The organism is Bacillus sp. PK3_68, from assembly GCF_003600835.1.
Lineage (GTDB): Bacteria > Bacillota > Bacilli > Bacillales > Domibacillaceae > Pseudobacillus.
In genome coordinates this window covers 3,610,344-3,725,686 of sequence record NZ_NQYC01000001.1, presented here as the reverse complement: position 1 = coordinate 3,725,686, position 115,343 = coordinate 3,610,344, and the positions used below count along the sequence as shown (strand labels likewise).

Sequence of the window (115,343 nt, the reverse complement as noted above, 5' to 3'; positions counted from 1 at the left end):
TCCCAGTCCCAGCTCCTTTTGCCCTTTAAAGTTAAAGGAGCATTGATCGGAACCGAGGGTCTGCAGCTGTCCATTCTTCAGAGCGTTCCATAGCACTTCTTGATTCCACTTTTCACGAAGAGGCGGGGACCAGACGTATTTTGCTCCCTCAAAATTTGGTTTTTCTAAATACGACTGGTCAAGCACCAGGTATTGCGGGCACGTCTCTCCCCAGACCTGGTAGCCTTTCTTTCTGGCTTCTTCAATTCTTTCCACCGCTTCAGCACAGGACACGTGAACAACATACAGCTGAGAATCAGCTAGTCCTGTCAGCTGTGCCGCTCTTCCTGTAGCTTCTCCTTCTACCTCCGGCGGCCTGGTCAACGCATGGTAAATCGGATCGGTATTTCCTTCTTTTAACGCCTTATTTACTAAAAAGTCAATGACGTCCCCATTCTCTGCATGCACCATAACAAGTGCGCCATGCTCTTTAGCAGTCAGGAGTGTGCGGAATAAAGTTTCATCATCGGCCTGGAATACATTTTTGTAAGCCATAAATACTTTAAATGATGTAATTCCTTCCTCCTCAATGACACGTGGAATTTCTTCGAGCACATGATCATTGACTTCACTGATCATAAGATGGAACCCATAGTCAATAACCGCTCGGTCCCGCGATTTCTTATGCCATGTTTGAATAGCATTTTTTAGCGGTTCCCCTTTGTTCGTTAAGCAAAAATCAATAACCGTTGTGGTACCTCCATAAGCTGCTGCGATGGTCCCTGTCTCAAAATCATCGCTTGTAACTGTCCCACCGAATGGCATATCTAAGTGTGTATGGGGATCAATTCCTCCAGGAAATACGTAAGCTCCCTGGGCATCAATGATTTCAGCTGCGCCCTCACTTAAATTCCTGCCAATGGCAGCTACTTTCCCATTTTCAATTAAAATATCTGCTTCATAAAGATCTGTTGCGGTCACAATTGTTCCATTTTTTATTAATTTCTTCATTCATTGTTTCCTCCTCTTTATCTATGAATGGCAGATCGGCAGTTTAATAGCTGCTTGACGCTCGTTCCATGTCATTGGCTCTCCGTTCGGTATTTCGACCATGTCAATCGCTCCGTCAACCGGGCAGACAATAGAGCATAAATTACAGCCTACGCAATCTTCTTCGCGAACTTCAAGATAAGCATTTCCATTTTCTGCTGTCAGCATGTCGATGCACTGATGGGACGTATCCTCACAAGCAATATGGCATTTATTGCAATTAATGCAAACATCGTTGTTAATACGAGCTACAATCTTATAATTGAGATCTAGATTTCCCCAATCGGAATATTTTTGAACGGACTGGCCAATAAGACCATCAAGAGAAGCAATCCCCTTGCTATCCAGATAATTATTCAAACCATCAATCATGTCTTCAACAATACTGAAACCATGGTGCATAGCAGCCGTGCATACTTGAACACTTCCTGCTCCCATCAGCATGAATTCCACTGTATCTCTCCATGTTGATATGCCTCCGATTCCTGAAATTGGAACATTAATTTCAGGATGCCGTGCACACTCAGCAACCATGTTCAAAGCAATCGGTTTAACGGCCGGACCACAATAACCTCCATGTGCTCCCTTTCCGGCAACGTGCGGAATCGTCAGCCATGAATCGATGTCAACACCAGCTAAGCTGTTGATCGTGTTAATCATACTGATAGCGTCTGCTCCGCCTTGCACAGCTGCATAGGCAGTCGCAGTAATATCCGTAATATTGGGGGTCAGCTTTACAATAACAGGCACTTCTGCCGCTTCTTTTGCCCAATATGTCTGTTTTTCAACTAGCTCCGGCACTTGCCCTGATGCAGAGCCCATGCCGCGCTCTGCCATGCCATGCGGACAGCCAAAGTTTAATTCAAAACCATCCACGCCAACAGCTTGCACCCTCTTTACAATTTCATGCCACTTTTCCTGTTTAGGCTCCACCATCAAGGAAGCAATTACCGCATGATTCGGAAACTTCTTTTTCGTTTCATAGATTTCCTTTAGATTCTCTTCAAGCGGCCTGTCAGTGATTAATTCAATGTTATTGAATCCCATCACCCGCTGGCCGTTGAAATGAGTCCCTGCAAAACGGGAGGATACATTTAAAATTGGTTCTCCCAAAGTTTTCCACACCGCTCCACCCCATCCAGCTTCAAATGCTCTCTGTACTTGATATCCTGAGTTTGTTGGCGGGGCAGAAGCCAGCCAAAAAGGATTAGGTGATTGAATCCCTGCAAAGTTCACACGCAAGTCTGCCATTTAAATTCCTCCTGTCCCAATTATGGAATTATTTATACGCGTTCCAGCGTAACTTCATCAGCAATGAATTGTTTATGAATGGCATGAGCGGTCAATTTCCCTTGCTGGGCAGCCGTTACAACCATCGCCTCTCCTTGGCCGTCTCCAAAAATCACATCACCGGCAGCATATACTTTCGGGTTCGAGGTTTGATGTGTATTCATATTAATTTTGACAACTCCGTTACGATGGTCCACCCCCAATTCTTCAATTAAAGGAACATAACGTGTTTGACCGATCGCTTTCACAACAACATCCGCTTCCATAGTAAATTCTGAGCCAGGAACAGGGATCGGGCGGCGGCGTCCGGAAGCATCCGGTTCCCCAAGCTCCATACGGACACATTCTAAAGCTGTTACTTTTCCGGCTTCATCTTTAATAATTCTTTTCGGCTGTGTCAGCCACCTGAACTCCACCCCGTCTTGCTTGGCAAACTCATATTCAAACTCATAGGCCGTCATTTCCTTTTCCGTTCGGCGATAGACCATCTTCACATCAGCCGCTCCTAAACGAACCGAGCACGTAGCCGCATCAATCGCTGTATTACCCGCTCCAATAACGATTACTTTCTTTCCGATAAATCGCTGGTCAAGAGGCGGAGTTTTTGTGCCTTCCACGAAATCAATCGCATCAAATACACCCTCTGCCTCCTCTCCTTCAATGCCTAGCATTGGCACTTTTGACATGCCTATAGCTAAGACAACAGCGTCAAAGCGATCAATAATTTCTTTTGCCTGAATGTCCTTCCCTATCTTTGTATTTGTTTCAATTTTCACCCCTAGCTTCTCCACTTGCTCAACTTCCCATAAAGAGACCTCTTGAGGAAGACGGAACGAGACAATCCCATAAGTATCTAATCCCCCGCTTTTTCCTTCGCTTCAAAAAGGGTTACTTCATATCCGAGTCGAGCCAGCTCGCGGGCAGCGGATAATCCTGCTGGTCCTCCTCCGATAATCGCTACCCTTTTCCCATTTTTTTCACCGGCCTGGAACAGTTGCTCATTATTGCGGATAGCCCAATTTGTCGCGTGGCGCTGCAAGTTACCAATCATAATCGGCAAAGAAGCATCATTTAGCACACAGGCCCCTTCACATAATTCTTCCGTCGGACAAACACGGGCACAGCTGGCCCCTACTGGGTTTGCCTCCATGATGACACGGGCTGATCCTTTCAAATTTCCAGAGGCAATTTTTTTATAAATGATGGTATATTAATGCCTGTTGGGCAGGCTTTAATGCAAGGTGCGTCGTAGCAGTAAAGGCAGCGATTGGATTCCTCGACAGCTTCCTTTGCAGTTAAATCCGGTTCAATTTCCTGAAAGTTCAATCGTAAGTTGTCCAACGAAATTTTTTTGTTCTTTACCCTGTTCAAATGCATGCCTATTACCCCCTCACTTATTTCCACACGTCTTCACTTATACCGTTTTATACGGCATCCACTTCCTTAACTAAAAATAAGATGATAAAAATCCCTTATTTTCTTCGGCCCCCCTCAATCTTAGATTGACGATTTAGCAAGACGATTAAAAATACCAATATTCTAAATATTCCTAAAACAATGGTATGATATTAAAAAGTTCATGTCAATATATTGGTTGCGTTTTTTACTCTTAATATAATGCAAGCAAAATAGAATGTATGACATTTTAATTCAATAAAATCCTCTTCTTTTTCACTCAATCTAATTCATTTACTACATGAAAATAGTGTAAAATAAAAATATATTTGAATTGTCTAGCATCATGAGAAAGGAAGGCGGGAAAGTTTTTGAAAAGAACAGAGTTAGAAGCACTGCTAAAGAGAACAGAGGAAAAAATACGAGAACAGCAACTGCTTCTTAAAGACTTGTCTAAACGCTTAGAAGCGTTGGATAAGCAAGAGAAGGAACGAGAAAATTATATTTCTTCCAAGGAAATTATTGACCTGATTTTCAAGAAAATTGGCAAAACAATTAACATGTCCACCATCAAAAGATGGGCAGATGAAGGGTACTTGGGAGAAGTCATCGACGAAAAAGAGAAATTTTGGGCGTTGCACTCTAAGCAAGGAAAGAAAAGATTTCTTTACCCTAAAGTCAATACGTATCACTTTTTATATGAAAAAGGGTATCTGCTTCCTGAATTTGAAGTGCTTGACCGTGTTCTTGTAAAAAAGCAGTCTAACGATCCATTTATTGGAATTATCATTGATTCTCAGCTAAGCAAAGGACAATTTCTTTATACTATTCAAATTGAAGGATCTTTTGAACTCATGAAAGATGTAAAAGAGAGTCATTTGACAAAAGTATCGGAGGAGTTGATTAGCGAATGAAAGCGAAAATCAGCCTGCTAAACACCGTGCAAAATCAGGAGATCGCCCGTAAGATTAAACAAGCTAACCAGGCAGCCAACAATACGCTCGATATTTCCTTTGAAAAAGACTTATCCAAAATTTTTTTGAAGGAGATTTCATATTTATTCCTGACAAGTCTTGGTTTTCTGATGACATGGTTATAGAAGGTCAGACAAAAGAAACGGAAAACGGCTACGAAGTCAGACCGAAAGATAAAGGAAAAACGATTAACCTTCACTTGGATGCAGAGTTAGTGGCTGAGTTAAACGAAATTAAAAACCACGTAATGAGTAAAACCCAGCATGATATCATCCTTGATTTGTTCAAAAAAGGATTGGATCAGTACAATAAAGAGAATTCATAAGAAAAAACAGCCGTGTACCTTCTCTCCCTTAACTTATTTTCACCACTCTGCCTTATGGGCTGCTTTTGTCCAGAAGAACTATCGCATGAAGTCTACTGTCAGCAGCCCTCTCCTCACTGGTAAAAAAGATAAATATTCTTTTTCTCCTAAAAAACGGCTACATCTCTCACCTCTCTTTTTTCTAAATTAAGTGCAGCAATTGTAAATGTTATGCTTGTTTTTCTTTTACTTAGACCTTGTTAGCTAAAAACGTTGCTGTTCGTTCCTTAAGCGTCTATGGGATTCTGCGCGGCTTTTAATCCCAGTTAACTCTATAACAATCAACATGGCCCTTTAACAAAGATTTCATTAAATTATCTAAAAAGAAGGAATATTTAATATTTAATAGAATAATTAAATCAATATTAGGATCATTTATTTACTGATATCATTTTTGAGATAAATATAACCAGAGAGGTGAGCAATGTGTATAAACAAAAGATAGCGGTTAATGGAAAACGCTTAAAAGAAACACTTGAACATTTTGCGGATTTCGGCCGCACAAAAAACAATGGAGTAACCCGTCTGTCTCTATCTGAAGAAGACCGCTTAGCCAGAGATTATTTTCGTTCCTGCTGTGAAGAATTAAATATGACTGTCCAGATTGATGATATGGGCAACATGTATGCTACTTTAGAAGGCATCGAAAACAAACCGCCAATCGTTGTTGGTTCACATATGGATACCGTAAAAAAAGGCGGCCGCTTTGATGGGATTCTCGGGGTTGCTGCCGGCTTAGAAGTTGCCCGAACTTTAGTAGAGAATAATATAAAGCCACAAGTCCCTCTTACTATAGTAAACTTTACCAATGAAGAAGGAGCTCGCTTCGAGCCTTCTATGATGTCCTCAGGGGTTCTTTCAGGAAAATTTGAAAAAGCTGTAATGATGAAAAAGACAGACACAGAGGGTATGACTTTTGAGGAAGCCCTCCATTCTATTGGTTATGCAGGCGATAGAAAATACCGATTAACAGAAGCCACGGCTTTTTTGGAATTACACATTGAACAAGGGCCGATTCTTGAAAGAGAATCATTAACAATTGGTGTCGTTGAGTGTGTGGTTGGAATGGTATGTTATGAAATCGAAGTAACAGGAGAATCTAATCATGCTGGAACCACCCCTATGAACATGCGGAAAGACGCTCTCTTTACGGCCAATGACCTTATAGCGAACGCTCGCAAAAAACTTAGCTCTCTTGATAAAGAACTTGTATTCACCATAGGAAGAATGAATATAACCCCTAATATACACACAGTCATCCCAGACAAAGTTGTTTTTTCTTTGGAAGCTAGACATAAAGATCCCACCGTTATTAAGCAGGTGGAAGCCATTATTCGAGATTTAACCCAGTTGCCTTCAGAACAAGATTGCACCGTTAAAGCTGAAAAATTGTGGGGGCGAGATACCGTTTGGTTTGACGAGAGTATCTGTCATGCGCTCGAACAATCTGCAAGATCTCTTGGCTATCCATTTAAACGAATGGTAAGCGGCGCCGGCCATGATGCGCAATTTATTGCCAGCTATATCCCTTCAGCCATGATTTTCGTTCCAAGCATCAAGGGGAAAAGTCATTCTGAGGATGAGTTAACTACGTGGGAAGATTGTGAAAAAGGTGTCAATGTACTGCTCGAAACTATTTTGACATTAAAGTCTTAATTAGCATAATCACTTTCAAAAAGCAGAGTCACGAATCGTGACTCTGCTTTTTTCTTAATTATTTATTTCCCGGGAAGCAAAGGATTACATCTGTTTCAGCCTTATTCGCAAAGGATATTCTCTATAATGATGCTGTTATTGAAAAGGAAAGGCTCATTCTTTGCCTCCATCATCGTATAGACATTTTCAATATGCAACTATATAATTACCTAAGTAATTATCATCAATATACTCGTGCTTTTCATATATGTATAGTTATTCCTGCTGTTCCGTACCTGGAGAGCGCTCTTACATATGAAATAATTTCTGCTGAAGAAAGGTGTCATGCGGGTTGAATAAAAAATTAATTGTATACGTCGTAGCTTTTGCTGCTTTTTTCGGTCCTTTTACACAAACCATCTATGCACCACTCATACCGGAAGTACAGCAACAGTTTCATACCTCTGAATTTGTAATCAATTTAACTATTTCTATTTTTACTCTCGTACTAGCTCTTATGCAAATTGTTTATGGGCCTCTTGCAGACAAGCTGGGGAGACGAAGGATTATGTTGCCGGGAATTTTAATTTACATAGCTGCATCGATTGGAGCGGCTCTTTCCCCTTCTATTCCATCTCTTATCTTCTTTCGCGCTGTTCAGGCAGCCGGTATTGCAGTCGGCTCTGTCGTAGCTACTACTGTAATTGGGGATTTATTTACCGGGAAACAACTGGGAAGATCAATGGGGACTTTCCAAATGATGGTATCTCTTGGTCCCGTTGTAGGCCCAGTAATTGGGGGAATTGTTGGTGAGGTCTCTGGATTTCACGGGGTTTTTTGGGTACTTGCTGCTACTGGAGTTATCATGTGGCTATTGACATATAAGTTCTTACCCGAAACAAAGATAGCGGGAGAAGAAAGTGGGAGAATTTCTCCCCGAGACTTTTATTTTATTTTAAAACACCCGATCGGTTCTGTCGTTATTCTTCTAGGGTTTGTTCAGTACTTTACATTTTATAACTTTTTGGTGTTTATGCCTCACCTGCTTTCTGACTTTTATCAATTATCCGCAAGCGAAAAAGGACTTATTTTTCTTCCTATGTCGCTAGGTGTTGTTATCGGCAGCTTTGCAGGCAGTCGTTTGCAGGAGCACTTTAATACAAAAAAGTTTCTTATTTTCAGCTCTTCATTAAATGTTGCAGCTACAATCCTCTTTGTCATCATAGCTGCCGTCTCGCTGCCGCTATTGGTTGGTAGCATTACTTTATTCGGTCTTTGTCTAGGGCTTTCTCTCCCTGTTCAAACCACCTTACTAAGCCTCGCTTTTCTCCATAATCGGGCGACAGCGATTGGGACATATAATTTTTTTCGCTACCTCGGCATGGCAGCTGGTCCCATGATTGGTGCAGTATTTTATAAAATGGGGAACCGGGTGGAATTTCTTTTTGCTGCCTTCCTTTTTGCATCTGTTGTTTTATTCGCTACAAGGCAATTTGTTCGCGCAAAACAAAATGTATCGGCTTAAATCATCTCTATGCCCTCCTCAAGGAGGGCATATTCTTTTAAACAGTAAATTTACGCACTAAGCCATTAAGGTCCTCAGCCAGTTTTGACAACTTTACGGCATTTTCAGCAATCTCTTCCATTGAGCTGCTCGTTTGCTGAATCGAGGCAGAAGTTTGTTCAACTCCAGCTGCCGATTCTTCAGAAACCGACGCAATATTTTCAATCGATCTGTTCATCTGTCCACTGCCCGTTACTATTTGGTTCAAATTTTTGGAAACAAATTGGACTCTCTCTGTCATTTCAGAAATAGAAGCATCAATTTTTTCAAACATTGCTCCTGTTGTCTGAATTTGTCCCATCCCCTTCCCAACTTCTATGTAACCAGCTTCCAAGGAATGAGCGACCTCAGATGACTCTTGTTGAACATCTGAAACAATAGCTGTAATGTCTTTTACAGAGTGCGAGACTTGGACGGCTAATTTGCGTACCTCAGCTGCAACAACAGCAAACCCTTTTCCATGTTTACCTGCCCTTGCTGCTTCAATCGCAGCATTTAACGCCAATAAATTCGTTTGTTCAGCAATGGCCTGAATGACTGCTACTAATGATGAAATTTCTTGTGATTGACGATCAAGTCCTCTTACTCTTTCAACAGAAGCCTGCATAATTTTGTCAATCTCTCTCATCTGATTGACAGAGGAACTCATTAAGCGTTTTCCCTCAGTAGTTAATTCTGAAACAGCTTTTGAGGCTATATAAATGTGTTCGCCGCTGCTATTTGCTTCTTGAATCCTTTCAATATAGCTGGCCATGACCTCTGAAAGGTCATTTACCTCATGGGCCTGGGATTCGGCTCCCGCCGAAAGTTGTTGCATAGTAGCTGCTGCCTGCTGGCTGCCCTCTTTCACTTCACTAGCCGCCTCGGTCAGCTCTCCACTTTGACTGGTTACTATTTCAGATGTAACGGTAATTTTCTGGATTATATCCTGTAAGCTCTCGAGCATTTGATTCATAGCCGAACTGAGTTGGGCAATCTCATCTTCCCCTTCATAATTACTTTTCTTGATCTGTAAATTCCCCTCCGAAATACTATCGGCCATCTCAACCACCCGGTTCAAGTGATGCCTCACCAGACGATTGATCATAAAAACAGCTGCCGAGCCAATGGCTGCAGATAAAATAATGGAGAAAATTAATACAGTAATCGATTCATTCAAACTATGCTTTGCTTCATTAGACGCTAACTTTCGCTGTTCATTAATCATGCTTTCCAATTCTGCCAGCTTTCCGACCGTTTCACTTCTCAAAGCCTGTGTTCTTTGTCTGGCAAGCAATGTCTCTAATTCATCTCCACTTTTGACAGCAGGTATAACTTTGTCATGGAAAACCTTACTTACTTCTTTATTATTTCCTTTAATCCACGCAAAAACCTCTTCTTCTTTCTCTGTTTTAATTGTTGCCTCTAATTCTTTTTCAAGCTTAGTAAAGGCTTGTTTCCTTTCCTCAAATCCTTTGACAAACCGCTCGTCAGGGTTATTAATATAATCCGCAATTCGAATGTCTTGTTCGCTGAATAAAGAAGCCATTTTTGTCATTTTGATAGCTCGGTCTCCCTTTTGCTCAAGAGCGGCAATATTCTCTTTAACATCTACCAGCTTTACGTAAACAACTATGGCAGAGAGACAGAAAAGTAGAATAACCACTCCTAAAGCCAATCCGTACTTTTTTCCAATACTTAAATTTTTTAGCAGCTTCGATAACAAGACTTCCCCCTCCTTCTGTCTTTACAAAAATAAAAGAGCTCCTTTCGTCAACGTAAATCCAAAAATAACTTTACGCGGATGGCCAGAAGAGCTCTTTGTAAAAAAACAGTTCGGCAGCCCGGCCATCATGGTACATTCCATGTTTTAGACCTGTGGCTTTTCGTCCCCGACTTTCATCGAGTTTGCCAGTATAGATAATATAGATAAATAGTCACATATCCCTTTTCTCAATCATACATAATTTTACCAATTTAAGCAATTATAACTATTCGTTCTATTCTGTCTTTTCCACAAGTAATGTGGTAGTCCCATCCACTATATAATCTAATCAAGTGAGATAGTTGCGAAAAACAGCGCCAATCAAAAACCAATTTATATAAGTACATGCACATGAGTATAAATTACTAAACCAGTTACAAAAGGAGATAAAATAAAGGGTGGATAATAAAAAAGGTTCAGCATATCATTATTAGCTGAACCTTTTCTCTCGTAATATTATTTCCTTACACAACAAAATAGTAAATGATTCCACGCTATCCACCAGATATCTCCTTCATCCGTTCTGTTACTTCCATAAACCATTCTTTCTGATTTAAATCCACTGTTAGTCTAGCTAAATCAAGAAGTTCATCCGCTGTTAAATCGTCATTCATCAGTGTCAACTGATGATAGCTGTATCTGTGTTCTCCAACTGGCTTTCCATTTCTGATCACAAACACCATCGCACCATGGTAGCTTGCTTCCAATACAAATCCAACGGCATTTCTGTTTTTGATTTTTACCCAAGCTCCTGCTTTATACAAGTTAATGCCCCCATACCCCGCCTTCCGCGAGTTTGTTTTCCCGTCTAATTCCCGCGACATGATGAGCAGCACAAACGAAAACATGATTTACACTATTATATTCAGCTGGCGCTTTCAATGACAACCTGGCTATTATATTTCATGCTTCTATTGAACAATTCATTGACAGCCTTGTTTTTAATCCCCTTATAACTGTTCCCTTGTAAAAATTTTTCTTATACATATAAAGACAAAGAAATAGAGATGCAGTCTTTATCCTGCACCTCTATGGAATCATCAGCTAGTTGCTTCAAGTGGATCTTCAGCTGCTGTATTTTGTTGTTTCTTTGTCTTGTTCTCTAACTTCTCCAGCCGTTCAATCTCCAATGCTTTCGGGATAGAAATCCAGTAGCATAGAAGAATCGCCAAAACAGCACCAAGAAACTTACCGAGCATTACTGGGATAATAATTGTCGGCTGGAAGTTAGCTGGAAATGCCAATTGATCCCCGATCATCCATCCACCTGAAATGGCATAAGCAATCGTTAATACTTTATCTTTTGCTGGCATGTCTTTAATAATTTTAAAAAGTGCCAGAGGATTGGCTGTGGCTGCAATTACCCCTGCGCTGCCGATGCTGCTTAAACCGAGCAGCTTGCCGAAGAATTGCAGCGGCTTTGCCAAATACTTTTGAATGGCATAAACCATCGGGAAAGCTCCTGCAAGCATAATACCGATATAACCGGCAATTTCCAGTCCTCTAAATTGATCTTTTGCATCGGCAATAATTGGATCGAATCCCCAATGGCCAAATATGGCAGTAAATACGCCGGTAAAATATTCGACGATCGTACATGCCAGTACGAGTTTCATAGCTGTGCTCATGAACCACCCAATGGCCATAAAGCCTTTGATCATCAGATTAGGAAACATTCTCAAACCGACAGCAATAAATATTCCAACCGCCGTTAACGGAATAAGATTAATTAAAATTGTCCCAATAGACATGGACAATTGATAGGTCGGCTCAGCCGTCGTGCTGATTGTGTCCCTGATCTTCGTTTCTGTCAGTGCCAAAATGCTCGTTGTAATAAAAACGCTAATCGGCACAGTCAAAACGCCGGACATCATTCCAAGCGCTAAATATTTATGATCGCGCTTTTGCAACATAGCAAGTGCAACAGGGATAGTAAAAATAATATGAGGCCCCATAATAATGCCGTTAACAGTGGCAATAATCCAATTTTCACGATCACTAGCCAGCACATCAGCCAGCTGATAGCTCCCCATGTCGCTTGAAATAAGGGTAGTGGCGGCCATAGCTGGATCAGCCCCAATTGCAGAAAAGAGTGGACCAAAAGCAAATTCAATAAACTTTGATAAGTACGGAATTGATGCTAATGTAGCAGCAATCGGAATAAAAATCGGTCCAATTGTGTGAATCCCCTGAATGAACTCTTTGCCCATTCCTTCTTCTTCGTTGCGCACAGCTGCGATCGCTCCGATAATAACAAAGGCCATAATTACATAAATCACATAAGTACCGAGATGCTCCATAGACATTCTCCCTTTCAGTTGCAAAGTGGTCGTGCGGTTAAAAATTTCCACACCAGTAAAATAAATACATAAAAATACTTTTTTAATATTTGCAATTTTTATGCCTAAATTCACAAAAAAGACAAAATTTAGTTAATTTTTGTTTCTTTTTCGCTTCTATTCCTCCCCTCAGTTCTTAAATCATCAGTAAAGAAGGCGTTGTTCAACAGCAGCTGCTTCTAAAAGTTTTTAATGATAGACAAAATAGCGCTTTCATTTTTTGAGTGTTTTTTATGAATTCATGCATAAATAATTCATTTCTTCATATTTTTTGTCACTTTTGGTTACTTTTACTCTCTTTCTGTCATGATTCTTGGGAAGTTATTTCACTGTGTTCATTACAGAATAAATAGAAGGCTGCCCAACACCTTGTTTTGGGGCAGCCTTTCTTTATTATTCAAATTTTCGTATCCCACTTAACCTTTTGAAAGGGACTATGCCGAGAGGAGAGCAATTTTATGATCGCAGGCTCCTGCACCATAATATACTGTGGATTCTTTAATTGAGCACTGTCCACAAATTGTACACCAATCGTATAAGCCGTAATGTATTCAAGCCAGCTTGAATACGAAGATTGAGCGAGACGTGCAGCTTTCAACATATAGTCGTAAGCTTCTTCTGAATCTAGATAACCCACTTTCCAGCCAAATCTGCTTAACACAATACAAAAGGCATAATCAAAGGCAGCTATATTTTGAGGTGACACTCTTCTAAAATATTGATTAGTAAAATCTGCTTGTTTCTTCAACTCTCCGTCATCGGGTAGTGAATGGATACCCGGCTGGCGATTGTCCTCCGAAAAAATGGTCAATTGATTTTGAAGCTGGCTAAACTCCTCTTTTCTCCCAGCATCTATTAGCCAGTCAAGCACTCTCCTCATGCTTTCATGGTCGCTGACATCCCATTGTTCCAACGTTTTTCTCATTTCCCTCTTTTTGAACCCATACCTTTGATTAATCGCGTAATAGTAAGCAAACTTTCCACTGAAACATACAGCCGTCAGTGCATACAAGTAACGATGAGTCCTTCTTTGTTGTCTTGAAATACGCAATACCATCTTTCCCCTTCTCCTCTCAATAACGGGCGGCCCGCCAGGACTTCCATAATTCTCTTACAACTCGCCATGTTGTCCAAATAAAAAACGCAAACCATGCATAGGCTCGAAAATCAAGAAAACTTAAGTCGATACTGTCTGTAAAAAGAGAGAAAAAAAACACCAAGGTAAATAATAAAGGATTTATGTATACAGCATTTTCAAGTTCTAGCCAACTATAGACCAGCAGGCCAAGAAGAAACAGAATTTTAATTTTAGGAAGGTAGAGGAAAAGGAAGGAGATGTTTTTGAGCAAACTAGGTTTATTCAGTTCTTTGCTCAGTTCCCTTGCAGAAGGGCGCTGCCTCCTCTTTTGTTCTCTTTTGTTCTCTTTTGCCATGAAGGCATGAATGCTTGCTAAATAAGAGATCGCTTCGCTGTCATAAGCTTCCTTTTTCTTTATTCGTTTAAATATATCTCTTGATTCGTTCAGCTTTCCCTGTTCGTACAAACTTTTGCCGTAGATACTAAGTGTGTCAAGATGATCTGGCAGGAAAGAAAGAATTTTTTCGCATTGTGCAGCGGCTTCTTGCAAATGCTTTGATTCATAAAGAACGTAAGCAAGCATCACCTGTGCGTCTATATCATCAGGGCTGATCTTCACCGCCCGGGCAAGTGCCTCTATGGCCTCCTTCATACGGCCCGTCCGAGAAAATAGACTTCCCTGTAAGCGGAGAAGTTCAGGATCATCCGAAAAAATCGCATAAGCCTTATCAAACCATTCCTCTGCTTTTTTTAGCTTATTTTCCATGAACTCTTCCACAGCCAATTCCCTGTAGGAAAGATACGCATCGTAATTCATCTCACCGGCTTGAAGCAAACATGTGTAAGAAAGCTTTGGATAAAAATCGGCTAGCTGTTTTTTATAATAAGAAGTAAACCAACTAGAGGTTCTTTCTTGAAAATCTTCTTCGTCTTCTGTTATTTCGTGACTCCATTGGAAGCTATTATCAATAAGCTGCCAAATATTATTTGGCAAGTAGGGGTGCTCGTGTAAAAAATCTAGCAAACGGTCACTCACTTCTTCTTTAAGCTCCAGGTTCCAAATGACATCAGAATTTAATAGTTCTGTCCATTTATCTACACTTATACGGTCAGAGAAATTTTCATATAACTCTTCAGCCTTTTCAAGAAAACTCTCTACTAATTCTTCATTTCTACGAAAATGAGTTTGCGAATCTCTCCAATCGATCCATGGGGGAGTCTGTACATACACCTTCTCTTCTTCGTAGCTGTCCTCCCATTCATGTTCTTCATTCCCTAGCCATCTCTCGTCTTCCTGCACTGCTGTTCCTTGGGGACTGAATGCTATTTGTTTCTGATGCTTCACCGCCCAATCATAGGCTTCTCTTAACTTTTGGTATCCTGTTGGATCCTCTTCGGGATGATGCACTTTCAACTTTTTAGCATAGGCCTTTTTAATGACAGTCAGGTCATCCGTCGGTTCAATCCCTAGCATGTCCCATGCTGTCATCAATAATCAGTCCACCTTTCAAAGGAAGCTAATTCGGCCTTGAAAACTTGCGCCGCTTTTTTTATGTCTATTTCATTTTGTGAAGCAAGCACCTGTTCGAATCTTTCTAATAAGAAGGCAATTTTCTCTCGCTTATCTCCTAATGCTTCTTCATACAACCTTTCGCCTTTAGCCAACAGCAGCCTATTTTCGGTTCTCTCGCGAGGATGAATTTTAATCGATTTTAGCTCTTCCATTCTCGCTTCGATCTCTGCTTCGGTCAGATGTCCAGGATTCTGCTCAATCAGCATCGTCTTTTTTTCACCCGTACTGATGATCGTGACTTCGACTTCTAGTAAACCGTTCAGATCATACGTGTACCGAATATCTATTGCTTGATCACCAGCGGCAGCGGCAGGAACCTTTACTTTTAGTTCATCAAGCTTTAAGTTATTTTCTACACGGCGGCTCTCTCCCTGATAAACATCCACAAGAATTTCTGTTTGTAAATCATGCATGGTGTAAAATCGTTCTACCTTGCTGACCGGTATTGGAGTATTACGCTCAATAATAGGTTTGAAGTGACCATCCTCTATTTGCTGATGACTGATCCTTTTAGATATACTCGTTCCCAATGTGTACGGACAAACATCTGTTAAGATCAACTCTTGCAATGCTTCATTTCTTTCTTTAAGAGCCACTTGCACGGCTGCTCCCATTCCAACTGCTTCGTCCGGATGAATAGTGGAGAAAGGAAGCCGTCCGAACATCTTACTGACAATCGTCTTAATAATAGGCATTCTTGTTGCACCACCAATAAGAATCACCGCATCAATTTCATCTATGTGAAGGGAAGCGTCTCTCAACGCACGCTCAACGGGCTGCCGGAGTCTTAAAATTAACGGAGCAGCCAGCTTTTCAAATTCACTGCGGCTGACTGCAATTTCGTACTCCTTGCCGTTATATGTATAGTTCATTCTTCCTGTATGCTCCTGGCCGAGCGCACGTTTACACAACTCCGCTTGTTTAAATAAAACGGAGCGAGCATTTGCATCTAATGCATTCAGGTCTAGTTTTGTCATTTCGATAAAATAGGAGAATAGTAAACTTGTAAAATCTTCTCCTCCAAGAAAGTTATCTCCCGCGATCGATTTAACCTCCATGATGCCTTCAAAAAGCTCTAAAATAGATATGTCAAAGGTGCCGCCTCCTAAGTCAAATATAAGAAACTTTGTATCTGTCTCTTCTAAATGAAGACCATAAGCGAGAGCCGCAGCAGTTGGTTCACTAATTAACCGGTCTACTTTTAGACCGGCAAGTTCCGCAGCTTTTTTCGTAGACTTACGTTGCCTGTCGTTAAAATAAGCTGGCACACTAATAACGGCTTCAGTCACCGGCTCGCCAAGAAATGCCTCAGCATCACTTTTTAGAGACTTTAAAATAAAGGACGAGAGCTCCTCTGGAGAGAACGTGTAAGAGCCTAATGAATAAGCTTTCTCGCTACCCATGTATCTTTTAAAAATAGAAGCAGTCAAATCCGGGTGCGAAATCAGACGCTCCTTAGCAATTTGTCCAACTAGTATTTCACCGTTATCATCCACACTAACGATGGATGGAGTAAGGTGTTCTCCAAGTACATTTGGAATGATTACCGGGCCATTGTCAGACCAGTAAGCAGCGAGACTATTAGAAGTCCCCAAGTCAATGCCAATCGTTGCCATATATGTTTCCCTCTTTCCAACAGCTTTTCCACTATTAATTATACTTTACATTATTTAGTATAATTATAAAAAACAGCCTAATGAATAACAACTGATACCTGATTTATCATACGAATGGACCAGAAATATAACAAAATAGATCATTTTACCTAAAAGCTTCTTGAATCAAAAACAAAAGGCATGCTAGATCTTAGCATGCCTTAGATGATGGCCAACGGATGGATAGTTGCAAACCTTTGTCTTCCTTTTGATTATTATTGATGATTCAGCCGATCAATAAATTCTTGCAGTTTATCGAGCGTCGTTAAGTTTTGATTACACTTTTCGCTATCCCGGCAAATATAGTTGCCCCTTTTTGTGAATGTTCCTTTTTCTGCTCTCTTTACTTCAGCAATAAACATACCGGTCTCTTCATAGCCGTTGCACAATGCACAAATGCCTTTTTGATTGGCAGGAGTAAAGGTCCCTTGCACCCCCGTAAGTTTTTCATTATGATAGGCTACTAAATATTTTTTGTTTGATCCTTTATCGTACCATCCAAGGTAGGAAATTTCCCTTAGATCTATGTTTTCCATGTCCGGCAACTTCAGCTTCTTTGCTTTAGGAAACAATTTTTTTAAGCTCTGTTCTGTGATTTTCTTAAAAGGAATCACATAAGGCTTGATCCCCGCTAAGAACTTCTCTGCCTGCTCTTTGTTTTCCACCCCTGTAATAGGACTGAGCAGCTGTCGCTGTTCCTCAGTGAGATCGGTAAATGCCTCAGCTATATTTTCTTCAGCCATCGCCTTTAATGCCTTTAATACTCCCTCATGTTGAGCAGCCGCATGGCCATTAACGAGGTTTTTAGCCTGTCTTTTAATTAAATTATATTGGTCATTTCTTATGAAAGCTTCCATGTTCTTCACTCCTGTTCATTCTTCTTTCTACGTTAAACGATTCATCTTTTTTTGAAAGGCAAAGAATGACTAGGAAACAAATTTGCCATAAAAAAGCACTGATTTATCTAAAAGATAGTCAGTGCTTTCCTGAAGTGCATTATTTAGAGTAGACGATTTTCTTAATGGTTTCAACGGAAAGACAATACTCATCTGCCAATCGTTCAATCATCTCTCCATTTTGAAATGCTCGCCGAATAGCAGCATTTCGATCGTCAATAAACTTCCTTCCTCCAGAACGGGATCCCCATTTTTGATACGCCGTTTTAGGTTTTGGAATGTAAATGGTTTCCCCTTGCACATATTTTTGAATTTCAATGATTAATTGTTCTGGTAAAATAGCAGTTGCTTTTACATATTTCACTTTTGCCAGCTCCTTATTCTTTTTTAGAAATAAAATAAGGTGCAAAGCCAAAGGAAGATAGAAATACGGCAACTCACTCAGGCGATGATTTTAAAGAATCACCCCATGCAAAGTATCGCCCTTTCTAAACCCAGGCTTTGCATGAGACGCTGCAAACTTTGGCAATTTGCTCTCGATCGCCATACCATCACCTCCCTGCTATTTATTGTAAATCCTTTGTACAGTTTCATGCCAGCCTTTCATGTTCATTTACAAGAAATTTTTTAATAGGCGCTCCAGCCAGCATCTGCAGAGATCGCTACTCCGTTAATATAAGCGGATTCATTAGAGGCCAGAAATAAAGCAATATTAGCGATATCCTCTGTTGTTCCAGCTTTCGGCATTAAATTCACACCACGTGTGGCTACTTTCATGCCGAACTCATCAACGTTCGTCATGGTTGCAGCAAAGTTTGTTTGGACTTGCGCTGGCGCTATAGCGTTACAGCGGATATTTTGCGGCCCATATTGGGAAGCAATATTTTTTGTCATTCCTACCATTGCATGCTTGGCAGCAGTGGAGGCTAAACCGCCCCGGCCGCCGGTTAAGCCGGCAATCGATGCCATGTTAACAATCGTTCCTCCCCCATTTTCCAAAAAAACAGGAATCACTTTACGAAGAGCACGCATGACACCCGTTACGTTAATACTCATCACACGTTCCCATGTTTCATCCTTCACATTGGCCGCAGCCTGCATATTGTCACCGACACCCGCATTATTCACTAAAATATCAACTGTACCGAACTCTTTTACTGTTTCATCTATCATCTGTGCAATATCTTCTTCATCGGCAACATTCACCTTTACACCGATCGCCTCAGTATGTAACTCTTGTAGCTCCTGTACAGTTTGCCGCAAAGCTTCTTCATTAAATGATCTTTACTCCCTCTTTCGCATAAGCAAAAGCAATCTCCTTGCCGATACCGGCTGCACTTCCAGTTATAATCGCTACTTTGTTTTCAAGCCATCTCATAATGATCACCTTTTCTAAATTGATTGGACCTTTTTTGAAATATATAACCGCTAAATTGACTACAGATAAAGTATAAGTGAGGAGGTATACTTGAGCAAAAATTATGATTAATTGTTTATGGATGTACGTCCCACTTTCTTCACTCATTAAAAATGATAGCTATTTTAGCTATCATTTTTAATGAGTATACATCATGCTTTTAGTGTTGTTCCTAACACTTGATTTTCCTTCCGTACCTTTCGAATATTTATACGAATTAATAAAGAAATCAGAAGTGCTGCAGCAAAAGCTGCGGTAAAAATATATAAAGTCAATGAATAACTATCGGTCACTTCACGGATATTCGAAACAACTACCGGACCAACGAGACCGGCCGCTGCCCAAGCGGTTAATATATAACCGTGAATGGCACCGAGCTGCTTTGTGCCGAATAGATCTCCAATATAAGCTGGAATAGAGGCAAAGCCACCACCGTAGCAGGATAAAATAATAAAGATCATTAACTGGAATAAGAGAGGATTTGTTACATTTGGAAGAAGCAGAAAAGAAATCAGTTGGATAGCGAAAAATGTTGTATAGACGTTCGGACGGCCAATATAATCAGATACAGTCGCCCACCCAATCCGGCCAAAGCCATTAAACAATCCCATAATCCCAACCATAGTGGCAGCTGCAGCAGCCGATAAACCAGCAATTTCCTGCGCCATCGGTGAAGCAACAGAAATAACGGCAATTCCGCATGTTACATTAATAAATAGCATAGACCAAAGCGCCCAAAATCGCATGGTCTTTACTGCTTCATTGGCTGTTAACTCGGACAAATCGGCGGTTTTCCATCTGCTCTCATTCTGTACATTTTCCATTCCTTTCGGGAGCCATCCCGCTGGAGGAGGAGACAAATACAGAGAAGATGAAATCATAAGAAGAAAATAAACCGTCCCTAAGAGGTAAAAAGTATTGCTGATGCCAACCGCGTTAATAAGCTGGTCAATGATGGGGCTTGCAATTAACGAAGCAAAGCCAAAGCCCATAATGGCAAGTCCGGTTGCAAGCCCACGGCGATCCGGAAACCATTTAACAAGAGAGGATACCGGTGTAATATAACCAATTCCAAGCCCAATGCCGCCCATTATCCCATAAAAAAAATAAAGTAAATAAAGTGATCCAATGCTATTAGCAAATCCGCCTCCAATCATGCCCATAACAAAAAAAGCTGTTGCAATTAACCCAGAAGCTCGAGGTCCATATTTTTCGACAAAATGGCCCATAAAGGCGGCTGATAACCCTAGAAAGAAAATAGCGATACTGAATGTGAGTGAAATCTCTGTTAGTCCCCATCCATGTTCTTTATTCAGCGGATTCGTAAAGACACTCCAAGAATAAACCGATCCGATTGAAATGTGAATACCGACTGCTGCAGCGGCGATCAACCACCGATTTTTTACTTTTTCCATTCCCCTATTCCCCCTTTCTTCCCAATTGTATTTAAAGCGCTTTTATTTTATGAGCAAAAAACGAGGCAAACCGATACACTCGCTAAGCGGAGTACCGGTTTGCCCTTCTTTAATTTATCCATCCTTTTTTCTTTAAGATTAGAAATCCCGCTAGAGATAAGCCAGCAGTCGCCAACCATCTGCTGCGTCCTTTTTTTTGCTTTTGTGTTTTCTCCGTTTCCATTGCTCCTTTTAAAAAAGAAATCAAAAAGAGCAGCGACTCTTTCCAATTTGTCTGTTTAAAAAGCTGAGCGAGAGAGCGGTCTCCCTCACTCCATTCCGCTACCTCATCCAAACCGCTATTCAGTCTTTCAATGATAGGGCCAAGCTTCTCAACGTTTAACTGACCGAGCGTACCAATTAAAAGCAGCCCGTTTTTTAGCGTTTTTGCCGCTCCCGGATTATCCATTGCCTTGACGAGCACATCAAGCACTCTGTCCCCTTGATCAAATAGGCCAACCGCTAAATCCATGCCGCCGCTTTTATAGACTTTATCCAATACATTCATAAAGGCCTGAACCGCCTCTTTATGCTCAATCAGCATCGCTTCTATTTCCTGTAAATCTCGCTGCCGCTGCTCTTCTTCACTTAGCTCCATGCGTCGGATCTGAGTAATTGCTTTAGCCACGCTTTAGCACCCCTTTCTTTACGAGATCGCCAGGAAAGATATAATCAGGACGTGCCCATTTTTTCTCTACTTCTACACCAATCTGCGGGTTTGGATTGCCTCGTCGGTGATTGATACGCGGAAGTGGATCTTCGCCTGTTTGTTGGATAATCTCCATTTTAGCTTTTACTTCTTTATAGGCTGGTGTGTCCGTATCTTTATCGGCCCGACTGCTCGTTAAGTAGTTAATGGCGCCTTCCCCTGAATCATTCATTGGCAGGTACACTTCTTTTCCTTTTACTCGGTCGGTCACATGGCAAGGCACCTTCACACTTCCGTACGGTGATGTTAAACGGACGACTGTTCCATTCTCAAGTCCTCGCTCTTTGGCCAGCTCTGGTGACACTTCCAGGAAGACACTTGGAGTTTTGGATGAAATCCCTCTTGATTTGTACGTTAAATTTCCCTCATGGAAATGTTCAAGAAGTCGACCATTATTTACTTGAATATCATATTCCTCTTCATATTCCATCGGCTTAGTCCACTGTACAGGGAAGAGTTTCGCTTTCCCATTCGGGAACGGGAACTCTTTTTCAAAAAGGAGCGGAGTGTCTGTTCCGTCAGCTGCTACCGGCCATTGCAGCGTATTGTATCCCTCTAGTCGTTCATAGGTCACTCCTGCGTAAAGTGGCATTAAGCTTGCAGCTTCTGCCATAATTTCACTTGGGTGATTATACTCCCAGCCAGCGCCGAGACAGTTAGCAATTTCCATAATAATCTGCCAATCCGGTTTTGACTCACCAAGTGGTTCAAATATTTGATACAACCGCTGGATGCGGCGCTCTGTATTTGTAAATGTACCTTCCTTTTCAAAAGAAGGAGCGGCAGGGAGTACAACATCCGCAAATTGAGCCGTCTTGGAAAGAAAGATATCTTGAACAACGAAGAAATCTAGTTTCTCAAACGCTGCATGCACGTGGTTTATGTTAGAATCAACCATCGCCATCTCTTCGCCTTTTATATACATGACTTTGACGTTTCCGTTATGAATCCCTTCTACCATTTCATGATTGTTCAAGCCTGGCTTTGCCGATAGGTTTACGCCCCACCCTTTCTCATATTTAGCGCGAACTGCATCATCCTCTACCTTCTCATAGCCTGGGAATCTTTCTGGCATGCTGCCGAAATCGCTCGCTCCTTGCACATTGTTGTGTCCACGTAAAGGATAGCTTCCTGCTCCTGGCTTTCCATAGTTACCGGTTACAAGCAATAAATTCGAGATAGCTGTGCTCGTATCGCTTCCGCCAAGATGCTGAGTGACACCCATGGCCCAGAGGATACAGGTGGAGGAGGCTTCATGAACGGTTTCAGCAATCTTGATGATCTGTTTCTTTGGAACACCGGTAATTTTTTCAGCATATTCCATTGTGTATGGCTTGAGGCTTTTAATATATTCCTCCCAACCATCTACACGTTTTTTGATAAACTCTTTGTCTGCCCATCCCTTGTCAATGATATATTTCGTAACCGCTGAAATCCAAACAAGGTCCGTTCCTGCTTTTGGTTGAATAAATAGATCAGAGCGCTCCGCCATTTCATGCTCACGCAAGTCAGATACAATTAACTTCTGCCCTTTTAACTTGTGCGACCGCTTCACTCTTGTTGCAAGTACCGGATGCGATTCAGCCGTATTTGACCCAACAATTAGAACCAGACCAGCTCTCTCAATGTCCTTGATTGTTCCCGAATCCCCGCCGTAGCCAACCGTTCGGAAAAGCCCCATCGTTGCCGGTGTTTGACAATAGCGTGAACAGTTGTCGATATTATTGGTTCCAATAACACCACGGGCAAGCTTTTGCATTAAATAAGATTCCTCGTTCGTACACTTAGATGAACTGATAAAAGCAAAAGAATCCGGTCCGTGCATTTCTTTTGTTTCTGTAAATTTTCTCTTTATTAAATGAAGCGCCTCTTCCCAATCTGCTTCACGGAATGTATCACCTTCTCGAATAAGCGGCTTCGTAAGACGCTCTTTACTGTTCACAAAATCCCAGCCGAACTTTCCTTTCACACAGGTGGAAATCCCATTGGCTGGTGCTTCTACCTGTGGTTCAACTTTCAAAATTTCCCGCCCTTTTGTCCAGACATCGAAACTGCAGCCGACCCCACAATACGTACAAACTGTTTTAGTTTTTTTCACGCGGGCCTCTCTCATAGCTGATTCCATATCAGAAACCGGCATGATCCAGCTATAGCTCGTCTCTATATTTTTCGTTAGTTCAATCATTGGGCGGAGCGTATCTTTCGCAAGGCCTGTTAAATAACCTGCCTCGCCAACCATTCCTTTTTCCATCATGGCGTTGCAAGGGCACACCGTTGAACAATGCCCGCACGATACGCAGGATGACTCGTTAATATCAACACCGTGATCCCAAATAACGCGCGGACGTTTGAGGCTCCAGTCAATCGATAGCGTTTCTGTTACCTGGACATCCTGACAGGCCTCTACACAGCGCCCGCATAAAATACACTGGTCCGGATCATAGCGATAAAAAGGATTTGAATTATCTACTTCATAGGGCTTTGGCGTAAATGGCTCGCTCTGATGTTCAATTTTCATTTGTTTTACCGTGTTATGTACTTCGCAGCGGCCATTATTATAATCACACACCGTGCAGTACAGCTCATGATTATATAAAATACGATCCATTGCGAGGTCTTGTGCCTTCTTTACCTCTTCAGAAGCCGTATTGATCACATCTCCATCGTGAATAAAAGTAGAACACGACCGGACAAATTCTCCATTTACTTGCACAATACATGTATCACAAGTTTCAATAGGCCCAAGGGAAGGATGATAACAAACACTCGGTATATCGACCGATTGCTTCTTAAGCGCTTCCATAATGGTCATTTCTCCTGGTATGCTTACATTCTGATCATTAAGCATAATATTTACATAATTCCCCACAGAAAGAACCCCCTCTTTTTTATGATTTTGCTGCGAATGTCCCTTTATTGCTGACGAATGGTCAAGCAAATAAATAAGTCAAAACAGAACAAACATTCTGTTTTTTGCCCATACTTTTTTTAAAAGTACCCTGTTTTATAAGCAATAAACAAAAAAGACAGCAATTGCCCGCCTTTCTGAAAAAGGCAAACAATTGCTGTCTCGTATACACTTATAAAGTGGCGGCTTTCAAATCTGCTCTCGCTTCAAAGCGACTCATTTTTCTTTCAATTCTTGAAAAAGCAATTTCACATACTAAACAAATTGTCCAATAAATGATAGATGCTACCAAGTACATCTCCAAAAAGCGATAGCCATCATTGGCAATGATCCTCGAAATCGCCAAAATCTCCATGACTTTTACTGCAAAGGCTAAAGAAGTTGCTTTAATCAAATTAATAAACAGGTTGCCCATGTTTGGCAAAGCGACTAGAAATGCCTGAGGAAGAATGATCCGATATAACCCCTGGGCTGTCGTCATTCCAACCGAATAGGCAGCTTCCATTTGTCCAGCGCTTGTTGCATTAATGGACGCCCGGAAAATCTCGGCCTGGTAGGCTGTCGTATTGATTGTGTAAGCAATCAATGCATAAATGAGCGGGGAAATATTATCCGCGTTCAATTCCCAGCCAAAACGAGGATTCAAATAATCGAGCAGCACCGGAACACCATAAAAAAAGACATACAGCTGAACGATTAATGGAGTTCCTCTTATAAATGAAATATAAAGAATAGATAGCTGATTTAACACAGGTACTTTGTATATTCTCAAAAGAGCGATTCCTAAACCGAACAGCAGCCCTAATGCCATGGCAACGATGGCTATCGTCAATGTCCACGGTACTCCTTTTAATACAGCGGGCACTTGCTCTAAAGCAAATTTAAAGTCAATAATAGCCACAACTCATCACTTTCCTTAGAAAAATATTACTTTGATAAACCGACATGTCCTTTTTTAAACATTTTTTCGGCGAAGCTGATAATCATTTCGATGACAATACAAGCTCCCCAGTAAACGAGAGAAATGACGATATATACTTCAAACATTCCCATCCCGTGATTGTTCCCCAAAATGATGCGCACCTGTCCCATGATATCAATGATGCCAATTGTGAAGGCAAGTGACGTATCTTTTAATAACTCAATTATGTTGTTGCCTAGGTTCGGTAAAGCGATCACAAACGCCTGCGGCAGAATAATTCTTCTTAAAGCTTGCGAGTAGCTCATCCCCACACTATAAGCTGCTTCTAACTGTGCTTCACCGACAGCTAAGTAAGCTGAACGGATCACTTCTGATAAATAAGCAGCCGTATGAAGTGAAAAAGCAAGAATCACAAAGATTAGACGATCCCAGCTGTTAATATCAATATTAAATACTAGCAGCAATTGCGGAAGCCCGAAGTAAATAAGAAACAACTGAACCAAAAGCGGCGTGCATCGGGTAAATGATAAGTAAAAAGTGGCGATTTGATAGAGAACGGGCTGCTTTTGTATGCGGATAATGGCTATCAGTACGCCTAAAATTAAAGCAAAAATCAATGAAACTCCCATCATAAATAACGTTAAGGGAAGCTTGTCCAGCACTTTAGTAAATAAATCAATCCAATCTTGCAAGCTTGTACTCATCTTTCTCTCCACCTAAACAGATCATTAAATTAATAAGATAAAATTCACAAATATAATTTTCCGGAGTAAGCGGCAATCGCTCATTCCGGAAATGATTATTTTTTATATTCAAAGCCTTTTTCGTTAATGTACTCAAGATCCTTAAAAATATCGATATCGAACCACTTCTCGGCAAGCTTAGGAAGGGTGCCGTCCTTAATCAGTTCCTCTGTCGCTTTATCCATTTCCTTAGCCAATTCTTTATTTTCTGAATCAAACACAACATAAATCGGCTCTTTAGAAACAACTCCTGCCACCTTTAAATCCAAATTCAGATCTTCCTGAACCGCATCAAATGTAGTTTTATTAAGAAACACTGCATCTGCTTTTCCAGCTGCTACACGCTTTAAGTTATCCGCATTTGAAGGATGATCGATGCTTTCAATTGTCACCTGGCGTTCTGGATGGCTCTTGTTATAACCGTTTAAGATCGAGCGCAGTCCGCCGCTTGGAGACATAGGCGCGAGTTTTTTACCAACCATATCATCCAATGTCTTAATGTCATTTCTATCTTTCTTTGTAATTAGCGTGGTAAGAGAGTAGCCGTACCCATGCTGCGGATAAAGGAATTTTTGTTCTCTTTCCGGATTTTTAAAAAACCAATTAATCGCAAAGTCAAACTTCCCTGTATCAACGCCGACTAAATTCGACTCTTCTTCACCAAAGGTGTATTCAAACTTATATTGTGGCAGCTTTTTTTCTATTTCTTTTAAATAATCCATATCGTAGCCGATCGGATTATTCGATTCATCCGTATATAAAAACGGCGGATTGACCTCATCACTTAATGCCACTTTAATAATTTGTTTTCCATCTTTCGTTTTCCCACTTTCACTGTTGGAGCAGCCAGCAATCACAAAAACGGAAACGGCTGCTAAAAAAACTGTCAACCAAATGCGCTTCATCTCTATGTATTCCCCCTATTAAATTTCATATTCTGGCTCTCTGACAAGCCTTTTCAAAAATTGCTTTGTTCGCTCATGCGTTGGATGGGTTAATACTTCATCAGGCGTTCCTTGCTCGACAATCACCCCGTCAGCCATAAAAACAACACGATCAGCTACTTCTCTGGCAAAATCAATTTCGTGAGTGACGATGACCATCGTCATTCCCTCACTGGCGATTTTTTTCATAATAGAGAGCACTTCACCGACCATCTCAGGATCAAGAGCAGATGTCGGCTCGTCAAACAAGATAACAGAAGGGTTTAAGGCAAGTGCCCTGGCAATGCCGACCCGCTGCTGTTGTCCGCCGGAAAGCTGGGCCGGATAATCATTTATCTTCTCACTCAGACCTACCTTCTGAAGCAAATTAATACTGAGATCGCGGGCTTCTGTGGCTTTCATTTTCTTTGCGACAATTAACCCCTCCATTACATTTTCCAGAACAGTTTTATTTTTGAATAAATTATAGTGCTGGAAAACCATGGCTGTTTTACGTCTCAACGTCAAAATGTCTTTTCTTGAAGCGTTTTTTCCTTCAATTGAAAACCCATCGACAGAGATGGTCCCTTCATCTGGCCTTTCTAAATAATTAATGCAACGGAGAAGAGTTGTTTTCCCAGATCCGCTCGGCCCGACAATAACCAATACATCCCCTTTATTCACTTGTAGGTCGATCCCTCTTAAAACAACATTCTTTTTAAAGCTCTTTTTAATATTAGTTAATTCAACCAATCTAACTCCCTCTCTATCAGCTCAATGAATATATCCAAACATTAACATAACAATTCCGGGTTGTAAAGTTGGTTTTCAAAATCTATAATAGAATTGTAGAATAATTGGGAATTTAATTGCTTGACGTAGGAAACGAATAGGTCTTGAATGGAAAGTAATTGAAGTTAACCGATTTTATTAAGGAAGTGTGGAATGTGTCCAAGGAATTATTTATTAGAACAAGCCTGCAAAGAGAGTGGCTGGAAAAATTATTGAAGTATGAGAAAGATTTTAAAGAAGATTCACAGGAAAACGATAAACAATCATCCTTTCCTAAGAAAAATGTCAACAAGCTGGTTGAAATGGGTTATACAAAATTAACCTTGCCTGTCGAATATGGGGGCGAGGGCATCAGGGTGACTGACATGGTACTTCTTCAGGAAACCATCGCGAGCTTGGACAGTGTAACAGGATTGGCGATCGGCTGGCATCAAGGGGTTGTTGGCGAGCTGTATGAAAAAAAACTCTGGGAAAAAGAAAAGCTAAAGTCCTTTGCTCAAGAAGTGTTGAACGGCGCTTTAGTGAACAGGGCAGTAAGCGAAGCGCAAACCGGCAGTCCGACCCGTGGTGGCCGTCCTGGAACTAATGCAGTGAAAAAAGGCAGCAAATGGGTGATTTCCGGACAAAAGAATTTTACAACAATGTCACCTGTATTAACGCATTTTCTCGTATCCGCATGGGTCGAAGAAAAACAAGGAATTGGCTTTTTCCTTATTCCGAGAGATTCCAAAGGGTTGTCTATCAAAGAAACCTGGGATGTCATCGCCATGAGGGGCTCTGAAAGCCACGACCTTGTATTGGATCATGTAGAAGTGGCGGAGGAAAACTTCGTAGAATTAAATCACGGACCAAGAGGTGACAAGATAAATGGCTGGATTCTGCATATCCCCGCCTGTTATTTAGGCATCGCCCAATCCGCTCGTGATTATGCACTGAAATTCGCTGTGGAACATTCACCAAATAGCATTAGCGGATCGATCAGCCAGCTGCCAAACGTGCAGAGTTTGCTCGGTCGCATTGATCTGGAACTAATGAAAGCACGCCATTTCCTCTACAGCGTAGCGGAAGCTTATGACGATGCTGAGCGCCGGTCTCATATAACGAATGAACTGGCAGCTGCCAAGCATATTGTAACAAATTCAGCTATTACGATCGTTGATTTGTCCATGAGACTAGTCGGTGCTAAAAGCCTGCAAATGTCTAACCCACTCCAAAGATATTATCGGGATGTAAGAGCTGGGCTTCATAACCCGCCAATGGATGACATGACGATCTCAAAACTGGCGCAAACCGCTATTAAAGAAGCAGAAAATAAATAAACCGTCCTTCTCGAGGCAGCTAAGTCTGTGGAAAAACTAGGCTTCAGCTGCCTGTTTTTATTGGGGTTATGATTTATTCTCCTTCCAGGATAATTGCTCGTCTCTTCTCAGAGTAACCGCTTGAAGAATCTTCAAAATGGGCCGAATAAGTAATCATGCACAGCCGATAATAAACAAAATTGTGCCTGCTAATTTAGCTGTTTCCTAAAGAAAAAGAATACTTCCTACCAAAAATCAAATACCAATCATGATTTCATTTGCTAATCAAATCAAGTGATAATTTCTATTAAAAAACAGTCCGTACTTTCCGGCCTTCAGCTCTATGTATTCTTCTGTTTCTTTACTTTTGGTATGTCACTCCGCCCTTCCCCCTGTCTATCTTTATAAACGATTTTTCTCTCTGATTTTTTAGAAAGATGCCGCTTTTCACATCTCTTTCACATAAAAGCTTTGACATCCCCTCAAAAATGAGGTACATTACCTTTTGGACGAACATTTTTTTAACAAAAATATTTAATATTCGTTTTTAGGGGTGTTAATCATGGAAAATGTGTTTGATTACGAAGATATTCAATTAATTCCGGCAAAATGTGTTGTAAATAGCCGCTCAGAATGTGATACAACTATCAACTTTGGCGGGCGGACATTTAAGCTGCCTGTCGTGCCTGCCAATATGCAGACAATTATAGATGAAAAAATCGCTGTTTACTTAGCCGAAAACGGTTACTTCTACATTATGCACCGCTTTAAGCCAGAGGAGCGTCCAGCTTTTATTAAAGACATGCATTCACGTGGACTATTTGCCTCTATTAGCGTAGGCGTCAAAGAAGAAGAATACAGTTTTGTTGAACAGTTGGCTGAAGAACAGCTTATACCAGAGTATATTACGATTGATATTGCCCATGGCCACTCTAATGCGGTAATAAAAATGATCCAGCATATCAAAAAACATTTGCCTGAAAGCTTCGTTATTGCAGGAAACGTCGGCACACCAGAAGCGGTCAGAGAGTTAGAAAACGCTGGTGCAGATGCAACAAAGGTTGGCATTGGACCAGGTAAAGTATGCATTACTAAAATTAAAACTGGATTTGGAACTGGCGGCTGGCAATTGGCTGCGTTGCGCTGGTGTGCAAAAGCAGCAAGCAAGCCAATTATCGCTGACGGCGGAATCCGTACCCATGGGGATATCGCTAAGTCTATTAGATTTGGCGCATCCATGGTAATGATTGGCTCATTATTTGCCGGACACGAAGAATCTCCAGGAGAACTTTTCGAGCAAGATGGAAAGGTTTATAAAGAATATTTTGGGTCCGCTTCAGAATTCCAAAAAGGTGAAAAGAAAAATGTAGAAGGCAAGAAGATGTTTGTAGAATATAAAGGGCCTTTACAAGATACGTTAACTGAAATGGAACAAGATCTTCAATCCTCTGTTTCTTATGCTGGAGGAACGAAGCTGGAAGCTATTCGCAATGTGGATTACGTCGTTGTTAAAAACTCTATTTTCAACGGTGACAAAGTTTACTAATTAGCGTTTATATAGGGCCAAGAGCGGCTCTCCCTATCTAAGGAGAGCCGCTTTTCATTGTTTCATCTTATCTTTGCACGGCCCTTACTTGCGCCTTTCGCTGATACAATAAAATGCTGACAAAGACCAAAAATTCAGATGCTGGAATGGCGAGCCAAATACCATTCACTCCTAAAAGCGGCGGCAAAATGAGCAAAAAGACGAACATCACAACAATTTCGCGGGCAGCTGTAATCCATATAGCCATGCGGACATTGCCGACAGATTGATAGTACGTCATCATTACAAAGTTCGTTCCTGTAAAAAGATAGGCAATGAAAAATAATTGGATGCCCAGAGTCGCAAGAGCTGTTACATCGGAGGAAAAATCACCGAATATTGAAACGATCGGCCCGGCCGCCAACTGACCAATAAAGAAAAAAGCAGCGCCTGCCAATATAGCAGTCAAACTGGCTTTTTGAACGGTTTCTCGCTTTCTCCTTTGATTATCAGCCCCATGGTAATAACTGATGAGCGGCTGTATCGCCGATCCCATCCCGAGAAACATCATCAGCATGACACTATGCACATAGTTAAGGATAGAAAAAGCGGCGACACCGTCTGTCCCGGCAGTCCGTTCAAAAGCAACGTTGTGGGAAATAGTAAAAACTGAGATACCTATTTCAGACAGAAAACTCGGAAAGCCGATCACAATAATCAGCCAAAACAGCTTTTTATCAAAGGTAAAGTGCACGATTCTTAAATTGCCTGATTTCTTCAAAAAGTGGCTAGCCAGCACGAGAATAGCAAGAAAGGCTGCGATTATGGTGGCGGAAGCAGCACCTGCCACTCCAAAGTCGAAAATATATAAAAATATATAATTAAGGATAATGTTTGCAGAGGCCGATACGACAAGCGCAGCCATCGAAAGATTTGGCGCCCCATCATTACGGACAAACACACTAAACGTATTTTCAATAGTAAATACAAAACCAAACAATAAAATGACATATAAATAATCCGACACATACGGAAAGGTATCTTGATTCGCACCAAGCGCATAGGCAAGAGGATCGCGAAGTAAAAAAGCAGCCAATCCAATTAGCAGCGTAAATAGAAAGATTGAAAACAGAGCATGTGTAAAAATTACCCGGGCCTCTGCTACTCTTTTTGCTCCCATAGCCATGGAATACTTCGTGGCTGCTCCAATACCAATCCAAAGAGACAGCGCTACGAAGATTGTGTAAACAGGAGCAGCAATTCCCACTCCCGCTAAAGCTTCAGGTCCCAGCCTGTTTCCTACCATAATTCCATCGGCCACAATATTAACAGCCATCAATAGCATGCCAATCATAGACGGAAGCAAATAACGCAGAAAGATGCGTCCGACAGGCTGCGTATCTAACTGATGAAATGCAGAGGTTGATGAGCTCATTCTATGCTTCTCCTTACTACGTTAAGTTCCATAACAAGTCCACAAACTAAACCGGCTTCATCCTTTTCTCCATTTAATGTAAAACCAAACTTTTCATATAAATAACGGGCTTTTGTATTTCCGGGATAAACACTTAAATATATGTGAACGCAATGGTAGTGCTGTTGGATTTCTTTAATTAAAGGTGAAAGAAAGCGGCTTGCATATCCCCTGCCCTGATACTTTTGATCAATCATAAAGCGGTCGAGCCATACACGTCTGGTTGTTTTATCACGCCCGTACATGGCATATCCAACAAGCCATTCACCATCATATAAGCCGACAGACTTCCAATGCGGTTCAAATTTAGATTGAGCCAAAGAAAACAAATTACTTTCAATAAAATCTTTTTGATGATCATTAACTGATAAGGAGGCTACTTCCATCCAGTTATCAGCTGTTACCTCACATATACGGAGGCTCATACTTCCATCTCGCTTTCAAAATAAATGTAAAACAACAAAACTATTTTTGTTTTATTAGTTTTTTATGGGAGGAAAAAAACCGGACTAAAAAGCCGGATTCTTCATGCTCGATCTTTTTTAACTAAGCCAAATAATAAAATATCCACAATGGAGTCTAACGCCTCCGTAACCGTTATACTATTTTCCAAGAAAAATTGACGGTCAAGAGTAGAGTTTGTTGCATCAATAATCAGTTTAATAAGCAAAGAGACATTTTGATCAATAATCAACCCTTCGCGAATCCCTTGTTCAATCAATTGACGGAGCGCATCCCACTGATTAAGCGCAGTATGAATTCTTTCCCATTGCTCTGGATAAGACTTCTTCATTTGATCCAAAATCTTCCAATCATAAAATTCATTATATTTAGGAACGACAGTAATAACCCCTTTTATTTTTTCCAGGAGTGACAATTCTGGATCGCGAACAATGGCTTCGGTTTTTTCATCAAATTCAAATAAAGTAGAATCAATGATTGCATCTAAAATTTCCGTTTTTGAAGAAAAATGTTCATACAGCGTGCGCTTGCTAATACCTAGCCTTTTTGCTAAATCATCCATCGTGAATTTCATGCTTTTATCATGAATCTCTTCAAGAAAAGCTTTCATAATACGAGATTTCATTTATCATCCTCCTTACAAGAAACTAAAAAAACAAAAAAAGTTTTCATCGTTTAAAAATAGTATAAACCATCCTTTCGGAAGATGCAATGAATCACTATTCCTACAAACGATCCTCACACAATGTCAGGATCGTTTGTAGAAGTTTTTCTCTTAGACAAGCTGGACATTCTTGATGATAAACCGGCTCTCAGGAAGGGATGGAATTCTGCTCATATCATAAGTTAAATCCTGCTCTGGCACATCGTATGCGACGTTCTTCGTTAAAAACTTCAGACTTTCCTTCATTACAAGAACAGTAACCCACTCTCCCGCACAGCGATGTCCCATATAATGGTCCCCTCCGCCTTGCGGTATGAAAGAAAATGGACTCTCCTTCCACTCTGCAAATCGCTCTGGCCGGAACTCTTCCGGGTGATCCCAAAGATCTGGATGGTGGTTTGTTCCGTAAATATCAAGCAGTACCAATGTTCCTTTTTTAAACTCGTAATCCTTCCACTTAAAGTCCTCTCTCACCCTTGCTCCCACAAACGGGCCAAACGGGTAGAAACGGCGGACCTCCTGAACAAACAGGTGGCTGTAATTGTCTTTATCCGCTTTTACTTTTTCTCTTACTTCCGGATAATCATGCAAAGCAAGAGCTCCAAACGTAACGAAACGACCGATCGCAACAATAGGTCTTAAGATATTGATCAGTTCAATGGCGGCCATTCGATCGTCAAGCATTTTCCCATTTAAGTCCCGATGCCAAGCGATAATGTAAGCCGCTGTATGTTCAGGAGGTTGCAACTTTTTAGAGCGAATTTGCTTAATCACCTTTTCAATCCATTTTTCTGATCTCGCACGCGCCTGCTTTCCCTCCCGATATCTTCCGCCAACAGCGGCAAAAGTATCAATCATTATTCCAAAATCAGCCGCTCGCTGCTTCACTTCTACTTCTGTAATCGGCACTCCTGCCCATTCGCAGGCAATCCGGCACATCACTTCCTCTGCTTCATGAAACAGTACGATTTCGCCTCTCTGTTTCCATTCAGGGGCTTTCGCCTGCCACTGCTGTTTAGTAATGTTTGCGAGGTCATCGAGACGTTTAGGTGTCATCATAGATAGAAACATCCGCTTTCGCTGTTTATGCTCCTCTCCATCCATTGTTTGAATGGCCTTCTCCCCAAACAACGTTTTTTGTACACGCTTTGGTGCCGCTCCCTTTCGTGTAAACAAATTTTCATCATAAAAAACAGCAGCGGCCTCCTCGCCAGCTATGCAGATGGCCTTCTGTCCAAGAATACGTGTTTGAAAAATATCAGACTGCAGCTCGCTGCGTCTTTCAGGAATAAACTCATACCCTTCCGCCAATAGAGCGAGTGTATGATCAAGCCCTTTTTCTTTAGGAATTGAACGACTGGATGCCATTAAGATCAGCTCCTTTAAAATTAGTTATGTACCTTCTTGATGCACAAACAGCCTTCTTCTCTGTAAACAAGCTGCCAGCTCTACAAAAAAGCAGCTTAAGCATTATCTTACCCTGACTTCTTCTTGATAAAACGAAGGTTCCCGCCAATAAAAAAAGACGTAGAGAGCTGAGCTTCTACATCTCTTTTAACCCATTAAATTTTCTCGATCTGATAAATGCCGCCAAATAAGCTAAATGACTCGCTCTTAATTGGGCTGGAAAGGGCTACTTGGAACGGTCTCTCTCCTCTCTGGCGAAGGACATCTGCCACGATTCCCTCACCGATCGGGCTTCCAAAAACTAATCGCCCGCCTTGAAGCTCTAATGACTGACATTTTGCCTGTAAGACCTCATCAATAAAGACCTCGCCAGCTTCTAGCTTCAGCCACTCCGCCCATTGTCCAATCTTTTTTTCCAAGTCACGGACAGCAAATGTAACATGAGAAAGTACAGCTTTAGAAGGATGCGGCTGGATGACCTTCCTCTCTATCAGCTCCTTCTTTCTCTCGGCGTCTTCCTCTTGCCATTGAATAATAAACGGCAGCTCCATCCCGCCGGCCGGATCCCCTATATAAAGAAGCTGCCATTCAACAAGGCTGCCATCAGGGCGCTTGCGGCTAAAAGACTCTGGACCATAAATCGTTAATCCTTTGTTCTTGAAGTGCTTTGCTGCGCCTTCAATATCCGTTGTTCGAATGGCTATGCGGGAAAAGCCTTCAGTGAATTGTTCTTCGGCAACTGTTTCAAGGAAGCTATGTCTGGGGTGCTGCGTTTGCCGCACAAGCTCTTTGTCATATGTACTTAAAAGTTCAATATAGCTTAAATCAAAATAACTGACCGCATTGTATGTTCCCCTGTTTTCGTGCACCCCGCCTTCAACAGCTGCAATTCCTTTCTCTTTCAAAAAGGCGATCGCCTTCTCTGGCTCTTCCACAAAGTGAACAAGATGATCAAACATAAAATTCACGGTAATTCCTCCTTTTCATCCCAATCAGAGCTTTTCTTTATTATACTGCTTTAGAAAAACAGATGGTTTTTTCCTGCTTGAAATCCCCCTCTGCTCATGACTCTATTTAACAAGAATAGAAAAAGCACTGTATACCAATAAGGCGGCCATTACTGCATTAAATGATCGTCTGTATTTTACCAAGAACTTTTGAAAAACCGAACCAAACAGGCTCCAGCTAAATGTGCTCACTATACCGACCATTCCTAAAAACAATGAAAAAAGAAAATAGCTGGAGTAGGAAGTGTAGTAAGGAAGAATGAAGGTGGAGACGACTGTAATACCAAAAAGGATGCCTTTCGGATTGACAAATTGCACCAAGACGCCTATCAAGAAAAAGTTCTGTTTATCTTGATTATTACTATTAGTATTTCCCTTACTCGTAAGTATTTTAAAAGCTAAATATAGCATGTAGACTACACCAAAAATAGTTAAAGGAAATTCAATGATTGGCATGACAGTTGTAAGAAAAAGATTAAAACAACTACATAATAACGCGATAATAAAAAACCCAACACCTACTCCTAAAGAGAATTTAACTGTTTTTTTCATTCCATGTTTATTGGCAAACGCCATTGCCATAAAATTGTTAGGTCCCAGGGTAAAACTGGTAATAATCACAAATAGCAAGAAGGAAAATACAGGCATTTCAAGCTCCCCTTTCACGATATATGTTATAATGTCCGAAACAGACAATATAACGTCGTGCTTTTTATTATACAAAATAAACGTTATAAAGCACAATATATAGGAGGGATTTGATGGAGGAAGTTCATCTTATTCTTGCAAAAAATTTAAAGGCTATTAGGGAAAAAGAAAAATTAAGTTTGGAAAAAGTCTCTCAATTAAGCGGAGTAAGCAAAACAATGATCGGGCAAATTGAAAGAGGAGAGTCAAGCCCAACACTAACAACGATTTGGAAAATTGCTAACGGATTAAAGGTTTCCTTTACCTCTCTCATTAATAATCCGCAGCCTGATACTAAAGTAGTTTTAAGAAGTGATATTCAAGTGCTGGATGAGGACAACGGCAGATATAGAGTATACCCATCCTTCCCCTTTCAAGAGGACAGGCGCTTTGAAGTTTACTCTGTTGAGATTGAAAAAGAAGGACGATTAAATTCTCAGGCTCACAAAGAAGGAACCGAGGAGTTTATCACAGTTTTCGATGGAGAAGTAACCATTTGTGTCAGCGAAAAAAGCTATAAATTAAAAAGCGGCGATTCAATCAGATTTAGAGCTGATAAGCCGCATACTTATTATAATTCTGGAGAAGCATTAACCCGATTAAGTATGACTATCTATTATCCAAACTGAGCAAATTCTCTTCTTCTTCTCTTGCTCAACAAAAAATATAACCACCCAAAAAAGCCTTACTTCCTCTAAATGAAAGTAAGGCTTTTGATTAAATTTTTATGATTCCTTTACTCCTAGCTGTTCTATTTGCTCAACGTCTTTTTCCGCAAATATCACAACGGGATGAGCCCTTTATCAGGAAGCGTAGCAACGATCCCTTTCTTGAACCATGACTCCAGCTCCCTGCTCTTTCTATTCTCTGCTTCTTGAAAAGACTGTTTATTCGATGTCTTTTCTTTCGCGTTTACGTTACTAGCTTGAAGTGAGAGCATACCCTGATTCCAGCTACTAGCGTTTTTCATATTACATTGCCTATTATTTGCAAGGATGGACCTATACAAATAAAAAAATCGCTCCACATTGTCTGGGCGATAAACCTGTTCATCTTTTAGTTGTTTTATATGAAATAATGGATGAGTCATTCTCAATTCAAATAATGATTAGGCCTTCGTACATCTTGCTCTTTATTTATAAATGTTGGAACCCATTAAAAATATACAAGAAGAACATTGATCTTCAATGCCTGTGCATGTAGTGACTACGTCTTTCTTTCCCGAGGCCTGGCCAGTGTACGATAATTCTTGGTTAACAAGCTGCCCGACACACGGACAATAGGTTGTCCAGCGCCTTAATTTATATTTTCCATCATTTCCTGCTTTTCTTCTTCTCCCCTTTACTTTTTATTAACACTTCCTTATACCCGGCCCCTCTCAAGATAAACTCCTTTCTCTTATTCGCTCAGCCCTTTCTCCAAATAATAGAGTACCTTAATCGCACCTTATTTTACATTAGGCAATAAAGGCTGAAATTAACCAGAAGGTTTACAGAGCTACTTAACAGTCAATTTTAATAGGTTAAGTGCCATATCAAAAACCGCAACACCTTGTAAAAGGCATTGCGGTCATCGTAAACATCATCCTTGATAAACAGGAACGCAAGGAACTAAGAATTAGATTAAAACTATATTTCTTTGATTCATGCTCTCTTATTCATCCACATAGCAGTCATTGCTATAATAGCGAGAAGTACCAATTGGGGAATAATCGTTTCCCATGTCGGATAAAAGCCGATCCAGCTAACAATCGGCAAGCTGTGTATTTGTGTCGTTCCAATATGGCCGGTTAACTGTAAAGCATGAATGCTCATACCTAATATCTTAAACGCCAGGAAATAAATTAAAATGGTGGCAATCTTAAAGAAAGGGCCAACAGCAATTTTTGTACTGTAACGGATGAGCAAAAAGGCGAATACACTCAAAATAACAAGAGCAAGCAAAATACCGGCAAGCAATTTGCCTGTACTTATTGATGGGGCCATCCCCATGTAGAAGATAACCGTTTCTGCTCCTTCTCTAAAAATCGACAGGAAGCTGACTAACGCCATCGAGATAATACTTCCTGTTGAAAGAGCGGTTCCCATTTGCTTTTGGATATACTGGTTCCATGCTTTCATGTTCGATTTTTGATGCAGCCAGACACCGACACCGATCATCATAACAACGGCTATAATTCCAGTTACTCCTTCAATCGTTTCCCGATTAGCCCCTGCTGTGGCTGCCGAAAACATAATATTAATGACTACAGCAGCTACAACACTCATAATGATTCCTGCAAGAGCACCGAGCCAAATCCATTTTTGATGTTGCGAAGCATTAGCTTTTCGTAAAAAGGCAATCAAAGCGGCTACGATCAGCAGGGCTTCCAATCCTTCACGAAGCATAATCAATGCAGCATCCCACATGGTGTAACTTTTCCCCTGCAACAGCTCAATCGATTGCTTGTACTCATTGATCTTCTTTTGCTGTTTTTCCACTACATTTGCATCAGAAGAAGAAAGCTTTCCGGCAATGATCGGAATATCACTTTCCAGCTTTGTATATAAACCGCCGTTTCGCGTTCGAACGTCCCCTTCAACTGACGGCCAAACTGTTAAGAACTCCTGCAAGAAAGAAACAGCTTCTTTAGGCTGATTATTATCAATGGCTTGATCTGCTTTCCCTAACAAATCAACTAATGTGTGTAAAGAGTAATTGTTATTGTTAGCTTTTATCTCCCTGCCAGAGACAAATCCATCTACCGCTTCTGCCAACTTGTCGTAGATGCCACTAATTTGCTCAAAGTCTTTCTCATCTTGTAACAGTGCTATTCGGAGAAAGCCCAACTGGGTTTCGATTTGCCCATAATAAGCAATACTTTGTTCGCGCACAATACTTTCGTTCCGGTTCCATGTCGACAAACACTTTTGGTATTGGGCATAGGCTTCCTCTGCATCTTTGTTTTTAATAGCTGTTTGCAAATCAGCTAAAACAGGCATAAATGCCGACTTCACCTCAAGTCGCTGTTCTTCTTCATCGACTGGGTTTTGTTCCTTATCAAACGCTACTAGCGCATGCGACATAACGGATAAAGCAGCGAGCATCGGTTCTTTTTTATGTTTGCCTGCTACTTTATTTACCTGCAAAAGGGCTTCATCTACTTTTTTTGCTTCTTTGCTGTCCGTTTGATCTACTTGTTTCCAATCTTTATTCAATTGAGCAACAAATGCATCTACCGCTTTCCAGTCCTCTGCTTTTGTTTTCATCATGGCATCGCCGACTGAGATAAATAAATCGCTGTAACTCTCCTCGGCGTGTACGGGTTGTATAGGAGAAAGCATATACAACAGCAAACCGAATAGGATAACAATCTTTTTCATCTAACCCTCTCCTTAACCAAACAACTCCGCTCCAAGGTAGCTCCCCTTTTTCACGCCTGGAAAACAGGCAAATAGTGCACTTCCACGATGCGTAATATATTCGTTCAATTTGTCCGCTCGGCCAAAACTATTTTGGATATTAATAAATTGTTTCGGATGCTTTTGAAACGATATAAACAACAACCCCGCATCGAACGCCCCCGTATTCGGATGGATTCCGTCTGAGTAGGAGAATGAACGTCGCAATAGACGGTCCTTCACTTGTCTTGCCAGATATACATGAGAATCAACAGGAACAACAGGCTCGCCGTTTTCTTTGCGTTCAAGTCCCATATCTTCAAATTCGTCCTCTTTCCCAAGCGGGGCGCCTGTGTCACGGTACCTCCCAAATGTGGCCTCTTGTGCCGATAAAGCCGTGCGATCCCACGTTTCCAAATGCATTTGGATTCGTCTTGCTACTAAATAAGTCCCCCGGCCATCCAGCTTTTTGATTCTCCCGGCTGAACCCAAACGACTTCATTCATTTCTTTCACATTGTCCACATTTGGATTACCTGTGCCATCTTTAAACGCAAATAAGTTGCGCGGCGTTAGTTTCTTCTTATTTTTCATCTCATAAGAGTTAAATCCCGTTTGCGACCAGCGCATCGTTACTTTTCCCCTTGCTGCGCGGACTAAATTACGCACCGCATGAAAAGCGACCTGTGGATCGTCTGCACATGCTTGAATGCAGATGTCACCGCCGACATAATTTGGGTCCAACTGATCTTTTGGAAAATGAGGGAGGTCCACTAGTTCTTTCGGCTTCATCTGTTTCAACCCGAGTTCTTTTTTCTCAAACAGGCTCGGTCCTACCCCGAATGTCAATGTAAGATGGGAAGCATTAAGCCCTGCTGCTTCTCCTGTATCTGCTGTAGGAAGCAGCTTATTCGCCGTATAAGGCTCCACCAGTTTGCCATTCATTAATTGAGCACTGTAATTTGTCCATAGCTGAAACATTTCCTTCAATTCTTTTTTAGACTTCGCGGTGCAGTTCAGCGAGACAAAATAGACATGCTCCGGATTCTTCGTTAAAATACCCGGCTGGTGCTTGCCGTAAAAATTAATTTTATTAGCTGCTGTTTGATCGTCATCAATAAACGGGTTCGCTCCAAAAGCCGTTAACGCCCCTGTCAGACCAGAAGCGCCGAGGATGACCCCGGCTCCTCCGATTCCGGCAAACTTTAGCACGTCACGCCGAGACACTTCTTTTTGCAAGATGGATTTTTCCTCTTGATTGCTCATTTATCTCACTCCACAACAATGGCCATTTGGCTTAAAGGTTCCCCTAAATGATCGACAGCTTCCGATAATGCTTTCGTATCTTCTTTCGTTAATGTTTCGTAAGACACATATCCGCCTTTTCCATCTTCGTACTTAGCTAGTAATCCATTTAATGTTCCAAAGTTTTCTTCTAATGTTTTAGCAAGCTCAGCATCTTTTTCTTGTAATTTTGGCTTAAAAATCCCGAAAATTTTCTCAGCGCCTTCAACGTTGGCTTTAAAGTCGTACAAGTCAGTATGAGAATAAATTTCCTCTTCTCCTGTAATTTTTGATGTAGAGACCTCATTTAATAAATCAACGGCCCCAGTAATCATTAAATCCGGTGTTACATCAACTGTTTCAACTTTTGCACGAAGCTCTTTTACATCTTTTAATAATTGATCGGCCACGGCTTCATATCCTTTAGTCGTTCCGTCAACCCAAAGACCTTTTTCAATTTTATGGTAGCCGGACCACTCTTCTTCTCCTTGCCCCTCTTCTTTCACGTCTGCCAAACGAGCATCAATGCGTGGATCCAGATCGCCGAAACTCTCTGCAATAGGTTCTGAACGTTCAAAATACATCCTTGCTGGTGCGTATAGCTCTTTCGCCTTCTCTACATCACCTGCTTTGACTGCTTCTGCAAACGCTTCTGTCTGAATAACAAATTGGTCCAGCTGCTCTGAAGCAAATTCCTTGTAAGTATTGACTTCTTTATCCAGCTTGTTCGCTTGCTCTGCTTTCAAGCCCTGACTCGCTTCTTTGCTTTCCGAGTCCTTTGACCCGGCATCTCCACACCCAACTAAAAGACTGCTTGACAGCAATAAAATCCCTACATTTCGGACTATTTGATTCATTTGTGAGACCCCTAATCTTGTATTTTTGTATTCTGATGATTATTAATGATAATCATTGTCAATTATGTTGTCAATGTTGTTTTTTACCGGTTATTTTAAAGGAAACAATCTATCTCATTCTCTCTTTAATTTCCTCTCTTCGCATAGGGTCAGCCACTTAAAAAAGGAGGGCAACAGTCCGTTTATTATATATACTTGAGTGTTGATTTTCACTGCAGACAGGCGGTCCGTAAGCCTCCTCGTCTCGTGCACCCGTTCGAGTCTTCATCGGGAATCGTTTATCCCAGCTGCTGCTCCCTTCTTCTATACTATGGGCTAACTTTAGAGCTTTAAATATTACACATGCGTACAAGTAATAGAAAATGAAAAAGCAGCAAGCAGAGAAGTCTCCTTTTCTGCTTGCTGCCGGTTATCCAAACATCCTTCTTTCTTATCAAAGAGTTGGAAAAAACCCTCTTCCGCATTAAAAACCGTACGGTGGCTTTATGGAAGTCCACTTATTGCCACACACGTTTTAACTTAAAAAGCTCCTGCAAATATCCCCATACAGAAACTGGAGACATAATCATTTGATAACAGAGAATAAATAAAATGAATCCTCTCTTGTTTTTTCTTACTCTTAAATGAAGATTTTTAAATACATACTGTTTCTGGTAAATGTACAATGAGCCGTAACTGACAATAGTTAAAGGTAAAACGAATAAAGTCATAGGACCCACAATCCAGTAAAAACCAAAAAAGGCTAAAATCAATCCAGGAATCCAACAAAATGTATAAATGAAGTCTAAATAAGGCATGATCAAGTTAATTCCCGTTAAATATTTGGTATATAATTGTGGCTGATTCCATGGCTTCACTTCAATTAGTCCTTCGATCATCCCTCTTGCCCACCTAGAACGCTGCTTAACAAAGTGATTAAACGTAGGAGGCACATCTGTAAAAGCTACAGCTAAAGGTTCAAAATACACCTTCCACTCGTTACGTAACAGCCTCCAAGTTAATACGATATCTTCGCCAATTGCATCAGGCCACCCTTGAACTTCTCGCACACATTCTGTTTTATACAAGCTGAAAGCCCCCTGTGCGACGAGTGTACCTTGATATAACCCTTGCAATCTCTTTATCGAGGCAATCCCAAGAAAGTAATCCCACTCCTGTATTCTCTCCAAATTGTTTCTCGGCTATTGCGAACAAGCATCGATCCAGCTACTGCACCTACATTGGCAGGGCTGCTTTCTATCCTTGACACTAGATAACGAATAGCTGATGGATGGAGCAGCGTATCTGCATCAAGAGTAATAACATAAGGCGTGGTTACATACTGCAATCCTTTATTCAACGCATGGAACTTACCAGGCTTAGCCTCATGCAAGAGGGTAAGATTTAAATTCAGCTCTTTCTTCGCCCTCATAACTTCCTGGCAGGTATGATCTGTTGAGTTATTATTGATGACAACCGTATAGATTTCTCCATCATAATCTTGATTAGCTACATATTGAAGGGTGTCAAAAATCGTCGCTTCTTCATTGTAAGCGGCAATAAGCAAGGTTACCGCATCAGTTGGATGTTCATCTTTTAATGTTGGCTGCCGGTCTAGTAATAAGCTCATTATTAGAAAGGCATTCATGTAACCTGGAACGTAAGCGATTCCTCCAATAATGAAAAGAGCTAAAGGAAAAGAGACAATGGAAGACAAGTTCTCCAGCCAAGGCAATGAAAGATAAATAGAAAAAAGCATCCATCCAACAGAAACAGCATGGCTTATCCAGAATTTCATCTTAATAGATATGTAGAAATGATTAGCTTTTGGTTTAAAACTAGGTCTGATAGGTGATAAATTTGGTTCCATCCCTTCCCTCCTTCATGTCTTTTAACCTAATCTATTCCCTTATAATGGAACTTAATGACTATCTTAACATAGAACATCTCCTTCCTTACAGTTAAAAAATAAAATTTTTGTCTGCACAAAAAACCTCCTTATTTTAATAAGGAGGTTTTTATAGACAAATCCTGGCTATATCGCTTGAAAAAAGCTTACTTCTCAGTTAAAAAATATTTCTCAATATCATCCAGGAATAAATTAGCTGCTACTACGCCGCCCGCTGTATTCCAGACAGCATCGTCCACTTTATGGATGTTGTTATTTTTTACGACATTTAAGTTTTTGAATAGCGGATCGTTAACCCATTCTTCTTCTAACTTCGGTGCCTCCCCTTTGCTTTCTGCCGGGTCATATGTGAAGTAGAAAAGAATGTCTCCATCCATTGCAGGAATACGCTCTTTCGTTACATTTTTCTCAGCGAAATCCGGCTGCTCCTGGCCCTTCGGACGGGCAAAGCCTAATTGATCTAAAATAACGCCGGAGAAAGTATCCTTGTGATAAATCCGAACATCACCAGGCATGAAACGGACAATAGAAACTTTTTGGTTCACTTTGTCACCAAGCTTGCCTTTTAATTCTTGGACGCGCTTGTCAAAGTCAGTAATTACTTGGTTTCCTTCTTCTTCTTTATTTACTGCTTTCGCATAAAGTTTAAAGTTTTCTTTCCAATCACCGCGCAGCGTTTCTGAGTAGACCGTCGGAGCAATCGCGCTTAACTGCTCGTAAATTTTTTCGTGTCGCATTTTATTGCCGATAATTAAATCCGGTTTCAATGAAGCAATAGTTTCTACACTTGGTTCACCTTCATTCCCAACACTTTTAACACCTTTCATGTCATCCTCAATATGTTTATACCAAGGGTTGCCTGTCCATGATTGTACAGCACCTACAGGTTTTACTCCCAATGCCAAAAGGGCTTCCGTGCCTTCGTTTGTCAGAATGACAACACGTTTAGGATTACCTTTGATTTCTGTTTTTCCCATGGCATGTTCTACGGTGTAAGGTTTGCTCTCAGTTGTGTTTGCTTCATTCGACGCTTTATTATCTTTCGAAGGTTGCTTTTCTTCATTGCCGCAGCCCGCCAGTGCAAAAACAATGACTAGCATGAATGCTGCCAACAGCGATGAAAAGCGATTGCGTGTAAAATATGTATGCATATATTTTCCCCCTATATGAAAATGATTTTCATTTACATGTAGATATTATGGGATGGGAAATGTTTTGTCAATGAATAATTGAAAATGATTATCAAGATCATTGACAGTGCTTTTCTCATCTCTTACACTTAAAGAAAAATAGGTATATTGGGAGAGAAAAATAGATGCTGTTGAGACACACGGAGGGAAAAGCCTTTGGACTGATAATTAGTGGAGGAATATTACTTATTTGTATCGGTCTTAGCATCGTCATGGGCTATACAAATACAAGCATAAAAACAGCTGTTCAAGCATTTCAGCATTTCAATGGCTCAAATGAACATATTATTATTCAAAATGTACGTCTTCCCCGGGCATTAATCGCTGCTGCCGTAGGAAGCAGCCTGGCTATAGCGGGGGCGTTGATGCAGGCATTAATGAAAAATCCGCTTGCTTCTCCTGATATTCTTGGAATCAATGCAGGGGCCGGCTTTTTTATTGTAGTTGCATTGATGGTGTTTTCCGTTAACTCTCTTCATGCATTTACATGGATAGCATTTGCCGGAGCGGCATCTGCTGCTTTTATCGTCTACTTCTTCAGCGGGACAGGAGGCGGCGGACTTACCCCCATGAGATTGACGCTTGCAGGCGCGGCCATCGCAGCGCTGTTTTCCTCTCTAACCCAGGGGCTGCTGGTAATGGATGAGTCGGCTCTTGATCAAGCCTTATTTTGGCTTGCCGGATCTGTACAAGGTAGAAAACTAGAAATTCTTCTTTCTGTTCTTCCCTATCTTGCAGCAGCTACGATCGTTGCTTTTTTCATGGCTCAGAAGATTAACATCTTAACGATGGGTGAAGATGTAGCGAAAGGACTTGGCCAGCAGACAGGCGCAGTGAAACTCATTGTTGCCATTTCCTTCATCCTGCTCGCGGGCGGCTCTGTGGCTGTAGCTGGCCCGATTGGGTTTATTGGTATTATCGTTCCTCATATTGTTCGCTCATTAGTGGGCAATGATTATCGCTGGGTATTGCCTTATTGCAGTGTAATAGGCGGAATTTTACTTTTGGTGGCTGATATCGGTGCCCGCTATGTTATCATGCCAGAGGAAGTTCCGGTCGGAGTAATGACCGCTTTTATTGGCACACCCTTTTTTATCTACATTGCACGTAAAGGAGGCCGTGCCTCATGAAGAAATATTCTCCGCTTCGCTTAGGCAAAGGAAACATTTCATTGCTTCTTGACTGGAAAGCACTCTGGATCAATATTGGTTTTATTTTCTTACTGCTGGCTGTATTTCTTGTCAGCACCGGAATGGGAGAGCAATTTCTCCAGCCATGGCGTGTTCTCAATGTACTGCTCGGACAAGGAGATGCTTTTGAGCAGCTGATCGTTAATTCCTTCCGTATGCCCAGGATTCTGATCTCTGTTCTCGTCGGCATGAGTCTGGCGGCGGCAGGGGCTATTTTACAAGCTGTTGTAAGAAACCCTTTAGCCTCTCCTGATATTATCGGGGTAACCGGCGGAGCGTCTGTAGCTGTTGTTCTTTTTTAGTCCTCTTTACTGATAGAAGCAATGCTCTGACAGTCAGCATCCATTGGCTGCCGCTAGGCGCCTTTATCGGTGCAGCCGTCGTGACCTTTCTCCTTTATCTACTAGCATGGAAGGACGGTCTATCTCCAGTCCGCCTTGTATTAGTCGGAGTGGGAATGTGGGCATTGATGAAATCTTTGACTACTTTATTTATGATCTTGGGGCCTATTCACCAGGCAAGCCAGGCAAATGTTTGGATTACAGGCTCTGTTTACGGATCAAACTGGAAAAATGTTTGGATATTGGCACCTATCACCATTTCCCTTCTGATCATTGTGCTTGTAATGATTAGAAACATTAACATTCAAGACCTTGGGGAAGAGATCGCCACAGGAGTAGGAACGAATGTACAAAAGCAGCGTTTTCTTTTGCTGCTGATCAGTTCTGCTTTAACCGGAAGCGCAGTTGCGTTTGGAGGCGGTATCGGCTTTGTTGGCTTGATGGCTCCCCACATCGCCAGAAGACTTGTCGGCTCCTCTTTTGGAGCGTTGCTGCCTTTATCCTCTATTATTGGAGCCATATTAGTCTTAATGGCGGATTCAATCGGGCGGACATTTTTCCTCCCTGTTGAAGTTCCGGCAGGCGTGTTTACTGCAGCTCTTGGAGCCCCTTATTTCATTTATCTTTTATATAGGCAGCGAAATGCTTAACAAAGGAGCGGAAAGTATATGCCAGCACTAGAAACGAAGTCGCTTACATTGTCTTATGGAGATACAATCATTATTGATGAATTGGATTTACACATTCCTAAAGGTGAAATTACGGTCTTTATCGGCAGCAATGGGTGTGGGAAATCTACGCTTCTTCGCTCGTTAGCTCGCTTGCTGAAACCGCAGTCCGGTTCTATTTTGATCGAAGGAGAAATGGTATCAAGTCTTCCTACAAAAGAAATTGCCAAGCGGTTAGCCATTTTGCCTCAAGGGCCTGTGGCTCCTGAAGGGCTGACTGTTTTACAACTCGTCAAGCAAGGACGCTATCCTTATCAAAAGTGGTACCGCCAATGGTCTGAAGAAGATGAGAGGGTCATCCATAATGCCCTGCAAGCAACGGGAATGGAAGCTTTATCTGACCGTTTAGTCGATTCGTTGTCGGGAGGCCAGAGACAACGTGCCTGGATTGCAATGACGTTAGCGCAGGACACCGACATCATCTTGCTTGATGAGCCGACAACGTATTTGGACATGACTCATCAAATTGAAATTCTTGATCTCTTATTCGAGCTCAACGAACAAGAAGGACGTACCATTGTCATGGTGCTTCACGATTTAAATCTTGCTTGCCGTTATGCCCACCACCTCGTTGCTGTAAAAGACAAGAAAGTCTATGCTCATGGAAAGCCAGAACATGTCATGAGCCCTGAATTAGTGAAAACCGTCTTTAATATGAATTGCGAGATAACCGTCGATCCCCTTTTCGGGACTCCTATGTGCATCCCTCATGGAAAAGGGAGATATGTGGCGGCTGAGGAGAAGAAAGACCATGAACTCATTTACTAATGAAGAATTGGCTGTTCTAGAAGAGAAGTATCGCTTAACCACACGGACTGCTTCTTCCTCCTTAACAATTCAAGCAAACGGTCTACTCGATGATCAACAACTATGCTCTTATTTACTGCAAGTCAAAGATAAAATCAAAGCAGCTAACACGACTGTGGCTGCTTCTCTTTTTATCAAGAGGTACAGTTTTGCTATATTAATTGCCCTCTATTCGATGAGCGTTCTCAATAAGCGACTGGACTTTTCCTTTCGTAATATATGGATTGAAACGTTGGATGAAGAAGAGCCATTATGGCTGCCTTCTTTCAGGTTTTCTCATTTAGCCGCCGATGAACCGGGCAATGTCGACCGTGTGAAATGGAGAGAAGAGGCCATTCAGCAAATATTCGGAGGCCATATTGATCTATTGTTCACTCATGTAAAAAGGCAAAGCCGTCTGTCCAAGTTAATTATGTGGGAAAATCTCTATACTTATATTCGCTGGATGTACGAAAGCCTGCTAAACACCCCAGAGTATCATGGCCAACATGAGACTCTTGCCAATGATTTTCATTATCTTGTTAAAGAAGGAGCTGGATCACTGTTCGGCTCTTACCATCAAAATCCATTGTTAAGATGCGAGAGTTCACAACAGCGCGTTGAAAAAAATGGAACAGTCATTCAGAAGCGCAAAACCTGCTGTCTTTCTTATTTAGCGGGATCGAAAGGCAAGCGTTGCAGCGTATGCCCGATTGATTGTACATCTAAATAACGCAAAAACAGCCAGTTCATGAAACATGAACTGGCTGTTTTTAATAGTCCTCCTCTTAACTCTGTTGCTTTTCCCCAAACTTAATAAACATCATTTCATCTTCAACTAAATTGCAGACCGCACAATGAATTCTGCGTTCGGGACCGTTATAGGTTGCATGGAAAGGACCAGGATCACTTGAGCCTTCGAACCGCTCAATCACCTCTCCTGTCTGAGGATCTAGTTTGACTCCATGAGCGACCTGTTCGACAATGTTGAATCTGGAACGGTTCGTCCTGCAGTTTGGACAGCAATAACGCGTACTCATAAGAACCCTCCTATGCATAATTATGTCAATTATCATGTCCATAAGAAGTTTCTATTATTCATCCGCTTGAACAACGAATGAGAGGATCCTGTCAGATCCTCTCATTCGTTGTTCTCTATTTATTCGTTAATTTGTTCTAATCTGCTTTTTACTTCTTCCTCAGTTAACCCTTGTTCTTTTACATACAAGTTATTCGGATGTGTTCTGCATTCATGCGTACATCCGCGCAAATATTTATGCTCGTTTTCTTCCGTACAAAAAATCCGCTTATCACATTCAGGGTTGGCACAATTGACGTAACGTTCGCACGGTTCACCGGTAAAGTGATCCCGTCCTACTATCACATGTTCGACGCGGTTAATAGGGACACCAATCCGGTCATCAAAAACATAACACTGTCCATCCCATAGCCTTCCCTGCACTTCGGGGTCTTTTCCATATGTCACAATCCCCCGTGAAGTTGGTTTACATCTTCAAATCCTTCCTTCTTCAGCCAGCCGGAAAACTTTTCACAACGAATGCCGCCTGTACAATAAGTTAGAATCTTTTTCCCTTCCAACTCGTCTTTATGCTCGCGTACCCAATCGGGAAGCTGGCGGAATGCCTGAATATCGGGACGAAGAGCTCCTCGGAAGTGCCCTAAATCGTATTCATAATCATTTCTTGCATCGATGATGACTGTATTCTCTTCTTGCATCGCTTCAAAAAATTCTTTTGGACTTAAATAGTTTCCCGTCAGCTCCTGCGGGTTCACATCATCATCAAGCTGCAGTGTCACTACTTCTTTTCTCGGACGAACGTGCATTTTTTTGAAAGCATGTTCATCTGCTTCATCTATTTTAAATACCATCTCTGCAAACCGAGAGTCTTTTTTCATCGTTTGCATGTATTGTTCTGTTTGCTCAACTGTTCCGGAAACCGTTCCGTTAATTCCTTCCGCCGCTACGAGAATGCGGCCTTTTAAACCAAGCTCCTCACAAAACTTCAAATGCTGCTTGGCAAACTCTTCAGGATTCTCAATGGGAACGTACATATAATACAGCAATATTCTATATGGTTTAACATCATTCATCTTATTTCTGCCACCTATCTATTTATATTTGCAGGATATAAATACACTAAGCAATATACTCCTTAAATATGCTGACTGCAAGTGGAATTTATTGATACTAATCCTTCCTCTTTAAATAAGCTTAGTGTATTGACTCCGTGAGATTAACTTATCGCCCTCTGTCTCCACGGCATTTGTTTTCATCTAGCCCATAAGCTTCTGGTGTTTGAATAAAGACGGCTCATTACAGTTATAGTCGCCGATTCGTTCATACTTATCATTAACTTTTTCTTTTCGTGTCTAAGGAACAGAATACTTCTTTCCATCGTCCATTTTACCAAAAAGCTGATCGGCTTCACTGTTTACTCGTTGAACAGGAAATAAGCCGTCCTTTGATAAGGACGGCGCCGATTATAGAAAAACTCTAGCTTGTACACCATCAAGATGATTGTAATATCTATGCTTCCATCTTCATATTCTCCTGTTCGGCCTTTCTAGAAATTCATTTTAGATTGGCCGCCGTCTACATTAAGGCTTGCTCCCACGATCCATGAAGCTTTGTCAGATGCCAGAAAAGCAACGACGTTAGCCACTTCTTCTGGAGTGCCGAAACGCCCCGCCGGAATATCATTTTTCACAAACGCTTTAATTTGTTCCGGATTTTCTTCAAGCCGTCTCTTCCAGTTGCCGGTTTCATGGAGTATGCTTCCCGGTGCCACGCTGTTTACACGAATCCCATCAGCAATGGCTTCGTCTGCAAAAGCTTTTGTAAAACTGATCAAAGCTGATTTGGCATTGTTATATGTCACCTTGCCGCCGCTCTCTCTTCCATATACAGATGTGATATTGATGATCGCCCCGCTCTTTTCCTTCTTCATATGATCGGCTGCTAGCTTGCTTAAATGAACAGCTGAAAAATAATTCAGCTCCAGCGCTTCATGGAACAGCTCCATCTCCGTATCCATTGCCCTTCCCCCGTTGCTGCCGCCTGCATTGTTGACCAGAACATCAATTTTCCCCTTTTGCTCCATAAAAGATTCCATGAGCTTCTCCCGTTCTTCGGGATTTAAAATATCCGCTTGAAAAATAGAGACATGATGATCCAGCTCTTCTTGTGCTTTTTTCAATGATTCTATGCCACGGGCGGCGATCGAAACATTCGCTCCTTCACGTATGAAAGCTTGGGCAATGGCTTTTCCAATTCCCTTCGAGCCCCCGGTGATCAGTACGTTCTTTCCTTGTAAGTGCAAATCCACCCATCTCACTCCTCTTTGCTTTTATATTAAGTAACGATTATGTATGCTAGCTGTTTTCATTATACCTGTGTCAGCGACTGATTTACATTGATAGCGCTTGTCTTCTTCCTATACATCATTGATAAAAGTCCCCTCCTCTTACTGTATACTTTGAACTGACGTTTCTATATTTTATTAAGCCCAATTTTTATGCTTCCTGCACGAATGATGCATTTTTTATTGCCAGGGTTTGTTAAAGAGCCATGTTGTTTTTTTAATAGTTGATTTGAACGGAAGACAGTATTCCGGCTGGAAAAGCGAGTCTTGATAAGACCTGCAGGAGCATATGAGGCGAGGAGGCTCGCGGACCGCCCACGAAAAGCGTCTACCGGCAGAGAAAAGCAACAACCAAGTGTAACAGAGCCTGTTACTAAAAAGATTCTTTCATAAATGATAGGAAATGACCCTTTCTTCCGTATTAATCAGTGAAAATGTTTTTAGAAAGGTGGTAAACCAATGGATGATAGGATCATCGTTAAGCAAATTACTCGTAAAAAAGACATAGGTTTGGAAATGTTAATCGATCATTATGCCGGTCTCATCACCGCTATCGTTCGAAAACACTTAAGCGGTTTGAATATGTATGAGGAAGAGTGCATCAATGATGTGTTGTTATCTGTCTGGAACAACATTGAAAGCTTTGACCAAAAACAAAATTCGTTTAAAAACTGGATTGGGGCTATCGCTAAATATAAGGCGATTGATTATAAGCGCAAGTATATGAAAGAAAGGAAAAATATTAGCTTATCACAAGTCGATCCCCCGGCCTCTGCAGACTCCCTTCTCCTGCAGCATGAATTGCAAGAAGAAATCGAGGAGTTACTCAGCCATTTGAATGAAAAAGACCGGCATTTGTTTAAACAATATTACTTAGAAGATGTCCGTTTGGAGAAGATCGCCAGCCACACTCAGACGACGAAAGATAATTTGTATAACCGGCTATCAAGAGGACGAAAAAATTGAAAGAAATTATGAGATAAGGTGGTGCCATGATGAAAAATCCATATGAATTGTTAAACCAAGTTGATAGCAGATCAGAGCAATACGAAGAAGTACAATTAAATGCGGCTGAGAAAACGAGACTAAAGCAATCATTACAAGCAAAAATCAAGCCTCGAAAAAAGAAAAATCGAAAACTTTTACTTGCAGCTGCTTTTATATTGGTAACAGCAGGCCCTCTTATGCTGAGCAATGATCAAGTATGGGCCTCTCTATCAAAAGCTGGAAAGCAGATTGAATTATTTTTTAACAAACCAGAAAATGAGTTTACCGGCTATAAACAAATGATAGAGAAAACAGCTGCAGACCAAGATGTCCACGTTACACTAAATGAATTAATGCTTGATGACGGCCAAATCCTGCTCAGTCTGAATATAAAGTCAACAGACCCGAATAGGAAGACCCCTATTCAGCCAGGAGAACTTCAAGTAAAAATCGGAGAGCTGGCATTCGCCAATGCCGCTTATACTCTGCATAGGGAGAATAAAGAGACAGAAGACGGCAGCTGGAACTACTTATACTCCTTTGATTTAGATCATATCGACACAAATGGAGACGGCGTGAATGACAAAGCCTTCCAAATTCTCGATTATATGGATTCACAAAAAGATTATCCTGTAACGATTACTTTTCAGACGATGGAATATGAAAAGGAACATGGCACTAAGTCTGGGAAATATTCTGATTCGTTCGGGGAAATTAAAGGGCACTGGGCCTTCCAAACGACGGTCAACGGCGCCAATATTCAGTCTGACACAACCGTTTATCGTGTAGATAAAGAAATAAATATTAATGAAAAAGGCATTGAAGGAACGTTGAAAATAAAAGAAATCCGCGTATCCCCTGTCTCTGTAAAAATACATCATACGTTTGAATATAAGAAAGGTACAAGTGAAAGCCACGCTATCCACCTTATTCTTAAAGATGAAAAAGGCAAGCTTCTTCTAGGAAGCGGAACGGGAGAAAGCTCACTCACCCTATCCGAAATGAGTGAAGAGATTGAATTAGACCATAATATTCGTAAAATTAGCATCACCCCAAGTATCTTTAATTATAAGACAGAATCTCAACAGCCTTTGAAGGATCAATCGTTTGAAGTAGATGTAACAAAGCAGTAAGGAAATGAACTGTTCATTGTTTGGCATTTCTTCCTTATCCTATATTTTTCACACAGCGAGCGTGTCTAACACTGCTCGCTGCTTGTAATGGATTGAATCATTCTATACACAAATAAATTAAGCGTAACCGGGGATAATAACCGATAGTTTAAATTTCTTTAAAAAGGAAATGATTCTGCACTCGCTACGGTGCAGTGAATTTCTAAGGCAGTAAATGATAGAAATGCTCCATTAAAGAAAATGAAAAATACAACTTGAGGTGCCAGCATGCAAAGAAAAGGAATAATCGGATTATCTGTCTTGGTTTTGGGCCTTGCAACGATAGCAGTATTAAGCTTTAACAGACAGCCGGAAGACGAGGCGGCCCGCTTTAACAGCGAAAAAAATGTCCGGCAAATGCAAGTGCAGAACTTGCAGCAGGACAACCCACGCATTTTAAAAATAAATGCCATTCGCGCCAATGATATTACTAAAAAAAGGCTGGATAACGATCCTTCTGTTAAGCTGATCCATCATAACAAGCAGGATAAAAGCCACTATTATGACAATGAGGTAGTTGTAGACTTTAATGCTTCTCCGAGTGAAGCCGATATAGCGAAAATCACTCGCGATATTGACGGCGAGCTGAAAGAGCAGCTGGATTCCGTCTATATTTTCAAATCCAGCAGTAAAACACCGGCTGAATTGATGGAGTATTTCCAGCAAAGCCCGAATGTTACGTATACAGAGCCCCATTATATTTTCTTGCAAAATGAAGTGAACGATACCTATTACCAAAACTACCAGTGGAATCTGCCCGCTATTCGGACAGAAGTTGGGTGGAATGTTACTCGGGGCTCCAGAAAAATAAAAATTGCCGTTGTGGATACCGGCGTAGACCTGAATCACCCTGATCTTTCTCACCGGTTGACGAAGGGCTACAATGCGCTCTCTCATGATGATCCACCAAATGATGATAATGGGCATGGTACCCATGTGGCCGGAATTATCGCTTCTATCCCGAATAATGCTGAAGGGGTCGCAGGGATTACATGGTATAACCCGATTATCCCCGTAAAAGTGCTTAACTCCGATGGGTTGGGCGGCTCCTTTGATGTTGCCCAAGGAATCCGATGGGCAGCAGACCATGGGGCCGACGTAATTAATTTAAGCCTTGGGAATTACCAGCCTTCCACTGTTATGCAAGAAGCCATTCGCTATGCTTTGAAAAAAAATATCGTTGTTGTCTCTGCAGCTGGAAATGATAACTCCAGCCAGCCGAGTTTCCCGGCTGCTTATCCCGGTGTGATTGGTGTAGCTGCTGTAGACTGGGAAGGCAACCGTGCTCCCTTTTCAAATTATGGAGATTATATTGACATAGCAGCACCTGGTGTCCACATTGCCAGTACATTTTCTCAGGGACAATACGCCAGCCTGTCAGGTACGTCCATGGCTGCTCCACATGTAAGTGCCTTAGCAGGGCTGATTCGCTCCATTGATCCCAATTTGAGAAATACAGAAGTAATGAACATTATGACAAAAACAACACAGCAGGCAGAACAAACCCGTCCGAAGATCTACTATGGCAATGGAGTCATTGACAATAACAATGCTTTGCGGGTCGCGTACAGAAAAAAGTATCCATTAGGGAGGACAAGCGAGTGGATCGATCAATTTTTCGCGCGATAAAGCAAGCAGTTAATAATTGAATACTTGTGCTGTCTGATAAGAAAAATAGCTGGTCGAAGCTGCCTATAAGGTCTTCGTCCAGCTACGAAAGGACAGATTAACAAAAAAAGAGACCAGATATCCTTCTGGTCTCTTGCCTATTATTTCTTCGGTTTAATATACGGGACGATTTGCGCAGTAGCCCCTACAGAAGCACCTCGAACAAAATCTTGATTTTCCAAAGCCTTGAAATTTTGGGTTTGCCCCGTCAGCATTGCTCCTAAAATTTTCACTTCATCAAACTGTTTATTTTTATTTAGATTTAAAAACTTCTGGATTGTTTTGTTATCTCCAGCTGCATCGTATTTTTTGAGTGAATCAATAAAGCTGTTGTATGCCTCTTCCGGTGAATTAGATGGGTCAAACCCATAAACTGGCATGCCAGCAGGCCCTTTACTTTCATCTACCATTGGTGATGCCATATACAACCATACAATGTTTAAATTATCAGGAATTTTTGCTTGAATTTCTTCCAAGGTATAAGGTTGATTAAAGGAAATGGCAACTTCCGCAACATAGTTCTTCATCCGTGAAATGTCCCCTAGTTCATTTTGTACTCCATCATAATACTTTTGAATAGATGGATGATAAAATGTCGCAACTTTGTTCTTTGTTTGTTTATCATACTCATAGAACTCTCTGTCAGACCAATAAAATCCTGGTATTAACTCATTGTAATCAACTTTGGTACGAAGCCAATCATACGAACTTGTAAGTGTGCTCCATTGAACTAAATAGCCATTAATATTTTTAGAACGATTTGTCACAATGTTACCACCAAACATGGATGAATTGCTCGTTACCTGAGAATCGACTTGAATATTGGGTTCAGCGATGACATTATGTAAGAAAAGCTCGTCATGAAGTCTTTCAGAACTTTTTGCTGCAAAGTAATTCCCCGTTTTATAAAGAATGGGCAATGAAATGAGTACGACAATAATTGAGGTAATGATAATTTTTAAGAGTTGTTTTCGTTTAGCTCTTTTTAAAGCTCCATTTAACGAACTATCCATTAATATTTTCCTCCTATTTTTGAGTGAATAAATTTACGTGCGCGATATAATTTTTGCTTTACACTATCTACTTTAATGTCTAAAATAGGAGCAATTTCTTCATAGGAAAAACCATAGTAATACTTTAAAAAGAAAATTTCTTTATATTCCTTTTTTATGTCTTTTAGTAAATAGAAAATCTCATCCTTATTTAAAATGGCATCAAATTCATGGTCTGTATGTTGTAACTTTAAATAAATCTTCTCGGTTAAATAGATGTTTTGTTGCTCCTTTTTCCTTTTCAAGTCAATGTATTCATTGAGTGCTACTCTAAAGAACCAGGGACGGATATTGTCCTCTGTTAGGTCATCCAGCAATGTGTAAACTTTATAAAAGGTGTTTTGAATGATATCTTCTGCATCTTCTTTTTTAGCTCCTTTCGCTAGTAATAAATCGAACACTTCCTCTCCTAAATTGATAAGATAGGAGGCTAACATATTTTCTTTTTTCATCTTTTGTCCTCCCTATACTTATACAACGAATAAGTAATAATAAATGTATACACTTAAATGAAGTAAAGAAAAATTTTTGATTTATCAATGGAGGCTATGGGGCTATATTATATAATTCGATGTCACCGGTGCGGAAGAAGCATTCCCCATCGAGTTTCATGTGCACCTGTTTATTCTCATCGGGGCGATTATCGTAATCGAAAAATACTCGCGAACCGCAAACAACGAGCTCTCCTCCTTGTCCTGTCTGGCGGATTAAAGTACCATGATTTCTGATAAGCCATATTCCTCCGCATAACGCTGCCCTGTTCGTTCATAAAGCCGCTCGCCAATAACCACTGGCACTCACTTCTAGAGAAGAAATATCATAATCCGCCAATCGCGGGTTGGCTAAAAAGTCTACTACCATTGTGCTGATGTCTATCCAATGTGTCCCCTACACTCTTTGCTATTGCAATTAAAAACTTCCCCTCCTGACTATAAAGCTCCTCAAAGCTTTTTAACTGTTAATGATGTAGGATAAGGGAGAAACCCTTTTAAATAACGGCAGCAAAACTTATGATTATGGTGAAAAGGAGACTCCCAATGAAGGCAATGATATTTGATATGGACGGCACTTTGTTTCAAACTAATTTAATTTTAGAAGGAGCATTGGAAAAAGTTTTTGAAGAACTTCGTAAAAATGGCTTGTGGACTGGTCAGATACCGATTGAGCAATATCGTGAGATTATGGGTGTCCCCCTGCCCGTTGTATGGGAAACTCTTTGTCCCCATCACTCTATAGAAACCCATCGGCAAAGCAATGAATTTTTCCATCTTCAGCTTATCGAACTGATAAAAGGCCAGAAGGGAGCCCTCTACCCTGATGCTGAAGACATTTTGGAAGCATTGAGTACAAAATATACTTTATACATAGCGAGCAACGGCCAAAAAGAATATCTACAAGCCATTACGGATACCTATAAATTAAACCGATTCATTAAACATACATATAGCATCCAATCTATCCCATCCGGACATAAATCTGACTTGGTTAAAAGAATCATTTTAGAAAACGGAATTAAAAACGGAGTAGTTGTTGGAGATCGGTTATCGGATATCCAGGCAGCAAAAGACAATGGCCTCCTAGCCATTGGTGTGAATTTTGACTTTGCTCATCCGTCTGAATTAAAGCAAGCTGATCAAGTGATTAATAGTTTGAAAGAGCTGTTAGACTTAGAAGTGTAGAAATGAACAAGTCTACTTTTAAAAATTTATGGAATGGTTTTCAATTAATTATGGAAGAAAACTGCTTTTTAAAAGTTTCTTCCCCTTTCATCTATGTACCATTTTCTGCTATAAAAAAAGAGCCCATTAAAATAATGGGCTCAAAAACTGCCTGAATCCTTTACCTAGGCTCCTTATAGTTTTTGGCTTGTTCGCTATCTGAGTAGCCTTGGGTTGTAGGATCCTGTACGATCCCTAACATGGCAAGGACAACCAATACAGCATTAACAACTCCCAGGAGCCAGGTGTCTATTTGATCAGTCCATGTGAAATCAATAGCACCCATTTGATTTAATCCTCCAACAATTAGCTGTGCAACGATCAATAATTGAGCAACAAAGCTCATGACCCACGTTGGATTCTTAAATCTTAGTTTCCAGTTAATCACTTCTCATCCCTCCTGATATAAGATATGTTCCAAGAAAAAATTTGAATAATTAATGAGTCCTTAGGAGAGACGAAATTTCGTTAAAATGATTATTTTAACTAACTTATGTGTTGGAGCTGCCTTTCACATAAAACAGCAAGCTTTCTGCTATCGTTTGAAAAATGTCGAGCACAAAATTTCTTGCTTATTACGCATATTAATGTGCTGGTGTTACCCAACTGCTCCTCAAATGATATCTGTCAACTCTTACTAGCCAGAGATAGCACCTAGACGGTTCTTTATCAGCTTAAAGGCCGCATATAAACATACGGAATCCCAGCTTTTCTCTATACTTTATTGTTAAATACTCATGCTCTTGGAAAATCTCGAAAAACTCCTCGTCAATATGTTCTGACAGTGAAAAATCAGCTGCCTGTTCTAGATCCTGTTCATCATCATGCGGTTGGTAGTTTTCAATGGTTACACGAGTGAATCCAGCTTGTTGAAAGGCAATCGACCAGTCTTCTTCCGTAAACAAACCGGTAAATCCATAAAAGTCTGTTATTTCTCGCTGCTCTTCTTTGAGAAGTGGCTGCTCGCATACCATTTCAACCGCAAGCAATTGGCCGCGCGGCTTTAAAACTCTTTTGAACTCTGAAATGGTTGAGCCCAGATTAGTGAAAGTAATGACTGATTCAGAAAGAATCACATCGAATGCGGCATCAGGAAACAGCAAATTTTGTGCATCGCCTACTTCAGCTGTAACTGGTAAATCCAAAGTTAAAAATCTGTTATTTGCCTTCTCTACCATTACTTTGCTTGAATCAACAGCCGTCACCCGGCATTTGTACTTTTCGGCCATGTATGCGGAAGTTTGGCCGGTACCACAGCCAATATCAAGAACAGTCTTTGTTCTATCTATCTCTACCTTTGCCAACATCTTTTTGGTTAATTGAAGTCCTCCCGGATGCGCTCCTCCTACGCCCAACATTGCCAGACAATCAAGATACGCGTTAGCCAACCCGTTTCCCCCATCCTTTAGCTAGCTTATTAGCTTCTGTTATCCTTGTCAGTTTTTTAGCTTGAAGCGTATATTCCTACCTTATTTCTTCATAAATTTAGAGATCATCGGGCTTACTTGGCTGTATATCCCATTCAATTGCCGGGCAGTTGCTGTAATTTTTTCAAAATCATAGTTCCCCTCTTGATCCTGCAGCAAAGACAGTAATCCTCCCCGTGGTCGTTGTGGCGGTTGTTGAGCCCTTCCGAGCGGGCGCCTTGAAACAGGCGAATAAGGATCCATTGGGCGTCTTGGTCCAAAAAACATTAGCATCGCACCTCCTTTTTATGCCTTATTCCATAGTATTCAAGTGATTCGTTTCTGAAAGGGTATGTACCCCGACGTTCCAAAAATTACAGTTTGGCAAACGGGAACACTTATCAAAAACAAGCATATCTTGTTAGATAAATTGACTGTTGGAGGAGAATGGATGTGAGCGTTATTCGAACCGATGAGTGGCTGCTAAATTCATATAAGAAACCTCTGGAAATATGCGAGAAGATAACGGATTACTTTAACGGAGTTTCAGCTGCTGAAATTTATGATTATCTGACACTTCATGGGATGTACCGCCAACCAGTGAAAAACGATCGGGCGTTTTTAACAAGCCTGCAAAAAAATAATGTATGGAAGATAGTTGAACAGGAAGAACAGCAGCTTCAAGCAAAATGGCAAGGCCCCGAAGTCCCTATCTTTATTTTGCCGTTAAACACGAAGGAACGGAGAAACCCAAATAAACCGAATGAAAAGGCCGGCTTAGCTTTTAAAGATAAATTGTTTTTATTTATTTCTGAAAGCAATACAGAGGAAGAGATAAAGGCATTGCTGACTCATGAATACCACCATGTTTGCCGATTAGAAAAATATAAAAAAGATGAAGAAGATTTTAGCTTATTGGATACCATGATCATGGAAGGATTAGCAGAGCATGCTGTTCGGGAGAGATTGGGAGACGGACTGGTTTCAGCCTGGACATCATACTATTCAAATAAGGAGTTAGAAAAAATCTGGCAGCACATTATTCTTCCCAACATACATGTACCCAAGTCTCACCGCAAACATAACAGCCTGCTGTATGGCTTTCGTTTCTATCCAAAAATGGCCGGTTATTGCATTGGCTATTACTTGGTCCAAAACTACCTTAATGACACCGGGCAAACAACTGACGAGTTAATGGAACTTCCTTCTGAAGTCATCGCTAAAATCTCTGCGGACTTATGGAGAAAATGAACATGCCAAATAAGCAGAAAGATGTCTTTAAAATGCCGCCTGACAGACACCTTCCTGCTTATTTTTCATAAACTACATATAGCTAAGCGAATCCCTCTATGTGCACAACATTCTATTTGTGCTTTCTTGATGCAAAGCAGTCCGCCTAATCCGTGAACAAAAACGGTATACATATTTATTACCTTTTTGCATTGGTTTATCGAATTACCAAAAGAAAAATGGAAGTAAAGCAAGAGTAGCAATGGCGCCTAATGCAATTCCATAGCCAAATCCTGAACCATAGCCGTACGCTCCATAACCAAAACCGCCTAAGTTACGTGCACCGCTAATAGGGCGGATAAAGACTTTATGATTATTCGCATGTTGAATAATCCCTCTGTGCATTCTTCCATCATGTGTTCTAATCTCAACAGCTCTTCCTCTATATCGTTGGCAAAGTCCATAGTAACGTTCAACTGACATGTTCTCACCCCCATACCCTCATACGCTATACGGCAGTATATGTCACTCTTCAGTTATTGGAGTGGACAAACACAATAGGATAGATGCGGAAAAAGCTTATCTAATCAGGAAACATCCGCCCGGTTATTGATCATCATATGAGGATGCTGAGTGAGTCGGTAATGGGTTTCTTTCATTTATACCATGATAGTCATTCTCGATTTTAACTGATTAGACACCTGCAGAAGATAGGAAGTTCAATAAATCGACCGTGCGAATTTCTTCCTCGCCTTCCCAATGATATCTCCACATAGCTTCATCTAAAAAGAGCAGACAATCTCCCAGAAGATTTGCCCGCTCTTTTTATTTAAGAAATGAAAAACAAACAGTTTATCAAACTAACCAATTCATACCGCTTCTTTTTAAGGATTTTCTCCAGATCATGAACTCATGGTTCTTTAAATATTATGCTCTTTGCAATAATGGTTAACTAATTCCTCTATTTGATTATGTTCAGCAAAGTCTCCAGAGAAATCAAAGAGAATCTCTTCTACGAATTCTCCCTCCCGGTAGACGTGAATAGCCCCATTTTGCTTAATTACGCTGTATTCCGGTACAAACCGATAGCCATTGCGTTCAATCGCGCCCATTTGTTAGCTCTCCTTTCCTTTTCCATTAGTATAGCCAGCAAACTGGACACTAGCCTATACGATAACAACTTATCGGGCATAGTAACATTGAACAGCTAAAAGGAGGAATGCACATGTCGAGAAAAAACAAAATTCTTGTTCCTGAAGCAAAACAAGCGCTAGACAACTTGAAGGCAGAAGTCGTAAATGCCAGTGACCCGGCAGCTGCCAAGTTTGAAGCTGCAAAAGAAGTAGGGGTTCCGCTAACAGAAGGATACAATGGCAAGCTTACTTCTGAAGAAGCCGGTCAAATTGGCGGGCGCCTAGGCGGTTCCATGGTCCGAGAACTGATCAACATGGCAAAAAAGAACCTGCGTTCATAGGAATGAGGTGAAGAGGTGGAAATGAAACGCGTACTTGAAGTTCTAGAATCGGAGAAGGATATCCCTGTTCACTACAGTGGCATCCCTGTTTGGATTGAAAGCGTTGATAAACATTCAAATCTGGCAACCATTCAAGCAAGGGGGACGCATGACGTCAGCCGTGTTGTATCTATTGAGGGCCTTGAGGAAAAGTAATTTTTAAACATCGGTTGCTCTCCCAAGACCACTTAAACAGCAAAAACGGGCTGCTATAACGGCAGCCCGCTCTTAGTTATTTGTGAATCCATACGGCCCCTGCCGAGTTGTCTTTTGCTTCGCCGATAACCTGGAATTTCAAGCCGTAGTTTGGCACGTTACGGCCAGCATCTGGAATCATTTGATTGATATACTTTCTGGCATCGTCAAATGTAGGAACACCGTTTAATCCTTTATAATGATAGAATCCGCGTGTTGGAGAATCGATTGTCCAGCCCGGTGCTTTGTCTAGGCTGAAAGCCGCGTCAGCGATTTGATAGCGCGTGCTCTGATTAATGCTCGGTTGTCCGTTTAACGTGCCGACAATGGCCTCCGGGTGGGAATCCACTACGCCGAGAAATCCGTCTCCAGGATGAACACCTGTCCAGTTATCCATGTAGCTGTCATCCCCATACCATACGACGAGCCCGGTATTATAAGCTACTCCCCGAGAGTGCATCAGGGCCTTGTCTGAACCGTCATAATTTCTCCACTCTAAATAATAGTAATTGGCTTTCTGGAATGTTCCGTTGGATACTTCAAAGCCATCAGTTGTGAACTTAGGCGTTCCTTCCGCATCATCCGCAAAAACTACTTTGCCATCAATTGTAAGCGTGGCGTTATCAAGAGCGAAGCCATCAAGAGACAAACCGCCATCTGTCACATATTCAAAAACAAGCTTTACCTTTTTACCGGCGAATGCGCTCAAATCATAAGACTTGTCCACCCACTGTCCCTTAGAAGATTCAGCTCGGGTATCGCCGGCTGTATCTTCATCGCCAATGGTATCAATGATAACTTCTTGTCCATCATTCGTAACGGCCTTCACATTCAAGAAGTCATAGTCAAATTCAATATCATAATAGGCTTTATAATCAAACACGGCTGTTTTGGCTGCCGTTAAATCAAACTCTGGTGAAGTTAACGTTGTGTGAAGGTCATCTCCCTTTGTGCTGTAATAATACTTTTCACCAAATTGCGGGGCAATGCCTTGGACGGTTTTCTGTGGCAAATTCACTTTTACAATGCCTGGATTTTTGGACTTGGTCACGCTCTGGTCAAGAATAAAAGCCAGGCCGCTTTTGTCTATATCCTTATAATCCACTTCAGTTATATTGGCCCAATTGCCACCCATTACTTTTTGGAAAAATTCTTTATTTTGCGGGGAAAAGCTTGTTGGCTCGGTACCGGCGATTTTTCCGTTCCAGCTACCGCCGCTCATAATCGACCAGGAGGCGATCGGTTCGCCATGCCCTGTATACTGGGTATCATATTCGTCCGGCAACCCTAAATCATGACCGAATTCATGCGCGAATACACCAACAGCTCCGTCTTCAGGCTGGATCGTATAGTCAAATGCAGCCATGTTTCCGCCCCAATAATCCACCTTCGCTTGCGAACCTTGAACAGGATAAACTCCATCAAGAGTCCAGCGGTGTGACCAAATCGCGTCGTCACCAAGTTTGCCGCCGCCAGCTTCCTGACCGGTACCTGCATGAATAATCATTAAATGATCAACGAGTCCATCCGGTTCATTTAAGTTTCCATCTCCGTCGAGATCATATTGGTCAAATTGATCATATTCAGATAAATCAATACCCGAAGCGACCGCTGCATTTAAAGCATCTTTCACGAGGTCACGCGGTCCTTTTGGATCCATGTTATCATGACCGCCGTTTGGATTATCATCTCCATATTCCCTGGCCGTTCCCGGAAGTGTTAACCAGTCAGATACCGTGCCGTCTACTGTGTAGCTGCCCCCGGACTGCTCCTCGTAAAATTGTTTAAACGTCTTTACTTTATCTCCGTTAAACAAAGTAAATTCCTGATCGCCAAACATTAATTTTTCATAATGCTCTTTATTAAAATCATCCGCAAACATATAACCATCTTCTTGAACGACATTATTATGTTTAAAATCGCTAAACTCAGTTAATAGAACCAACACTTTATCCTGGCGGACGCTCCCATTATAGTTTGCTTGTTTGGCAGGATTTACCTTCACGGCGCCGTTTGGTTTTCCTTTTTTAAAGTTTTCATGGCCTTTATTAAGCTGCTTCGCGAGTTTATCTTTTTGCTTTGTTAAAAAATCCTTCGTTTTTTTGTCAAATTTTTCGTATTTTTCATCCGTATATTTCTTATGATTGCCAGGCTGTTTTTCCCCTTGCTTTTTCTTGATATATTGCTTTACTGCCTTCTGAGTTTCTGCCGGAGAAGCATTTTTCGCCAGCAGTCCCCGATCTTTTAAACTCTTGGCAATGCGGTCTTCGTTAATAATATTTACATCTATGTCTGGAGACTCGATTGCCGCTGCAGAGGCAGCTGAAGGATAAATGTTAGCGCTTACAAAACCTCCCGTAAATATGGCCGACGCTGCAATAGCGCTGGCAGCCCAACTTGAAAGCAACGTTGAATTCCGCTTCTTTTTCCCCATGTTTACCCCCTAGTAAGCTATTATTTTGATAGTCGAAACAATTTGATTATATAACTCGTTAATAAATGGTGTAAATATCCAAATGATATTTTGGTAAAAAATGATAAAATATACTTAGCATAGTTGAGAAGAGTTGAACTTTTTCAGGTATTTATACTAGCTAAAATAAAAGTAAATAGGCTGGATGGCGGTTATTACAAGGAATAGAAGCCCTCTAAAAAATGAAAATCCGTTCCTCTACTTATCAAGTATTTATGACTCTAATGAGCCTTGTTGCTCCTCCTTTTTTCTCTCCCCGATAAAAAATTCGTTGGATAATGAGCATTCATTAAAATGAACAGTCATTGAGAGAAAACAAGGGGTTCCTTCGTTTTCTTCTAGACCTGCTATTTTTTTTCCCTTATAATCACTAGTATGAATCTATAAAAACGAACATTAAGGTGATAATCATGAAAAAATATATGGGTATTTTTCAAGGAACAGCTTTTTCCAGTGCGTCTCCTAAAGACATTCAAGTTTTAAAAGATTATCTTTTCTGTATTAACAGTGACGGCATGATTGAAAAAATTGTTGCACCGGAAGAGGCGGACTATCAACAGCTGGTGGATGCTTATGAAGGAGAAGATCACTTTCATCGTTTAGCTGAAGGGCAGTTTTTCTTGCCGGGTTTTATCGATTTACATGTGCACGCCCCTCAATGGGCTCAAGCAGGAACGGCGCTGGATCTCCCGCTCTATGACTGGTTACATACATACACCTTTCCGCTTGAGGCCAAATTTTCAGATCTGACTTTCGCCGAAAATGTCTATAACGACTTAGTCAGCACTTTGCTTGCGCATGGAACCACGACCGCCCTTTATTTCGCGACTGTGCACAAAGAGGCTAGTGTGCTGCTGGCTGAGATCTGTGCGAAGAACGGACAACGAGGGCTCGTCGGGAAAGTTGTCATGGACAATCCTGAACAAACGCCGACCTATTATCGTGATGCTGATACGCAAACGGCACTAGCTGATACGGAGGAGTTTATTTTAGCTGTTAAGGAGTTAGCAAAGACCACTAAGCAAGGAGTTTATCCGGTGGTGACCCCACGCTTTATCCCAAGCTGTACAAATGACACACTGAAAGGTTTAGGGGAATTGACGGCCAAATATGATACACATGTCCAATCACACTGCAGCGAAAGTGACTGGGCGCATGGGTACGTGAAAGACCGATTTGATAAACATGATGCCTTTGCTTTGCATGAGTTTGGTCTGTTGCATGATAAGTCGGTAATGGCTCACTGTAACTTCCTGGATGATCATGATGCAGAATTGTTTGCTGAAACAGGAACGGCCATCGCTCACTGTCCAATATCCAATGCTTACTTTGCCAACAGCGTCATTCCCATCGCTCACTTTCACTCGAAGGACGTTGAGATTGGCTTAGGATCTGATATTTCTGGCGGTTTTTCACCTAGCCTGTTTGATAATGTAAGGCAAGCAATCATCTCATCGCGAATGTTAGAAGATGGTGTGAACCCCGCTCTGCCTGCTGAAGATCGCGGTGTGCCGCAATCACGTATTACGATTAATGAAGCCTTCTATTTAGCAACAGCTGGCGGCGGCGAAAGTTTAAGCTTGCCCATCGGCCGCCTGCAGGAAAACTATGTGTGGGACGTACAAGTCATCGATACGAAAGCGGCAGCTGCCAAACTGCCTATCTTCGACGTGAATGAAGACTTGCATAATGTCTTCCAAAAAATCATGTATCTCGCCCGTCCGGAAAACATCCGTGAAGTCTGGGTTCAGGGGAAAAAGGTTCATTCAAAGTAATCCTGCTTACTCCTTGACATAGTTTAGAAGGCCAATCCAAGTGGATCGGCCTTCTGATCTTTAAACTAAATGTGGAAGTTAGTACAACAGAATATATCCAGGTGCTTTTATTGTACGAGACCCCTCCTATGGGATTAAAAAATAAATCTTCTAACTGACCATGATACAGACCGCTTGGATGTATCCCGAAGCGGCCTATCTAACAAGGGAAGGTGAATCCTCACTTCCCCTTTTGAGCTATTTCTCTATTTATTTGCTTGTTACAGTTTTTGGCTTATCCTTCAATGGCAATGGATCGATACTTTGATCGTTGGCCGTTAAATCAATGCCATAATCTTTTGCAAAAACCATATATGTATCGACGAGAACATTTTCTTTCTTTTCATCTAGATTGAATACTCTGGCCCCGCGCAGTCTATTTCTTTCTGCCCCGGAAAGCCCGTAAGCCCCGAACCCGCAATTGCCCGCGTAGCCAAGCATTACTCCATAATAATTCCCTGCATAGGTGTTGATATGATCATGCCCACAGAAGACGCCCTTTACATCCCCGCGATGCAAAATGGCTGAAAACATGCCACTATTGAATGGTCCTGGGCATTCATTTTCATTTCTTTCCCCTGTGATACTATGTTTTTTCACAGCTAACGCATGCTTTGATTCTGACATTTCCTCTTTGCTGGCAAACCACATATAGCGATGTTCCCATAAAGGAATATGCATGAACATAAGGGATGGAACTTTGCGATTCAATCTTTTTTCTAATTTCTTAGACGTTTCATAATACCAGTTCACCTGATCAAAGCGCAACCAGTCCCAATGAGGATAGCCTTCAAAATCCTGCCCGGCGATTTCCTTTGGCGCGTATCTTCCACTATCCATTAACCATAAATTAAAGGCAGGTGTCGTTCCTTTAGAATTATTGATAAGCAGATAGGAATTTCCTGTTCCTGTTACACCTTTTTCACTCGGCTGGTTCCTATTGTACGGATACGACATATAGATTTTGAGCATATCCTCCTCATCAAGGCCATTTTTTGGCGTGGCATCTTCATCATGATTTCCGAATGTCACCGCCCACTGAATCTTTCTCTTCTCCATTGGCTGAGCAAGATTATTAATCGCTTGCTTTACTTCCAATGGAGTATCAGGCCCACTTGCTAACATGTCTCCATTAATCACTACAAAATCAGGCTTTTCAGCGTCTAAAACTTTTTCCATTAACTGAATGGTTCTGCGATCAATTCGTTCATCGTCTTGTGGATCATTAAATTGCACAATTTTAAACCTTCCATCAGAATTAAATTTCAATTTGGCTGCTTGATTGTCTTTGGCTAATGCTGTTGCATTGCCGAATAAATCTCCCGGCATTCCAGCAGAGGCAAGGGTTAAGGCAAGGGTACTCATCCCACCAATTTTAATAAAACTTCTTCTGTCTAACCCTTTACTCATCTCTTCATTACTCATTTAGCATACCTCCCCATTCTTTCATCCTGCTTGTCATTGATAGAGTGTTCTATCCTCTTTTCTCCCTTTAAGCTTAATCTACTAATATTGGTGGATTATGAAGTTAAGCCAAAAAATAAGTAAAGAAAACAAAAGCATCAAAGAAAGCAAACTATTCATGGATCCAATCATGGCACCCTTTCTAAGAATTAGGAACCATCATGTTCATAGTCGAAAAGACAGATAAATCAGCTGATGTCTCTTTTGTTTTACTAAATATTTTTGGAAAATTAACGAAACTGAAAATCTTTCTTTATAATTTGTTTTTACAATTAAGAAAGACTAAGAAAATTGTAGAAGTGTGGGAGAAATAGTATGAATAAGTCTTTACTATCAGAAAGACATAAAATCATTCTGCGAGAACTTGATGTGAAAATAAAAGTCAACGTCATGGATCTAGCTTTAAAATTAAACGTCACACCTGAAACCATTCGGAAAGATTTAAGTGCCCTTGAGGAGAAAAAGAAATTACGCAGAATCCATGGTGGAGCGGTTAAATATGCTGGGATAAGCAATGAGCCTGATTTCAACCATAAAGTTGGCATCGCCCATCATCAGAAGCAACTCATAGGAGAAGTCGCCGCTTCCTTTATTAAGGATGGCGAAACCATTGCTCTTGATGCCGGCTCAACCACCTTACATGTTGCAAACTCGATTAAACACGTAAGAAATGTCACGATTGTAACCAATTCTTTAGCCGCAGCCGTCATCTTAAATAATCGATTAGAATCTAACATTTTTAACGGGAAAGTCATCATACTTGGAGGAACATCTAATCCACAGCAACGTTCGATCAGCGGTTCCATTACCAATCAGCTGCTAGAATATTTTTATTTTGATAAAGCGTTTATCTCATGTGGAGGAATAAGCCAGGAGGGAATTTGTGATTTCGATGTGGATGAAGCCACTGCCTCTTCCATTATCATTAAGAGATCAAAGCAAATATATGTTGTGGCCGATTCTTCTAAATTTAACCAAAGGGCTTTGTTTCATATTGATTCCTTGTCATCTATCGATGTTGTCATTTCAGATCAAGAAATGCCGACTCAATGGTCAAAAGATGCGAGCACGAAAGAATTAAATTGGATAAAGACTGATGAAAAGGTCGTTTTCTGATTAATTGACTCTTCCTTTTACTATTCAAAAAAATGACTGCCAAGTCCGCGTTATCCAGGCACTTGGCAGTCTAAGAATTTCACTATTTATTCTTCCCTCTCTAATTACCCAAAACGGCCGGTGACATAATCTTCCGTTCTCTGATCCTTTGGATGTGAAAAAATATGATTGGTTACATCATATTCAACAATTTCGCCATTTAAGAAGAAAGCGGTTTTGTCGGATACACGCGCTGCCTGCTGCATATTGTGAGTAACGATAACAATTGTATAGTTCTTCTTCAATTGTGCAATCAATTCTTCTACTTTCAGCGTAGAAATCGGATCTAATGCCGAAGTAGGTTCATCCATTAATATCACTTCCGGCTTCATTGCAATGGCACGCGCAATGCAAACACGCTGCTGCTGACCGCCTGATAGTCCGAGAGCTGAGGATTTCAGGCGGTCTTTCACTTCATCCCAAATGGCCGCACCGCGTAAGCTTTCCTCCACAATCCGATTCAATTCTTTTTATTTGTTACTCCCTGCGCCCGGGGTCCGTATGCGACATTATCATAAATGCTCATCGGAAATAGGTTGGGCTTTTGGAAGACCATTCCGACCTTTGTCCGGAGCTTAATCACATCGTTAGATTGATATATATTTTCATGATCAATGATAATATCACCGCTAATTTTTACTCCAGCGATCAAATCATTCATTCGGTTTAACGTTCGCAGGAAAGTGGACTTCCCGCAGCCGGAAGGACCGATTAAGGCTGTCACCTTCTTTTCTTCAATATTCATTGACACATTATAGAGTGCCTGTTTTTCTCCATAAAATAAGTTCAAATCTTTTACACTAATTTTCGTTGTTCCCTCTGAATGCTGTTTCATTGGCGGGAACCTTTCCGCCTTTACTTCTGCGTTCCGCTCCATCATTGCTACACTCATATATCACACCTCATTTAATAGTCAGCTTTATTTAATTTCTTTGATATAAATGTCGCCACAAAGTTGAGAACCACGATCATCACAATTAGTACAATCCCAATGGCCGCTGCCAGTTCAATGTCTCCGGCCTCCTGTGTCACCAAATAGGAATGGACCGTTAACGTTCTGGCAGATGAGAAGATACTTTCAGGCATGGCTGCTACCGTTCCGGCTGTTAAAAATATGGCAGCCGATTCACCGACAATCCTCCCCATTGAGAGAATAATTCCCGATAAGATCCCTGGCATGGCACTTGGCAAAATCACTTTATATAAAGTTTGCAGCTTCGTTGTCCCTAATGCGAGAGAGCCTTCTCTGTATGACTGCGGTACCGTCTTTAAGGCTTCTTCTGTCGTTCGGATGATGACTGGCAATACAATAATAGTCAGAGTCAGCGAGGCCGCTATGATCGACATGCCTAATTTCAACGTAGTGACAAAGAATACGGCTCCGAATAATCCATAGATGATAGAAGGAATCCCTGTTAAGCTTTCTGTAGCAAAACGAATGACATTTACTAATCGGCCTTGTTTAGCGTATTCTTGCAGATACACGGCCGCCAAAATCCCGATTGGTGTTGCAATTACTAATGAAATAATAATGGTATACATAGTTGTCACAATCATCGGCCAAATACCGCCACCGCCCGTTGGTGAATAATCACCAAAGATGAACTCAAAGTTAATTAGCCTAACCCCTTTGTAAAAGATGAACCCTACAATGACCACAAGGACGGCAACAGTCAAGATGGCTGAGAACCAGAGAAGCCCATGCAGCAAGTTATCTTTCCACCTTTTCATTTTACTTACCACCCTTTGCACTGATTTTTGCTAATACGAAGTTTAACAACAAGATAAAGGAGAATAAAATAATACCAGTCGCAAACAGCATCTCTTGATGAACGCCGGATGCATAGCCCATTTCTAACGCAATGTTTGTCGTCAACGGGCGGACACTATCTGTTAAGCTTGCAGGGACGATTAGACTGTTCCCCGCGACCAATATAACAGCCATTGTTTCTCCAATGGCTCTCCCTAATCCCAATACAATGGCTGCCATAATTCCTGATTTGGCTGCTGGTACAACTACTTTAAAAATCGTTCCAATTTTTGAAGCGCCAAGAGCCAAGGACCCCTCACGGTATGTTTTTGGAACGGCGCGAATGGCTGTTTCAGCTACCGTTACAATCGTTGGCAGCATCATGATAGCTAACACAAGAATGACAGCCAATAAGCTTTGCCCTTTGACTAACCCCAGGTTGTTCTGCAGCAAAGGAACGATAATAGCCAATCCGAATACACCATATAAAACAGACGGGATCCCTGCTAGCAACTGTACAGCCGGCGAAATAATTTTTGCTACGTTTTTAGGGGCAATCTCCGATAGAAAAATCGCTGTAAACAGACCGACCGGCACACCAATCATTAAAGCGCCAATGGTCGCATAGATTGATGCCACAATCATTGGAAATATGCCGAATTTATCTTCACTTGGTACCCAATCTACTCCAAAAATGAAATCTATAAAGCTATAACCTTCTTTTATAAATGGATAGGAGCCTTTATAAAATACGAATCCAATGATTAGCAATAAACTGACGACTGATAGAAGGGCACAAAACAAGAAAATTCTAGATGAAACCTTCTCCATCACATATTTATTTTTATTTGATTTACCGTTATCTATGATTGGTTTTTCCATAAGCGGGCTTGTCATGCTACATTCCTCCCAGATCACTTTTAGATTTCCACGATGTTAGATATAAAATCTATAAACGTTAATTTACTGGTATAGCCCCTGTTTCGGAAACAATAGCTTGTCCCTCTGAACTTAAAATATAATCAACGAATTGTTGTCCTGCATCCGTCAGCTGATCTTCCCTATGGACAAATAAGAAGGGGCGTGACAGACTATATTTCTGTTGAAGGACATTTTCCGCCGTCGCTTCCACTCCATTAATCTTTAGAGAGGAAACAGAGTCATCCATATATTCAAAAGAAATAAATCCTATTGCATGCTCATTTGTCGCAACAGTCGTTTTAATATTGCCGTTGCCGCTTGCAATAATGGCACTTCTCACTAATTCGCCTGAAGTGTAGCCGACAATTTCTTGGAAGGCATCACGTGAGCCCGAACCGTCTTCACGAGAAACGACTACTATTTCCTTGTCCTCTCCTCCAACTTCCTTCCAGTTCGTAATCTCTCCAGTAAAAATTTGCTTTACTTGCTCCGTCGTAAGATTATTAACTTTGTTGCTAGGATGGGCGACGACGACGATTCCATCATAAGCAATGACTACCTCTTTCAGCCCGCTAGCTTTTTCTTCCGGTTTCAAATCACGTGAAGACATGCCGATCTCTGACACACCGTTGATTGCATTTGTGATACCCGCAGAAGATCCTATTTGATTAATCTCTATATTGACATCGTTCTTCTCTTCATATTTAAACGCTAACTTTTCGGCTAATGGTCCTACAGACGTAGACCCCGAGATAGAGATTGTAGCTTTCCCTTCATTTGCCGACGCTATTTCATCGTCTTTCTGTATTCCACACGCTGATAAAACGGCAACTAAGGCTAGCATTACTAATCTATTCGTTGCTTTTTTTATAAGCCTCATGTTTTTACCCCCAAGATGATTTATTGGCAAGTTAATTTTGTTGAATGTTGATTCTTTGTTAAGAATAACGTCTTTTTGTTAATTTCCATTGGACTCTTTGTAAAGGTTTTGTAAATATGTTCAGAAAATTAAGGGCTTTATACAAACAATTTCCAAACCGTTGATTTTTGCCTGTTTTCTTACGGCTATTCAAAAAAAGGAACGGCTTAACTAAGTTAAGCCGTTCCTTTTTTTGAATATTTTTGTTGTATATTCTTTACTTTCCAATCATTCGACTGCCTCAATATGGATTAGAAGGTAATCATAGGAATCTAAGCATTCGCTGTGATGCTTTTAATTTTGCTTCAACAAGCCGCTTATAAAACTATCAAGAGTTTGGCCTAATTCGTTCAGTTCTTCTGTAACCTGAGTAAACGTTTCCGTATTGGAGCTTAATTCAGTCGATGACTTCTCAATATCCCTAATACTTTGCGTTACGGCTGTGATCTGTTCCCTCATATTTTCTAAGAAGGTACCAATTTTCTTGGAGGCTTCTCCTGTGTTACTGGACAGTTTTCTTATTTCCGTTGCCACCACAGAAAACGTCTTGCCATATTCTCCTGCCCTTGCCGCTTCAATGGAGGCATTTAGACCGAGCAAGTTGGACTGCTGGGCCACATTGTCTATAAAAGAAATCACATCATTCATTTCTTCCGCGTGCTGCATCGTATTCTCTGAAGAGGCAGAAATTTCTTCAATTGTAGCTGAGAGCTCCTCTGCATGGGCGGTAATGTTTTGGGTTCTTTCTCCAATGGCATTTGATATTCCATTTAGATTGGCAATAATGTCTCTGAGGGCATACTCTTTCTTCAAACTAATGCCAAAGCCTAATGATCCAATAAAATTTCTATTTTCATCAAATAAAGGATAGCCAATCCCTTTAAAAGGCGCCCCATATTCAGGAGGAGTTAAGATTTCTACTCTTCTCAACTTCTCTCTTACTTGGCCAAATAAATCGTGATCGAAGAAAGGCTGTCCACTTACGATTCCCGGATCTAAAAACTTGCCCGGCGTCGCGTAAAGGTATTTCTCTGTATCCGTAACCGCCACGATAAAATCTTCGTCCTTAAGCAGCTGTGTGAGTATTGGTGCCACAGACAAAGCTTGTTCTAAGCTATTCATTTCCCATTCTCCTTTGTTACTGTAAATGTATGCATATAAATGTACTGTTCTTTTATCGGCCAAAACATTTAGCATTTGACCGATTTTTGTAAATTTTTAATGACAATCACTCAGAACACAATGAAAGCTATTTCGTGCGGAACGGTTGCCCTTGAAAAGATGTAAAGGGGAGCCTTCTCCACTTTAATGCCGAAAAAAGTAAAATGCCTCATGCAACTACATGAGGCGCCCTTATCTATACCTTCAATGTATTTAGTTCCTTTTCAAGCTCCGACACAACATCCTCTAGAGATTCACTTTCCCACTCTTGATCCGTATCATTTCTCCAAATAAACTTGCCGTTTTCAAAGGAGATGTTCCAGCCCAATTTTGGGATATTTACATACTTTTCACCATCGCGTCCTAAAGAATGATAATAATCAGATTTAATATTTTTTCTTCTAACGCCGCATGCAGTGCATAGCTGTAATATTCTTGGCAATATCCATTCGTTGCACTGCTTTCTAATAGAAGAATCTCATTTTCATCGTTATAACGAATAAATCTTTTCGAACCGCATGTTTCATTCAAAATCATTGGATAGTTTATGAAATAACGACGCCAATCTTCTACATCGGAATTTTCTATGATACTCTGTAAACTTGCCTCGATATCATGTATATCTACTACATCGAACAAGTCTTTCAAATAACATACATTCTCCTCTCGCAACAGTCGTTTCCAACTAATATCACGATCAAACCCTTCTGTTAAGAAACTATAGTTGCGTCCCTTCTTCAATGTGTAATCACCGAATGTTAATAGCGCACGTGTGAATAAATTCTTATCAACATTTAGTTTTTCTGATCCAAAAATAGCAACCGCACGCTCATAGTAAAATATAAATTGTTTTTGAGCCGTTGCATGCGTTCCCTCACTCCATTCAGCAATTTCTGCTGCGGATGTTACCCCTGCAAATCCGAGTAAAAAGCCGATGTCTCCCTTAAAATAAGGATAATCCTCTGCTTTTTTGAGTAACGGTCCCCAATCGGCATGCGATAATAGCAATTGGGCCTTTTTTCTCTCCTGTTCAAGTTGCGCTCCATAAAATCCTTGAAGCTTCGTTGCAGGCCTTGCTAAATACGTATAGAAGTCATCGATATGTGACGCAAGCTGCTGGATGGCACGCGCCGAGTTTATGTAATCCGTAACAGAATTATAAAGTGTACTTTCCGTCACATTACGTATAAATCTCATCCAGGTGCTGAGAGTTTCCTTATCAACATCTGACACTTGCGACGCATATACCGTAAACGCAAATAACCGCAGACGATCCGCATAGGTAATTTCACTAGACATTGAACGACGCACTAATTGTTCGCCATCTATAACAGCCATTGGAATATGATCTTGTTCCCTGCGAATGAATGCATCCACTGTTGCTTCTAATCTATATAACCAATCTGTGTCATCCAACTGTGCCTTCACAACCTCTTCAAAGCTCACTGCATGTTCTTGGCTGACAAGCATTGATACCCGCTCATTATTTTCTTTGTGTAAGGCCAATTGATTTGTAATAACAACTTGAATAAACTGTAAATATGCCTGATTATAAAGTTTCTTTTGGTTTTCCCAGAAGAAATCAGCCCATTGATTATCCATTTTCAACAGAAGTTGTTTCGAAAAATGAGTGGTAATTTTGTCTTGGCTCACTAGTTGCTCCATGTATGCCTGCAGCTTCGCCTTGAAGTTTTCAAAAGGTGTTAGCGGCTTTCCTCTTGCATTCATTTTAATATAAAGCGTATCTTCTAAATGGAATGTATCCAAGTCGATAAATTTAAACTGAATAGGGCAATCATTCGTCAATGTGTCATACAGCGTGTTCTCATACAACTTATGAATAGCATCAAGCACGACAAGCATCGCCTTCACAGTCGGATCCTGATTCCATATTAAGAAGAAATCTGGTACATTTTGAATTTCCCTGCTAATGGTCGCTTTATCAAAATCAATACCTTCTAGTTGCACAAGCATACGACAAAAAGCTTTGCTGCTACTGCGAGTTTCATACGAAAACTTTGCTAAAATGCCACGAGCTTCATCCATTCTTCCTTCACGCATCGCACTATACCAATGCAGAAGGTACAGTGTTGTTAAACGCTGCTGACCGTCTAAAGGGGCAAACACCCCTTGTGCATTTACCGTACCGTAAATGAAATCCAGCTCAATCGTTTCCTTCGTCTCAAGGCTCTTGAATAATACCTTCAAAAAGCTGTCACGTACCTGCTCGACATCTTTTGTTTGTCGCCCCTGCGCATAGTCTCGCTGGATGATTGGAATCTCAATGCGATTAATGTGCCCTTCTTGAATGAGCTTCCAAAATGCATATGTCTTTGCTTTACTCATATATACGCACTCTCCTTCACGCTTGGTATCACGGTACTAAGCGCCGTAACCATTGCATTGATATAATGCTCCCGGTCTTTCTTCCCCCAGTAATTCATTTGTGTCACGTCAGGGTTGTAGTATTTTAAGAAGACATTTCTCGTGCATGCCGGAATATAAACACCTGTTTTATCACGTTCAATTAAGATTTGGCGTTTTTTAGGGAAAATGGCGTTTTTATAAGAGCGGTTCGTTGTGGCATCAAGTAGTGTTAAATTTGAAATGTTATTCGTCTCATCATCCCCAAATTCATCTACTATGCGCTCAAATAACCCTTCGAATTGCTCTTGGTCATAGGCAGCTAAAAAAGAGTTGATAGCCAGGCGAAGCTCTTCATCCTTCACATATGGAAGTGCTTCGTTCAGAAATTGAGACTGCGCTTCCGTACTATGTGGCTTCTTCGATTTTACTGCATGAATGTGCTCAATATCCCATTTTTCTTTTTTGTAACGTTCAAAATCAAAGCGCTGATTCGATAACACGTCATTCTGCAATGTCAAAATATTAAATAACAGCAGCACATGGCGTACCTGCTTGCTATCCTCATACATTAATCCAACAATATCAACATCCTCGAAGGAGCTGCGAATCATTTCTTTTAAAATCTCCACAAAGGCATCTTTCTTCATGTTATTAGACTTCTGAATGATGCTCTCCATTGATACACTTGTCGCAAGCAAATAACCAATGTAATGATAGAGCTCTCTATTTTGATACCACTCCGTCACTTTCATGTAAAGCTGTTGAACCTCTAACCAAATCGACTCAATAATAGCATGCTTTGATTTATCCGCTTCTGATTGATTCTTCATCCATTCATTGAACACATGGAAGGTATAATAAGGGATATTCTTTTCGACTCCCATCTTATAATCACTGGCTATAAGATCAAATAGCCACTCAATCCGGTTCTGATAATCCGAATCCGTATCGTTTTGTAAGAAATACCATAGCTCATCATTTTGCAAAGCATATTCCATACGATCCCATTCATTAGAAATTTCAATTTGCTTTAAGCGTACAATATCTTCATCGCCTTCATTCTGACTTAAATGGTTTTTACTTAAGAACAATGCCTTGATCAACTCCGCATTGGTTAATGGAATCCTTCCATTATTGATACGTGAGAAAATATCAATTGCATCATATGAATCATCCACTTCATACCACATGACTTTGACCTGCTCACGCAACCGCTGTGCTATAAACATAACAGCCTGGGGCTTATGCTCTGCAAACCATTCCTGAATCATCTCATAGGCTTCATACATGTGGTAAAAATCAATGTTATCATCCTTCATATTCTCACCGGCAGCTATATCCCTCAAGAAATCTGAACTCTTTGGGCGTGTCTCATAATCAATCGAAAAATAGTGATCTACTAAAAAAGGAATTTGCTTCTTTATGTATTGCAACAAAATTAAAATTGTCGTTAAACGTTGCTGTCCATCAATGACTTCCCAAGTTTCTTCATTCTTTTTCACAATAATTGGCTGAAGCCAGTACACCTCATCTTTTGCCGGATCCTGCTCATGAAACTCCCATAAATCATCCAACAGCTCTCTAACCTGTAACTTAGACCAACGATATCCTCTCTGATATGAAGGAATATAAAACTTTTCTTCTGACTCCATCAAATCTTGAATTGCTTTAGCTTGCAGAACTGTCTCCAAGTCCCCCACCTCGATTACCCTGTTTATTGGAATTATATGAATTCATCATACATGGATTTCAAAAAATATCCAGATAAATAGTAAAATTAATTCAATATTTTTTTACTATCTAATCAAACCTATCCAACCTTCTGTTTTTTCGCCGACCGCTTTTCAACAACCTTTTGATTCAGCATCTTTAATAAAGAAGCCCGATTTATAGCAGATAACGAGCAGCCCATCGGCTGGATTTTCTTCCCCTGGTAACTTAATTGGTAGACTCTTTTGCAAGGGTTATGGATTCAGAAACTAAAGCGCATCTGTAGCTGGAACAACGCGGTGAAGCAGGTTCACCATTTAGGTATTTGACAAACATAGGGTTAGATAGGCTTCCTTAAAGACTTCCATAAAATACAAAAAACCTAGTCCTGATTGGATTAGGTTTTTATAGATGGGAAAAAATGAAACTGGAAACCATCATACAACATTGTAACGCTTTAAGAATTTTTTCCTGCCCAGCCAAATAGTCTATCCATGAAGAAGCCCATCAATCCTAAAACAACTAAACCTACGAAAATCCAGTCTGTTTGGAAATGCAGTCTTGCATTCCAAATCATAAAGCCGACTCCTTCATTGGCGGCCACCATTTCTGCACCAACGATCGCCATAAAAGAAGAACCCATCGCAAGCTTTGCGCCTGTGAAAATGTATGGAACAGAAGCCGGGATAACCACATAGCGCAGCACTTGAAAGTTGGATGCTCCCATGCTTTTGGCTGAACGGATTTTATCTTCTGAAATGGACAGGACACCTGTTAGTGTGTTAATGGTTACTACAAAAAATGTGGCATACATGATTAGAAATACTTTTGATTGTTCACCGATGCCGAACCAAAGCATGAACAACGTAATAAATGCTAGTGGAGGAATAAAACGTATAAAATTAATTAACGGCTCTACAAGTGAGCGGATCGTCCGGTTGCTGCCGATTAATAAACCTAGTGGAATCGCGATTAAACTTCCTAAAAACCAGCCTGCCAGCACACGGGCAAAACTGTATCCCATATAGATAAACAGTGCGCCGTCTTTACTCAGTTCTATCGCTCCTTGCAAAGTGGCAAGAGGGCTGGGCAAAAATTGGGGATCTGAAAAATAAGCTGCAATGCTCCAAATAACCAATAAACCAAACCATGTTAAAATCCCTGTTTTTAACAATCTTTTCCACTGGCTTTTAAAAGACTTCCTTTTTTTCACTGCTTTATGTGGAATTTTATGCTGCGCAATAGTTTCCATTTACATGACCTCCTCAGTCAAAATGTGACTGGACGATTTTATAGTAATGATTGAAATCTGGACTTGTAATTTCACGCGGATACGGTAAATCGATTTCGTAAGTGCTTGTAATTTTCGAAGAAGGGCCGACCGACATAATGCCAATGCGCTGGCCAAGCATCAATGCCTCCTGAATATCATGGGTGACGAAAATGACCGTCTTATTCGTTTCCTGCCAAATTCTAATAAGCTCTTTTTGCATCGTCCGCCTTGTCATCGCATCCAATGCCCCAAATGGTTCATCCATCAGCAAAATATCCGGATTGTTTGCCAGGACACGCGCCAGTTGCACACGCTGTTTCATTCCCCCTGAAATCTCGCTCGGAAACTTATGGTGATGGCCGGAAAGCCCGGCAAGCTCGACATATGAATGAACAATCTGCTTTCTTTCTTCTGCAGGCACTTTTTTCATTTTCAATCCAAACTCTACATTTTCCTCTACTGTCAGCCACGGAAACAAGGCTGAATCAGCGGATTGAAAGATAAACCCCCGGTTTGAATCATGATTGGAATTCGCTCCGTATATATCAAGCTGTCCATTGGTCTTCTCTAAAAATCCGGCAATCATATTGAGCAGAGTTGATTTTCCGCAGCCGCTTGGACCTAATAAAATATAAAACTCACCGCGTTGGATCGTTAAATCAACATCCTTTAAGACATACACCTTCTCTGACAAGTCCTCTGAAAATGTTTTGGAAAGACCCTTAATCACGATAGAGGGGCTTTTTTCTTGTATCACTGTCATAGGAAGATTCCTCCAATTTTTAATTTCCGTATGTTACAGACTCTGGAAATGCTTCGCGCAAAGGCTCCAGCACTAATTTATCTTGCAGATTATAGTCTTTCTTTAATAAGTCTTTATCCAGGAGCCATTGCTTCATATTTGATAGATGGTCAACATCTTCTTGTTTGAATTCAAGCGTATAATTGGAACGCTCTAAATCACGTAAAGTATCTTCTTTCTTCACTTTTAGCTCTTTATAGGCTATTTCTGCCGTGCCGTCCGGATTTTCTTTCACATAGGCGATTCCTTCTTTGATCGCTTTTAACAGATTAACGATCGCTTGATGATTGTCTTCCACAAATTTTCGGTTAGCAACTAAGTAGCTGCTTACTGAAATATTGATGGAAGAAAGATCATCAATTTTACGGACGCCGTCAATCGACTTAAACTTTTCAAGCAAAGCACCACTTGCCAGCACAGCGTCAATATCGCCTTTTTTCACGCCGACAAGTGCTTCATCCGGGGTAGTGAACGGTACATAACGGATTTCATCTTCTTTAATTCCTAAATGCTCAAAATATTTTGCCCAGTGATATTCACTAACTGTGCCTTTTGCGACCCCGATTTTTTTTCCTTTTAGCTGTGATGGCTCATTAATGCCTTTTACCGCTAAAATTTCCGATTGTTTGATTGTTTCCGGTGTGCTATGTGTTAACGAAGAGATAACGACCAAGTCACCTCGGTTTAAAGAATTGAGCAATGCGTAATCTGCGGCAAGCCCTGTATCCGTTTGTTCTGTTAGCAAGGCATTAATCGTATCAATTCCGTACGCAAAGTTTGATAGCTGTGGATCGATATGATGATTTTTAAAGTAGCCTTTTGTATTTGCGGCACGTATTTGCAGGGAACCCCCTGCTGCCGTATCGATACCAATTCGTATTTTTGCAGCTTCTCCTTCTGCCGTGCTCGCTTTACTGTTGTTCGAGCAGCCTGCCAAAAAGAGGGACAACACTAAACTAAAAGTGAGTAGCCCGTATAAACGCTTCATCATAACTCCTCCATTATCAATTTTTTTGCTTTTCTAACGTCTCATCGTAGCGCGCTACGCATAAGGCTCCCTCGCCAACGGATTGCGCTCCTTTTATTTCAACGATGGAATCTGTTCCGCCTGACGCTGCATTTGGGACACGGAATGTTTCAATCTTTAAAGGCTCAATCGCTACTTCGCTTGGCTTTTCAAGCTGCGGCACCCAGTTATAAGGAACTCGGTACGCTCGGTACACCATGTTCGAATTACGGGCGTTTTTATAAGGGGAAATGTATTCCCAAACAATTGCATGCTCGGCAGTTACTTCAAAAATACGGCCATTTGCGCCTTCTGTAATGAGCGTATTGCCATTTTCTAAACGCTGTGCAGAGCTGATATACGGGCTGTAAAAGCGGAAAGAATCTGTCGGCACTTGGAATTTTGCTTCAAGCCCTGTGTACTGCCAGACGATTTCAAGCGTAACCGGATCGATTTCCAGTACACGCGAATGATCGCGAACTGCATTTTTATTGCCGTCCGGCGATGAAGGATTCGGCGCACCGTATCCTCCCCATCCGCCATTATCAAATACTAATAAATTGCCTTCGCCCGGAAGGCCTTGCGGGATAATATGAGCATGATGCTGGCCGATAATCCAGCCCAGGTGCTCTAACTCAGGCTTTGAATAGTCAGGGCCGATCTGCCATACGATCTTGCCTGTACGCTTATCTGTAATGCCGATAATATTTGCTTCGCGCGCATCCCAAATAATATTGTCAGGATGGAATCTTTCATCTCCTGCATCATAATGACGATTTGTCCCTACTGTCGAAATCGAATTAATGTGCAGCCAGTCTCCTGATTTATTTCCGAAGAAACGCCGGTTTGGCTCTTCATAAATAATTTTTTTCGCTTCCTCATCGAATTGAAGTTCATCAAAGTGGTCGCTGAATAACCATTCCCAGACGATATTTCCTTCCCAATCGACTTCTAAAATTACATCGTCCAATAGGTCATGCTTTGAAATTTCAGGCTTATGAACATCACGGTGAGCTAGAATCAGCGTGTTTCCTGCATCTGTTTTTGGGTCCTGGCCCGGTGCATAATAGCCAACTGAATTTCCTTCACGCTGGTAATCATGGTGTGCACGGGCGAGCCATCTTCCTTCATGTCCTGGATCTGTAATAAATTCGTGCTTATCAAACTTCCAGACGATATTCCCTTCAAAATCGACCTGCACAAGATCCCCTTCGTCCTGGAAACCATGCTCCGGATCACGGTTAAATGTATGCCCCAGTACATATCCATCCGGGAAAACTTTATTTGGAAAACCACGAAGCCCTTTCCATAAGTGAACTTCTTTTCCGTTCATATCAATTAATAATGCGCCAAGGTCCGGTGCTTGGAAAATCGTGTAACCACTCCACGCCTTTTCTGGTGAATAAATCGTTGCCCCTGTTGGATGAATTGTTGGCAGTCCCATATTTCCCCACTCCTTTTAATAAGTTAAAAAACGTTTTTTTTGGATTGATGAATCCTTTTTGTTTTTCCTCTCTTTGGCTAATGACAAGACATCATCTGATAACCCTTCTAGATTATTGATTAAGCGCCGGTACATCTCAATTTGCACTTTAATTTCCTCGTGTGAAAATCCCTCGAATAAAATAGAAATAAGGTTTACTCCCACCTCGTTGTTCCGTGCGATAAATTCGCGTCCCTCATCGGTAATGCCCAGCAGTACTATTCGCCGGTCTTCGTTATGGCGTTTGCGAATCGCAAATCTTCTGCCCTCCAGTTTGTCGCAAATAGCTGTAATCGCCCCGGAGGTAAGGTCAAGCTCTTCAGCTAAATCAGTTAACCGCTGTTCCCCGGCTTGAATAATCTTCTTTAAAATCAAGAATCCCGGCAACATCACTCCTTCAATCATGATTTTGTCACGCTCTTTAATGAACTTGCGAACCATCTTTCGAAATAACCAATCTGCCTCTTCCAGCAGATCCATCTTATTTTTGTCCATGCTCCTCCTCTCCGTGCTTCATAGGTACAAAAAAAGCACCCGATACATTTCAACATTCATACGAGATGAATGTTGAAAATGTATAAGGTGCCTTTGGATGTCCAATCAGCGCTTAATATTCATTCAACATTAAAATAATGACTATTCATTTATTTAATACCAGTATATTAATACGTAAATTCCAATGTGTCAAGTAGGATTTAAAAATATTATACGGATCCATTTTTATTCTTGCGATTCTAGCCCCTACGCTACTCCCTGCCATCTGCTCTTTCTTTATAGGTGCAATAAGCGAATGCTTTTTACATAATGGGTGTCCGTTAGCTCTTGTGGATAATTGGCTCTCCTTTTTGCCTTACGCTTGCTTTTGCATAAAACCGTTCCTTTTCTAAGTAGTGTTTGTAAAAAATCATATTATTCTTAAGTTTTTTACCATAGAGGTCTTAATTAGTAGCTTATTAGTTTTGATAAAAAAGAACTAGATAAAAACAAAGACTATCCTACAAAAACACTCTCTTTGCAATTAGCTAAGCACTTTCTCTTTATAAGTTTTCCTATACCCCACTTATTCCGCCCTTCTATTTTCATGGTATTATAAATCTATAGTCATCCACTAAATGGATTACAATTCAAATTAAGGAATTAAGAGTCTTAAATGTAAAGCAATATTTATCTTATTCTCTTTAATTATGAAAATGAAAAGGGGCCAATTGAATGAAGAGATTATTTAGTCTACTGTTAGTTTGTTGTTTAACTTTTACAGGCACTACCTTTGCTTCGGCTGCGTTTAAAGATGTGAGCCGTGATTATTGGGCAAAAGATGAAATTACATACTTAACAGACAAAAAAGTCATTAACGGTTTTTACGATAATTCATTTCGTCCGCAAGCACCGGTTACTCGATTACAAGCTATGATATTAATGGCGAGGGCTCTAAATCTAGATTTATCTAACCGACCAAATCCAGGCTTTAAAGACTTATCCACCATGAATAGCGGCTATAAATATGCGGCAGCTATTGTGGATGAGGGAATCTTTCCAAAAAGTGCGTATTTAAAACCAAATGAACCAATGACTCGTGAATTAATGGCTAGAATGCTTACTTCTGGATTTAAATTAAAATCAACGAAAAAGACTAGCTTTAAAGATGTTCCTCCAAGTTATTGGGCTTATCCATACATCTCTGCTCTAGCTGAGAATAATATTACTCTAGGGTATCCGGACGGAACATTTAAACCAAGTACAACACTTACACGTGCTCAATTTTCTGTTTTTCTAGCAAAAGCTTTAAATGACAATTTTAAAACCTTTACTTTTTCTAATGAGAAATACCACTTTAAATTAGAATTGCCTAACTACATGAAATCTCAAGTCGTATTTGATGATGGATTAGGTATAAATGAGGATAAAGTGTTTTCGGTTAACTTTTATTATAATAATGATACTCATCTTGGCTATACACCATTCGCTGGATCGATTCATATCATTCCTGCTTCCTTATGGAAAAACTTCTTTGAAGATGCACCTTACTATCTAATTAAAAAGATAAATAACTATTATTATTGTTACCAAGGTCAAAGCGAGGATCCTTATTACGAAGTAGGCAAACAAGGCTCTAGAGAAGCTAAAACATACATGGGTATCCATGATCGACTTGAGTATGCAATCACACATATGAAAATCAATTAATGAACAAGCCCTCTGGTTAGCTGCCAGACGGGCTTGTTCGTTTTTAAAGAAAAGTCAAGCAGGTTCTTCAACTACTAAGGCGTGTCTAGTCTTCAAGTATCTTATAAGCGAATCAAAAGAATCATCATGTGCTAAATAAGAAACTACCTTGCTCAACAAACAAGCCCACACAAATAAAAAAGCGCCAGAAACGCTACTTTCATAACGTTCTGACGCTTGCGTATGATTCCGACTGGGTTCGAACCAGCGACCTCTACCCTGTCAAGATATGGTGCTAAATAGCTTATAATAGCCCACAATAGCGCTAATGCTACTGACAGTAAAAACACAACAATAACATTACCTTCTAATTACCTGTAGTAATCTTAAATTATTTAAAACACGTGACCAATTTGGTGACCAAGTGTTTTGTCCATTTAATTTTCTATTACATTTATTTTATATAAACCAACTTTTATTCCTAACCGTCTAATCAAGTTCACGTGATGCAGCAAATTAACTTTGCTGAAAAAAGGCAATACTTCTCTAATGTCCTCACTTCTATGTGTAGATATTGCATAAACTAGTGTACAATCACTAAAAGGAAAATTGTGTTCATCGTATTGCTCTTCCGGAAATTTCTCTCTAATTTTAGTTATTAGGAATTGTCTATATTCAACAGATTCCCTTAACAGCTGCATTGAAACCGATCCTTGTGCAAAAAGATGACTTAAAGTTGCTGAGGAAGTATTCTTCTTTACACACACAAAGTGTTTTTCTTTAGAATATAAATCACTAACCTCAATTTTACTTCGTGATCCAGCCACTTGAAAATTCTTTTTATCCAAACACAGGAAGTTTTCAGTCGCTTGTCTTTCATTGTAGCTTCCTTCTGATTCACCTTCTTTTATATCGGTTAGAAAATCTTCAATCTCCAAAAGAGGTAACTCCATAATATCATTTTGAACTTTTGTAAAATAATCGTTATCAATTTTATACCAGTTATTTAGTGAAAAGATATAAGTATCTTCCTCAATTTGAGTTTGATAAATAATAAAGTGATTTAAGGTAACAGATTGAGTGACTGCTGCCTCTGAATCATCTAATCCTACAATTTTTATTTTACTTATCTGGTCGGGTTTAGCAAATTCTATTTCATCTAATAAAGAATAGACATCTTCTAAAATAACTTCTTCGGTCTCAACTTTTTTATGCCCGATATAAATTTTATAACTTGAACATCTCTCATACTCAATCATATCTGGATATGCTAGTGAGATATGATGTGTATCACGATCTCTAAGTGTTTCGAACATTTTTTTCTGTAGAACCGAAACCGTTTCTGCATCTCTTACAACTTTAATATTATCAATGAAGCCAAAGTTTTCTTTATATCGATCACTAAGATATAAATCTAGTAACTGTGTACACTTCTCACCTAGTTGTGAGAAAGTAATATCACTATTTAAACTTAAAGAAGATGTAGTACCCTTTATTGATGTTCCAACTTCCTCACTACTTGATTTCCCAGATACTAGGTTTATAAGGTCTTGCTCAAAGTCTAAATCAAATTCTCCAATTTCACTCCCTTTATTTATAAGTACTCTTTTTTGCTTTGTTTTCAGGTCAATATTCCTTACATCAAACGCTTTAAGCTCTTTTGAGTCAATTGCGTTTAACGCCACCTTTAACCCAAACTGATTCTCTAGGTTATTTCTGTTAATAGCAGTAAAACCAAATCCACCTGTAATAGCAAAGAAATAAGGGGTCTCTTCCTTTATAATTCTTATCAAAATAACAAATGAATTAACTGTATTTCTTATTTCGTCTCTATCAGGAATTATTAAATCCTCTTCTAGAAATGAAAGCCACTTAGGCTCCTTTGTTTTGTTTTTTTGAATGTAAACCTTACATTCAAATTCTAAATTGTCATTATTAGATTGCAGCTCAACAAAGTTATTTTCTTCGTTAACTTTGTTAGGTAATATTAGATCTTGAAAGTCCTTTGAATTTTCATTAAAAAGATAGTATGAGAGTTTCAATAAGGCCACCTACCTCAATATTTAAAATAATTAAAATCTTATATTACATAGATTAAATAGATAGGACGTATCACAACCAATCAAAATTTTCTTGAAAATTAGGCAAAAAAATAAGATGATTCAGAATATATGATCATCTTACTAAATATACCACCAAATGACAATTTTCATGGTAAATATGTAATATTTTAAAAAGACTTTCTTCAACGGAAAGTACCTTACTACTGTCAAAATCATTGATAAATTAATTTGATCAAATCAATGATTTTTTTCTTGTCCTTTTGAGTTAACACTTTATCTTTAAAGTTAATTTTCATATTAGAATTCAATAAGCTTTCAATATCTAAGTTATTAGTTAGAAACTGAATTACCATTTCTTCCCCGTGTACCTTAATAAAATCCTGAATATAGGCACTAATTTGCGTAGCACCTACAAAATAATTGGTCAAAACCTCTTTATCAAACCCTGTGAGAACTTTGTCAGTACTAACGTTAAACTCCTGAGCAAGTTTTGCAATATCTTCAACAGTTGGTGTAGTATACTCTCTTTCCCAATTCGAGATCATTTGAGAAGAAACACCGATCCTTTTGGCTAACTCTTGTTGTGTCCATTTCATTTCTTTTCTTAAAGACTTGATATTAGATCCAATAGGAAAGCGTTGTATCATTTTTTTCTTATCCATAATACACCTCTTATAATTCTAACTAAATTTACTCTTATTTTATCACTACTAACGAGTTTCGATAATTTTTTTCATAAATATCTTGAACCTAGGGAGAGCTTTTAGTATTATCTTATTAACGGGTTTCGTTACTTCCCACCCATATTTTATGTATTTGTATTTTTTTAAGTATTAACTAACGAATCTCGTTACTTTTTTTTATATTCCGATATAGATAACGACCTTTTATAGCTAGCTGGACAGGTCTGTAAGAACTGTCCAGAAATATCTAATAAACGGGATGTATAAAGAATCTACTTTTCTATTCCCCGCACCCATATAACATGCGGGGTTCTAATTACAAATTTAAGACTAGGAGGAGATTTATTGATTATTAAAGGTATTGATACAGTAGAATTCGGAGTTGAGGTACCAGACTATTTTAACTCTTTAAAAAGTACATTGGACATCTTAGCTTCTCTTAAGTCAAAAGCTCAAGAAGAAACGAAAGAATGCGAAACTCAACTTAACGGATTAAGTTTAAAAGTACATAGGAATGGGATTCCTTTCTATGCTTATAAATTGTCATGCAATGATTTTCTAATGTATTTCATGGATAAAGAAGTCAAGAATACATCACCTATTAAAGTCCGATTTCTTGCTACATATCTTTGGTCAGTAGGTTTTACAAAAGCTGTTAATGACTTTTTAAATTGGCTAACTGGCTTAGGAATACGTATAACAACCACTAAGCTATCTAGAATAGATATTTGTGTGGATAGTGACGAAACACCTTTTAACAAAGAAGACATGGAACATGTAGTAACTAAAGCAAGAGGAAAAGCAAAGCATTTTGTAAACGATGAGTATTATAACGGCAGCGAATTTAGTGGTTTTACAATGGGGCGTGGTGATCCATTGCTAGCTCGTATTTATAACAAAACACTTGAGGTAAGATCCTCTCAAAAATTTTGGTTTTTTGATTTATGGAAAGAAAAGTTTTGGAAGGAAAGTAAACCTGTATGGAGAGTTGAATTTCAAATTAGAAGAAAATGCCTGAAAGAATTTGGCATCAATTCAATTGATGACTTTATTTTAAGAGAAAACAACATTTGGTCATACTTAACAGGCGAGTGGTTAACTTTGAAAACTCCAAGGCCTGATAAGAATAAAACTAGATGGCCATTAGATTCTCGATGGTTAGTTGTTCAAAATGCCGATTTAAATCAACGTTTCTCGCCTGCCATAAGAAAAAAAGTGAAAGTAGGAAATACAGAACAACTATTAGATCAAATTGCTGGTTTGCTTATATCAGTCGGAACTTTGAATAATCATGAGAGTTTAGAAATTACTGCTGAAATTGCAAGACTATGGACTGAATCAAAGTTATATAACAGAAACACTACCTTTAACGAGGAAAAGAAAAAAAGAAGTAAAAGATTCTTATCAAACCATTCGAGCTAAGATTAAGGAGACCTTTATGAATATATTAGAACAATATCCACCAGTACTAGATGTTACGCACGTTCAAGAAATACTAGGTATCGGAAGAAGACAAGCTTATGAATTAGTAAATTCAGGAGATTTTCACATCGTTCGTGTCGGCAGAAGAATTAAGGTATTAAAAACTGTTTTTATAAGTTGGCTTGAAGGCAGCTACTTGAAGGAGGAATTTTAATTGGCTGGCTCTGTCAAAAAGGATGGAAACACTTGGTACTATGTATTAGAGTTAGGAAAAGTTAATGGTAAGAGAAAGCAAAAGAAAAAGCGAGGTTTCAAAACAAAAAAAGAGGCTCAAAATGCTTTAATTGAAGCTGAACATTCTCTTTTAAAAAATGGCATATTTAGTGAGCCGTCCAAGATGCTTTACAAGGATTATTTGAATAATTGGCTTGACGATAAAAAGTTAATTATAAAAGAATCTACCTTTAAAACTTATAATTGGCTAATTGGTCGCTACATAATCCCATATCTCGGCCATTTGGAGATCTCAAAAATAACACCTATGGACATTCAAAAATTTTATAACGAACTTATTAACAAAGACATATTATCAAGAGAAAATGTACAAAAAATTCATTCCTTAATTAATGACTCTTTAAATAAGGCGGAGAGATGGGAGCTAGTAAAACGTAATGTTGCTTCTTTAGTTGATAGGCCTAGAGCATTTAAAAATGAATTAAAAGTATGGGACATTGAAGAAGTTAAAAGCTTTTTAACAGCAGCCCAATCTAGCAGATATTATATAGCTTTTCTATTAGCACTTACTACTGGAATGCGTCAAGGCGAAATACTGGCTCTCAGATGGAAAGATCTCGATTTTATTAGCAATACAGTGTCAATAAGACAAACTTTGAGTCACACAGGTAACAAAATAATTCCTGGAGCTAAAACTAGATCCGGCTTAAGAAGCATTACTCTTCCTCTTGAAACTATGAGTGCTTTGTCTAAACAGAAAAAGATTGTACAATATGAGAAAAGAATAGCAGATCTCATATACAATGATCATGATCTTATTGTATGCACCAATGTTGGCACACCATGTTCACCTAGAAATTTGTTGAGATCTTTTTACAGTTTAACAAAAAAAGCGAATGTAACTCGTATTCGCTTCCATGATTTAAGACATACACATGCAACTCTCTTATTAAAAGAGGGCATTCATCCTAAAGTAGTTGCTGAACGATTAGGGCATTCAAATATACGTATCACTTTAGATACATATAGTCATGTGTTGCCAACAATGCAGCTTGAGACTGCTAATAAAATAAATGAATTATTATTTTAAATAATTGTTAGAAAGGATGTATAAAATGACGAAACAATTTTTTAATTCTTTCTTAAAAGCAGGCATACCTGTTAATATTATTCAGGATGAGAGCTTAAGAGTTATTATTCAAGACGATGATCTTAAAAATGACGGATGGGAGTCAAGTATTAGAGCTATAAAACTTCTAATTGATACATTACCTATAGATTTTATCGAAAAAGATACGGAAGATTCTTTAATTAGCGAAAAAATTTCTTTATTCATATTAGACTGTGTCGACAGACTTTTGACAGATAGGGATATTGCCTCTCTGGTCTCTAATAAAAGTAATGTTGAAGCAACATCTCATTTTGCAAAATTAGTTAGTGAAGAAAGGCTTCTAAATAATATAGAATTTAAAAATTTCCTATACCGTTATAAATGAGAGATATAAATTTCCTTATGAATCTTCAACAGTTATAGTTCTAAATCGCTAACACATTCTGTATAAAACTTTTAGAATTAAAAAAGCTACTTTTAAAGTAGCCTTTTTAATTATCCAACTAAAGATACAGGAATGATTTCTTCCTTTGATTCACTTAATAAGTCACTCTGAACTTTAACGATGATTTGTCTGCTTGACCTTAGAAAATCATTTTCATTTTCTTTTCCTATACTAATGGATCTCAAAGCAATAAAGCTAATTCCATGTGATAATGAAATATTAAATTTAGATTTATCTGAATTCGCGGAGTCTCTTCTAATCCTTTCACTATTAAATATATATTCAATTTGTAGCTGTGAGGGATAAGATATTTCTATAGTTGCTTGAGGTTGAGCAGACAAACTCTCTTGTGATAATGATGCCTGCAATGCTAATATTACATCACCTTTGGATACATATTTTTCATCCTCATCTTCTTCAAGCTCTATTTCTCTTTGCAAAACGTAGAAATCTATATTATCTAATCGTCCTAATATAACGGAATTTTGGCTTACAAGCTTCCATACAACTAATAATAAAAAGGAATTTATTGTCAATATTATCCAAAGAATTTGTTTATCATTAATAAAGGCAACCACTAATGATACTATTGATGCTAGTCCTGCAATAATTACAAATACAGCATTAGCAGCAAGTTTATTTAATAAATTATTCAAGGGAAAAGCCTCCTTTTCCCATTTCCATTAATAGATCGCTAATGTTTTCAATTATACAAATAATATCATCTACATCGGGCGAATTATAAAGCGCTATTTTCCCAGCCTTATACACTTTGGCTTTCGTTTCTCTTAGACAATTGAATAAAACTGTAATCCCAGTTACTACGTTATCTGAAAAGTCGAAATTCATGTCAAGAGCCTTTCTAAAATCACCTGATATAGAAAATAACTGTTTATCATTATTAGAACGGAAAGAGGACTGAAACAAATCCAAAGTAAAGTTTGATCCTATTAACTGATAAAAAAATTCATTGTTAAAGGTTATTTTTTTCAAATTTGTATTTAACAACGTTTCCAGGTAAGGTAATACTTCTCTTAATAGTGCGCCGGATTTTATAAACAAATAGATAAATGAATAATTTGAATGAATCCATACTGAAACATTTGCTACAGTTGTAATTTTTTTTACCACACTATGTATTTCCCCAGACTCATCTAGTTCTTCGGTTTTTATCTCTTTTACAGTCTCCCATCTAAGCTCTATTTCCGATATGTTGGAGTCTATTTTATTTGTTTTAATAAAAATTTTTCGGCCATCAAAGTACAACTCTGGATTTAGTATATCTTCTAATACTTGTTGAGTTGAAGAATGGAATGGAGCTTCAATAATATAGAATGATCTTAACTGTTTACTGTTTAACAAGAGATTGCCCTCCTAGATCTATATAACACTTCATAATAACAATTTACCATATTTACGTAGAAGAAGATAAACCTTTTAGCCTTTAGAAAAAAACTTCACCTCTATAAAATGAGTGAGAATGAAGTTCTCACTCATTTTATAGAGGCCAGCAAGCGAAGCGCGGTAGTAAATAGGTTATTTCATATTAGGAGTGACCAATTGGTGACCAATTCCCCCTTTTTGTGCTTTAAGGGTATGAGGACAAAATAAAAAAGCCCTTGAAATCAAGGACTTTTTGGTATGATTCCGACTGGGTTCGAACCAGCGACCTCTACCCTGTCAAGGTAGCGCTCTCCCAGCTGAGCTACGGAATCGTTCAACTGACAAGTTCTATTCTATGAAAATTCTGGTCAGTTGTCAACGGATATTTTGTTTTTCTTGGAGAAGTTTTCTATTGGTTATTAATTTACTTTTTCTCTCATCAAAAACAGACTTCTTAATACTATGAATCCAATAATCACGTAAGCTACACTCCAGACAATCCCTACCGGATGGTCATACATTCCTTCTTTTATCGTATTGGACACTGCCGTCACAGGTGGCAGGATAAAAACGATCCACTTTAATGCTTCTGGAAGCACATCCATGATTTTAGAGCCAGCAATGGCCGCACAGACGACAAAGGCGCTGCCGCTCCACGAGTATTTTTTCCCGCCCATGCTAGTGGCGCTAAAGAGGCTGCCTGTAAAGAGACCTAACATCACAAAAACAATGTGACCGTATAAAAAGAGACCTATGCGTTCGCTTGTAAGCGGTTCTGCGAAGATTCCTAACACTATCGGCATCATAAATGAAACAGCCGCGAGTATGAGGCCGCCCAAAAAAACGACGACCATTTTGCCGTAAAGAAAGTGTTCTCTTTTTTGCATATACGAGAGCAAGATGAGTTTTTCACTGTCTTTTTCCAAGTTAAAAACGATCATGGTGAGCCATACCACTACTGGATAGAGAAAGAACGCCGAGATCGAGTGGCTGTCAGCGATCGGCAAGTTTTGATAAGAGTATTGACTAAAGAGCCAGGCCACATACAAAATTGCTGGCGGCATCCATTTCAGTGAGTGAAATAGAGAGAGCATCTGATAAGTAACAAATGTTTTCATCGTTCTTCCTTCTCCTTCACTTCGATAATATGCCCGCTGTTTTTCAGAATCTCGCCGATCGTTTTATCTGACTCTGTTTCTTCAACAGTCAGCCGGTAAGTATCACCCACTAATTGAACAGCCTTCAGTCTGTTTTCATTCATTCGATAGGTAATCTCCATCAGATGGCTCGTTCGCTGTACAGGTGAGAGTGAGGTAAGATGACCATTCTCTAGAATAGCGATATGTGTAGCGAGCTGATAAGCCAGCTCGGTTTCATGAAGGGTGAATACAATTGTCCCTTTCCACTCCATCAACAAACTAGCCGCTATCTGAACACTGCTTTCATCCATGCCGGTGAACGGTTCATCGAGAAAAAGCACCTCTGCCTTTTTCATTAAAGCCTGGATAAAGCCAGCTTTTTGCTTCGTTCCCTTCGAACATTTTTTTAATGGAGTATCTAGAAAAGGTTCAAGCCCGAACAGCCTCGCATAGTGAGCCGCCTTCTCTCCTTCCTGTCTGCGGTCCATCCCGGCGAGCAGCTGCAAATAGTTCTTCACGGTGAATGAAAGATGCTCAGGAAAGTGCTCCGGCACATAGGCATACGAGGTGAAATTCCGTTGAATTCTTCCAGTCTGCGGTTCGCTGATTCCTGCCAGCAGCTTAATAAGTGAGCTTTTTCCTGAACCATTGGCTCCCATGACAGCAACAGACACTCCCGTTTCTACCTCCATCGTTATCCTCTTTAAAATATCTTTCCCATTCACCGAAAATCCAGCTTCTGTTGCCTCAATTATTTTCCCCATGTCTTCCCCCTTAATGTTGTTATTTGATTTGCATAAAGAACGCATGTTCGTATATAATAAGAACAAGGAGCTGATCTTACATGAATGCTTTATTACTGCGAAGCCAGCGTGAAAATTTGCCTCTTGTCATTATGTATCAGGCTCAGGACGGCACGATCACAAGACGCAATATTGTTGTGAAGTCCCTTTCGTCATCTGCTGTCTATGTCTACTGCTTTTATCGCAAACAAAATCGGCGCTTTTTGCTTTCTAATATACTTGCGGCTTATCCCGCTTCCATTTTAAGAAGAAACAGCCAATCCGCCTAATTTTTCTCACGGCTTCTCTATGCGTAGGCAAAAGCTGATTGAGAACGCTTATTTTTCAACCCTAACGTTCATAAGCAACAAGGAAAGCGCGCCTTTGTTAATAGTCTAAGCCGGCCTGATTTTTCAGGGCGGCTTTTTTATTTTATTATAGTAAAAAAATCCATTTGTGAACAATGCTGGATAACCGTTAAGGTACAGATACTGCAACTATTCCAATTACGAGCGGGTAGCCCTTAGTTTAGGAAGGCTTCATCCCTTACTGCCCGGCTCAATTGTGCTAAAATCAAAGATGGATAACTATTAATTATTTGGAGGTTCGCTATGGCGATAAAGCGCGGCACAATCACAGATGAAACGATTTATTCGAAGGAGCTTGATGAGGAAATCGAGCTGCTTGTATACCTTCCAGCGAATTTTTCCCCGTTATATAAATATTCGCTGTTAATTGCCCAAGATGGGAAAGACTATTTTCAGATGGGGCGTATTCCGCGTATAGCCGATGAACTGCTCGCGGAAGAACAAATTGAGAATCTCATTATTGTCGGTGTTCCTTATCGAAATGCGGAAGACCGATGGCAAAAATATCATCCGGACGGGCAAAAACAGGAAGCGTACATTCGCTTTTTAGCGCACGAGCTCGTGCCATTTCTAGATGAAAAGTATCCTGGCTATCATGTTGGCTACGGACGGGCACTTGCTGGTGACTCACTGGCAGCTACGGTCTCCCTAATGGCTGCCCTGCGCTATCCGCATACGTTCGGGAAAGTAATTATGCACTCTCCACATGTGGATGACAAGGTCATGAATGCTGTCAGTGAAGCAGAGGATTATAAACACCTGAGCCTTTACCATGTCATTGGTCTGGAAGAAACAAAAGTTACGAGAATGAATGGAGAAACCGATGATTTCCTGACACCGAACCGCTCGCTTCACGACCTTTTTTACGAGAAAGGCTTTGAGTGCTTTTATGATGAATTCCAAGGGGGACATACATGGAAATTTTGGCAGCCTGACTTAAAACGCGCATTGCTCACAATGTTTGAATAAAAACATTTTCGCAGAAAAGTGTCTTTTCTATGGAATATTGAGAAAATTTGTTATAATAGAAAGATGATTCATAATTATTTTTTATTTATAAGGAGTGAGAAAGAACATGAAACTAGGTATCGTTATTTTCCCATCAAAAAAACTTCAGGATCTCGCTAATTCCTACCGAAAGCGATATGACCCTCACTATGCACTCGTTCCGCCTCACATTACACTAAAAAGTGCATTTGAAGCCGATGAAAGCGATCTAAAGCACTTAACAAGCCAGCTAGAAGAAGTCGCTAAAAAACATCAGCCATTCTCGTTCCACCTCAGCAAAGTAAAGACTTTCCATCCATTGAATAATGTGATTTACTGGAAAGTTGATCCAAGTGATTCATTGACTGCCTTGAATGAAGATTTGTATCAAGAGGATATGATTGGCGGCAAGCCTGAATATGCCTTTGTGCCTCACCTAACTATTGGACAAAAGCTGTCAAACTTGGAGCACGATGATGTGTACAATTCTTTGAAAATGACAGACATTGACCATGAAGAAACAGTGGATCGTTTTCATTTGCTTTACCAGCTGGAAAACGGTTCATGGACAGTATATGAAACATTCTTACTCGGAAAGGGATAATCACTAGTGAAAGTAATTACTGTAAAAAACGAGCAGGAACGTGAACACGCTTATGACGTCCGCAAGAAGGTCTTTGTAGAAGAACAGCGTGTTCCTCTCGATATAGAGATTGATGAATATGAAGATTCCGCGGTACATTTCGTTTTATATGATGAGAACAAGCCATGTGGAGCCGGACGTTTCCGCATAAAAGACGGCCTTGGCAAAGCAGAGCGTATTTGTATTTTACCTGATTACCGCGGTAAAGGAGCCGGACGTCTAATTATGGAAGCCGTCGAGGCGCAAGCGAGAGAGCAAAAGGTCCCAGCTTTGAAACTCGATGCCCAGGTGCATGCCATCCCATTTTATGAACGTCTCGGTTATGAAATTATCTCAGAAGAATTCATGGATGCCGGCATTCCACACAAATCCATGAAAAAAGATTTTTAACTACAAATCCTCTCTTATCTATATAAGAACCAGATGCTAAACAAAAAAGCTGTTCCACTTAGACGTGGACTGACCCCATAAAGTGAGACAAATAAAAAACACCTTTAAGTTGAAAACGAGTATGGGATACTCGAAAATAACTTGGAGGTGTTTTTCTATGGGGACAAGAGTCAGTTATCCAGCGGAAGTAAAAATGAAGGCTGTAAAAATGAGATTAGCTGGGGTGCCGGTCAAAGAAGTCTTAAAGGAATTAAACATTCGAAATAAGACACAGCTTAAAACATGGATGAAATGGTACAAAGCAGGCGAGTTTCATCGATTTGAACAGCCAGTGGGCAAGCAGTATTCCTTCGGAAAAGGGGCTGAGTATGAAAGTGAAACAGAGAAACTGAAGGAAGAAAATCGGTATTTGAAACAGCAGATTGAAGTACTAAAAAAGTACAAAGAATTGGAGAGGAAGTGGTCCCAGAAACAGCTGTAGAATTAGTAAAAGAACTCCAAACCAGCATGCCCGTCAGGGAAATATGCCGGCATCTCGGCATTGCTAGATCCACTTATTATCGCTGGAAGAGCAGGAGCCGGAAAGAAACAGCCAGGCAGATCGTTGAACGAAAAATCGGCACGTTGTGCCGGGACCTTAAGTTTCGATATGGTTATCGTAAAATCACGGCCTTATTAAAACGAGAGATGTCGATTAACCATAAAGCGGTACAGCGTGTAATGCAGAAGTATGGCTGGCAGTGCCGGGTAAAAGTGAAGAAACGCAAACGAACAGGACAGCCCTGTCATATTTCCGATAACCTGTTAAAAGGAGATTTCCAGGCAAATCAGCCTCTTCAAAAGCTCGTCACAGATATTACATACTTGCCTTTTGGCCAGAAACAGCTGTATCTTTCAAGTATTCAGGATTTATTTAACGGCGAAATCATTGCCTATTCTTTAGGAAGCTGCCAGAATACAGATTTTGTGCTACATACGCTGGCCCAGCTGCCACCCCTCCCAGAGGGATGCATTCTGCACAGCGATCAGGGATCTGTGTACACATCTTATGCTTATCAGCAGGCAGTCAAAGAAAAAGGCATTACCATGAGTATGTCCCGGAAAGGGACACCCTCTGATAATGCCTCCATCGAATCGTTTCATTCCTCGCTAAAGTCTGAAACGTTCTATCTCGACGAGTTGACAAGCACTACGACGGCTATCGTAGAGCAAACTGTCGAAAGCTATATTCACTATTATAACCATATCCGTATTCAAGCGAAACTAAACAACCAGCCACCGGTCAAGTATCGGCAGCTGGCTGCTTAAAGGTGTTTTGATCCCTGTCTCAAAAATAGGGGTCAGTCCCGACGAGTGGAACAGCTTTTTTCTATGGACCGAAAACCTGGCTTTAAGCTAGGCAAACCTATCAATTTGTACACCTTTGCCGCTTATTTTTGCAAGGTGGACCTGGAAAGCTTCATATTCTTTTTTCTTTGATAGACGGGCCTCTGTACGATCATCCGAAGCCATCGTTGCATCAGAATTGTTATCAAGTATCTTGCTAAAAGAAACTCTTTCTACAGGATCAATGGATGAATAGCTATCACCAACATGATTCACTACGCGTTCTTGATACTGATTGTATTGATATTGCGGGATCGGCAGGATGTAGCCCATTTTTCTTTTCTCCTCTCTTCACAAAACTTTTTTCTTCTTTACCCAAGTTTTAAATAAATTAAACTTTTTTTTGAATTTTCCTTCTTTTATTTCTTTTTATTTAACATATCTGTAATTGTTTGCATATCAAGCTTTTGTCCATCTTTTACAATTGACTGTACAATCTGGTCTTCGAGCTGTTGCGGTACAGGCTTGTTAGCAAGGGCTGATACCCGTTTAATAATCCCCCGAACTGTCCGTTCATCTTTAAAGTTAGCATTTTGCAAAGAATTTGCCAGCTCCATGATGTCTTTCATCCGCACGCCTGTTTTTTGTTCAATATTTTTAAAAAACCCATTTTCCAACTTGGTTCATCCCCCTTCTGTTCTTTTTCATCTTATGCTCCATTTTCAAAAAAGTTCATCATGATGAACACAGAAAAACAGCCTGTCCTTTGCTTAGAAAAGAGGGATCTTCTATTTATTGAAACAGCAAAAAAGCTAACGTAAATGGAATGTTGCATGGTCCGTTTACGTCAGCTCGACAGCCATTAGCAGGCGTAAAAGCTTGCTCCGACAATAATTAACAAAATGAAAAGCACCACAATCAACACGAATGTTGATGTTCCACGGTAGCCGTAATTAGAGCCGCAACCACCATATCCGTAACCATAGCTCATTTTTATCACCTCGCTTTTCATCTTTACACTGTTACTATATGAGGAAAACGAGGATGCGTTTGGGCAAATGACATGAAGATTAACCTTTTGGCTTAAATACAGCGGCACCGATAAATCCAAAAACAATCGCTGCAGAAATCCCGGAGCTCGTGACTTCAAACATACCGGTCAGAACACCGACCAGACCATGCCTCTCTGCTTCCTGCATCGCCCCCGCAACAAGCGAGTTTCCAAAGCTTGTAATTGGAATGGTCGCCCCTGCTCCGGCAAAATCAATTAATGGCTCATACAAGTCAAAGCCGGCAAGAATAGCCCCTGCCACTACCAATGTGCTAAGCGTATGGCCTGGTGTTAGCTTGCCCACATCCATCATTAGCTGTCCGATCACACAAATCAGACCGCCGATGACAAAAGCCCAAAAAAACATTGCCAGCATTTTTTCTTCTCCTTCCTTATAATGAATTACAGCCCGCCCCACTGCATCAGAATAGTCTTGATTAACGCTATAACAAATGCGGCAAATACGCCGAACAGTATAACCGAACCAGCCAGCTTAAACATATTCCCTCCGACCCCTAACACGAAGCCTTCTGTTCGATGTTCGATCGCTGCAGAGATCACCGCATTTCCAAACCCTGACACAGGTACAGAGCTTCCTGCTCCGGCATACTGCCCCAAATGATCATAAATGCCAAACCCCGTCAACAGCATAGCAAGAAACACCACAGTGGCTACTGTTGGATTGCCAGCTGTTTGTTCAGTAAAGTTAAAAAAGTAAATAAAGAAATAAGTAATCGCCTGACCAATCGTGCAAATCACTCCACCAACAAAAAAGCACGCAAGCAATTTTTAAGAACCGGCCGCTTTAACTCATGCTTCTGATTGAGTTTATCGTACTGTTGCTGGGTAGGTGTCTTTTTTCATTGTTGTTAGCCATAGGTCCTCTCCTTTATGTCCGCTCTTGTTTTAATTTAATAATTTCATGAAGCCGCTTGTCCGCTTCTTTATCATTTGTTTTGCCGGAATCGATATCTTCGCGAAGACGGACCGCTTCAAGAAAAATTTTATAATCGCTTGATACGATAAAGGTTTCCTGACCATATTCCTTTTCAAGACGCTCTTTTAAGTTTTTTTCAATTTTCTTCATTTGAAAACGGTCCAAATGACGGACTTTGTAAGCAACAAGGATATTATGGTCTCCTTTAATAACAGCAGCATCGTAAATTTCTTTTATCGCTTCTACTTCTTTACGGATATTTTCCACAGAAACCCCGTTTTTTTCAATTTGTATTGGCTCCGGATTCGTTGTTTTTAGTAAAGCAAGCCGGCTGTCGTCCCTTTCTTTCTGAAAGCCACATCCCGCCAGTAATACAGCTGCCAATACATAAATGACCGCCTTCATGTTCTTCCTCCATTCTTCTTTCATTTACCGCTTAGTTTTTTCTGTTTTTCTGTTTTTATTTATCCAAAAGAAAAAACCGCCCTCATTGAGACGGTTTTTTTTTCTTTTTCTTCTTTCCTGTACAGCCGCATGATTTCTTTTTCGGTTTTTTATTTCCGTAATTCGGGTTTAGATACTCATTCATTCATTGTTCACATCCTTTTCTCTCTATCACATTATTGTATGATGTCACATATAAATGAGTTAATCTGATTCCCTAATCAATCGCTGTACAACCGACTCAATTAATGCGGCACCACCGGCTACAGCAAGAATAATTAAAAAGAACCATCCAATTGGCGGAAAAAATAGATAGAGCAAGCAGCAAAAAGCAGAAGCCCATACTCCAGTGCACCAATAGCAGCTCAGCATGCGTCCAATCCATCCCCTCAACCCATGGGGCCTTGGCACAATAAATAGTTCCTTTTCCCCTGTTTCTGTAGTTTCTTCTACTTCAATAAAAAGGGAGCTCGAAACCTCTCCATAATATCATCGAAGACGAGCAGTCTTGTCAGCCTGAAAGACGAAAGGAAAAGAACAACAAGATCGAGCATTGTAATAGTCATCGTTTATCCTTTCTTTTCATACACAAATTTTCCTGTTAAACACGGCAATTGTCCGTACCCATTTGGCATAAACGCCATATGTTAATAATGTAAGAAAATAACCCGAAGAAAGGAGCTTACTCATGAGCTGTAAATGCAACGATAACCATTCTAGTTGTGTTTGTGAAGTTCTGCGAGCTATCCAAGATCTTCAAGATGCAGCAGACCGTGATGATTGCAGGGGCTGTAAAGATTGTTTGACGGAACCTCTTGGCGATTTAGCTGGTGTCCGCGATATAGCCGATACCCGTGTTTTCACATTAACATTAAAAGACGGTTCCCCATTCTTTGCTTTCTTTAAGTCCAAAGACTCTGACCACGGCCACTGTGATGCTTGCGTTTCTATATTCTTCCGCGTGGAAGAGGTGTTCGATAACTGCTGTGCGCGTCTTCGTGTGTTGAAACCAATAAAAGATCATAGAGCAGTCAATCTTGCAGAAGGATCTGGTATTGATCTCTGCAAGGTGTGTGAAGTGGAAGATTTCGAAAAAACATTCAGCTGCATTACTGTTGATTTAAATTGCTTCTGCGCTGTTCAATGCATCAAAGATATTGATTTAGATATTTGCGACTAGTGAAAAAAGAAAAGCAGCGGTTGTTGCCGTTGCTTTTTCATTTGTAAACTGGAGCTCCATCCATTCATATTCTGATAAACCTCTCTTAATTATTTACGATTCTAAAGAGAAGAACCTATTGATCCAGGGCGCTCATTTTTTACAACGGACCAAGTAATTGAATATGCTGCAAATCTTTTCGTTCAATGATGACCGTTTCACCCTTTAATGTCTGTACTTTCAGCTGATCTGGAGAGACTTCACGGAGTATGCCTTTATGAGAAGCCTCTCCACAATCAAATACACAGGGAAGGGAAGTAAACTGGGTCATTAAGTGTTGAAGCTTTTCATCCATCTCCATGTCATAAAATCTCTTGACTGGCCTCATGCCTCTCCAGACAGGCTGTTCCCCAATTTCTTGCTTTTCTTCCACCAATGGTTCACTTTCTACAGGAGCTGTCTCCGGCTCTTTTTTTCTCTTTTTGCTCTCTGCCATCATCGGTTTTTCCCTTTTCACAGCTTCATGAATTCGGTTCTCTGGCTCTTTGCTCTCCTGTTTATCTTCTACCTGCTTTTCTTTTATTTGCTCTGGCTGACTTCTCGTGTGATAAGTGCTTTGCATTACAGGTTCCGGAAAAACAAATTCGGGCTGATGAATATACATAAGCGGCTCGCGCTTTTCTTTATTTTTCTTCATACTTACACCTCCTGCAAGGCTTTCTTTTCATTTATATGCCTGTTCTCCTCATTTCATGAAAAAAACAAAAAACCCGCCTTGGGCGGGTTTTCAGACTGTAGACAAACTCAATGAAATTCCAGAGTTTGCTGCAGTGTTTTTTATTTGGATTGTGAATGGGGGCTGTTGATTTCCATTCCAGGGGACGATTAATGAATAATAGTAAATTCAAATATAGTTTCAGATGCTAAAACCAGGTATAATAAAAAACGTATATAAATTAACTATCAATAATTAATTGGAGGATAAAATGGAAGATTTACTTAAACTAGAAGGAAAAAACGTGGTTGTGACTGGGGTAGCCAATGAGCGAAGTATTGCTTGGGGCATTGCACAATCTCTTTATAAAGCTGGGGCAAATGTAATTTATACATACCGTTTAGACAGATCCCTGCAAAAATTGACTAAGCTATTAGAAAAAAACGGGCACCCAACAGATTTGATTTTCCAATGTGATGCAAATGATGATAAAAGTATTCACAAAGCATTTACAGAAATTGGCGAAAAAGTAGGAGTCATTCATGGAATCGTGCATTCCATTGCTTTTGCTCACGCTGAAGATTTACATGGCGAGTTTATTCATACATCAAGAGATGGCTTTGCGTTTGCACATGATACAAGTGCATATTCATTAATTGCCATTGCAAGAGAAGCGAAGCCTTTTATGACAGAAGGTGGTTCTATTGTGACCATGAGTTATTTAGGCGCACAACGTGCAGTTGAAAAATACAACCTTATGGGGATCGCAAAAGCTGCTCTTGAATCAAGCGTAAGATATTTAGCGCTCGAATTAGGAAAAGATGATATCAGAGTAAATGCTGTTTCTGCTGGAGCTATTAGAACACTAGCAGCAAAAGGCATCCCTGGATTTAACGACATACTAAGAATTATTGAAGAAAAGGCACCTTTAAAACGCAATGTTACACAAGAAGAAGTTGGCGACATGACAGTTGGGATGTTAAGCCATTTATCACGGAGTGTTACTGGACAAGTCATTTACGTTGACTCCGGTTATAATATCGTAGGTTAACCTTTTGAATCCAAAAAATTTATAATCTCCAAAAAAGCATCGGTTTGTGTTTTCTCAACCGATGCTTTTTATATGAAAAATTCAAAGAACAGGAAAACCTTTAATTGAAAAGCATCGGTTTAAAATTCGGCCAATAGCCAAAAAATAAGCGCCCAAAGCCTTTCAGGACGCTGTTACATTTCTTTTTGCATTTAACCGCCGTACTCTAATTCCACTTTCAGCTCATCTACATATTCCTTTGAGCCAGTTAAAATCAACCGATCATGCAGGCGGAGTTCGGTATCCCCATGAGGAACAATGGATTCGTTACCCCGGAATATCCGAACGAAGATCACATCGCCGGTGAATGGAAAATTCCTAAGGGTTAGACCTTCGTAATTGTCATTCATCAATTCTACTTCATATAGCGAAGTTTCTTTATTCGTCAGGATGCTAATGATGCTCGGCGACTCAATCAGAGCACGCAGAAGCGCTTTGGCAGAAAGGAAGTAAGAAAAGGTTTCGATGCCTTCTTCTATTAGCTTTTTCTCTGTTTCTTCTTTTTCCACGTGGGCAATAACACGTTCGGTTCCCTTGGACTTAGCTGCCATCGCCAGCTGTGCATTTTGCTCTAAATCACCGGTCGCAAATACCACAATATCAGCAGCGAACACACCGGTATTCTCGAGCGTATCAACCGTAAGATCATCAAGTTCCTCGACATCAAATAATGAATTGCTTAAGTTATTCTCTTCTGCGTCTGATTTTTTCCGGTAAACAACGGTATCATATAGAGCCGACTTTAATTCTTTAGAGATCGGCATTGTATACTGGTTGGCACCGACAAATACAATGTTAATCCGCTTTTCTTCTTTCATATAAGGCGGAAAGAGCTTTTTAAAGACCACTGGCGTAATTAAGCAAGTAAGCACCGCTACAAGAACGAGCAGACCACTCATTTGGGAAGTGATGACTCCGACCCGTTCAGCGATTTTGGCCGCAGCAATAACCAGTGATAAAGTAGATGTCAGCAAAAAGGCCGAAGCCATTACCGTTTTCATGTCGTACCATTTTCTTAAGTAAAGAAGCGGCAGAATCTTAGAAATAAAAAATGCAATCATTAACAGGGGAATAAGCAGCAGCATCTTCTTATCGCTTAGCAGTGACCACAGATCGAGTTCGACCCCGACCATCACAAAGAAAATCGGGATTAGAAAACCATAGCCGAACGAATCCAGCTGACGAACGAGTTCATGGTTGGGAGCGAGAAGCGAAACAAGAACTCCGGCCAGAAAAGCCCCAAGGATATTTTCCGCCCCTACATATTCTGACAAAGCAACGAGCACAATCATTAATGTAAACACTGCCCTCGTGCCGATCTGCACCGTGCTCGTAGACAACGCTTCAAAAAGAGGTTTGTTTTTGAAACGCTTGGCAATGAAATAAAGAAGGACTCCAACAGCAAACAGCACGAGCAGAAGCCACATGTTTCCCCCATCCGATCCATTTACCGACACGAATACAGCGAGCAAAATCATCGTGACGAGATCGGCAATGACGGCGACAAGCAAAATAATTTGTCCAATGACTGTTTTCATCAAATGAGCTTCTTTTAATGTCGGCACGACCACCCCAAGAGAGATTGTCGAGATAATCAATGTCATTAAGAAGGCGTCCTCAATTAAATGAAGCAGGACAAATAAGTAAGAGAGGCCGAAGGATAGCACTAAGATGCCGGTAAAAATCATTAAAGCAGCAGCAAAGGCATTAGGCTCTTCTTTCCCTGGCAGCATTCTCGATGTTTCTTTTTTCTTGTTGGAAAATGCCGAAAAATCAATTTCGAGCCCGCTCAAAAACATCAAAAAGAGGAATCCAAGCGTGGAAAGTGTTTCCAGCCAGACATCTTGATCAACTATATTAAAACCGCTTTGTCCAATGATCAAGCCAACAATAATTTCCGCGATAACAACTGGGATAAAGTTCAACTTCAACCGGTGCAAAATAATAGGGGTTAAAAAAGCGGCAACAATAACAATAACTAATGAAATCAATGAACCATGCTCTTCCATGCAATCCCCTCCTTTTCCATAAAATTGTTGTGCCTTTCACTACTATAGCAAAAGGAGTGTAAATGTTCTTTTATTATAACTTGCAGTATGATAAAGATAACCATAAAAGGAGTGCCTCTCATATGAAGATTGATATTATTGGAGATATTCACGGCTGCTTTACAGAATTGAAAGAGTTAACGAATAAATTAGGTTATTCATGGGAAAGCGGACTCCCTGTTCATCCCCACAACCGTGTGCTTGGTTTTGTCGGCGATTTAACTGACCGCGGTCCAGACTCTGTCCGTGTAATTGAAACGGTCTACGGCTTATGGGAAAAAAAGCTTGCGTACTATTCCCCCGGCAACCATTGCAATAAGCTATACCGAATGCTGATCGGCAATAAAGTAAAGATTAATAACGGATTGGAAACAACAGTCGACGAGTTAAATGCGTTGGATAACCGTCATTACAAGCGGGTAAAAAAGCAATTCATCACCCTGTATGAGCAGTCCCCTCTTTATCAAATTCTTGATGACAGCAACTTAATTATCGCCCATGCAGGCATTCGTGAAAAGGACATTGGCAAATACACTTCTAAAGTAAAAACATTTGTCCTATATGGTGATATCACTGGCGCTGCCGACATTGATGGCTTTCCGATCCGGCGCGATTGGGCCAAGCATTATCACGGCGAGCCGTGGATCGTCTATGGACATACTCCAACACGAGACGTACGCATCGTCAACCGCACGGCCAATATTGATACAGGTGCCGTTTTTGGCGGATCATTGACCGCCTTTCGTTATCCTGAAAAACAAACGGTCTCTGTGCCGTCCTCTATGCCATTTATTGCCGAGAAATTCCGCCCAATTGAATAAACACAAAGTGGTCCGCCAACAACCTTCCTAGGGGGACCACTTATCGTCACCTCTGCTCTTGTTAGGACAGAGGTATTTTATTAATTAGTTATCTTACTTATCACTCTGGTCAAGCGGTTCAAGATGGTCTCGCTTGATCGATTACTGCTTGCATATCCTTCGGTAGAGAGCGTTCAAAGTGCAATAGCTGCTTTGTAATCGGATGCGAAAAAGACAACTTGCCACAGTGAAGGGCCTGCCGGTTCATTTCTTTTAGAGAGCCTCCATACAATTCATCACCGAGCAATGGATGGCCAATATAAGCCATATGAACACGAATTTGGTGAGTCCGGCCTGTTTGCAGCTGAAGCGCCACCCGTGTAAAATCTGAAAATGACTCCAGCACATTAAAATACGTGCATGCGTATTGTCCGTCTTCTCTTACTTCTCGCTCAATAATACTTGTTTCCTTGCGCCCGATCGGCTTCTCGATGATGCCGCTTTGCGATAGCAATCTTCCTTCAGCTAATGCCTCATAGGCTCGGGAAATTTGATTATTTTTCTGCATTTTGGAACATAGGTGATGAACGTGCCGATGCTTCGCAATTAGCACGAGACCCGATGTATCACGGTCAAGTCTCGTAACGATATGTATAGTTGCATCGATTCTTTGTTCCTCATAATAACCAAGCAGTCCATTGGCGAGACTGCCTGACGGATGCTCCCGGGAGGGGATGGTGGTCATCCCTGCCGGCTTTTCTACAACGAGTAAATAATCGTCTTCATATATAATAGAAAGCGGGAACCGCTCTTTCAATATGCCCTCACTCGGTGTTTCTCTCGGAAAAAGAACCTCTACTTCATCTCCTGCCTTTAATAAAAAGCGGACATTCTCCTCTTGACCATTCACTGCAATACGGCCGCCGCCGAATTTAATATCTGTCAGCGCCCGCTTAGAAATTTGCTGCTCAGCTAAAAAATCCCTTAACAGCTTTTGGTTATCTCGTTCTTCCGCCATCCATTTCAGCTGAAATCTCATTGTTTCAACTACTCACGAAAGAATCGTGCACTCTTTTCCAAAATGGGAAAGGACGGAAGCGGGCAAAACGAATTTTCTCATTAGCCACCCGGTACTGGATCGACTTTACATCTTTATGAAGCAAGGTTAAGTGATCAATCGTAACGAGAAAGTCAGACCGGTTAACCGGCTTCAGCATACACGTATGATGAGCGGGCAAAATTAACGGCGATCCTACTGTCCGGAACACACGGTTGTTAATGGAGGCCATTTCAGCAAGCTGCAGCGCACGAATAGATGGATGCAAAATGGCGCCCCCCAAAGCTTTATTATAGGCTGTACTTCCCGATGGAGTAGAGATACACAACCCATCGCCCCGAAAGCGTTCGAATTGATCTCCGCGAATTTCGACATCCATGACAAGCGTGCCATCCACAGCCTTGACGGTAGACTCATTTAATGCCAAATACCGCGTTTCTTTTCCACCGTGCTGGTAACGGATAATGGCCTCTAGAAGCGGATATTCGATAATTTGATACGGTGTGCGGGCAATAGCGATGACGAGCTTTTCAATTTCATCCGGCACCCAATCGGCGTAAAAGCCAAGATGCCCGGTATGAACGCCGACAAAGGCAGTTTTATCCAGACGCTCAATGTAACGATGGAAAGCGTATAAAAGCGTCCCATCTCCACCGACAGAAATGACAATATCTGGCCTGTTCTCATCATAGGTTAACTTAAAGTCGAGCAAATAGGCCCGAATCTTATGCATTAACGCATTAGATTTGGCATCTCCCTTGGATGTTACTGCAAACTTCATGTAAAACCACCTTCTTCCTATTCTTTCGTTCTGTGGTCCTTCACCTGCTCTTTTTTCTTCGTAAAAAATGCTTGAGCTTCTTTAATCTCCTCACGAATAAGCGACATTTCCTCGTCCAGTCGGAAAGCAGCCTCTGCCGCTCTCTCCAGCCTCATTAAAATTTCTTCTGGAAATTGTCCATCATATTTATAATTTAATGAATGCTCAATAGTTGCCCAGAAATTCATTGCCAGCGTCCGGATTTGAATTTCGGCCAGGATTTTCTTTTCGCCGTGGATGGTTTGCACCGGATACTCGATGACCATATGGTAAGAACGATAGCCGCTCGGCTTTTTATGGGAAATATAGTCCTTCTCTTCGATGATCTTAAAGTCTTTGCGCATGCGCAGTTTCTTGACGACTTTAATAATATCATCAACAAACTGGCACATCATACGGACGCCAGCAATGTCCTGCATCTCCGTTTCAAGCCGGTCCAAAGAAATGTTTTTATCTTTCGCTTTGTCAAGAATGCTGGCAATCGGTTTCACGCGTCCTGTAACAAATTCAATCGGTGAATGCTCATCCCCATATTCAAACTGTTTTCGCATTCCTTTCAGCTTCACTTTTAACTCATCCACCGCTTGTTTATAAGGTATTAAAAACTCATCCCAATTTATCATTTTTCTTCCCTCTCAGACATAGCTGCATTATTGATGATGTAAAAAGACAGCCTCTACCTTCTTCACCATTTCTTCTCCATAATTGCTGTTGCCTTCGATATTGTTAATTAAATAAATAAGCTCTTCTTTCCAGCCAGTCAGTTCGAGAGTGGTGTCTTCGCCTGCTGCAAAGAGACAGGCTTCTTCTTTTAACGCTTTCTCCAAATCTCCCCATGCTGTTTCATGTATGTATAAATAAATAAATTCATCCTTTTCTTCTGCTAAATAAACAAAAGCCATTTGATCGGAATCGACGATCATTTGCCCTGCTGCTTTAATACCCTCCATCTTTACAGGTGAGTCTGCATGCAGTTCAATCCCATTGCCATTCCATTGTGCTTTCGTGAAATGAATTGTTTTTCTCATTCTCTCTTTCCCCTCTCCATGCCTGCTATGTTAAACTTTAAAAGCGGAAGCGCCTGATCTGCCGCAATAGGCCACTGATCTAAAAAGCAAAAGGCGGGTAAACACCATTCTGCTACGCAGGTGGAACAGCCTCATTGCCTTGCGGTACCTGCAGACAGGCTTTAATAAAAACTCATTTCATATTTTAACACATCTGTCCATTTCAAATACAGAACTATGGATATACGAAACTAAATTAGGGAAAGAGGAAAAAAGCATGAGTCAGGAATTAGAAATCGAGTTTAAGAACATGGTAAGTGAAACAACTTTTAAGCGTCTAATGGATGCCTTTCAACTGCAGCCGGCAGATTTTCACATCCAACACAATCATTACTTTGATACAGAAGACTTTCTTTTAAAACAGGCGGGTTGTGCTCTGCGTATCCGTGAGAAAAATGAGGCCTTTGAGTTAACTTTGAAGGAGCCGGCAACGGATGGCCTTCTCGAAACCAATGAAACACTTTCCCGTTCAGAGGCAGAGATGCTTTTAGCAGGCGGGGCTTTTCCTGATGGAGCAGTAAAAAGAGCCCTTCAATACTTAATAACCGATTTAACTAAGTTAAAACCTTTTGGGACATTATCTACAAAAAGGGCAGAAGTGGTGTATGAAAGCGGACTGCTCGTTTTTGATCATAGCTTTTATTTAGGATGCGAGGATTATGAAATTGAATACGAGGCAGCAGAGAGACAAAGCGGAGAAGAAACCTTTAATAATTTCTTAAAAAATTATCAAATTCCTTTAAAGCAAGCCGATAATAAAGTAAGAAGATTTTATAAAGAAAAGTTACGCCAGACAGCTGGTGATCAATAAGGAGCGAACGATGAGCAGCAACCCATTCCAAACTATGTTTGCCACAGGCATTATGCAAAGTATGTCTACGTACCCGAACACCACGACCTCTGTCACAACAGCTCCGAGCCAAATATTTGGTGCTGTTCTGCAACAGGCTTTAATGCAGGGGCTTGAACTTGTCGGTGGAGGATCTGTCGCGGATTCTTTGGAAAACACAGATACCGACACTTCCTCCCCTTCAGCTTTGCCGTCCGCGCTGCTTCCAACAAAACCAGGAGCGGACTTGTTAAAGAACATCAACACAACAGTAAAGACGGATTTTGATGATATTATTACCCGAGCTGCCGAAAAATACAACATACCGAAAAAGCTTATCCAGGCAGTTATTCGCCAGGAATCGAATTTTAATCCGAATGCGAGAAGCTACGTTGGTGCAGCTGGCTTGATGCAATTAATGCCGGCGACTGCGCGTGGACTCGGTGTGAAGAACGTTTATGACCCTGAACAAAATATATTCGGCGGCACAAAATATCTCCGGCAAATGCTTGACCAATTTAACGGAAACATTAAGCTGGCACTTGCTGCCTATAATGCCGGAGCAGGCAATGTCAAGAAGTACGGCGGCATACCGCCATTCAAAGAAACACAAAATTATGTTCAAAAAATTACTTCCCATTATTATGCCTAATGCCCGTATGTTAAACAGACCGTTGAATGGTCTGTTTTCTTTTATACCGGGACCATATTCCTGCACAAGCTTGTAAAAAATAGGCATAAGCACTTTGTTTGTGTTATAACAGTCCCCTTGATAAAATAAATTTAGACTACAAGGAAAAAAGGAGTTATTGGTATGGGCGAAAAATCAATAGCACCATTTGAATACATCGGTGAAAAGAAGCTTTCAGAACTAGTTGACACGTTTTACTTAAAGGTTAGTCAGCATCCTGATTTATTCCCAATTTTCCCTGACGACTTAACTGAAACAGCCCGCAAGCAAAAGCAATTTCTTACTCAATATTTGGGCGGGCCTCCTTTATATACCGAAGAACATGGCCACCCGATGCTTCGAGCTCGTCATATGCCTTTTCCGATCACTCCGAAACGTGCCCGCGCCTGGCTTTCCTGCATGCAGGAAGCGATGGACGAAGTGGAGCTTCACGGTGATTTACGGGACTTCCTTTATCATCGGCTTGAGTTAACGGCAAATCATATGGTTAATCAGCCGGAAGGACCGGGTGAAAACTATTGAAACCATCATTACTGCTTAACCGGATGTGTTCCACTCAGCAAAAGCCGCTGGAGATCTATTTATTTGTTGATCCGCTCTGTGCGGAATGCTGGGCACTTGAGCCATTTATCCGAAAATTATATATCGAATATGGTCGTTATTTCCGTTTGAAGCAAGTACTAACCGGGAATCTTGCAGCGCTGAATCTCCCGGAGTCTAAGGTTCGCAATTGGGAAGCAACTGCTGCTAGAACTGGCATGTCATGTGATGGTGCTCTATGGATGGATCAGTCTATGTCCTCCCCTTTTCTTGCTTCTGTTGCTATTAAAGCTGCAGAACTGCAAGGTCGCAGAGCAGGAAGCCGCTTTTTAAGAAAGCTGCAGGAAGTACTATTTATTGAAAAACAAAATGTTTCTGATCTGGCGGTCCTAACCGATTGTGCAGAGGAAGCTGGACTGGACAAGGCAGAATTCTTGAACGACGTTCACTCTTCCAGTGCAGCCAAAGCCTTTCAATGCGATTTAAAGATCGCTGCCGAGATGGAAGTAACAGAAACACCAACGCTTGTTTTCTTCAATGAAAACATTGAAGAAGAAGGCATCAAGATTACCGGACTCTATTCTTATGATATTTATGTGCAGATTATTGAAGAAATGCTTGATGAAATACCAGAACCGCAAGAGCCACCTTCTCTTGAAGATTTTCTAAAACAATTTCGGTTCACAGCTTCAAAGGAAATTAGTACGGTGTACAATTGGACAGAACGAGAAGTTGAAAAAGAGATGAAAAAGCTTCTTCTTCAACGAAAGGTCCGTAAAGTACCAGTAAAGTTTGGCTCGATATGGGAATTTATTGATGAATGATGGTGCTGGAAGATCGTTCCAGCATTTTTTCGATAAACAGCCTCGTCTCAAAGGCTGTTTTTTTATTTGAAATAAAACAGCAAAAAAGAAAAGGCCTTGTATAATTACAAGGCCTTTTCTCACGAACAAAGGGGATGGGAGAAATTTTTCACGGTCAAACAAAGGGGTATATGTTTGTATGTGATCAACTTCACGTTTTTCATCTTATCATGCATAACCCCTTAAAAACAAGTGTTTGTGCTTAATTTCACACATTTGTCATAACAATGGAATAGAAAGCGTAAACTAACATATAATGGTACTTGCTGCAGGAGGTCTTTCTATGAAATGGGTTGCCTTTTGGTTTTATGTTTCACTTATAGCCGCTGCCTTTTTCTTTAATTTACTCGGTCTGCTGAACTTATACCCATTGTATGTAACAGCACCAGCTTTATTCTTTGTTTTATTTATTCCCGTATACGTTATGAATCGCCAAAAAAGATGAACACGAAAAAGAAAGAGAGTACCCGGACGTCCGGACACTCTCTTTCTTTTTATGACAGCAATTGCTCCATTTCATTTAATTTCTCTTCAAACACTTTGCAAGCTTCTTCAATTGGTTGAGCAGTGGTCATATCGACTCCTGCTTTCTTTAATACTTCGATTGGATAATCAGAGCTGCCTGCTTTTAAGAACTCGTTAATATAACGGTCTACCGCCGGCTGGCCTTCCTCTAAAATTTGTTTGCTGAGCGCTGTCGCTGCACTAAAGCCCGTTGCATACTGATACACATAGTAATTGTAATAAAAATGTGGAATGCGCGCCCACTCAAGGCCGATCTCTTCATCAATAACCATGCCGCTGCCAAAATATTTTTTATTTAGCTCATAGTATTCCTTCGTTAAAGAATCCGCTGTCAGCGCTTCTCCGTTTTGAGCCTTCATGTGAATCAGGTGCTCGAATTCAGCAAACATGGTTTGACGGAAAACGGTACCGCGGAACCCTTCAAGATAATGATTCAAAATATAAAGCCGTTTCTTCTCATCATCTAGATTTTTAAGCATATAGTCATTCAGCAGTGCTTCATTGCACGTAGAAGCCACTTCTGCCACAAAGATGGAGTAGTTGCCATATACGTAAGGCTGGGATTCTCTCGTAAAATAACTGTGCATGCTGTGGCCAAATTCATGAACTAATGTAAATAGATTGTTCACATTGTCCTGCCAATTCATCAAAATATACGGATTGGTTCCGTACGCACCAGAAGAATACGCCCCGCTGCGCTTCCCTTTATTTTCAACCACATCGACCCAGCGGTTCTCTAGGCCACTCTTCAAGATCCGGCTGTATTCTTCTCCCATTGGAGCCAATCCATTGATCATATACTCTTTCGCTTCATCATAAGTCACTTTCATCTTTACATCTTTTACGAGCGGAGTATATAAATCGTACATATGAAGCTCGTCAACACCAAGCACTTTTTTTCGGAGTTCCACGTAACGGTGGAGCAAATGCAAATTGTCATTTACTGTGTTAACAAGGTTATCATACACCGCTTCCGGAATATTATTGCCTGCCAATGCGGCTTCTCGCGCATTGTTATAATGCCGCACACGCGCATAAAAATTATCCTTTTTCACTTGGCTGCTAAGCGTGCTTGCAAACGTATTTTTGAAGTTCCCATATGTTTTATAGACCGCTTTAAATGCTTCTTCTCTTACACGGCGGTCACTGGATTCCAGAAATTGAATATAACGGCCATGCGTAATTTGGACGTCATCCCCTTCTTCATCCTTAATGACCGGAAATTCAAGATCGGCGTTATTCAGCATGCCAAAAGTATTGCTGGCAGCAGCTGTGACTTCTGATACTTGAGCTAATAAATTCTCCTCCGCCGCCGATAATACGTGCGGACGCTGTAAATTGATTTCTTCAATCGCCTGTTTGTACACCTTTAACCCTTCATAGCTACCTATGAATTGCTTTAACTTTTCTTCATCAATCGCTAAGATTTCAGGCGTTGCATATGAAAGAGCACTTCCAATTTGGGTGTATAAATTTTTCGCGCGATCGTCCATTCCCTGATAGTGAGAATTTGTTGTATCTTGATCATAGCGCATATGAGAGTATGTATACAGTTTGCCCATGCGCTCTAATAACTCATCTTGATAAGTGAAAAAACGATAAAGATTTTCTGCACTTTCTCCGAGTGTTCCCCGATAGGTTTGTGCTTGTTCTGACAGTTTCTTAACCTGCTCAAATTCCTGCTCCCATTGCTGGTCATCTTCAAAGATATCTTCGAGCCGCCATGTTAGCTCTTCCTGTACACTATCCCTTGCCGGAAGCTGCTTTACTGCTTGTTCGTTCGTCATCTTTAACCCCTCCAGTTTCCATAATTTCTCTTCCTCTTAATCATATTATTGTATGCCGAAAAACTCAAAAAATAAGCCGGGGGATGATAAACTCTTCAAAATCATTTATAAAAATTTTTTCTCTCTCTGTCCGTTCAAATACTGTGCGATTCACTCGTTTATTCTCCGTTCCCACCGCTTGCCAAAGGGATAAATACTCCGTCATAAGACAGAGAATTCCCGGTGATGGACACAATGGAAAAGTATTCATCTGCAGCTCTCCCCGCTCTATCCTCTTCTCAATCACCGCTACCGCTTCTTCTGCTACTGCGTTCTTTTTAGAGACCAACAAATCGTTCCATAAATAAAATTGCCATTCAATCGGATGATTTTTAATAAGTGCCATAAATCGAACCGGCATTCCTATACAAAGGGGCAACAAGGACGGGTGATGACTTGTTTTATATACTGCGCTGAAAAATGAATCATATAACCCTTGTTTAAAATATAGTTGTTTTTGCAGCCAGCAATCTCTTTGGCGAAACCAGTCGGACAGGGAAAAAACAGCACGTGTGTGAGCTTTAATAAATGTTGGGGGATAGGATAAAGAATAGAGCGGTATTATTTGGACAGAAGCTGAATAAAGAGACGGGGACATTGGAGTAAGTTGAGAATAGAGAATGAAGTGCTGGCGATCTGGACAGTAGGCCAGAAACCAAAAGCCAAAATGCGGAGAATACCGAAAAAAGAGGCGATGAAAGGCGGAGATTTGATAAAGTCGATTCTGTCTCTTAACCGGCGGGCCTCCATATATCCAGAACGGAACAATGTCATTTTCTTCATATCCCTTTGTTCTTTTGGCAAACAGAGTAGCCGAAAGAGGAGAACATTGATATTCGATCGCTACTTTTCCTTCTACGAGTAAATCAGGGCGCTGGGCCATTTCTGGCAAATAGGCCTCCAGCTCTGTTTTATGAGTGCGACTGATCCATTTGTATAAATCAGCTTTCCCCTTCAAATGGCGGTCGGATTCTCCTTCAGAAAACGACGCGCATGCACGCAATGACTGATGAGCAAAATGGGGCATCTTTATAGCCCCTGCCTTCAAAACCACTGGCTGTCGGCAAGAGGGACAAAAGTAAGAAGAATCGCGGATTTTCCGAATCACTGATTCTTCAAGGCGGCTTTCCAGGCTGATCACCTGACCGAATTGATTAATAGCCACTAGCATAAATTGACACTCCTTTCCTCCTTACCTTTATTCGCCCTCTTTCTTCCCGTTCCTTCCGAAAATGGAAGGAAGTTATATTTCCCTGCCTCTTCTTCCCCATTCACAAAAAGAGCAAAGCCTTAGGCTTTGCTCTTACAATAATGGCGATAGGAGCCTCGATGTTGATTCAATGAGACGATAACCAAGGTGACGCCCATTAAAGTCATCCAAGTTGATTTCATCAGAGGCATGAATATCGTTGATGTATTCCCTCACGAGTGATTCGATGCTGTGAGTGTGGTACAGGAAAGCATTCACCTCAAAGTTCAAATGGAAACTCCTCATGTCCATATTTGATGTACCGATGGAAGCTATCTCGCCATCCACGATAATAAATTT

The 115,343-nt window shown here is 40.5% G+C and carries 110 protein-coding genes, 1 tRNA gene, 8 pseudogenes and 1 riboswitch (2 of these 120 cut by a window edge); of the genes and pseudogenes, 39 read left to right on the top strand and 80 right to left on the bottom strand.

Annotated features, from left to right (window positions below):
• The 3 genes and pseudogenes from hydA to CJ483_RS18760 form a co-directional block, all read right to left on the bottom strand.
• Positions 1 to 990, bottom strand: partial view of a dihydropyrimidinase gene (gene hydA / locus CJ483_RS18770; RefSeq protein ID WP_120036596.1) — the 5' portion only. The gene continues 420 nt to the left of window position 1, outside the view; the window shows 990 of its 1,410 coding nt (coding positions 1-990); it begins with the start codon at positions 988 to 990; its stop codon lies off the left edge, out of view.
• A gap of 21 nt (positions 991 to 1,011) precedes the next feature.
• A complete protein-coding gene (preA, locus tag CJ483_RS18765) occupies positions 1,012 to 2,280 on the bottom strand; it encodes an NAD-dependent dihydropyrimidine dehydrogenase subunit PreA (protein WP_120036595.1) in 1,269 nt (422 codons plus the stop codon).
• 32 nt (positions 2,281 to 2,312) lie between these two features.
• Positions 2,313 to 3,696 (bottom strand): annotated as a pseudogene (locus CJ483_RS18760) (NAD(P)-dependent oxidoreductase).
• 389 nt (positions 3,697 to 4,085) lie between these two features.
• Here CJ483_RS18760 and CJ483_RS18755 point away from each other — a divergent pair.
• The 5 genes from CJ483_RS18755 to CJ483_RS18735 all read left to right on the top strand — a co-directional run bounded on the left by CJ483_RS18755 (position 4,086) and on the right by CJ483_RS18735 (position 8,212).
• Positions 4,086 to 4,628 carry a hypothetical protein gene (locus tag CJ483_RS18755; RefSeq protein WP_120036594.1) on the top strand — a complete coding sequence of 181 codons (543 nt, stop codon included), beginning with the start codon at positions 4,086 to 4,088 and terminating at the stop codon, positions 4,626 to 4,628.
• Positions 4,625 to 4,813, top strand: a complete 189-nt coding sequence (locus tag CJ483_RS18750) for a hypothetical protein (protein ID WP_120036593.1) — start codon at positions 4,625 to 4,627, stop codon at positions 4,811 to 4,813. The genes CJ483_RS18755 and CJ483_RS18750 overlap by 4 nt, the downstream gene beginning before the upstream one ends.
• Entirely contained in the window at positions 4,804 to 5,013 is a 210-nt protein-coding gene (locus tag CJ483_RS18745) for a hypothetical protein (RefSeq protein ID WP_120036592.1), read from the top strand. Before CJ483_RS18750 ends, CJ483_RS18745 begins: the two co-directional genes overlap by 10 nt.
• A 465-nt stretch (positions 5,014 to 5,478) precedes the next feature.
• On the top strand, positions 5,479 to 6,708 hold the full coding sequence (locus CJ483_RS18740; protein ID WP_120036591.1) for a Zn-dependent hydrolase: 1,230 nt from the start codon (positions 5,479 to 5,481) through the stop codon (positions 6,706 to 6,708).
• A 331-nt stretch (positions 6,709 to 7,039) separates the two neighbouring features.
• Positions 7,040 to 8,212 (top strand): MFS transporter, encoded by a 1,173-nt coding sequence (locus CJ483_RS18735; protein WP_120036590.1) that lies wholly within the window; start codon positions 7,040 to 7,042, stop codon positions 8,210 to 8,212.
• A gap of 37 nt (positions 8,213 to 8,249) precedes the next feature.
• On the opposite strand, the gene CJ483_RS25840 is transcribed toward CJ483_RS18735, so the two are convergent.
• From CJ483_RS25840 to CJ483_RS18655, 17 genes are all read right to left on the bottom strand, one after another.
• Positions 8,250 to 9,338, bottom strand: coding sequence for a methyl-accepting chemotaxis protein (locus CJ483_RS25840; RefSeq protein ID WP_481747748.1), 1,089 nt, complete (start codon positions 9,336 to 9,338; stop codon positions 8,250 to 8,252).
• Between the two features lie 727 nt (positions 9,339 to 10,065).
• Positions 10,066 to 10,153, bottom strand: a riboswitch (cyclic di-GMP riboswitch).
• Positions 10,154 to 10,489: 336 nt separating this feature from the next.
• Positions 10,490 to 10,759, bottom strand: coding sequence for a hypothetical protein (locus CJ483_RS18725; protein ID WP_120036588.1), 270 nt, complete (start codon positions 10,757 to 10,759; stop codon positions 10,490 to 10,492).
• A gap of 276 nt (positions 10,760 to 11,035) precedes the next feature.
• Positions 11,036 to 12,295, bottom strand: a complete 1,260-nt coding sequence (gene eutH / locus CJ483_RS18720; protein ID WP_120036587.1) for an ethanolamine utilization protein EutH — start codon at positions 12,293 to 12,295, stop codon at positions 11,036 to 11,038.
• A gap of 436 nt (positions 12,296 to 12,731) precedes the next feature.
• Positions 12,732 to 13,391 carry a DUF1266 domain-containing protein gene (locus CJ483_RS18715; RefSeq protein WP_120036586.1) on the bottom strand — a complete coding sequence of 220 codons (660 nt, stop codon included), beginning with the start codon at positions 13,389 to 13,391 and terminating at the stop codon, positions 12,732 to 12,734.
• 16 nt (positions 13,392 to 13,407) lie between these two features.
• A complete protein-coding gene (locus CJ483_RS18710; protein WP_120036585.1) occupies positions 13,408 to 14,901 on the bottom strand; it encodes a tetratricopeptide repeat protein in 1,494 nt (497 codons plus the stop codon).
• The gene (locus tag CJ483_RS18705; RefSeq protein WP_120036584.1) at positions 14,901 to 16,601 is read right to left on the bottom strand and encodes a molecular chaperone HscC; all 1,701 of its coding nucleotides are present in this window, start codon (positions 16,599 to 16,601) and stop codon (positions 14,901 to 14,903) included. The genes CJ483_RS18710 and CJ483_RS18705 overlap by 1 nt, the downstream gene beginning before the upstream one ends.
• Positions 16,602 to 16,855: 254 nt before the next feature.
• Positions 16,856 to 17,497 (bottom strand): FusB/FusC family EF-G-binding protein, encoded by a 642-nt coding sequence (locus tag CJ483_RS18700; protein ID WP_120036583.1) that lies wholly within the window; start codon positions 17,495 to 17,497, stop codon positions 16,856 to 16,858.
• Positions 17,498 to 17,636: 139 nt separating this feature from the next.
• Positions 17,637 to 17,900: a CD3324 family protein gene (locus CJ483_RS18695; protein ID WP_120036582.1), complete on the bottom strand. Its 264-nt coding sequence runs from the start codon at positions 17,898 to 17,900 to the stop codon at positions 17,637 to 17,639.
• Between the two features lie 263 nt (positions 17,901 to 18,163).
• Positions 18,164 to 18,799 (bottom strand): SDR family oxidoreductase, encoded by a 636-nt coding sequence (locus tag CJ483_RS18690; protein WP_342754371.1) that lies wholly within the window; start codon positions 18,797 to 18,799, stop codon positions 18,164 to 18,166.
• 10 nt (positions 18,800 to 18,809) lie between these two features.
• A complete protein-coding gene (locus tag CJ483_RS25540; RefSeq protein ID WP_342754370.1) occupies positions 18,810 to 18,914 on the bottom strand; it encodes an SDR family NAD(P)-dependent oxidoreductase in 105 nt (34 codons plus the stop codon).
• A gap of 191 nt (positions 18,915 to 19,105) precedes the next feature.
• Complete coding sequence (locus tag CJ483_RS18685; protein WP_120036581.1) at positions 19,106 to 20,368, bottom strand: L-lactate MFS transporter; 1,263 nt, start codon at positions 20,366 to 20,368, stop codon at positions 19,106 to 19,108.
• A 109-nt stretch (positions 20,369 to 20,477) separates the two neighbouring features.
• Positions 20,478 to 21,035: a helical membrane plugin domain-containing protein gene (locus CJ483_RS18680; protein ID WP_120036580.1), complete on the bottom strand. Its 558-nt coding sequence runs from the start codon at positions 21,033 to 21,035 to the stop codon at positions 20,478 to 20,480.
• Positions 21,028 to 23,964 carry a formate dehydrogenase subunit alpha gene (gene fdhF / locus CJ483_RS18675; protein ID WP_120038153.1) on the bottom strand — a complete coding sequence of 979 codons (2,937 nt, stop codon included), beginning with the start codon at positions 23,962 to 23,964 and terminating at the stop codon, positions 21,028 to 21,030. Before fdhF ends, CJ483_RS18680 begins: the two co-directional genes overlap by 8 nt.
• Positions 23,965 to 24,196: 232 nt before the next feature.
• Positions 24,197 to 24,925 (bottom strand): amino acid ABC transporter permease, encoded by a 729-nt coding sequence (locus CJ483_RS18670; protein ID WP_120036579.1) that lies wholly within the window; start codon positions 24,923 to 24,925, stop codon positions 24,197 to 24,199.
• Between the two features lie 26 nt (positions 24,926 to 24,951).
• Positions 24,952 to 25,650: an amino acid ABC transporter permease gene (locus CJ483_RS18665; protein WP_120036578.1), complete on the bottom strand. Its 699-nt coding sequence runs from the start codon at positions 25,648 to 25,650 to the stop codon at positions 24,952 to 24,954.
• 95 nt (positions 25,651 to 25,745) lie between these two features.
• Entirely contained in the window at positions 25,746 to 26,594 is an 849-nt protein-coding gene (locus CJ483_RS18660; protein WP_120036577.1) for a transporter substrate-binding domain-containing protein, read from the bottom strand.
• A gap of 18 nt (positions 26,595 to 26,612) precedes the next feature.
• Positions 26,613 to 27,365: an amino acid ABC transporter ATP-binding protein gene (locus CJ483_RS18655; protein ID WP_120036576.1), complete on the bottom strand. Its 753-nt coding sequence runs from the start codon at positions 27,363 to 27,365 to the stop codon at positions 26,613 to 26,615.
• 194 nt (positions 27,366 to 27,559) lie between these two features.
• Here CJ483_RS18655 and CJ483_RS18650 point away from each other — a divergent pair, with 194 nt between their 5' ends.
• Both CJ483_RS18650 and guaC read left to right on the top strand, forming a co-directional pair.
• Positions 27,560 to 28,723, top strand: a complete 1,164-nt coding sequence (locus CJ483_RS18650; RefSeq protein WP_120036575.1) for an acyl-CoA dehydrogenase family protein — start codon at positions 27,560 to 27,562, stop codon at positions 28,721 to 28,723.
• A 541-nt stretch (positions 28,724 to 29,264) separates the two neighbouring features.
• Entirely contained in the window at positions 29,265 to 30,248 is a 984-nt protein-coding gene (guaC, locus tag CJ483_RS18645) for a GMP reductase (protein ID WP_120036574.1), read from the top strand.
• Positions 30,249 to 30,315: 67 nt separating this feature from the next.
• Here guaC and CJ483_RS18640 read toward each other — a convergent pair whose 3' ends face one another.
• The 6 genes from CJ483_RS18640 to CJ483_RS18615 form a co-directional block, all read right to left on the bottom strand.
• Complete coding sequence (locus tag CJ483_RS18640; RefSeq protein ID WP_120036573.1) at positions 30,316 to 31,662, bottom strand: MATE family efflux transporter; 1,347 nt, start codon at positions 31,660 to 31,662, stop codon at positions 30,316 to 30,318.
• Positions 31,659 to 32,126, bottom strand: coding sequence for a GNAT family N-acetyltransferase (locus CJ483_RS18635; protein WP_120036572.1), 468 nt, complete (start codon positions 32,124 to 32,126; stop codon positions 31,659 to 31,661). The genes CJ483_RS18640 and CJ483_RS18635 overlap by 4 nt, the downstream gene beginning before the upstream one ends.
• Before the next feature lie 101 nt (positions 32,127 to 32,227).
• On the bottom strand, positions 32,228 to 32,788 hold the full coding sequence (locus CJ483_RS18630; RefSeq protein WP_120036571.1) for a TetR/AcrR family transcriptional regulator: 561 nt from the start codon (positions 32,786 to 32,788) through the stop codon (positions 32,228 to 32,230).
• Between the two features lie 150 nt (positions 32,789 to 32,938).
• Positions 32,939 to 34,195: a CYP152 family fatty-acid peroxygenase CypC gene (gene cypC, locus CJ483_RS18625; protein ID WP_120036570.1), complete on the bottom strand. Its 1,257-nt coding sequence runs from the start codon at positions 34,193 to 34,195 to the stop codon at positions 32,939 to 32,941.
• Between the two features lie 194 nt (positions 34,196 to 34,389).
• Complete coding sequence (locus tag CJ483_RS18620; RefSeq protein ID WP_259455819.1) at positions 34,390 to 35,193, bottom strand: VOC family protein; 804 nt, start codon at positions 35,191 to 35,193, stop codon at positions 34,390 to 34,392.
• A 111-nt stretch (positions 35,194 to 35,304) separates the two neighbouring features.
• Positions 35,305 to 35,889 (bottom strand): LysE family transporter, encoded by a 585-nt coding sequence (locus CJ483_RS18615; protein WP_120036568.1) that lies wholly within the window; start codon positions 35,887 to 35,889, stop codon positions 35,305 to 35,307.
• A 113-nt stretch (positions 35,890 to 36,002) separates the two neighbouring features.
• Between CJ483_RS18615 and CJ483_RS18610 the strand changes: the two genes are divergently transcribed.
• Entirely contained in the window at positions 36,003 to 36,557 is a 555-nt protein-coding gene (locus CJ483_RS18610; RefSeq protein WP_120036567.1) for a helix-turn-helix domain-containing protein, read from the top strand.
• A 152-nt stretch (positions 36,558 to 36,709) separates the two neighbouring features.
• Here CJ483_RS18610 and CJ483_RS24660 read toward each other — a convergent pair whose 3' ends face one another.
• The 6 genes and pseudogenes from CJ483_RS24660 to CJ483_RS18580 form a co-directional block, all read right to left on the bottom strand.
• Complete coding sequence (locus tag CJ483_RS24660) at positions 36,710 to 36,868, bottom strand: hypothetical protein (RefSeq protein ID WP_182917107.1); 159 nt, start codon at positions 36,866 to 36,868, stop codon at positions 36,710 to 36,712.
• A gap of 703 nt (positions 36,869 to 37,571) precedes the next feature.
• Positions 37,572 to 39,290, bottom strand: a complete 1,719-nt coding sequence (locus tag CJ483_RS18600; RefSeq protein ID WP_120036565.1) for an FTR1 family iron permease — start codon at positions 39,288 to 39,290, stop codon at positions 37,572 to 37,574.
• 12 nt (positions 39,291 to 39,302) lie between these two features.
• A pseudogene (gene efeB, locus CJ483_RS18595) lies at positions 39,303 to 40,573 on the bottom strand (iron uptake transporter deferrochelatase/peroxidase subunit).
• A 5-nt stretch (positions 40,574 to 40,578) separates the two neighbouring features.
• Positions 40,579 to 41,448: an iron uptake system protein EfeO gene (gene efeO, locus CJ483_RS18590; protein ID WP_120036564.1), complete on the bottom strand. Its 870-nt coding sequence runs from the start codon at positions 41,446 to 41,448 to the stop codon at positions 40,579 to 40,581.
• A gap of 497 nt (positions 41,449 to 41,945) precedes the next feature.
• A pseudogene (locus CJ483_RS18585) lies at positions 41,946 to 43,297 on the bottom strand (glycosyltransferase family 2 protein).
• Between the two features lie 185 nt (positions 43,298 to 43,482).
• The gene (locus tag CJ483_RS18580) at positions 43,483 to 44,487 is read right to left on the bottom strand and encodes an ABC transporter substrate-binding protein (protein WP_120036563.1); all 1,005 of its coding nucleotides are present in this window, start codon (positions 44,485 to 44,487) and stop codon (positions 43,483 to 43,485) included.
• Between the two features lie 164 nt (positions 44,488 to 44,651).
• Between CJ483_RS18580 and CJ483_RS18575 the strand changes: the two genes are divergently transcribed.
• The 4 genes and pseudogenes from CJ483_RS18575 to CJ483_RS18560 all read left to right on the top strand — a co-directional run bounded on the left by CJ483_RS18575 (position 44,652) and on the right by CJ483_RS18560 (position 48,304).
• The gene (locus tag CJ483_RS18575; protein ID WP_120036562.1) at positions 44,652 to 45,656 is read left to right on the top strand and encodes a FecCD family ABC transporter permease; all 1,005 of its coding nucleotides are present in this window, start codon (positions 44,652 to 44,654) and stop codon (positions 45,654 to 45,656) included.
• Positions 45,653 to 46,707: pseudogene (locus CJ483_RS18570) on the top strand (FecCD family ABC transporter permease). The gene CJ483_RS18575 and the pseudogene CJ483_RS18570 overlap by 4 nt, the downstream one beginning before the upstream one ends.
• An 18-nt stretch (positions 46,708 to 46,725) precedes the next feature.
• A complete protein-coding gene (locus tag CJ483_RS18565; protein ID WP_120036561.1) occupies positions 46,726 to 47,553 on the top strand; it encodes an ABC transporter ATP-binding protein in 828 nt (275 codons plus the stop codon).
• Positions 47,537 to 48,304 (top strand): IucA/IucC family C-terminal-domain containing protein, encoded by a 768-nt coding sequence (locus tag CJ483_RS18560; protein WP_182917106.1) that lies wholly within the window; start codon positions 47,537 to 47,539, stop codon positions 48,302 to 48,304. The genes CJ483_RS18565 and CJ483_RS18560 overlap by 17 nt, the downstream gene beginning before the upstream one ends.
• A gap of 55 nt (positions 48,305 to 48,359) precedes the next feature.
• Here the strand turns inward: CJ483_RS18560 and CJ483_RS18555 are convergent, their stop codons facing one another.
• The 3 genes and pseudogenes from CJ483_RS18555 to CJ483_RS18545 all read right to left on the bottom strand — a co-directional run bounded on the left by CJ483_RS18555 (position 48,360) and on the right by CJ483_RS18545 (position 50,918).
• Positions 48,360 to 48,611, bottom strand: coding sequence for a DNA alkylation repair protein (locus CJ483_RS18555; protein WP_120036559.1), 252 nt, complete (start codon positions 48,609 to 48,611; stop codon positions 48,360 to 48,362).
• Between the two features lie 119 nt (positions 48,612 to 48,730).
• Positions 48,731 to 49,683 (bottom strand): annotated as a pseudogene (gene trhO, locus CJ483_RS18550) (oxygen-dependent tRNA uridine(34) hydroxylase TrhO).
• 473 nt (positions 49,684 to 50,156) lie between these two features.
• Positions 50,157 to 50,918, bottom strand: a complete 762-nt coding sequence (locus tag CJ483_RS18545) for an SDR family NAD(P)-dependent oxidoreductase (RefSeq protein WP_120036558.1) — start codon at positions 50,916 to 50,918, stop codon at positions 50,157 to 50,159.
• Positions 50,919 to 51,413: 495 nt separating this feature from the next.
• Here CJ483_RS18545 and CJ483_RS18540 point away from each other — a divergent pair, with 495 nt between their 5' ends.
• From CJ483_RS18540 to CJ483_RS18530, 3 genes are all read left to right on the top strand, one after another.
• Positions 51,414 to 51,920, top strand: coding sequence for a sigma-70 family RNA polymerase sigma factor (locus CJ483_RS18540; protein ID WP_120036557.1), 507 nt, complete (start codon positions 51,414 to 51,416; stop codon positions 51,918 to 51,920).
• 26 nt (positions 51,921 to 51,946) lie between these two features.
• Entirely contained in the window at positions 51,947 to 53,074 is a 1,128-nt protein-coding gene (locus CJ483_RS18535) for a DUF4179 domain-containing protein (protein WP_120036556.1), read from the top strand.
• Positions 53,075 to 53,341: 267 nt separating this feature from the next.
• Entirely contained in the window at positions 53,342 to 54,742 is a 1,401-nt protein-coding gene (locus CJ483_RS18530) for a S8 family peptidase (protein WP_120036555.1), read from the top strand.
• Positions 54,743 to 54,882: 140 nt separating this feature from the next.
• Here CJ483_RS18530 and CJ483_RS18525 read toward each other — a convergent pair whose 3' ends face one another.
• Positions 54,883 to 55,794, bottom strand: a complete 912-nt coding sequence (locus tag CJ483_RS18525; RefSeq protein WP_120036554.1) for a sigma factor regulator N-terminal domain-containing protein — start codon at positions 55,792 to 55,794, stop codon at positions 54,883 to 54,885.
• Positions 55,794 to 56,285: an RNA polymerase sigma factor gene (locus CJ483_RS18520; RefSeq protein WP_120036553.1), complete on the bottom strand. Its 492-nt coding sequence runs from the start codon at positions 56,283 to 56,285 to the stop codon at positions 55,794 to 55,796. The genes CJ483_RS18525 and CJ483_RS18520 overlap by 1 nt, the downstream gene beginning before the upstream one ends.
• 585 nt (positions 56,286 to 56,870) lie before the next feature.
• Between CJ483_RS18520 and CJ483_RS18515 the strand changes: the two genes are divergently transcribed.
• Positions 56,871 to 57,512 carry an HAD-IA family hydrolase gene (locus CJ483_RS18515; RefSeq protein ID WP_120036552.1) on the top strand — a complete coding sequence of 214 codons (642 nt, stop codon included), beginning with the start codon at positions 56,871 to 56,873 and terminating at the stop codon, positions 57,510 to 57,512.
• 160 nt (positions 57,513 to 57,672) lie between these two features.
• Here CJ483_RS18515 and CJ483_RS18510 read toward each other — a convergent pair whose 3' ends face one another.
• The 3 genes from CJ483_RS18510 to CJ483_RS18500 form a co-directional block, all read right to left on the bottom strand.
• Positions 57,673 to 57,939, bottom strand: a complete 267-nt coding sequence (locus tag CJ483_RS18510; protein ID WP_120036551.1) for a phage holin — start codon at positions 57,937 to 57,939, stop codon at positions 57,673 to 57,675.
• 286 nt (positions 57,940 to 58,225) lie between these two features.
• Positions 58,226 to 58,939 carry a class I SAM-dependent methyltransferase gene (locus tag CJ483_RS18505; protein ID WP_120036550.1) on the bottom strand — a complete coding sequence of 238 codons (714 nt, stop codon included), beginning with the start codon at positions 58,937 to 58,939 and terminating at the stop codon, positions 58,226 to 58,228.
• A gap of 81 nt (positions 58,940 to 59,020) precedes the next feature.
• On the bottom strand, positions 59,021 to 59,245 hold the full coding sequence (locus CJ483_RS18500; protein ID WP_182917105.1) for a YppG family protein: 225 nt from the start codon (positions 59,243 to 59,245) through the stop codon (positions 59,021 to 59,023).
• Positions 59,246 to 59,410: 165 nt separating this feature from the next.
• On the opposite strand from CJ483_RS18500, the gene CJ483_RS18495 reads away from it, so the two are divergent.
• A complete protein-coding gene (locus CJ483_RS18495) occupies positions 59,411 to 60,208 on the top strand; it encodes a DUF2268 domain-containing putative Zn-dependent protease (protein WP_120036548.1) in 798 nt (265 codons plus the stop codon).
• 204 nt (positions 60,209 to 60,412) lie between these two features.
• Here the strand turns inward: CJ483_RS18495 and CJ483_RS18490 are convergent, their stop codons facing one another.
• Complete coding sequence (locus CJ483_RS18490) at positions 60,413 to 60,670, bottom strand: hypothetical protein (RefSeq protein ID WP_120036547.1); 258 nt, start codon at positions 60,668 to 60,670, stop codon at positions 60,413 to 60,415.
• Positions 60,671 to 61,107: 437 nt separating this feature from the next.
• Positions 61,108 to 61,299, bottom strand: a complete 192-nt coding sequence (locus CJ483_RS18485) for a YbxH family protein (protein ID WP_120036546.1) — start codon at positions 61,297 to 61,299, stop codon at positions 61,108 to 61,110.
• A gap of 113 nt (positions 61,300 to 61,412) precedes the next feature.
• Between CJ483_RS18485 and CJ483_RS18480 the strand changes: the two genes are divergently transcribed.
• Both CJ483_RS18480 and CJ483_RS18475 read left to right on the top strand, forming a co-directional pair.
• Entirely contained in the window at positions 61,413 to 61,661 is a 249-nt protein-coding gene (locus tag CJ483_RS18480; protein WP_120036545.1) for an alpha/beta-type small acid-soluble spore protein, read from the top strand.
• A gap of 21 nt (positions 61,662 to 61,682) precedes the next feature.
• Positions 61,683 to 61,856 carry an H-type small acid-soluble spore protein gene (locus CJ483_RS18475; RefSeq protein WP_259455713.1) on the top strand — a complete coding sequence of 58 codons (174 nt, stop codon included), beginning with the start codon at positions 61,683 to 61,685 and terminating at the stop codon, positions 61,854 to 61,856.
• A 76-nt stretch (positions 61,857 to 61,932) separates the two neighbouring features.
• Here the strand turns inward: CJ483_RS18475 and CJ483_RS18470 are convergent, their stop codons facing one another.
• Complete coding sequence (locus CJ483_RS18470; RefSeq protein ID WP_120036543.1) at positions 61,933 to 64,329, bottom strand: immune inhibitor A domain-containing protein; 2,397 nt, start codon at positions 64,327 to 64,329, stop codon at positions 61,933 to 61,935.
• Between the two features lie 449 nt (positions 64,330 to 64,778).
• Here CJ483_RS18470 and guaD point away from each other — a divergent pair, with 449 nt between their 5' ends.
• A complete protein-coding gene (gene guaD / locus CJ483_RS18465) occupies positions 64,779 to 66,143 on the top strand; it encodes a guanine deaminase (RefSeq protein WP_120036542.1) in 1,365 nt (454 codons plus the stop codon).
• A gap of 249 nt (positions 66,144 to 66,392) precedes the next feature.
• Here the strand turns inward: guaD and CJ483_RS18460 are convergent, their stop codons facing one another.
• Positions 66,393 to 67,607: a metallophosphoesterase family protein gene (locus tag CJ483_RS18460; RefSeq protein ID WP_259455712.1), complete on the bottom strand. Its 1,215-nt coding sequence runs from the start codon at positions 67,605 to 67,607 to the stop codon at positions 66,393 to 66,395.
• Positions 67,608 to 67,961: 354 nt separating this feature from the next.
• Here CJ483_RS18460 and CJ483_RS18455 point away from each other — a divergent pair, with 354 nt between their 5' ends.
• A complete protein-coding gene (locus tag CJ483_RS18455; RefSeq protein WP_120036541.1) occupies positions 67,962 to 68,762 on the top strand; it encodes a DeoR/GlpR family DNA-binding transcription regulator in 801 nt (266 codons plus the stop codon).
• 104 nt (positions 68,763 to 68,866) lie between these two features.
• Here the strand turns inward: CJ483_RS18455 and pstB are convergent.
• From pstB to CJ483_RS18395, 12 genes and pseudogenes are all read right to left on the bottom strand, one after another.
• Positions 68,867 to 69,636 (bottom strand): annotated as a pseudogene (pstB, locus tag CJ483_RS18450) (phosphate ABC transporter ATP-binding protein PstB).
• 71 nt (positions 69,637 to 69,707) lie between these two features.
• A complete protein-coding gene (gene pstA / locus CJ483_RS18445; protein ID WP_120036540.1) occupies positions 69,708 to 70,532 on the bottom strand; it encodes a phosphate ABC transporter permease PstA in 825 nt (274 codons plus the stop codon).
• 1 nt (position 70,533) lies between these two features.
• A complete protein-coding gene (gene pstC, locus CJ483_RS18440; protein ID WP_120036539.1) occupies positions 70,534 to 71,448 on the bottom strand; it encodes a phosphate ABC transporter permease subunit PstC in 915 nt (304 codons plus the stop codon).
• 61 nt (positions 71,449 to 71,509) lie between these two features.
• The gene (locus tag CJ483_RS18435; protein ID WP_120036538.1) at positions 71,510 to 72,352 is read right to left on the bottom strand and encodes a phosphate ABC transporter substrate-binding protein; all 843 of its coding nucleotides are present in this window, start codon (positions 72,350 to 72,352) and stop codon (positions 71,510 to 71,512) included.
• A 333-nt stretch (positions 72,353 to 72,685) separates the two neighbouring features.
• Positions 72,686 to 73,513 carry a methyl-accepting chemotaxis protein gene (locus CJ483_RS18430; protein WP_182917104.1) on the bottom strand — a complete coding sequence of 276 codons (828 nt, stop codon included), beginning with the start codon at positions 73,511 to 73,513 and terminating at the stop codon, positions 72,686 to 72,688.
• A 402-nt stretch (positions 73,514 to 73,915) separates the two neighbouring features.
• Entirely contained in the window at positions 73,916 to 75,898 is a 1,983-nt protein-coding gene (locus CJ483_RS18425; RefSeq protein ID WP_120036536.1) for a DUF262 domain-containing protein, read from the bottom strand.
• On the bottom strand, positions 75,895 to 77,610 hold the full coding sequence (locus CJ483_RS18420) for a DUF262 domain-containing protein (RefSeq protein WP_120036535.1): 1,716 nt from the start codon (positions 77,608 to 77,610) through the stop codon (positions 75,895 to 75,897). Before CJ483_RS18420 ends, CJ483_RS18425 begins: the two co-directional genes overlap by 4 nt.
• A gap of 456 nt (positions 77,611 to 78,066) precedes the next feature.
• Positions 78,067 to 78,881 (bottom strand): annotated as a pseudogene (locus CJ483_RS18415) (ABC transporter permease).
• A 13-nt stretch (positions 78,882 to 78,894) separates the two neighbouring features.
• Positions 78,895 to 79,665 carry an ABC transporter ATP-binding protein gene (locus tag CJ483_RS18410; protein WP_120036533.1) on the bottom strand — a complete coding sequence of 257 codons (771 nt, stop codon included), beginning with the start codon at positions 79,663 to 79,665 and terminating at the stop codon, positions 78,895 to 78,897.
• 19 nt (positions 79,666 to 79,684) lie between these two features.
• The gene (locus CJ483_RS18405) at positions 79,685 to 80,695 is read right to left on the bottom strand and encodes an ABC transporter substrate-binding protein (protein WP_120036532.1); all 1,011 of its coding nucleotides are present in this window, start codon (positions 80,693 to 80,695) and stop codon (positions 79,685 to 79,687) included.
• Positions 80,696 to 80,708: 13 nt separating this feature from the next.
• Positions 80,709 to 82,154, bottom strand: coding sequence for an aryl-sulfate sulfotransferase (locus CJ483_RS18400; RefSeq protein ID WP_120036531.1), 1,446 nt, complete (start codon positions 82,152 to 82,154; stop codon positions 80,709 to 80,711).
• Between the two features lie 15 nt (positions 82,155 to 82,169).
• The gene (locus CJ483_RS18395; protein WP_120036530.1) at positions 82,170 to 82,688 is read right to left on the bottom strand and encodes a MarR family winged helix-turn-helix transcriptional regulator; all 519 of its coding nucleotides are present in this window, start codon (positions 82,686 to 82,688) and stop codon (positions 82,170 to 82,172) included.
• A gap of 714 nt (positions 82,689 to 83,402) precedes the next feature.
• Between CJ483_RS18395 and CJ483_RS18390 the strand changes: the two genes are divergently transcribed.
• On the top strand, positions 83,403 to 84,377 hold the full coding sequence (locus tag CJ483_RS18390; RefSeq protein ID WP_120036529.1) for an S-layer homology domain-containing protein: 975 nt from the start codon (positions 83,403 to 83,405) through the stop codon (positions 84,375 to 84,377).
• A 416-nt stretch (positions 84,378 to 84,793) separates the two neighbouring features.
• On the opposite strand, the gene CJ483_RS18385 is transcribed toward CJ483_RS18390, so the two are convergent.
• A complete protein-coding gene (locus tag CJ483_RS18385) occupies positions 84,794 to 86,398 on the bottom strand; it encodes a DUF6119 family protein (protein WP_120036528.1) in 1,605 nt (534 codons plus the stop codon).
• A gap of 233 nt (positions 86,399 to 86,631) precedes the next feature.
• Complete coding sequence (locus CJ483_RS18380) at positions 86,632 to 87,081, bottom strand: helix-turn-helix domain-containing protein (protein WP_259455711.1); 450 nt, start codon at positions 87,079 to 87,081, stop codon at positions 86,632 to 86,634.
• Between the two features lie 366 nt (positions 87,082 to 87,447).
• Here CJ483_RS18380 and CJ483_RS18375 point away from each other — a divergent pair, with 366 nt between their 5' ends.
• The 4 genes from CJ483_RS18375 to CJ483_RS18360 are packed head-to-tail and all read left to right on the top strand — an operon-like array spanning position 87,448 to position 90,254.
• The gene (locus CJ483_RS18375) at positions 87,448 to 88,524 is read left to right on the top strand and encodes a replication initiation factor (RefSeq protein ID WP_120036527.1); all 1,077 of its coding nucleotides are present in this window, start codon (positions 87,448 to 87,450) and stop codon (positions 88,522 to 88,524) included.
• A 16-nt stretch (positions 88,525 to 88,540) separates the two neighbouring features.
• Positions 88,541 to 88,738, top strand: coding sequence for a helix-turn-helix domain-containing protein (locus CJ483_RS18370; protein ID WP_120036526.1), 198 nt, complete (start codon positions 88,541 to 88,543; stop codon positions 88,736 to 88,738).
• Positions 88,739 to 89,848 (top strand): tyrosine-type recombinase/integrase, encoded by a 1,110-nt coding sequence (locus tag CJ483_RS18365; protein ID WP_120036525.1) that lies wholly within the window; start codon positions 88,739 to 88,741, stop codon positions 89,846 to 89,848.
• Between the two features lie 25 nt (positions 89,849 to 89,873).
• On the top strand, positions 89,874 to 90,254 hold the full coding sequence (locus CJ483_RS18360) for a hypothetical protein (protein ID WP_120036524.1): 381 nt from the start codon (positions 89,874 to 89,876) through the stop codon (positions 90,252 to 90,254).
• Between the two features lie 110 nt (positions 90,255 to 90,364).
• Here the strand turns inward: CJ483_RS18360 and CJ483_RS18355 are convergent, their stop codons facing one another.
• The 5 genes from CJ483_RS18355 to CJ483_RS18335 form a co-directional block, all read right to left on the bottom strand.
• Entirely contained in the window at positions 90,365 to 90,970 is a 606-nt protein-coding gene (locus CJ483_RS18355; RefSeq protein WP_120036523.1) for a hypothetical protein, read from the bottom strand.
• Positions 90,963 to 91,676 carry a hypothetical protein gene (locus CJ483_RS18350; RefSeq protein ID WP_120036522.1) on the bottom strand — a complete coding sequence of 238 codons (714 nt, stop codon included), beginning with the start codon at positions 91,674 to 91,676 and terminating at the stop codon, positions 90,963 to 90,965. Before CJ483_RS18350 ends, CJ483_RS18355 begins: the two co-directional genes overlap by 8 nt.
• A 280-nt stretch (positions 91,677 to 91,956) precedes the next feature.
• Positions 91,957 to 92,029, bottom strand: a tRNA-Val gene (locus CJ483_RS18345).
• Positions 92,030 to 92,116: 87 nt separating this feature from the next.
• The gene (locus CJ483_RS18340; protein ID WP_120036521.1) at positions 92,117 to 92,815 is read right to left on the bottom strand and encodes an ABC transporter permease; all 699 of its coding nucleotides are present in this window, start codon (positions 92,813 to 92,815) and stop codon (positions 92,117 to 92,119) included.
• On the bottom strand, positions 92,812 to 93,600 hold the full coding sequence (locus CJ483_RS18335) for an ATP-binding cassette domain-containing protein (RefSeq protein ID WP_182917103.1): 789 nt from the start codon (positions 93,598 to 93,600) through the stop codon (positions 92,812 to 92,814). The genes CJ483_RS18340 and CJ483_RS18335 overlap by 4 nt, the downstream gene beginning before the upstream one ends.
• Before the next feature lie 80 nt (positions 93,601 to 93,680).
• On the opposite strand from CJ483_RS18335, the gene CJ483_RS18330 reads away from it, so the two are divergent.
• From CJ483_RS18330 to CJ483_RS18310, 5 genes are all read left to right on the top strand, one after another.
• On the top strand, positions 93,681 to 93,908 hold the full coding sequence (locus CJ483_RS18330; RefSeq protein WP_120036519.1) for a hypothetical protein: 228 nt from the start codon (positions 93,681 to 93,683) through the stop codon (positions 93,906 to 93,908).
• Positions 93,909 to 94,229: 321 nt separating this feature from the next.
• The gene (locus tag CJ483_RS18325) at positions 94,230 to 94,955 is read left to right on the top strand and encodes an alpha/beta hydrolase (RefSeq protein WP_120036518.1); all 726 of its coding nucleotides are present in this window, start codon (positions 94,230 to 94,232) and stop codon (positions 94,953 to 94,955) included.
• Positions 94,956 to 95,061: 106 nt separating this feature from the next.
• Positions 95,062 to 95,577: a YjcG family protein gene (locus tag CJ483_RS18320; RefSeq protein WP_120036517.1), complete on the top strand. Its 516-nt coding sequence runs from the start codon at positions 95,062 to 95,064 to the stop codon at positions 95,575 to 95,577.
• 6 nt (positions 95,578 to 95,583) lie between these two features.
• The gene (locus CJ483_RS18315) at positions 95,584 to 96,006 is read left to right on the top strand and encodes a GNAT family N-acetyltransferase (protein ID WP_120036516.1); all 423 of its coding nucleotides are present in this window, start codon (positions 95,584 to 95,586) and stop codon (positions 96,004 to 96,006) included.
• A 157-nt stretch (positions 96,007 to 96,163) separates the two neighbouring features.
• Positions 96,164 to 97,314 (top strand): IS3 family transposase gene (locus tag CJ483_RS18310; protein WP_120031181.1). Its coding sequence is split into 2 segments (ribosomal slippage): positions 96,164 to 96,437 and positions 96,437 to 97,314, totalling 1,152 coding nucleotides; the frame shifts between segments, so codons are not numbered across the junction.
• A gap of 87 nt (positions 97,315 to 97,401) precedes the next feature.
• Here CJ483_RS18310 and CJ483_RS18305 read toward each other — a convergent pair.
• The 8 genes and pseudogenes from CJ483_RS18305 to CJ483_RS25530 form a co-directional block, all read right to left on the bottom strand.
• Complete coding sequence (locus tag CJ483_RS18305) at positions 97,402 to 97,665, bottom strand: hypothetical protein (RefSeq protein ID WP_120036515.1); 264 nt, start codon at positions 97,663 to 97,665, stop codon at positions 97,402 to 97,404.
• Positions 97,666 to 97,751: 86 nt separating this feature from the next.
• Positions 97,752 to 98,009 (bottom strand): sporulation-specific transcription regulator SpoVIF, encoded by a 258-nt coding sequence (gene spoVIF, locus CJ483_RS18300; RefSeq protein ID WP_120036514.1) that lies wholly within the window; start codon positions 98,007 to 98,009, stop codon positions 97,752 to 97,754.
• 185 nt (positions 98,010 to 98,194) lie between these two features.
• On the bottom strand, positions 98,195 to 98,344 hold the full coding sequence (locus CJ483_RS18295; protein ID WP_481747722.1) for a YjcZ family sporulation protein: 150 nt from the start codon (positions 98,342 to 98,344) through the stop codon (positions 98,195 to 98,197).
• A 58-nt stretch (positions 98,345 to 98,402) separates the two neighbouring features.
• Entirely contained in the window at positions 98,403 to 98,759 is a 357-nt protein-coding gene (spoVAE, locus tag CJ483_RS18290) for a stage V sporulation protein AE (RefSeq protein ID WP_120036512.1), read from the bottom strand.
• A 26-nt stretch (positions 98,760 to 98,785) separates the two neighbouring features.
• Positions 98,786 to 99,260, bottom strand: a pseudogene (gene spoVAC, locus CJ483_RS18285) (stage V sporulation protein AC).
• Positions 99,261 to 99,272: 12 nt separating this feature from the next.
• Positions 99,273 to 99,725 carry a YhcN/YlaJ family sporulation lipoprotein gene (locus CJ483_RS18280; protein ID WP_120036511.1) on the bottom strand — a complete coding sequence of 151 codons (453 nt, stop codon included), beginning with the start codon at positions 99,723 to 99,725 and terminating at the stop codon, positions 99,273 to 99,275.
• Positions 99,726 to 99,968: 243 nt separating this feature from the next.
• Complete coding sequence (locus CJ483_RS25535; protein ID WP_342754358.1) at positions 99,969 to 100,175, bottom strand: DUF1360 domain-containing protein; 207 nt, start codon at positions 100,173 to 100,175, stop codon at positions 99,969 to 99,971.
• A gap of 38 nt (positions 100,176 to 100,213) precedes the next feature.
• Positions 100,214 to 100,318, bottom strand: a complete 105-nt coding sequence (locus CJ483_RS25530) for a DUF1360 domain-containing protein (protein ID WP_342754574.1) — start codon at positions 100,316 to 100,318, stop codon at positions 100,214 to 100,216.
• Between the two features lie 134 nt (positions 100,319 to 100,452).
• On the opposite strand from CJ483_RS25530, the gene CJ483_RS18270 reads away from it, so the two are divergent.
• Positions 100,453 to 100,944 carry a CotY/CotZ family spore coat protein gene (locus CJ483_RS18270; RefSeq protein ID WP_120036510.1) on the top strand — a complete coding sequence of 164 codons (492 nt, stop codon included), beginning with the start codon at positions 100,453 to 100,455 and terminating at the stop codon, positions 100,942 to 100,944.
• A 139-nt stretch (positions 100,945 to 101,083) separates the two neighbouring features.
• Here the strand turns inward: CJ483_RS18270 and CJ483_RS18265 are convergent, their stop codons facing one another.
• Positions 101,084 to 101,620, bottom strand: coding sequence for a CotO family spore coat protein (locus CJ483_RS18265; protein ID WP_120036509.1), 537 nt, complete (start codon positions 101,618 to 101,620; stop codon positions 101,084 to 101,086).
• A gap of 289 nt (positions 101,621 to 101,909) precedes the next feature.
• Here CJ483_RS18265 and CJ483_RS18260 point away from each other — a divergent pair, with 289 nt between their 5' ends.
• Positions 101,910 to 102,689: an enoyl-ACP reductase FabI gene (locus CJ483_RS18260; RefSeq protein WP_120036508.1), complete on the top strand. Its 780-nt coding sequence runs from the start codon at positions 101,910 to 101,912 to the stop codon at positions 102,687 to 102,689.
• 191 nt (positions 102,690 to 102,880) lie between these two features.
• Here the strand turns inward: CJ483_RS18260 and CJ483_RS18255 are convergent, their stop codons facing one another.
• Entirely contained in the window at positions 102,881 to 104,737 is a 1,857-nt protein-coding gene (locus CJ483_RS18255; RefSeq protein WP_120036507.1) for a monovalent cation:proton antiporter family protein, read from the bottom strand.
• Positions 104,738 to 104,859: 122 nt separating this feature from the next.
• Here CJ483_RS18255 and prpE point away from each other — a divergent pair, with 122 nt between their 5' ends.
• Positions 104,860 to 105,597: a bis(5'-nucleosyl)-tetraphosphatase PrpE gene (gene prpE / locus CJ483_RS18250; protein WP_120036506.1), complete on the top strand. Its 738-nt coding sequence runs from the start codon at positions 104,860 to 104,862 to the stop codon at positions 105,595 to 105,597.
• Between the two features lie 118 nt (positions 105,598 to 105,715).
• On the opposite strand, the gene CJ483_RS18245 is transcribed toward prpE, so the two are convergent.
• From CJ483_RS18245 to CJ483_RS18230, 4 genes are read right to left on the bottom strand one after another with little or no spacing between them, the layout of a single operon-like run.
• The gene (locus CJ483_RS18245) at positions 105,716 to 106,615 is read right to left on the bottom strand and encodes an RluA family pseudouridine synthase (RefSeq protein ID WP_120036505.1); all 900 of its coding nucleotides are present in this window, start codon (positions 106,613 to 106,615) and stop codon (positions 105,716 to 105,718) included.
• A 4-nt stretch (positions 106,616 to 106,619) separates the two neighbouring features.
• The gene (locus CJ483_RS18240; protein ID WP_120036504.1) at positions 106,620 to 107,414 is read right to left on the bottom strand and encodes an NAD kinase; all 795 of its coding nucleotides are present in this window, start codon (positions 107,412 to 107,414) and stop codon (positions 106,620 to 106,622) included.
• A 17-nt stretch (positions 107,415 to 107,431) separates the two neighbouring features.
• Positions 107,432 to 108,076 (bottom strand): GTP diphosphokinase, encoded by a 645-nt coding sequence (gene yjbM / locus CJ483_RS18235; protein WP_120036503.1) that lies wholly within the window; start codon positions 108,074 to 108,076, stop codon positions 107,432 to 107,434.
• A gap of 27 nt (positions 108,077 to 108,103) precedes the next feature.
• Positions 108,104 to 108,481 (bottom strand): UPF0738 family protein, encoded by a 378-nt coding sequence (locus CJ483_RS18230; RefSeq protein WP_120036502.1) that lies wholly within the window; start codon positions 108,479 to 108,481, stop codon positions 108,104 to 108,106.
• 256 nt (positions 108,482 to 108,737) lie between these two features.
• Between CJ483_RS18230 and CJ483_RS18225 the strand changes: the two genes are divergently transcribed.
• From CJ483_RS18225 to CJ483_RS24655, 5 genes are all read left to right on the top strand, one after another.
• The gene (locus CJ483_RS18225) at positions 108,738 to 109,331 is read left to right on the top strand and encodes a CYTH domain-containing protein (RefSeq protein WP_120038147.1); all 594 of its coding nucleotides are present in this window, start codon (positions 108,738 to 108,740) and stop codon (positions 109,329 to 109,331) included.
• A gap of 10 nt (positions 109,332 to 109,341) precedes the next feature.
• Positions 109,342 to 110,001 (top strand): lytic transglycosylase domain-containing protein, encoded by a 660-nt coding sequence (locus tag CJ483_RS18220; RefSeq protein WP_120036501.1) that lies wholly within the window; start codon positions 109,342 to 109,344, stop codon positions 109,999 to 110,001.
• 162 nt (positions 110,002 to 110,163) lie between these two features.
• Positions 110,164 to 110,562: a globin domain-containing protein gene (locus CJ483_RS18215; RefSeq protein ID WP_120036500.1), complete on the top strand. Its 399-nt coding sequence runs from the start codon at positions 110,164 to 110,166 to the stop codon at positions 110,560 to 110,562.
• A gap of 23 nt (positions 110,563 to 110,585) precedes the next feature.
• Positions 110,586 to 111,404, top strand: coding sequence for a ClpXP adapter SpxH family protein (locus CJ483_RS18210; RefSeq protein ID WP_120038145.1), 819 nt, complete (start codon positions 110,586 to 110,588; stop codon positions 111,402 to 111,404).
• 322 nt (positions 111,405 to 111,726) lie between these two features.
• Positions 111,727 to 111,888 (top strand): hypothetical protein, encoded by a 162-nt coding sequence (locus CJ483_RS24655; protein WP_182917102.1) that lies wholly within the window; start codon positions 111,727 to 111,729, stop codon positions 111,886 to 111,888.
• Positions 111,889 to 111,937: 49 nt separating this feature from the next.
• On the opposite strand, the gene pepF is transcribed toward CJ483_RS24655, so the two are convergent.
• The 3 genes from pepF to cls form a co-directional block, all read right to left on the bottom strand.
• A complete protein-coding gene (gene pepF, locus CJ483_RS18205; RefSeq protein WP_120036499.1) occupies positions 111,938 to 113,755 on the bottom strand; it encodes an oligoendopeptidase F in 1,818 nt (605 codons plus the stop codon).
• 64 nt (positions 113,756 to 113,819) lie between these two features.
• A complete protein-coding gene (locus tag CJ483_RS18200) occupies positions 113,820 to 114,965 on the bottom strand; it encodes a competence protein CoiA (protein WP_120036498.1) in 1,146 nt (381 codons plus the stop codon).
• A gap of 132 nt (positions 114,966 to 115,097) precedes the next feature.
• Positions 115,098 to 115,343: the end of a cardiolipin synthase gene (gene cls / locus CJ483_RS18195; protein WP_120036497.1), read on the bottom strand. 1,269 nt of this gene lie beyond the right edge of the window; 246 of the gene's 1,515 nt are visible here — the last part of the coding sequence; the start codon falls outside the window, past its right edge — the gene reads right to left on this strand; its stop codon occupies positions 115,098 to 115,100.

Bases quoted from the DNA above. Each gene is read 5' to 3' on its own strand.
- preA (WP_120036595.1), bottom strand. From the start codon at position 2,280: ATGGCAGACTTGCGTGTGAACTTTGCAGGGATTCAATCACCTAATCCT.
- CJ483_RS18750 (WP_120036593.1), top strand. From the start codon at position 4,625: ATGAAAGCGAAAATCAGCCTGCTAAACACCGTGCAAAATCAGGAGATC.
- CJ483_RS18745 (WP_120036592.1), top strand. From the start codon at position 4,804: ATGGTTATAGAAGGTCAGACAAAAGAAACGGAAAACGGCTACGAAGTC.
- CJ483_RS25840 (WP_481747748.1), bottom strand. From the start codon at position 9,338: ATGATCAATCGTCTGGTGAGGCATCACTTGAACCGGGTGGTTGAGATG.
- eutH (WP_120036587.1), bottom strand. From the start codon at position 12,295: ATGGAGCATCTCGGTACTTATGTGATTTATGTAATTATGGCCTTTGTT.
- CJ483_RS18715 (WP_120036586.1), bottom strand. From the start codon at position 13,391: ATGGTATTGCGTATTTCAAGACAACAAAGAAGGACTCATCGTTACTTG.
- CJ483_RS18710 (WP_120036585.1), bottom strand. From the start codon at position 14,901: ATGACAGCATGGGACATGCTAGGGATTGAACCGACGGATGACCTGACT.
- CJ483_RS18705 (WP_120036584.1), bottom strand. From the start codon at position 16,601: ATGGCAACGATTGGCATTGACTTGGGGACTTCTAATAGTCTCGCTGCT.
- CJ483_RS18700 (WP_120036583.1), bottom strand. From the start codon at position 17,497: ATGGAAGCTTTCATAAGAAATGACCAATATAATTTAATTAAAAGACAG.
- CJ483_RS25540 (WP_342754370.1), bottom strand. From the start codon at position 18,914: ATGAGATGGCTTGAAAACAAAGTAGCGATTATAACTGGAAGTGCAGCC.
- CJ483_RS18685 (WP_120036581.1), bottom strand. From the start codon at position 20,368: ATGGAAAAAGTAAAAAATCGGTGGTTGATCGCCGCTGCAGCAGTCGGT.
- fdhF (WP_120038153.1), bottom strand. From the start codon at position 23,964: ATGCTTAATGATCAGAATGTAAGCATACCAGGAGAAATGACCATTATG.
- CJ483_RS18665 (WP_120036578.1), bottom strand. From the start codon at position 25,650: ATGAGTACAAGCTTGCAAGATTGGATTGATTTATTTACTAAAGTGCTG.
- CJ483_RS18660 (WP_120036577.1), bottom strand. From the start codon at position 26,594: ATGAAGCGCATTTGGTTGACAGTTTTTTTAGCAGCCGTTTCCGTTTTT.
- guaC (WP_120036574.1), top strand. From the start codon at position 29,265: ATGGAAAATGTGTTTGATTACGAAGATATTCAATTAATTCCGGCAAAA.
- CJ483_RS18640 (WP_120036573.1), bottom strand. From the start codon at position 31,662: ATGAGCTCATCAACCTCTGCATTTCATCAGTTAGATACGCAGCCTGTC.
- CJ483_RS18635 (WP_120036572.1), bottom strand. From the start codon at position 32,126: ATGAGCCTCCGTATATGTGAGGTAACAGCTGATAACTGGATGGAAGTA.
- CJ483_RS18630 (WP_120036571.1), bottom strand. From the start codon at position 32,788: ATGAAATCTCGTATTATGAAAGCTTTTCTTGAAGAGATTCATGATAAA.
- cypC (WP_120036570.1), bottom strand. From the start codon at position 34,195: ATGGCATCCAGTCGTTCAATTCCTAAAGAAAAAGGGCTTGATCATACA.
- CJ483_RS18620 (WP_259455819.1), bottom strand. From the start codon at position 35,193: ATGTTTGATCATCTTGTTCACTTTGTGGAAGAGCCAGAGAAGGCGATC.
- CJ483_RS18615 (WP_120036568.1), bottom strand. From the start codon at position 35,889: ATGCCTGTATTTTCCTTCTTGCTATTTGTGATTATTACCAGTTTTACC.
- CJ483_RS18610 (WP_120036567.1), top strand. From the start codon at position 36,003: ATGGAGGAAGTTCATCTTATTCTTGCAAAAAATTTAAAGGCTATTAGG.
- CJ483_RS24660 (WP_182917107.1), bottom strand. From the start codon at position 36,868: ATGCTCTCACTTCAAGCTAGTAACGTAAACGCGAAAGAAAAGACATCG.
- CJ483_RS18600 (WP_120036565.1), bottom strand. From the start codon at position 39,290: ATGAAAAAGATTGTTATCCTATTCGGTTTGCTGTTGTATATGCTTTCT.
- efeO (WP_120036564.1), bottom strand. From the start codon at position 41,448: ATGAATCAAATAGTCCGAAATGTAGGGATTTTATTGCTGTCAAGCAGT.
- CJ483_RS18580 (WP_120036563.1), bottom strand. From the start codon at position 44,487: ATGCATACATATTTTACACGCAATCGCTTTTCATCGCTGTTGGCAGCA.
- CJ483_RS18575 (WP_120036562.1), top strand. From the start codon at position 44,652: ATGCTGTTGAGACACACGGAGGGAAAAGCCTTTGGACTGATAATTAGT.
- CJ483_RS18565 (WP_120036561.1), top strand. From the start codon at position 46,726: ATGCCAGCACTAGAAACGAAGTCGCTTACATTGTCTTATGGAGATACA.
- CJ483_RS18560 (WP_182917106.1), top strand. From the start codon at position 47,537: ATGAACTCATTTACTAATGAAGAATTGGCTGTTCTAGAAGAGAAGTAT.
- CJ483_RS18555 (WP_120036559.1), bottom strand. From the start codon at position 48,611: ATGAGTACGCGTTATTGCTGTCCAAACTGCAGGACGAACCGTTCCAGA.
- CJ483_RS18540 (WP_120036557.1), top strand. From the start codon at position 51,414: ATGGATGATAGGATCATCGTTAAGCAAATTACTCGTAAAAAAGACATA.
- CJ483_RS18535 (WP_120036556.1), top strand. From the start codon at position 51,947: ATGATGAAAAATCCATATGAATTGTTAAACCAAGTTGATAGCAGATCA.
- CJ483_RS18530 (WP_120036555.1), top strand. From the start codon at position 53,342: ATGCAAAGAAAAGGAATAATCGGATTATCTGTCTTGGTTTTGGGCCTT.
- CJ483_RS18525 (WP_120036554.1), bottom strand. From the start codon at position 55,794: ATGGATAGTTCGTTAAATGGAGCTTTAAAAAGAGCTAAACGAAAACAA.
- CJ483_RS18520 (WP_120036553.1), bottom strand. From the start codon at position 56,285: ATGAAAAAAGAAAATATGTTAGCCTCCTATCTTATCAATTTAGGAGAG.
- CJ483_RS18515 (WP_120036552.1), top strand. From the start codon at position 56,871: ATGAAGGCAATGATATTTGATATGGACGGCACTTTGTTTCAAACTAAT.
- CJ483_RS18500 (WP_182917105.1), bottom strand. From the start codon at position 59,245: ATGTTTTTTGGACCAAGACGCCCAATGGATCCTTATTCGCCTGTTTCA.
- CJ483_RS18490 (WP_120036547.1), bottom strand. From the start codon at position 60,670: ATGTCAGTTGAACGTTACTATGGACTTTGCCAACGATATAGAGGAAGA.
- CJ483_RS18485 (WP_120036546.1), bottom strand. From the start codon at position 61,299: ATGGGCGCGATTGAACGCAATGGCTATCGGTTTGTACCGGAATACAGC.
- CJ483_RS18480 (WP_120036545.1), top strand. From the start codon at position 61,413: ATGTCGAGAAAAAACAAAATTCTTGTTCCTGAAGCAAAACAAGCGCTA.
- CJ483_RS18475 (WP_259455713.1), top strand. From the start codon at position 61,683: ATGAAACGCGTACTTGAAGTTCTAGAATCGGAGAAGGATATCCCTGTT.
- CJ483_RS18470 (WP_120036543.1), bottom strand. From the start codon at position 64,329: ATGGGGAAAAAGAAGCGGAATTCAACGTTGCTTTCAAGTTGGGCTGCC.
- guaD (WP_120036542.1), top strand. From the start codon at position 64,779: ATGAAAAAATATATGGGTATTTTTCAAGGAACAGCTTTTTCCAGTGCG.
- CJ483_RS18460 (WP_259455712.1), bottom strand. From the start codon at position 67,607: ATGAGTAATGAAGAGATGAGTAAAGGGTTAGACAGAAGAAGTTTTATT.
- CJ483_RS18455 (WP_120036541.1), top strand. From the start codon at position 67,962: ATGAATAAGTCTTTACTATCAGAAAGACATAAAATCATTCTGCGAGAA.
- pstA (WP_120036540.1), bottom strand. From the start codon at position 70,532: ATGAAAAGGTGGAAAGATAACTTGCTGCATGGGCTTCTCTGGTTCTCA.
- pstC (WP_120036539.1), bottom strand. From the start codon at position 71,448: ATGACAAGCCCGCTTATGGAAAAACCAATCATAGATAACGGTAAATCA.
- CJ483_RS18435 (WP_120036538.1), bottom strand. From the start codon at position 72,352: ATGAGGCTTATAAAAAAAGCAACGAATAGATTAGTAATGCTAGCCTTA.
- CJ483_RS18430 (WP_182917104.1), bottom strand. From the start codon at position 73,513: ATGAATAGCTTAGAACAAGCTTTGTCTGTGGCACCAATACTCACACAG.
- CJ483_RS18425 (WP_120036536.1), bottom strand. From the start codon at position 75,898: ATGAGTAAAGCAAAGACATATGCATTTTGGAAGCTCATTCAAGAAGGG.
- CJ483_RS18410 (WP_120036533.1), bottom strand. From the start codon at position 79,665: ATGACAGTGATACAAGAAAAAAGCCCCTCTATCGTGATTAAGGGTCTT.
- CJ483_RS18405 (WP_120036532.1), bottom strand. From the start codon at position 80,695: ATGATGAAGCGTTTATACGGGCTACTCACTTTTAGTTTAGTGTTGTCC.
- CJ483_RS18400 (WP_120036531.1), bottom strand. From the start codon at position 82,154: ATGGGACTGCCAACAATTCATCCAACAGGGGCAACGATTTATTCACCA.
- CJ483_RS18395 (WP_120036530.1), bottom strand. From the start codon at position 82,688: ATGGACAAAAATAAGATGGATCTGCTGGAAGAGGCAGATTGGTTATTT.
- CJ483_RS18390 (WP_120036529.1), top strand. From the start codon at position 83,403: ATGAAGAGATTATTTAGTCTACTGTTAGTTTGTTGTTTAACTTTTACA.
- CJ483_RS18380 (WP_259455711.1), bottom strand. From the start codon at position 87,081: ATGGATAAGAAAAAAATGATACAACGCTTTCCTATTGGATCTAATATC.
- CJ483_RS18370 (WP_120036526.1), top strand. From the start codon at position 88,541: ATGAATATATTAGAACAATATCCACCAGTACTAGATGTTACGCACGTT.
- CJ483_RS18360 (WP_120036524.1), top strand. From the start codon at position 89,874: ATGACGAAACAATTTTTTAATTCTTTCTTAAAAGCAGGCATACCTGTT.
- CJ483_RS18340 (WP_120036521.1), bottom strand. From the start codon at position 92,815: ATGAAAACATTTGTTACTTATCAGATGCTCTCTCTATTTCACTCACTG.
- CJ483_RS18335 (WP_182917103.1), bottom strand. From the start codon at position 93,600: ATGGGGAAAATAATTGAGGCAACAGAAGCTGGATTTTCGGTGAATGGG.
- CJ483_RS18330 (WP_120036519.1), top strand. From the start codon at position 93,681: ATGAATGCTTTATTACTGCGAAGCCAGCGTGAAAATTTGCCTCTTGTC.
- CJ483_RS18325 (WP_120036518.1), top strand. From the start codon at position 94,230: ATGGCGATAAAGCGCGGCACAATCACAGATGAAACGATTTATTCGAAG.
- CJ483_RS18320 (WP_120036517.1), top strand. From the start codon at position 95,062: ATGAAACTAGGTATCGTTATTTTCCCATCAAAAAAACTTCAGGATCTC.
- CJ483_RS18305 (WP_120036515.1), bottom strand. From the start codon at position 97,665: ATGGGCTACATCCTGCCGATCCCGCAATATCAATACAATCAGTATCAA.
- CJ483_RS18295 (WP_481747722.1), bottom strand. From the start codon at position 98,344: ATGAAAAGCGAGGTGATAAAAATGAGCTATGGTTACGGATATGGTGGT.
- spoVAE (WP_120036512.1), bottom strand. From the start codon at position 98,759: ATGCTGGCAATGTTTTTTTGGGCTTTTGTCATCGGCGGTCTGATTTGT.
- CJ483_RS18280 (WP_120036511.1), bottom strand. From the start codon at position 99,725: ATGAAGGCGGTCATTTATGTATTGGCAGCTGTATTACTGGCGGGATGT.
- CJ483_RS25530 (WP_342754574.1), bottom strand. From the start codon at position 100,318: ATGCTCGATCTTGTTGTTCTTTTCCTTTCGTCTTTCAGGCTGACAAGA.
- CJ483_RS18270 (WP_120036510.1), top strand. From the start codon at position 100,453: ATGAGCTGTAAATGCAACGATAACCATTCTAGTTGTGTTTGTGAAGTT.
- CJ483_RS18265 (WP_120036509.1), bottom strand. From the start codon at position 101,620: ATGAAGAAAAATAAAGAAAAGCGCGAGCCGCTTATGTATATTCATCAG.
- CJ483_RS18260 (WP_120036508.1), top strand. From the start codon at position 101,910: ATGGAAGATTTACTTAAACTAGAAGGAAAAAACGTGGTTGTGACTGGG.
- CJ483_RS18255 (WP_120036507.1), bottom strand. From the start codon at position 104,737: ATGGAAGAGCATGGTTCATTGATTTCATTAGTTATTGTTATTGTTGCC.
- prpE (WP_120036506.1), top strand. From the start codon at position 104,860: ATGAAGATTGATATTATTGGAGATATTCACGGCTGCTTTACAGAATTG.
- CJ483_RS18245 (WP_120036505.1), bottom strand. From the start codon at position 106,615: ATGAGATTTCAGCTGAAATGGATGGCGGAAGAACGAGATAACCAAAAG.
- CJ483_RS18240 (WP_120036504.1), bottom strand. From the start codon at position 107,414: ATGAAGTTTGCAGTAACATCCAAGGGAGATGCCAAATCTAATGCGTTA.
- yjbM (WP_120036503.1), bottom strand. From the start codon at position 108,076: ATGATAAATTGGGATGAGTTTTTAATACCTTATAAACAAGCGGTGGAT.
- CJ483_RS18230 (WP_120036502.1), bottom strand. From the start codon at position 108,481: ATGAGAAAAACAATTCATTTCACGAAAGCACAATGGAATGGCAATGGG.
- CJ483_RS18225 (WP_120038147.1), top strand. From the start codon at position 108,738: ATGAGTCAGGAATTAGAAATCGAGTTTAAGAACATGGTAAGTGAAACA.
- CJ483_RS18220 (WP_120036501.1), top strand. From the start codon at position 109,342: ATGAGCAGCAACCCATTCCAAACTATGTTTGCCACAGGCATTATGCAA.
- CJ483_RS18215 (WP_120036500.1), top strand. From the start codon at position 110,164: ATGGGCGAAAAATCAATAGCACCATTTGAATACATCGGTGAAAAGAAG.
- CJ483_RS18210 (WP_120038145.1), top strand. From the start codon at position 110,586: ATGTGTTCCACTCAGCAAAAGCCGCTGGAGATCTATTTATTTGTTGAT.
- CJ483_RS24655 (WP_182917102.1), top strand. From the start codon at position 111,727: ATGAAATGGGTTGCCTTTTGGTTTTATGTTTCACTTATAGCCGCTGCC.
- pepF (WP_120036499.1), bottom strand. From the start codon at position 113,755: ATGACGAACGAACAAGCAGTAAAGCAGCTTCCGGCAAGGGATAGTGTA.
- CJ483_RS18200 (WP_120036498.1), bottom strand. From the start codon at position 114,965: ATGCTAGTGGCTATTAATCAATTCGGTCAGGTGATCAGCCTGGAAAGC.